Source organism: Phaeovulum veldkampii DSM 11550 (genome assembly GCF_003034995.1).
Taxonomy (GTDB): Bacteria; Pseudomonadota; Alphaproteobacteria; order Rhodobacterales; family Rhodobacteraceae; genus Phaeovulum; species Phaeovulum veldkampii.
This window is the reverse complement of record NZ_PZKF01000004.1, coordinates 1-110,363: the sequence shown is the minus strand read 5'-3', so window position 1 is coordinate 110,363 and position 110,363 is coordinate 1. Positions and strand designations below refer to the sequence as shown.

Below are 110,363 nucleotides of genomic sequence, written 5' to 3'. Positions count from 1 at the left end.
TCGGCCACGTTGTCGGGTCTTAACCCGCCCGCCAGCATCCACGGACAGGGCCAGCGGCGCCGCGCGATCAGCCGCCAGTCGAACGACAGCCCGTTGCCGCCCGGCAGATCGGCCCCCGGCGCGGGTTTGGCATCGACCAGCACCTGATCAGCCACGCGGGCATAGCTATCCAGCGCGGGCAGATCTGCCTCGGTTGCCACGCCGACCGCCTTCATCACCGGCAGACCGAACCGCGCGCGCACCTCGGCCACGCGAGCGGGGCTTTCATGGCCGTGCAGTTGCAGCATATCGACCGGCAGCGCGGCCAGAATCGCCATCAGCGCGGCATCGTCGGCATCGACCGTCAGCGCCACCTTGGCCACCCCCGGCGGCACCGCCAGCGCCACATCGCACGCCTGCACCAACGTCAGGTTCCGGGGCGAGCGTGCGAAAAACACCAGCCCGATGTAATTGGCCCCCGCAGCGGCGGCTGCGAGGGCCTGATCGGGCGTTGTCAGCCCGCAAATCTTGACGCGAACGTCCATGTGCCGGTCAGCGGGCTGGCTTGGCGCTGTTTTCCAGCAGGGCCAGAACCTCGTCCTTCTGCTCGGGGTCGGCGCCCTTCAGCTTGGACACCTCGCGCTGCAGCCGCGCGACCTGACGGGCATTCTTGCTGGCAGCCGAGCGATGGCGCGATTCGCGCATCCATTCCCAGACAAAGCCGATCAGCAGGCCCACCAGAATACCGCCAAAGATGACAAGGAACAGCGGCAGTTGCACCGTCCATGTGTAGCCCAGGAAATCGCCCGCCTCCTGCGGAAGCAGGCGCAGCGTCACGGGCGGGCGGTTGGCCATGGCGATCGTGACCAGCACCACGGCCAGAGCGGCCAGAAAAAGCAGGCGGAGTGCGCGAAACATCATCAATCCTCTTCGCCGTTCAGGCGGTTGCGCAAAAGCTTGCCGGTCTTGAAGAACGGCACATGTTTTTCATCGACTTCGACCGAGGTGCCGGTGCGCGGGTTGCGCCCGACGCGGGCATCGCGCCGCTTGACCGAAAACGCCCCGAAGCCGCGCAGCTCTACCCTGTCCCCGCGGGCCATCGCCTCGACGATCTCGTCAAAGATCGTGTTGACGATCTTTTCGACGTCGCGCTGGAACAAATGCGGGTTTTCTTCGGCAATCTTCTGGATCAGTTCGGACCGGATCATGCACATCCCCCCAATCGACCCGGACAACAGGGTCCGAGCAATGCGGTCGCCACTATAGGCAGAAATCTTTGCAGCACAAACAGCAAAGTCATTGGAATGGCGCGCGTTTCCCAGCCCAAGCCGCTTTGCCGCGCCCCGGCGGCACCCGACCGCATGAAAACGGCCCCGCCCAACCGGGCGAGGCCGCAGATTTTTTAGCCGAATCGACCGATCAACGCTCGGTCTGGCCTTTCAGGGCTGCCCCGAGAATGTCGCCCAGCGAGGCGCCCGAATCGGACGAGCCATATTGTTCGACAGCTTCTTTTTCTTCCGCGATCTCGCGCGCCTTGATGGACACGCCCAGACGGCGGGTTTTCGAATCGACGTTGGTCACACGCACATCGACCTTGTCGCCCACCTGGAACCGCTCGGGGCGCTGGTCGGCACGGTCACGCGACAGGTCCGAGCGGCGGATGAACGACTTCATGCCGTTGTAATCGCACTCGATCCCGCCTTCCTCGATCGCCGTCACGGTAACGGTGATGATCGAGGCGCGCTTCACGCCATCAACCGCGTCCGAGAACGTGTCGGCATCCAGCGCCTTGATCGACAGCGAGATGCGCTCTTTCTCCACGTCCACTTCGGTGACGGCGGCTTTCACCACGTCGCCCTTGCGGTAGTTCTGGATCGCGTCTTCGCCGCGCTGTTCCCAGCTGAGGTCAGACAGGTGAACCATGCCGTCGATATCGTTCTCAAGGCCGATGAACAGACCAAATTCGGTGATGTTCTTCACTTCGCCTTCGATCACGTTGCCGACCGGATGGGTTTCGGCGAACACTTCCCACGGGTTGCGCATGGTCTGTTTCAGACCCAGCGACACGCGGCGTTTGGCCGTGTCGATTTCCAGCACCATCACATCGACCTCTTGCGAGGTGGACACGATCTTGCCAGGGTGGACGTTCTTCTTGGTCCAGCTCATTTCCGAAACGTGGACCAGACCTTCGACACCCGCTTCCAGTTCCACGAAGGCGCCGTAGTCGGTGATGTTGGTCACGCGGCCCTTGTGGACCGAACCCAGCGGGAACTTGCTTTCGACCGAATCCCACGGATCGTTCTGAAGCTGTTTCATGCCCAGGCTGATGCGGTGGGTTTCCTTGTTGATCTTGACGACCTGAACCTTGACGGTTTCGCCGATCGACAGGATTTCCGACGGGTGATTGACGCGGCGCCAGGCCATGTCGGTGACGTGCAGCAGGCCGTCAACGCCGCCCAGATCAACGAACGCACCGTATTCGGTGATGTTCTTGACCACGCCATCCACGATCTGCCCCTCGGTCAGGTTGCCGATGACCTCGGCGCGCTGTTCGGCGCGGCTTTCTTCCAGGATGGCGCGGCGCGACACAACGATGTTTCCGCGGCGACGGTCCATCTTCAGGATCTGGAACGGCTGCTTCAGACCCATCAGCGGGCCGGCATCGCGCACCGGGCGCACATCGACCTGGCTGCCAGGCAGGAACGCCACAGCGCCGCCCAGATCGACGGTAAAGCCGCCTTTGACGCGACCGAAGATGGCGCCATCGACACGCTCTTCTTTTTCATAGGCTTTTTCCAGCCGGTCCCAGGCCTCTTCGCGGCGGGCTTTCTCACGGCTGATGACGGCCTCGCCGCGGGCGTTTTCCACGCGGTCGAGGTAAACCTCGACGGTATCGCCCACGGCGATGGCGGGGGCTTCACCGGGGTTGGCGAATTCTTTCAGATCAACGCGGCCTTCCATCTTGTAGCCGACGTCGATGATGGCCTGGCCCGCCTCGATGGCGATGACCTTGCCTTTCACGACCGAGCCTTCCTCGGGCGTGTCGATCTCGAAGCTCTCGCTCAGAAGGGCTTCAAATTCTTCCATAGTCGCTTTGGCGCACATGCGGTTCAGTTTCCTTTTCAAATGTTTGACTGGCCATGCGGTTGGCTCCGCCGGTCTTTGGTTGGGGTCGTCAAGGCACAGGCCCGGATAACACGAAAGGGTCGCAGCTTACGCCCGACCCTGCCCGATCCGCTCATTTATGGCTGCGATCGCCTTGTTGACTGCGGCGTCTATAGTCAGTTCCGTCGTGTCAAGCAAGAGTGCATCGGCCGCGGGCTTCAGCGGCGCGGCCTCGCGCGCGGTATCGCGGCGGTCGCGCTCGACCAGTTGGGCCAGCACCTCGGCCTCGGAAATGCCGCTGCCCCTCAGCTCCAGCCAGCGGCGATGGGCGCGCACCGCATCCGAGGCGGTGACATACAGCTTCACCTCGGCCTCGGGGCAGATCACGGTGCCGATGTCGCGCCCGTCCAGCACCGCGCCGCCGTCAGCGCGGGCAAACCGGCGCTGAAACGCCACCAGCGCCGCGCGCACCTCGGGGATCGCGGCCACACGGCTTGCGGCCTGCCCCGCCTCGGCGGTGCGCAGGTCGGGGCGGGCCAGATCATCCGGGGTCAGCCCCAGCGCTGCCGCCACCGGATCGCCACCCTTGGTGCCAACGGCACGGTAAAGAAGCCCGGTGTCCAGATGCGCAAAGCCGAAATGCGCCGCCACCGCGCGGCTGATCGTGCCCTTGCCTGCTGCCGCAGGCCCGTCGATGGCTACGGTAAAGATCATGCCGCCCCCCGCTCGATCCGCGCGCCCAGCCCCGCCATCAGCCCCTCGAACACCGGGAACGAGGTGGCGATGGGCGCGCCGTCATCCACCGTGATCGGGCGGCGACTGGCCAGCCCCAGCACCAGAAAACTCATGGCGATGCGGTGATCCAGATGGGTGGTGCAGGTGGCGCCGCCCGGCACGCCGCCCGCCCCCATCCCGTGCACGATCAGCGTATCTTCATCCTCCTCGACGCGCACGCCGCAGACCTCCAGCCCGCGGGCCATCGCGTCGATCCGGTCGGATTCCTTCACCCGCAACTCCTTGACCCCGCGCATGACCGTGACGCCCTCGGCGCAGGCGGCGACGGCAGCCAGAATGGGGTATTCGTCAATCTGGCTGGCGGCGCGTTCGGGCGGCACCTCGATGCCCGTCAGCGCCGAAAACCGCACCCGCAGATCGGCCACCGGCTCGCCGCCCTCGGTGCGCGGGTTTTCAAAGGTGATATCGGCGCCCATTTCGAGCAATGTTGTAAAAAGACCATTTCGGGTCGGGTTCTGGCTGACGCCGGGCACCAGAATGTCGGACCCCGGCACGATCAGCGCGGCACAGACCGGAAAGGCAGCCGAGCTTGGGTCGCGCGGCACCGCAACATCCTGCGGGCGCAGTTCGGGCTGGCCGGTCAGGGTGATGATGCGGCCCTCGGGCGCGTCCGCCACCGTCAGCCGCGCGCCAAAGCCCGCCAGCATCCGTTCGGAATGGTCGCGCGTGGGTTCGCGCTCGATCACCACGGTTTCGCCCGGCGCGTTCAGGCCCGCCAGCAACACCGCCGATTTCACCTGCGCCGAGGGCACCGGCACGGTGTAGCGCACCGGCAGCGGATCGGCGGCGCCCACAATGGTCATCGGCAGCCGCCCGCCCGCGCGCCCATAGGCCCGCGCGCCGAACAGCGCCAGCGGATCGGTCACGCGCCCCATCGGGCGCTTGCGCAAAGACGCGTCGCCGGTGAAGGTGGCGGTGATCGGGCTGGTGGCCATCGCCCCCATGATCAGCCGCACCCCGGTGCCCGAATTGCCGCAGTCGATCACATCGGCGGGTTCGGCAAAGCCGCCCACGCCCACGCCATGCACCTCCCAACTGCCGGGGGAATGCCGTGTCACCTCGGCGCCAAAGGCGCGCATCGCCTTGGCGGTATCCAGCACGTCCTGCCCTTCCAGCAACCCGCTGATGCGCGTGCGGCCCACCGACAACGCCCCCAGGATCAGCGCGCGGTGGCTGATCGACTTGTCGCCCGGCACCTCGGCCACGCCCGCAAGCGGCGCTGCGGCGCGGGCGGTCATCGGGATCGGGTCAGCATGGCCAGACATGGGGCACCTCCGGTGTTTTCCTGCCCATAGCGCAGGGGCGCGGGCGCGTCCATGCCGGCGATGCCGCGAAACGGAAATGCCCCCCGCGGCCGGGCCGCAGGGGGCGCAGGGCCGTCAGGCGCGGGTCACTCGACCTTGCCGATCGACCAGAACAGCGTCTCGCCCGAGGCGTCATCGACGCCGTCGTTGTCGGTGACCACATAGCCCGTGCCCGCTGCGTCGATGGCAAAACCCTCGACCTTGTCCTGCATGTAGCCGCCCCAGCCCTTCAGATCGGGGATCAGGTCGCGCACCTCTTGCTTGGTCACCACCGGCAGCGTTTCGCCCAGCTTGGCGGGCACGAGATCGGGCAGCTTCACGCGGAACAGCTTTTTCACCTTTGCCGCATCACCGATCAGGTTGTCGCGCTCGACGATATAGGCATGGTCGCCGTGAATGGTGATTTCGGACAGGCCCATCCAGCCTGCGCCCTTCGGCTCCAGCGGGTAATGCACAGCACCCCATTCCTCGGCCTCAAGGTTGTAGGCGAGAAGCTTGACCATCCCCTTGGGATCATCGCCCCATTCGCGCTGCACCGCCATCCACAGCACGTCGCCCACCTTGGCGATGCCTTCCAGACCAAAGCGCGTCTGCCCGGCCAACAGGGCCGCCGGCAGGCCGATTTCCTTTTTCACCGCGCCCTTGGCATTCACGTTGACAATGCCATGCGGCACCATCTTGTCGGCATTACCCTCGGAGGCGAGCCAGAAGCCGCCCTTGCCATCGGGGGTGATCCCCTCCAGATCCAGCTTCTGCGCGGGCATCCCCGCTGCCGTCACCGGCAGCGCCGCAGTGATGCGGGCAGGCGTCTGGGTGGCGTCAATGGTGAAGATCGTGGGCTGAAAGCCAAAGAAGCTGTCGTTCACGGCATAGAGCTTGCCCGGCACCTCGGGGTCGGCGGCCAGCCCCGACAGCGCACCAAAGCCCGCCACATCGCCGCCCGCGGCGGTGATCGTCGGATAGGCGGGGGAACCCTCTTGCATCTGGTAGACCATCACATGGCTGCGCGCGCCACCATCGGCGCCCAGATCAGCCTCGTTGGCCGAAATCAGCAGGCCGCGGTCGGGCAGCGCCACAAAGCCTTCGGGCCCCACGCCCGAGGGCAAGATCTGCCGCAGCACCGGCGCCGCCGGATCGGTCACGTCATAGACGCCCACGACCGAGGCGCGCTCGGCCCCCACGAACAGCAGCGGCATGTCGCCGAAACGGGCAAAGTCGATCGACTCGGGCTCAACCCCCTTGGCGTCGGACCGCTTGTCGGGGTAGTGTCCGATCTGCGCCACCGCTCGCTCAAAGCTCGGGCCGCTTTCGTAGACGACGGTGCCATCCTTACGCCAGATCGTGAAGCCGCGCGAACCGCCCTTGTAGTCGCCCTCGTTGGCGGTGGCGAAATGGTCGGCGTCGATCCATTTCACCGCGTCGGGTTCGCGCGCGACATCGGCCAGCCGCTCGGCAAAGATCAGCGCGCCGCGTTCATCGGTGGCGTCGATGCCCTCCAGCGTCACCGCGCCCGCGCTGAAATGCGCGGCCACCGCCCCATCGGCGCCGATCACCGCGATGTGGTTGTTTTCCTGCAAGGTCACCACAATCTCGCCCAGATCGTTGATCGCCACGAATTCCGGCTCGGGGTCATCGCCACCAATGGCGGCAAGACCCGTCAGGTCGATCTTCTGCGCCGCGCCGCAATCGGGCAGACCATCTTTCAGCGGCAGCCTGACCACAAAACCCGCGGGCATCTGCGGCAGGGCGCCGTCGTTCACCTCTTCGTCACGCTCGTTTTCCACCGCCACGGCGATAAAGCTGCCGTCCTTGGCGCGTGCCACCGAGTCGGGCTGCCCCCCCAGATCGCAAGAGGCGACTTCCTTCCGGGTCGCCAGATCGACCGCCACCAGCCGCCCCGAGGGCGCGGCAAAGCTTTCCGACGTGTTCACCCCCGCCAGCGCATGGGCGCCGACGATAACGACCGAGGTCGGCTCGCCGTTCATGGCGATATTGCCCAGAGGCTTCGGCGCCGCGGGGTCGGTCAGGTCGATCATGCCCAGCACGCCCAGCGGGCTGTCGGTATAGACCAGCGTCAGGCCGTCTTCCGAAGCGGCCACGATCTCGGACGAGGTTTCACGCGCGGTATCTTCGCCCGCGGCCATGTTCGTCACCACCGGAAAGCTGGCGATACGGTTGAAGGTCGTTTCGGCCAGCGCGGGCGCGGTGGCCAGCGCAAGGGCCGAGGTGAGGCAGGCAAAGCGAAGGGTCATGGCCAATCCTTGATGCAGGGAAACCTGCCGTGGGACATGGCGCGGTTGAGTGACGCGGGCATGACGCCCGCATGACCCTTCGGTAACGGATCAGCGGCGGCGGAAGGTGACGTAATGCGGCGCACGCCCCTCGCGCAGCGCCTTTTGTTCATAACGGGTGGAAATCCAGTCATCCCACGCCGTGACGCCGTTCCCGACCAGATCAAAGCCCGCCTTCGGCACCTCGGCCAGCGTCTGGCGGACGTAATCGGGAATATCGGTCGCCACCCGGAACTCGGCCCCCGGCGCCATCGCGCGCGCCAGCGGCACAAGGTGATCCTGCGTCACAAAACGGCGGCGGTGGTGGCGGCGCTTGGGCCAGGGGTCGGGGTAGTTCAGAAAGGCGCGGGTCAGGCTGCCTGCGGGCAGCACATCCAGCAGATCGCGCGCATCGCCGGGGTAAACCGCAAGGTTCGTGACCCCCGCCAGCCGGATCTTGCCCAGCAGCATGGCCACGCCGTTGATGAACGGCTCGCAGCCGATCAGGCCCACCTCGGGGTAGGTCGCGGCCATATGCACCATGTGCTCGCCCCCGCCAAAGCCGATTTCCAGCCACACGGGCCGGTCATCGCCAAAGATCGCGGTCAGGTCGAGCGGTGCACGCTCGGGGTTGTCAGCGCGGCTGACACCTGCAGGGCACAGCGTTGTCAGGTCTTCGGACAGATAGGTGCGCTGGCTCTTGCGGATCGTCTTGCCCGACCGGCGGCCATAGAAGTTGCGCCATTCGGGCGCGGGATCGGTGTCATCGGTCATGGAAAAGGCCCCGGAGTGTTCCGGGGCCTCTAACCCTGTTCCGCAGCGGGGGTCAAGCAAAGCGCAATGGTCGGGGTGGGTGCGCCGTCACGGCACACGCCACAGGCGCACCTTGCCCGCCCCCCGCATCAAATCGCCTTCTTGATCGCCTCGGCCAGATCGGTGCGTTCCCAGCTGAAGCCGCCATCAGCCTCGGGCGCCCGTCCGAAATGGCCATAGGCCGCGGTGCGCGAATAGATCGGCTTGCACAGGTCAAGCTGGGTGCGGATGCCGCGCGGGGTCAGGTCCATCACCTGCGCCACCACCCGCTCGATCTCGGCCTCGGGCACCTGGCCGGTGCCGTGGGTATCCACATAGATCGACAGCGGCTTGGCCACGCCGATCGCGTAGGACACCTGAATGGTGCAGCGTTTGGCCAGCCCCGCAGCGACGACGTTTTTTGCCAGATAACGCGCGGCATAGGCGGCCGAACGGTCCACCTTGGTGGGGTCTTTGCCCGAAAACGCACCGCCGCCATGGGGCGCGGCCCCGCCGTAAGTATCCACGATGATCTTGCGCCCGGTCAGGCCGGCATCGCCGTCGGGGCCGCCGATCACAAAGGTGCCGGTCGGGTTCACCCACCATTCGGTCTTGTCGGAAATCCAGCCCGAAGGCAGAACCTCGCGGATATGGGGCTCCACGATGGCACGGATATCGTCCGAGGTCTGGTTTTCATCGGCATGCTGGGTCGACAGAACGATCGACGTCACCTCGACCGGCTTGCCGTTTTCATAGCGCAGCGACAGTTGCGATTTGGCGTCGGGGCGCAGCGTCGGCTCCTGACCCGATTTGCGCACCTCGGCCAGACGGCGCAGGATGGCATGGGCATACTGGATCGGCGCAGGCATCAGCTCGGGCGTTTCGTCGGTGGCATAGCCGAACATGATGCCCTGATCGCCGGCCCCGTCCTTGTCCACGCCCTGCGCGATATGCGCCGACTGCTTGTGCAGGTAGTTCGACACGGTGATCGTGTCCCAGTGGAAATGTTCCTGCTCGTAGCCGATGTCCTTGACGCAGTCGCGCACGATACCATCGACACGCTCCATGAAGGCATCCAGACGCTTGGGGTCCGACAGACCCACCTCGCCACCAACGACAACGCGGTTGGTCGTGGCAAAGGTTTCGCAGGCAACGCGGGCGTTGGGCTCCTCGGCCAGAAAGGCGTCGAGGACGGCATCCGAGACCCGATCGCACAGCTTGTCGGGATGCCCCTCCGAAACGGATTCGGAGGTGAAAGTGTAGTTCTGACGTGTCATGGGACGTGCTCCGCTGGTTAATCCCCGCCACGCCAGGAAGCCGTTGTGGCGGTTCAATGCGCTTGCCTAGACCCGCCCCGATGCGCGGTCAATGGCTTTCCGCTGGCGCAGTGCCAGCCCGCCCAATGCTGCGACGATTAGCGCAAACACGGGCCAGTCGCCGGTCCGGGCATAAAGGGTGGGTGGCAGCGCCGCAGGCAGCGCCAGATCCAGCGTGCCGATCTGCCCCATGCCGAGCTCGGCCAGAACCCGGCCCTTGGCGTCAATCACGGCGCTGACGCCGGTATTCGCGGCGCGGGCCAGCGGCAGCCCCGTCTCGACCGCGCGCAACCGGGCCTGCGCCAGGTGCTGCCACGGGCCGGTCAGGTCGCCAAACCAGCCATCATTGGTGATCTGAAGCAGCCAGTCGGGCCGTTCGGGCGCGGCGCGCAGGTCTTGCGGAAAGATCGCCTCATAGCAGATCAGCGGCTGAACCCGGCCCAGCGCGCCCAGGTCCAGCACCATGGCCCCCGGCCCCGCCGAATAGCCGTTGCCCGCCTGTGCGGCAAAGGCGGTGATGCCAAACCGCGCGGCCAGATCGCCGAACGGGATGTATTCGCCAAAGGGCACCAGGTGGAACTTGTCATAGACCGGGCCAATCGCGCCCCCCGCTCCGATCAGGGCGAGGCTGTTGAAGAACCGCGCCCCCTCCATCCGCTGGATGCCCACCGCGACCGGCACACCGCCTGCCGCCTCGGCGATCATCGCGCGGCCGGGGCCTTCATCCTCCAGCAGGAACGGCACGGCGGTTTCGGGCCAGATCACCAGATCAGGCGGCCGCGCCCCCGGCGCCGGATCGGTCGCGGTCAGATCAAGGTGGCGGTAGAAGAATTCGCGCGCCATGTCGGGCTGCCATTTCAGGTGCTGCGCCGCATTGGGCTGCACCAGCCGCAGCATGACCGGCGCCGCGCGCACCGGCGCAGGCACAGCCAGCCGCGCCTGCCCGCCCGCCCAAAGTCCGGCCAGCGCCAGCGCCGCCACCGGCGCCGTCAGCATCCGCCCGCGCCCCGGCAGCGCGAGCGATGCCGCCACCAACGCGGTGATCAGGCTCAACCCGACCGGCCCCGCAAAGGCCGCGGCCTGCGCCAGCGGCGTGTCGATCCAGATGTGGCCCAGCAGCGCCCAGGGAAAGCCGGTGAACAGATAGCCGCGCAGCAGATCGGCACCCGCCAGCGCCAGCGCCATGGCCAGCGCCCGGCTGCCCGGCGCACGGCCCAGCCGTGCCCCAACGCCCGCCGCCGCGGCCCAGAACAGGCCCATACCCGCCGCCATCAGCACCAGCGCGAAGGGCGCCATCCAGCCGTAAACCTCGGGCTCGATCAGAAACGGCTCGACAATCCAGTTCAGCGCGGCGGCAGCATAACCCGCGCCTGCGGCCCAGCCGATCCAGGCCGCGCCGCGGTGCGCCGCGGCGGCCAGCGCAATCACCCCCGCCAGCGCGGGCAGCGCCACAAACCACCAGCCCAAGGGCGCCTGCCCGGCTGCCACGGCGGCACCCAGCACCGCCGCCCCCGCCAGACGCCAGCGCGCCGTCATTCCGGCCGCGCAGCCTGTGGCAGGCGCACCCGCAACCGCTTGATCCGGCGCGGGTCGGCATCGACGATTTCAAATTCCACGCCATTGCCCATCGGGATCACCTCGCCACGCACCGGAACCCGACCGGTCAGCATGAACACAAGTCCCCCCAGCGTGTCGATTTCCTCATCGGTTTCGGCATCGGCCAGCTTCATGCCGATGGCGGTTTCGAATTCGTCCAGCGGCGCGCGGGCCTGCACCAGATACTGGCCCGGCTTTTCGACCGTCCAGTAGCCACCTTCGACCTCGTCGTGTTCATCCTCGATTTCGCCGATGACCTGTTCGATCAGGTCTTCGATCGTCACCAGACCATCGACCCCGCCATATTCGTCGATCACCAGCGCCATGTGGATGCGCTGGCTCTGCATCTTTTGCAACAACACCCCGATCGGCATTGAGGGCGGGGCATACAGCAGCGGCCGCAACATCGTGCGCAGCGAGAACCGCGCGACCGGCGTCAGGCCAAAGCCGTGCTGCATCGCCAGATCCTTGAGGTGGATCAGCCCCAGCGGGCTGTCGAGCGTGCCCTTGAATACCGGCATCCGCGAAAACCCCTGTTCGCGGAAGGTCGCCACCAGATCGGGCAGGCTGATGGTGACGGGCACGGCCACGATCTCCACCTTGGGGATCGCCACATCCTCGACCCGCATCCGGCGCAGGTTGCCGATGCCGGGAAGCGTGGCGGGCGTGGGCGCGCCCAGCGCCGACAGGTCGGACTGCCCCTCCCCCTCCGACGGGCTGAAGGCGTTCAGAATGCGCCCCAAAAGCCCGCGCGGCTGGCCCTGTTCGGCCTGACTGTCATCCTCGTCAGTCTCCCGCGCGGCTTGCGCGGGGGGCGGTCCGTCTGCACTTTGTCCCATCGGTCATTCCATAGGCCGGGTGCCTGCCCCGGCGGTGCTGTGCCGGATGCCCGGCTAATCGTAGGGATTGGCAATCCCCATGCCTGCCAAGATGCGGGTTTCGGTAGCTTCCATCAAGAGCGCGTCATTGTCGCGGATGTGATCATATCCCAGCAGATGCAGGGTGCCATGCACGAGAAGATGCGTCACATGGTCGGCCATCGCCTTGCCCTGTTCGACTGCCTCGCGGGCGCAGGTTTCCCAGGCGATGGCGATGTCGCCCAGCTCCTCGGGCATCATCGCGCCCGGCTCGGGCAGATCTGGCGTGCCGCCGTCGGCCTCGGCGCAGCGTTCCTCGGACGGCCAGGACAGCACGTTCGTCGGCGCGGGCTTGCCGCGGAAATCGGCGTTCAGCCCAGCGATGCGGGCATCGTCGCAGCCCAGGCAACTGATGACATAACCCACGGGGTCAAGCCCCAGATCGGCCAGCACGGCACGCCCCGCCGCCTCGGCGGCAGCTTCCAGACCGAAGGTTTTCCAACGGTCGTCCTCGATCACAACATCAACCAGCGGCTCCATCGTCGCGGTCATAAGCCTGGATGATCCGGGCCACAAGGGCATGGCGCACCACATCCTTGGCGGTGAAGTAGTTGAAGCTGATCCCCCTGACCCCATCCAGAATGCGCTCGGCATCGGCCAGCCCCGAGGCGGTGCCGCGCGGCAGGTCGATCTGGGTGCGGTCGCCGGTGATCACCATGCGGCTGCCCTCGCCCAGGCGGGTCAGAAACATCTTCATCTGCATCGTGGTGGCGTTCTGCGCCTCGTCCAGCACCACAAATGCGTTCGACAGCGTGCGACCGCGCATGAAGGCCAGAGGCGCGATCTCGATGCGCTTTTCCTCCATCAGCTTTTGCATCTGCTTTTGCGGCAGAAAGTCGTTCAGCGCGTCATACAGCGGCTGCATGTAAGGATCGACCTTCTCCTTCATGTCGCCGGGCAGAAAGCCCAGCCGCTCGCCCGCCTCGACGGCGGGGCGGCCGAGGATGATCTTGTCCACATGCCCGCCGATCAGCATGGTCACACCCACGGCCACCGCCAGATAGGTCTTGCCGGTGCCCGCAGGCCCGATGCCGAACGCCATTTCATGGGTAAAGAGGTTCTTTACGTAGGCCTTCTGCGCCTCGGTCCGCGGCTCGACCTGCTTCTTGCGGGTGCGAATCTCGTAGTGGCCGGCGGCGAACATCTCCAGTTGTTCGTCCAGCGGCACCGCCTCGGCGCCCAGATCGCCCAGCCGGATCGCGGCGTCGATCTCGGCCGCATCCACCGGCCGGCCCTGTTCCAGCCGCCCATACAGCGCGTTCAGCACCGCGCCCGCCTGCGCCTGCGCCTCGGGGCTGCCCACCACCGCCAACAGATTGCCGCGGCGCAGGATATGCACCCCCAGCTTGTGCTCGATCTGGGCGAGGTTGCGGTCAAACTCGCCGCACAGGTCGATCAGCAGGCGGTTGTCGGGATATTCCAGTAGCGTTTCATGCGCATCCTGGGAACGGGGCGGGGGGGTGATCGCGCTCAGGCCCAACAGCATCTCCCTGTGCTGACGTTTCCAAGTATGGTGCCTTGCTGCCTGCAATTCCGCAAGCAATGGTTGCCCCCGCAGGGCCTGCGCCCGGCGCCATCGGCGCAAATTTTCGTCAAACCGCCGCCAAAACCGGCCTTCGGGGGCCGTAATCGCCCATCAGTTCCCCGGCCAGAGAATTGGGATCAGAGGCGGTGATTCTGACCCGCGCCAGCACGCCGGGCCGCAGATCGGGGGCGGCAACGTGAACGGCGTGCAGATATTCCGACTTGCCGACCCACTGCCCCGGCATCCGCCCCGGCTTTTCAAACAGCACCGTCACCACCCGCCCCACCATCGCCGCCTGGGCTGCGCGCTGCTGTCGGGTGATCAGCGCCTGCAACCGGTGCAGGCGGTCGTCGGCCACTTCGGCGGCCACCGCCTCGCGGCTGGCCGCGGGGGTGCCGGGGCGGGCCGAATATTTGAACGAATAGGCCGCGCCATAGGTGACCGCGCCGATCAGATCGAGCGTCGCCTGAAAATCCGCCTCGGTCTCCCCGGGGAAGCCCACGATGAAATCCGAGGTCAGCAGAATGTCGGGTCGCGCGGCGCGGATACGTTCGACCAGCCGCAGATAATCCTCGGCGGTATGTTTACGGTTCATCGCCTTCAGGATGCGGTCCGACCCCGACTGCACCGGCAGGTGCAGATAGGGCATCAGCTTGGGTTCCTCGGCATGGGCGGCGATCAGGTCGTCTGCCATGTCGTTCGGGTGCGAGGTGGTGTAGCGGATGCGCTCCAGCCCCTCGATCCGCGCCAGGTCGCGCGTCAGACGCCCCAGCCCCCACGCGCCATCCGGCCCCTGCCCGTGATAGCCGTTGACGTTCTGGCCCAGCAGGGTGATTTCACGCACACCGCGCGCCACCAGCTTGCCCGCCTCGGTCAGGATGCGGTCAACGGGGCGGCTGATCTCGGCGCCGCGGGTGTAGGGCACCACGCAGAAGGCGCAGAATTTGTCACAGCCCTCCTGCACGGTCAGAAAGGCGGTGGGCCGGGCGCTTGCCGCGGGGCGGTCGGGCAAAAGGTCGAACTTGTCTTCGACCGGAAACTCGGTGTCCACCGGTCGCGCCCCGCCCTCGGCGGCCTTCACCATCGCGGGCAGGCGGTGGTAATTCTGACTGCCCACCACCAGATCGACCAGCGGCATCCGCCGCAGGATTTCGGCCCCCTCGGCCTGCGCCACGCAACCTGCCACCGCCACCGTCAGATCGGGCTTGGCGGTCTTGAAGGGCTTCAGCCGCCCCAGATCGGAATACAGCTTTTCGGCCGCCTTTTCGCGGATGTGGCAGGTGTTCAGCAGCACCATGTCGGCTGCGGCCGGATCGTCGGTCAGAACATAGCCCTCGGCGCCCATGGCCTCGGCCATGCGCTCGCTGTCATAGACGTTCATCTGACAGCCATAGGTCTTGATATGGAGCTTTTTCAGCCCCGCCTTCGGATCGGCCATCGGCCCCGCCTCTTCGCAAGAATGGCGTCTGATACCCCAGATGCTGCCCCGCTTGCAATCCGCCGCCCGCTGCCCGATCTTGCGCGCCAGATCACAAGACGGGGACGGAATGGACTATCCCTCACTCGACGCCTTTTTGCAGCAGGGGCGCGCGGTGCTGGCACAAGGCCCGGTCGCCCTGATCGTGGTCGAGGATGCAGCCGAGGTGGACAGCACCCTGCGCCACCACCTGCGGGCGGGCTTTCGCGCCGTGGTGGCCTTCATGCCGCAGGCACTGACCCTGCCCGCCTCGCTCGCGCCGCTGGTTCACCGCGTCACGCATCAGCCCTATGACCGCGAGGCGGTGGCCGACACGATCACCCGCGTGATCGCCGCCTGCCCGCCGACGACCTGGCTTTATTACGGATTCAACACCGAATACCTGTTCTACCCGTTTTGCGAAACGCGCTCTGTGCGCGAGATGATCGCCTTTCACGCCGAAGAACGGCGCGATGCGATGCTGACCTATGTGATCGACCTTTACGCCGCCGATCTGGCCGCAAACCCCGACGCCGTCTGCCTTGATCAGGCGATGCTGGACCGGTCGGGCTATTACGCGCTGGCCCGCCCCGACGCCACCGGCAGCCCCAAGGAACGGCAACTGGATTTCTTCGGCGGGCTGCGCTGGCGGTTCGAGGAACATATCCCCGCCCCGCGCCGCAAGATCGACCGGATCGCGCTGTTTCGGGCGCAAAGGGGGCTGGTGCTGCGGCCCGACCACACCTTCAACATCGAGGAATACAACACCTATTCCTGCCCCTGGCACCACAACCTGACGGCGGCGGTGGTGTCGTTCCGGGTGGCCAAGGCGCTGAAGGCCAACCCCGGTTCAAGCCATGCCATCGCCAGCTTTCGCTGGGCCGGGTCGCAGCGGTTCGACTGGCAATCGCAGCAACTGATGGATCTGGGCCTGATGGAGCCGGGGCAGTGGTTCTAGGCCGCCCCGCCCCCTTTGCGATTGATTTACCCAACGTCAGCCCTTAGCCCGAACCCAAGCGCCGCATCCGACCCCGAGGAGGAACCGCCCATGAAGACCGCCCTTTTTGCCACGCTTGCGACCCTTGCGCTGACCGGCGCGGCAGCCGCCCAGGAGGTGACGCTGCGGTTTCAGCACTTCGTCTCGCCCGCCTCGGCCAGTCCGACGCATTTCATGCAGCCCTGGGCCGACAAGATCGAGAAGGACTCGGGCGGGCGCATCAAGGTAGAGCTTTACCCGGCCATGCAACTGGGCGGCACACCCGCCGACATGTATGATCTGATCGCCGATGGCGTGGTCGATGGCGGCTGGATCGCACCGTCCTACCAGCCCGGCCGCTTCCCCGAGGTGGAGGCGCTGGAACTGCCCTTCATGGTCACCAAATCCGCCGAAGAGGCCAGCCGCGCCGCCTGGGTCTTTACGCAAAAACACCTGATCGACGATTTCGCAGGCATCCACATCATTGCCGCGCACATGCACGGACGCGGTCTGGTGCACAAGAAAGGCCCGGCGCTGACCTCGGCCGACGATCTGCGCGGGCTGAAGCTGCGCGCGCCCTCGCGGCCCGCCACCCTGTTGCTGGAACGGCTGGGCGCGGTGCCCGTGGGCCTGCCGGTGCCCGCCTTCCCCGAGGCGCTGGCCAAGGGGGTGCTGGATGGCGGCGTCATCACCTGGGAACTGGCACCCTCGCTGAAGCTGAACGAGCTGACCGACAGCCACACCGATGTCGCGGGCGAGATGTCGCTTTACAACCTTTACCTGCTGTGGGCGATGAACAAGGATAGCTACGCAGCCCTGCCCGACGATCTGAAGCGCGTGATCGACGCCAACTCGGGCTGGGCGGCCTCGGCCTGGGCGGGGCGGGCGCATGACATCGGCGACGCCACAGGCCGCGCCGCGATGGAGGTCGACGGCAACCAGATCGCCACCCTGTCCGAGGCCGAAACCGCCCGCATCCATGCCGCAGGCGCCGAGGTCGAGGCCGCGTGGATCACCGAGATGGCGGCACAGGGGCTGGCACCCGAGGCGCTGCTGGCCGATGTGCGCGCCACCGTGCAGGCCACCCGCGACGCGCAGCGCGACTACTGACGGCTCATCCCGCCTTGTCGGCGGACCGGCTGCCCCGGCCACGGGGCAGCGGCAGGGGTGGCACGATCAGCCGCGCGCCGGGGCGCAGGCGGTTGACGACCCACACCAGATGATCGCGGCGCAGCGCCACACAGCCCGCCGTGCAAAACCCCGGCCTGCGCCAGATGTGGAGGAATATCGCCGAGCCGCGCCCCGGCACGGCATGGGGCCAGTTCCAGTCGGTGATCAGCACCAGATCATAAAGCGGATCGGCCCGGCGCAACCGTTCGTGGCTGGCAGCAAAGGGCGCGCGAACCATCAGGTTGTAATCGGGGTCATCCGGCGCATCGCACCATAAATCACCCGGCCCGATCGGCACCGCCCAGCCCGGCACCGATGCCCGCGCGATCCGGTCGGGGCGATACAGCACCCCCACGATGCGGTGCACGCCCGCGGGCGTTGCCCCATCGCCCTCACGTTTGGTCGCGGTGATGCCGCCGCGGCCGATGCTGGCGGGAAACCGGCGCCCGCGAAAGCGCAGCCCCATCGGCGTCAGCACCAGATCCTCAGGGCTCATAGCAGATGTCCCGATTTCGCGGCCTTGGTGGCCAGATAGCCCTCATTCTGGGCGGTGCGGCCCACCTTCAGCGGCACCCGTTCGACCACCTGAATGCCGTTGGCCTCCAGCATCCGCAGCTTGGCAGGGTTGTTCGTCAACAACCGCACCGCCGACACGCCCAGCCGTTTCAGCAGCCCCGCGCCGATGCGGAAATCGCGCTCGTCATCCTCGAACCCTAGCCGGTGGTTGGCCTCGACCGTATCAAAGCCCTGATCCTGCAAGGAATAGGCGCGCATCTTGTTGGCAAGGCCAATGCCGCGGCCTTCCTGATTGAGATACAGCAGAATGCCCCCGCCCGCCGCCTGCATCGCGGCAAGCGCGGCGTGCAGCTGCGGGCCGCAGTCGCATTTCAGACTGCCCAGCACATCGCCGGTGAAACAGGCCGAATGCAGCCGCGTCAGAACCGGCTGGGTGCGGTCGGGGTGGCCGACCTCGATGGCGTAATGATCCTCGGCGCCGTCGCCTGCGCGGAACACATGCAACCGCCCGGTGCCGGCCAGCGCCATCGGCAACCGCGCCGCGGCAACCGGGTGCAGCGCGGCCTCGGCGGCAAGGCCCGCGCTGGCCTCGACGGCGTCAAGCCGGGTCAGGCCCTCGGGCGCGGGGGCGGTCAGCGGCACGACCAGCGCGGCCGGCAAAAGCCGTGCCGATTTGATCAATGCCAGCGCCACACGCTCCAGATCGGCGGGGCCGTCGCGCCGGGTTTGCAGCGGGCCTTTGAGCGGCGTCATCAGATCATCGGCCGGGTCGGCCAGCGCCTGAAGCCACGCCAGATCGGCCCCCTCGGGCACCGCCACCCGCGCCAGATCGCCGTCGTAGGCGCGCGCCTTGAGCGTTTCGGCCCGCCGCACGGTCAGCGCCAGCACCAGCGGCCCCAGCGCCGCCAGCGCCGCCAGCCGCGCCGGCGACAGCGTTTCGACCGCCACCGCCAGCGCCGCCCGGCCCGGCGCGGCCAGAACGACGGGCAGCCCCATACGCAGATCGGCGCGGGCGCGGTTCAGACGTTCAAGCGGGGTGGGGCCAAGGGGCAACTGCATCATGCCTTCCAGATAGCGCCGCCTGACACAAATTGAAACATATCCCCGCATCCTGACACGTCCGCGTGAGAAATCTTTCACTGCCCTTGCCCTGACCGTGATCCGTGCGCAGCTTGGGACCACAAAGGATGGGGAGGCGATCATGGCCGCGCTGAAAAAAGTTCTTCTGGTGGATGATGATAGCGACCTGCGCGAGGCGCTGGCCGAGCAACTGGTCGCAACCGAGGAGTTCGACGTATTCGAGGCCGGAACCGGCGCCGAGGGCGTGGAAAAGGCGCGCGGGGCGCTGTATGATCTGGTTGTGCTGGACGTGGGCCTGCCCGATACCGACGGGCGCGAGCTGTGCAAACGCCTGCGCAAGCAGGGCGTGAAATGCCCCATCATCATGCTGACAGGGCATGACACTGATGCGGACACCATTCTGGGGCTGGACAGCGGCGCGAACGACTACATCACCAAGCCGTTCAAGTTCCCGGTTCTGCTGGCGCGCCTGCGGGCGCAACTGCGCACCCATGAACAATCGGAAGATGCGGTGTTCCAGCTTGGGCCCTACACATTCAAGCCCGCAATGAAGATGCTGGTCGATGCCAAGGAGCGCAAGATCCGGCTGACCGAGAAGGAAACCAACATCCTGAAGTTCCTGTATCGCGCCCCTGACGGGGTGGTGGCGCGCGATGTGCTGCTGCACGAGGTCTGGGGGTATAATGCCGGGGTTACGACCCACACGCTGGAAACCCACATCTACCGCCTGCGCCAGAAGATCGAACCCGACCCCTCGCAGGCGCGGCTGCTGGTGACGGAGTCGGGTGGCTACCGGCTGAACGCCTGAGGCACCGGCAAGGGGGGCTGTCTGCCCCCCTTTTTTCCGCGGGCATGCAATTCACCCCGAGGATATTTCGACCAGGTCGCAGCGCAGGGTTGCCTTGGGGCGCTCTCCGGGCCAAGGATCGGTCTGCCTGACCACGGAGACCGCAATGAGCTTTACCCTTGCCACATGGAACATCAATTCGGTCCGCCTGCGCGAGGGGCTAGTGGCGCGATTGTTGCAGGATGAGGCGCCCGATGTGCTGTGCCTGCAGGAGTGCAAAAGCCCGGTTGACAAGATCCCGATGGAGGCGTTCCGGGCGCTGGGATACAGCCATATCGTGGCGCGCGGGCAGAAAGGGTACAACGGGGTGGCGATCCTGTCACGCCTGCCCATCGTCGAGGCCGGCGCACAGGATTTTGCAAGCCTTGGCCATGCCCGCCATGTGGCGGCCCGGTTGGAGAACGGCGTTACCATTCACAACGTCTATGTGCCTGCGGGCGGCGATATTCCCGACCGGAACGAAAACGAGAAGTTTGGCCAAAAGCTCGATTTCCTGACCGAGATGCGCGATTTCTTTCGCTGGGACCGGCCCGACCGCGCCATTCTGGTGGGCGATCTGAACATCGCCCCGCGCGAGGATGATGTCTGGAACCACAAGGCGCTGCTGAAGATCGTCAGCCATACGCCGGTGGAGGTGGAGCATCTTGGGGCCGCGCAAGCCTCGGGCGGCTGGGTCGATGTGACCCGGCAGGACATTCCCGTGGGGCCGCTTTACAGCTGGTGGTCCTATCGCAGCCCGGACTGGAACACCGCCGACAAGGGCCGCAGGCTGGACCATATCTGGGCCACGCCCGACATATCGAACGCCGCCCACGGCAGCCGTATCCTGCGCGAGCTGCGCGGGTGGGAGCAGCCCTCGGACCATGTTCCGGTCTTTGCCAGCTTTGACCTCTGACCCCTTGGCGAGCCGCGCGGGCGCGCGCATATAGGGGCCAACAACATTGGAGGAGCAGATGCTCGGAACCGGACAGACCAACGTGTTGATCAAGGATGTGACCGAGGCCGATTTCATGGCCGAGGTGGTGGATGCCAGCCTTCAGGTGCCGGTGATCGTGGATTTCTGGGCGCCGTGGTGCGGGCCGTGCAAGACGCTGGGCCCGGCGCTGGAGGCCGCCGTGACCGCGGCAGGCGGCAAGGTGCGGATGGTCAAGGTCAACGTCGACGAAAACCAGCAGATTGCGGCGCAGATGCGGGTGCAGTCGATCCCCACGGTCTATGCCTTTTGGCAGGGGCAGCCGGTTGATGGTTTTCAGGGCGCGATCCCGCCGTCAGAAATCAAGAAATTCGTCGACAAGCTGGCCGCACTGGCCGGGGACGGTGGCCTTGCCGAGGCGCTGGAGGCGGCCGAGCAGATGCTGGCCGAGGGCGCCGCGGTCGATGCCGCCGAAACCTTTGCCGCGATTCTGGGCGAAGAGCCCGACAATGCCGCGGCCTTTGGCGGGCTGATCCGGTCGCATATCGCCGCGGGCAATCTGGACCAGGCCGAGGCGTTTCTGGCGGGTGTGCCCGCGTCCCTTGCCACCTCGGCCCCGGTCGAGGCGGCAAGGGCGCAACTGGCGCTGGCTCGTCAGGCTGCAAGCGCGGGCCCGGTGACCGATCTGCTGGCCACAGTTCTGGCCGAACCCGACAACCATCAGGCCCGCTTTGATCTGGCGCTGGCGATGCATGCCGCCGGCAAGGTCGAAGCCGCGGTGGACGAACTGCTGGAATTGTTCCGGCGCGACCGCGACTGGAACGAGGGCGCCGCGCGGGCGCAATTGTTCACCATCTTCGACGCGATGAAGCCCAATGATCCCATCGTGTTGAAAGGACGGCGCAAACTTTCCTCGCTGATGTTTGCCTGATCGGATGCGCGGCCTAGATAAGCTGCCATGATCAAGATCGCCGACTTGCCCGAGACCATTCCGCTGTTCCCGCTTCCAGGGGCGTTGTTGTTGCCGCGCGCACTGCTGCCGCTGCACATCTTTGAGCCGCGCTATCTGCAAATGGTTGAAGATTGCCTGAAAACCCCGACCCGGCTGATCGGCATGATCCAGCCGCGCCGGGTGCCGGGGGGGGACAGTCGGCTCAGCGCGATTGGCTGCGCCGGGCGGCTTACGGCATTTTCCGAAACCGAGGACGGGCGCTACATGATCACCCTGTCAGGCATTTCGCGGTTTCGGCTGGTACGCGAGGTTCAGGGGTTTACCCCCTATCGCCGCGCCGAGGTCACATGGGACAGTTTCGCCCGTGATCTGGGCCGCACCGAAACCGACCCCGGCTTTGACCGGGCCGCGTTTCTGGAGGTGCTCGGCCGGTATCTGGCCCATCAGGGCCTGTCAACCGACTGGGAGACGATGAAAGAGGCCGAGGATGAGTTGCTGATCAACTCGCTTTCGATGCTGCTGCCGCTGGAGCCGGAGGACAAGCAGGCCCTGCTGGAGGCCCCCACGCTGGAAACCCGACGCGAAACGCTGGTGACTCTGATCGAATTTGCCCTGCGCGGCGGTGCCGATGAGGTGGTGCAGTGACGCCGCCGCGCTCCGACATGCGCCCCGAGATCGACCGCCGGATGCTGGAGGCGCTGGTCTGCCCGCTGACACAGGCCACCCTGCATTATGATGCCGAGCGGCAGGAACTGATCTCGCGCCCGGCGCGGCTTGCCTATCCGATCCGCGCCGGTATCCCGATACTGCTGGAAGCAGAGGCGCGGGCGCTGGATTAAAGCGCCCGCCCCTGCATCAGCCTTGGCGGCGTTCCGGCCACACCTGCGGCCTGCCGCATGAAACCACGGCGCAGCGGGGCCAGCGCCTGCACCACGCCCATACCCAGATCGCGGCCTGCCCGCAGTACCGGGTTGTCATTGGAAAACAGCTTGTTGACCGCATCCATTCCCAGCGAAAGGGCGGTCGCATCGAACCGGCGCCAGCCTTGATAGCGTTCCAGCACATCAATGGCGCCGATATCTTCGCCGCGGCGCGCAGCACCCACCAGCACCTCGGCCAGCGCGGCCACATCGCGCAGGCCCAGGTTCAGCCCCTGCCCCGCGATCGGATGCACCCCATGCGCCGCGTCGCCCACCAGCGCCACCCGCGGGGCCACATAGGCCTCGGCCAAGGTCAGGTTCAGCGGATAAGTGAATCGTGGCCCGGCCAGCCGGATCTCGCCCAGAAAATCGCCAAAGCGCGGCCGCAGCAGCGCCAGAAAATCGGCGTCGGGCAGCGCGGCAACAGCCTTGGCCGCCCCCGCCCGCTCGCTCCAGACGATGGAACAGCGGTTGCCCGGCAAGGGCAAGATCGCCAACGGCCCCGATGTCATGAAGAACTGATGCGCCACGCCGTTGTGAGGTTTGTCATGCGCGATGGCTGCCACCAGCGCGGTCTGGCCATAGACCCAGCCCTGGCGCTTGATGCCTGCCCGTTCTGCCACGCCCGAGCGGCGCCCGTCGGCCCCCACCAGCAGCCGCGCAGTCAACGCCTGCCCGTCCGACAAGGTGACGCGCACCCCGCCCGCCAGCACCTCTTGGCCGGTGACTTCGATGCCGGTTAGCAAGCGAATGCGCGGATGCGCCTCGATCGCGGCCAGCAACGCACGGTAAAGAAACCGGTCCTCCAGCATATAGCCCACGGGGCCCTGATCCATCTCGGCGCTGTCGAACCGCATCGAAAACGGCGCGCCGCCCTCGCCTGGCCGACCGTCGGAGGTGACCACGGCCGAAATGGGCTGCGCCGATGCGGCCAGCCCCGGCCACAGCCCCAGCGCCGCCAGCAACCGCTGCGACCCCAGCGCCAGCGCATAGGCGCGGCCGTCGAAATCGTCGGCCTCCCGCGCACGCGCGGGGGCCGCATCGACGACCGTCACGCTCATGCCGGCCTGCGCCAGCGCCAGTCCAAGGGCGGGGCCATTCAGCCCGCCGCCCGCAATCAGGATGTCGGAATCATGTGTCATGCCTGCCAATATGGCGCGCGCCGCAGGATTGTCCATCCGCCGCCGCCCGGCTAGCCTTGGGCCAAATGCAGGAGGGCGCGATGGACGGGCAGCAGATGACGGCCGCCGAACAGGGCAGGCAGATCGCGGCGGGGCGGCTGGACCCGGTCGCGCTGGTCGAAGGCTATCTGGAGGCCATCGCCCGCCACCCCGAGGCGGGCCGCATCTATGCCCGGCTGACGCCCGACCGCGCGCGGGCCGAGGCCCGTGCCGCCCATGCCCGCGCCAGGGCGGGCACCCGGCGCGGGCCGCTGGATGGCGTGGCGATTTCGTGGAAAGACCTCTTCGACAGCGCAGGCGTAGCGACCGAGGCCGGATCACGCCTGCTGGCAGGCCGCGTGCCCGCCGCCGATGCCCCGGTGCTGGCCACGGCCACGCTGTGCGGCACCGTCTGTCTAGGCAAGACGCATATGACGGAACTGGCGTTTTCCGGGCTGGGCGTGAACCCGATGACGGCAACGCCGCCCAATGTGCACGGCAAGGGCTGGGCGCCCGGCGGGTCATCCTCGGGGGCGGCGGCCTCGGTGGCCTTTGGGCTGGCGGCGGCGGCGGTCGGCTCTGACACCGGGGGGTCGGTGCGCATTCCGGCGGCGTGGAACGATCTTGTGGGCCTGAAAACCACCCATGGCCGGGTGCCGCTGACCGGGGTGGTGCCGCTATGTTCGCGGTTTGACACGGTGGGCCCGCTGGCCCGCAGCGTCGAGGATTGTGCGCTGCTGCTGGCGGCGCTGGAAAACACCCCGGCCCCCGATCTGCGCGGCACGGGCCTTGCCGGGGCGCGGTTGCTGGTGCTGGAGGGCCTGCCTTTCGAAGGCGCCCGCCCGGCACCGGTAGCGGCCTTTGAGGTCGCCGTAGACCGGCTGGCACAGGCGGGCGCGCAGATCATGCGGCGCGCGTTGCCCATGGTTGACGCGGCGATGGCGCTGTCGGGCGTGCTGTTCGCGCCCGAGGCCTATGGCCTGTGGCAGCGCGTGATCGAGGACGCGCCTGACAAGATGTATCCGGTTATTCTGGAACGCTTCCGTACCGGGGCCGGGGTTCTGGCCGCCGATTATGTGGCCGCTTGGGCGGTGCTGGACCGGCTGCGCGCCGAATGGCGGGCTGCCGTTGCGGAATATGACGCGGTGCTGATCCCCACCGCGCCGATCCTGCCACCCGATGCCGACCGGCTTCTGACCGACCCGGCCTATTTTGCCGCCGAGAACCTGCTGGCGCTGCGCAACACCCGGATCGCCAATATCTTCGGGCTGTGCGCGCTGACGCTGCCCACCGGCGTGCCCGCCTGCGGCATCTCGCTGATGGGGGCGCCGGGCGCCGAGGCGCGGCTGTTGCGGCTGGGTCAGGCGGCCGAAGCGGCCTTGGGCTGAAATGCCACAGCGCCCTGCCACAACCGGCGGTAAAGCGGCGCTTTTTCTGGACGCGCGCGCCCCGTTTGGCTAACCTTTGCACAACGGGGCGCCAACGACCCCGACGAGCGAGGCAGACATGGCTTTTCCCGAGCGGTTTTCGAACCTGCCCGAATATGCGTTTCCGCGGTTGCGGAGGCTTCTGGACCATCACGCCCCCGGCGGCGACCCCATCGCCATGACCATCGGCGAGCCGCGCCACCCGATGCCCGGCTTTGTGGCCGAGGTGCTGGCGACCCATGTCGGCGAATTCGGCAAATACCCCCCGAACGAGGGCACGCCCGAACTGCTGGCCTCGATTTCCGGCTGGATCAAGCGGCGCTATGGCGCCGATCTGGACCCCGGCCGCATCAGCACGCTGAACGGCACTCGCGAAGGGCTGTTCAACGCCGCGATCGCGCTGTGTCCGGAAAACAAGGCAGGCAAGCGCCCCGTGATCCTGATACCGAACCCGTTTTATCAGGTCTATGCGATGGCGGCGCTGGCGCTGGGGGCAGAGCCGGTTTTTGTGCCCGCCACCGCCGAAACCGGCTTTTTGCCCGATTATGCCGCCCTACCGGCCGAAGTGCTGGATCGCACCGCGATTGCCTATCTGTGCTCGCCCGCAAACCCGCAGGGGGCCGTCGCCTCGCGCGGCTATCTGGCCGATCTGCTGGCGCTGGCCGAGAAACATGATTTCCGCTTGTTTTCCGATGAATGCTATTCGGAACTGTGGCGTGACACCCCGCCCCCCGGCGCGCTGGAGGTGGCGGCGCAAACCGGCACCGACCCCGAGCGGGTGGTGGTGTTTCATTCGCTGTCAAAGCGGTCAAACCTGCCCGGCCTGCGGTCGGGCTTTTGCGCGGGCGGCGCGGGCTGCATCGCGCACATCCGCCAATTGCGCAACTATGCCGGGGCGCCGCTGCCGCTGCCCCTTCAGCGCGTATCGGAACGCGCCTGGGGCGACGAGGCGCATGTGATCGAAAACCGCGCGCTTTACGCCGAAAAATACGCGCTGGCCGACCGTATCCTTGGCAATGTGCCGGGCTACCGGGCACCCGCGGGCGGTTTTTTCCTGTGGCTGCCGGTACCCGATGGCGAGGCAGCGACGCTGAGGCTGTGGCAGGAAACCGGCGTGCGGGTGCTGCCCGGCGCTTATCTTGCGCGCGACGTGGCGGGGCAAAACCCCGGCACGGGCTATATCCGGGTGGCGCTGGTCGCCCCCAAAGACGAAACCGAACGCGGCCTGATCCGGCTGCGTGATTGCCTTTACGGCTGAGGACGGGACAGATGGCATCCTATCAGGCACGACAGCGCGACCCGCTTCTGGATCAGAACACACAGGCCATCCTGGAGCGCCGCGGCAAGGAATTGCTGGGCGCTCTGCTGGTGTTGGCGGGGCTTCTGGTGGCGATGATGCTGGGCAGCTATTCGCCCGCAGACCCCGGCTGGACCGCCGCCACCGACGAGCCCGCGCAAAACATGCTGGGTCGGCTTGGCGCCACCGTCGCCTCGCCGCTGTATGTGATCGCAGGCTATGGCGCCTGGGGCATCGCGGCGGCGCTGGTGGTTTGGGGGGTGCGTTTTGTCACCCATCGCGGCGAAGACCGGGCGCTTTCGCGCGTGATCTTCGTGCCGATCGGGGTGGCGCTGACCTCGGTCTATGCCGCCTCGCTGGTGCCGGGGGCCGACTGGGGCCATTCCTTTGGGCTGGGGGGGCTGTTTGGCGATACCGTGATGGGGGCGCTGCTGAACCTGTCGCCCTTTGGCGCGGCCTTCGGCATCAAGATCATGGCGCTGCTGGTGGCCATGGCCGCGCTGGGCATGGGCGCCTTTGTGCTGGGCTTTGACATGGCCGAAATCCGCGCGATTGCCCGGTTTCTGATGGTGGGCACCGTGTTGGGCTATGCGTCGGCGATGACGGCGCTGGGGCGCGGGGCCTCGGCCTCGGTGCGCGCCGCACAGGCGGCGCAGGCCCGGCTGGAGGCGCGCCGCGCCGAAAGCCGCGCCGCCCGAGCCGCGATGCCGGGGGACTGGCGCGCCGGGTTGCTGCCTTATGATGCCCCGCTTGCACCGGCCCGGCCCAGCCTGATGGGCCGCATCCGCCGCGCGACCGAAGCCCCGCCCTTGGCCGATCTGGAACCCGAACTGATCGAGCCGCATCACGCGTGGGGCGACACCGCGCCCGAGGCCCCCAGCGAAGACCGTATCCGGTCGCGCATTGCCGATGCGGTGAAGGCACGCGCGCAGGTGGCTGCGCCGGTCAGCCTCCCCGTTAGCCCCGTAACTGGCTTGCGCGCCGAACCTGTGCTGGCTGCGGCCCCCGCCGCCCCGGCGGCGCTGGCTTCGGTCGTGTCGGCCGTGGCCGGGCGACTGGCGCGCAGCACGCCGCCCGAGCCCGCGCGCCGGATCGAGCCGCCGCTGAAGGCCATGCCCCGCTTCATGCCCGGCCTGCAAACGCCCGGCCCGCAAACGCCGCCCCTGTGCGCGCCAGAACCCGCAGCTCTGGCCCGGCTGCCGCAAGACGATACCGATCTGACCGAAGATTGGGGCGACGATGATCTGGACACCGATTTTGACGAAGGCACCGCCTTTGCCGAAGACGATGACATGGCCCCGCCGCCGCCAATGATCAGCCGCAGCTTTGCCCCCGCCACGCCCGAGCCGCGCCGGGTGGTGCAGCATGTGGCCAAAAAACCCGCCACCCCCTCGCGCCAGGCACAGGCCGAGGCGCAGCCGCGCCTGCAACTGGAACCCGAGGCCCCGGCCTATGAGGCGCCGCCGCTGGGCCTGCTGATGAACCCCGTCACGATCCAGCGCCACAGCCTGTCGGACGAGGCGCTGGAAGAAAACGCGCGGATGTTGGAAAACGTGCTGGATGATTACGGGGTCCGCGGCGAAATCGTCAGCGTTCGGCCAGGCCCGGTCGTGACGATGTATGAACTGGAACCCGCGCCGGGGCTGAAGGCCAGCCGGGTGATCGGGCTGGCCGATGATATCGCGCGGTCGATGTCGGCGCTGTCGGCGCGGGTGTCCACCGTGCCGGGGCGCAGCGTGATCGGGATCGAATTGCCCAATGCCCACCGCGAAAAGGTGGTGCTGCGCGAAATCCTCTCTGCCCGCGATTTCGGCGACAGCTCCATGCGTCTGCCGCTGGCGCTGGGCAAGGATATCGCGGGCGAGCCGATCGTGGCGAACCTGGCCAAGATGCCCCACCTGCTGATCGCGGGCACCACCGGTTCGGGCAAGTCGGTGGCGATCAACACGATGATCCTGAGCCTGCTTTACAAGCTTTCCCCCGAGGAATGCCGGCTGATCATGATCGACCCCAAGATGCTGGAACTGTCGGTCTATGACGGCATCCCGCATCTGCTGTCGCCCGTCGTCACCGACCCGAAAAAGGCCGTCGTCGCGCTGAAATGGGTCGTGGGCGAGATGGAGGAACGCTATCGCAAGATGTCCAAGATGGGCGTGCGCAACATCGAGGGCTATAACGGCCGCGTCCGCGAGGCGCTGGCCAAGGGCGAAACCTTCAAGCGCACCGTCCAGACCGGGTTTGACGAGGAAACCGGCGATCCGGTGTTTGAAACCGACGAATTCTCGCCCCAGCCGATCCCCTATATCGTGGTGATCGTCGATGAGATGGCCGACCTGATGATGGTGGCGGGCAAGGAAATCGAAGCTTGCATTCAGCGGCTGGCACAGATGGCGCGGGCCTCGGGCATCCACCTGATCATGGCCACGCAGCGGCCTTCGGTCGATGTGATCACCGGCACGATCAAGGCCAACTTCCCCACCCGGATCAGCTTTCAGGTGACCTCGAAGATCGACAGCCGCACGATCCTGGGCGAACAGGGCGCCGAACAACTGCTGGGCATGGGGGACATGCTGTACATGGCGGGCGGCAGCCGGATCACCCGCATTCACGGCCCCTTCGTCAGCGACGAAGAGGTGGAAGAGATCGTGAACCACCTCAAATCCTTTGGCCCGCCGGCCTATATGTCGGGCGTTGTCGAAGGCCCGGATGAAGAGCGCGAGGCCGATATCGACGCGGTTCTGGGCCTTGGCGGCGATGGCGGCGAGGATGCGCTTTATGATCAGGCGGTGGCAATCGTGATCAAGGATCGCAAGTGTTCCACCTCTTACATCCAGCGCAAGCTGGGCATCGGCTACAACAAGGCTGCGCGCCTGGTGGAGCAGATGGAGGATCAGGGCGTCGTGACCCCCGCCAACCATGTGGGCAAGCGCGAAATTCTGGTGCCCGAACAGTGAAGCAAAGCCCCGCCGATGTGAACGGCGGGGCCTTTCGTTGCGGCCCTGCCGCACATAGATTGGCGCCATGACCCTGTTTCGCTTTGCCCTTGCCCCGCTGTTCGCTCTTGCGCTTGCCCTGCCCGCGCAGGCTGCAAAAATTCCGCTGTCGGAACTGTCGCGCTATCTGAACGCGCTGCAGACCGCCGAGGCGAACTTTACCCAGGTCAACTCCGACGGCACCATCTCGACCGGCAAGCTGTTCATCAATCGGCCCGGCCGGGTGCGCTTTGAATATGCGCCGCCCGAACGAACACTGGTGATGGCGGGAGGCGGGCAGGTGGCGATCTTTGACACCAAGTCGAACCAGCCGCCCGAGCAATACCCGTTGTCGCGCACACCGCTGAGCCTGATCCTTGCGCCAAACGTCGATCTTGGCCGCGCACAGATGGTGGTGGGCCACGAAACTGACGGCAAGACAACGACCGTGGTGGCCCAGGACCCCGAGAACCCCGATTACGGCACCATCCGCCTGGTATTTACCGCAGAGCCGACCGAACTGCGCCAGTGGGTCATCACCGATGACATGGGCGGCCAGACCACGGTCATTCTTGGCGACATGAAAAAGGGCGGCGCACTGGGGGCCAGCCTGTTCAGCATCCAGTCCGAGATCAGCCGACGGAACTGATCCTCAGCGGCGGCATGTGGCCAGTTGCTGACGGTAAAGCTCTGACCGGGCGCCGACGCGATTGGACACATCCAGCAGCCAGCCCTTGGCGTTGTAACTGCCGTTCACAAAGCCGGTGCGGCCCTCGTGATAGGCAAGATACTGATTGCGCGCGTCCTGCTTGGAAATGCCCAGCCGCTCGGTGCTGCCGTTCATGTACCAGCCCATGAAATCGGTGGCGTCGTTGATATCGTCGCGCTTGGCGCCGCGGCGGCGGGTTTCTTGGCGGTATTCGTCCCAAGTGTTGTCGATCGCCTGACTGTAGCCATAGGCCGAGCTTTGCCGCCCCATCGGGATCACCCCCAGCGCAAACCGGAAGGGGGTGCGCGCATTGCCGATGAATTTCGATTCCTGATGGATTGTCGCCATCTGCACATGCACAGGGACACCCCAGCGCCGCTCGGCCCGCTGCATCGCCCTGAGATATTGCGGCCGTTCGCGCGTGATGGCGCAGGCATCATCAAGGTTGCGCGGCGCGGAGTAGTTGCCGCCCCCGCAAGACGCCACAAGAAGTAGCACCGCAAGCCGGAGAAATTTGCCCATCACTGCCTCGCTCGTCTTGTTTTGCGGCATTTTACTGGAGAACGGCGGCAGAGGAAATCACAAAGCCGCCCCGAGCACATTGTTGGTGTAGAGCTCACAATCCGTTTCCGTTGCGAAGGGCCGTGACGATGCGCCGTCAGGAGAGTAAAAGAACAGAAAAAACGGGGTTAATCATGCTCGCATCGCGCGCGAAATATCATCTGGGCCAAGTGGTTCGTCACCGCAAGCACCCGTTCCGCGGGGTGGTGTTCGATGTCGATGCAATCTTTTCCAACACGCAGGAATGGTATGAGGCGATCCCCGAGGAAAACCGCCCCGCCAAGGATCAGCCGTTCTATCATCTGCTGGCCGAGACCGAGACGAGCTATTATGTCGCCTATGTGTCGGAGCAGAACCTTATCCCCGACCATTCGGGCGAACCGGTAGATCACCCCGATCTGCAAGATCTGTTCGGCGATTTCGAGGATGGCCGCTATCCGTTGCAGTTCCAGATGAACTGAGCGGGTCCGCGGCCTTATGGCGCGCGCCCCCGCGACGGGCTGGCGGCGCCCCACCAGCACAGCACCGCATCTGTCGCCCGGCACGGTGTGACGGCATGCGTCACCGGCAGCAAGCACGGTCAGGACTGCCCCAACTCAGCCGGCTTGCAGCGGCAGCCGGAACGCCAGCAGATTGTGCCCCTCCTCGCGGCGATAGGCCAGATCGAGCGTCAGGTCGCGGATCAGATACCAGCCAAACCCGCCCTCGGGCAGATCGGCCAGCACGCAGTCGATATTCGGCAGTCGCGGCGGTTCCAGACAGACGGGCGGAAGCGGGGTTCCCTCGTCGCACACCAGGCAAGACAGGCCACGCACCTCGCGCAGAATCGACAGCGTGATGCACCCCCGCCCGGCCCTGCCGTAACTGTGTTCGACGATGTTGTTCATCACCTCGGCCAGAACCAGTTCCAGCGTTCCGGCCTCTTGCGCCGAAATCTGCCCCCGGAACCGCGCCGACGCCGCCTTGAGCGCCCGCCGCACCGTCAGCGGATGCGCCTGAAAGCGGTGCAGAAAAATCTGCGTCCCCTCGGGTGACGGGCCATGGTCAGGGGCGGGCAGGCGCTGCACAGCCTCACCCCGCATCCAGCAGCCCGATTCCGGCGCGGCCGGGATGGATGACAAAGACCGAATCCATCCGCGTCAGGCGGAACACCTTGTCCACATTCGGCGTCAGCCCGGCCAGTTCCAGTTGGCATCCGCCGGGCAGCGATTTCATCACGGCAACAATGGCACCCAGACCGGAGCTGTCGAGAAAATCGACAGCCGAGAGGTCGAGAATTACCTGCGGGGCGGGGTCTGAAAGGATCTCGCGCATCCGATCCTTGAACCGGATGGCGATGGCCGCATCCAGCCGACGTTCGCCCATCTGCACAATCAGCGCCCCGTCGCGGGTTTCGGCATGAAGGTTCATTCGGCAGCCTCCGTTCAGATATTGTCCGGCACAGGCTAGACGCCAATGCTTACCATTCGGTATGCGTGAGGCCGACAAACAGGGAGGGCGGACAATGCACGAGGTGGCGATTCTGGGTGCGGCACGCACCCCCATGGGGGGCTTGCAGGGCGTGTTTGCAGGGGTTTCGGCACCCGCTTTGGGCGGGGTGGCGATTGCGGCGGCGCTGGCGCGGGCCGGGGTGGCGGCAGACCGTGTGGAAGAATGCCTGATGGGCTGTGTTCTGCCCGCCGGTCTGGGGCAGGCCCCGGCGCGGCAGGCGGGCTTTGCCGGTGGGCTACCCGAATCGGTGCCAGCCACCACGCTGAACAAGATGTGCGGCTCGGGTATGAAGGCCGCGATGATGGCCTATGACCGGATCGCGCTGGGCGATGCCGGGCTGATCGTGGCAGGCGGAATGGAGAGCATGACCAACGCCCCCTACCTGCTGCCAAAGATGCGCGGCGGGGCGCGGCTGGGGCATGGGCAGGTGATCGACCACATGTTTCTGGACGGGCTGGAAGACGCCTATGACAAGGGCCGCCTGATGGGCACCTTTGCCGAAGACTGCGCCGGGGCGTTCGATTTCACCCGCGAGGCGCAGGATACCTACGCGCTGGCCTCGCTGACGCGGGCGCTGGCGGCGCAAGGCTCGGGCGCGTTCGAGGCAGAGATTGCGCCGGTTGCGGTGCCGGGGCGGGGCGGCGAAACGCTGGTGCGCGCCGACGAACAGCCGGGGCTGGCACGGCCCGAAAAGATCCCCACGCTGAAGCCTGCCTTCCGCACGGGCGGCACGGTGACAGCGGCCAATTCCTCGTCGATCTCGGACGGGGCGGCGGCGCTGGTGCTGGCCTCGGCCGATTTCGCCATGGCCGAGGGGCTGGCGGTGCGGGCGCGCATTCTGGGCCACGCCAGCCATGCGCAGGCCCCGTCAGACTTTCCCACCGCGCCGGTTCCGGCCGCCGAAAAGCTGCTGGCGCGGCTGGGCTGGACCGTGGACGACGTCGATCTATGGGAGGTGAACGAAGCCTTCGCAGTGGTGCCGATGGCCTTCATGGCGCGGTTGGGCGTGCCGCACGAAAAGGTCAACGTCAACGGCGGCGCCTGCGCGCTGGGGCATCCGATCGGCGCCTCGGGCGCGCGGATCATGGTCACGCTGCTGCACACGCTGGAGGCGCGCGGGCTGAAGCGGGGCATCGCCGCCATTTGCATCGGCGGCGGCGAAGGCACCGCCATCGCGATCGAGCGCGACTGAGACGGCGGGCCGGGCGGCGGTCAGGTAATGGCTTCCAGCCGTTCCTTCGACATATCGCCCGGCACGATGGTCAGCGGGCAAGGCAGGCTACCCGAACTGCGGCCCAACTGCGTAACAAGTGGCCCCGGCCCCGATTTGTCGGTGCCCGCCCCCAGCACCAGAACGCCGATCTGCGGATCATCGCGGATCACCGCCAGAATCTCGGTCGCAGGTTCGCCTTCACGGATCACAAGCTCGGGGTTGATCCCCTGCTTGTCGCGCATCCATTTGGCGAACACCTCGAAATGCGCCTCGATCCGCTCGCGCGCTTCGGCGCGCATGATCTCGGCCACACCGATCCAGTGCTGATACTCCTCGGGTGGGATTATTGACAAGATCACCACCCCCGCCCCGGTATGCGCGGCGCGAAGCGCAGCGTAGCGCATCGCGTTCAGGCATTCGCGGGTATCGTCCAGCACCACCAGAAACTTGCGCATGGGTCTCCTCCGTCAGGCGATGATCGCGCGGATCGGCATGGCGGGCAAGCCGCGTCAGGCCCGCCGGGAATGGGCGAAATCCCAATACATCTCGCGGATGCGGCGGGTCATCGGGCCGTGGGCGTAGGCCACATCCTCAAAGGCCAGAACCGGGGTCACCTTGGCGAAATTGCCCGACAGGAACACCTCGTCGGCGGCGCGCACATCGGCCAATGTCAGCACTGCCTCTTGCACCGCGATACCCTCGGCCCGCAGGTTGGCGATATGGCGCGCCCGCGTGATGCCCGACAGGAAGGTGCCGTTGGCGATCGGCGTGAAGACCGTACCATCCTTGACAATGAAGACGTTGGCGGTCGCGCTTTCGGCCACGTTGCCCATCGCATCCTGCACCAGCGCGTTGCCAAAGCCCTTGCGCTGCGCCTCGACCAGCATCCGCGCGTTGTTGGGGTAAAGACAGCCAGCCTTGGCGTTGCAGACGTTGTCGGCCAGAACCGGGCGGCGGAACTGGGTGGTGGTCAGCGTGGTCGTGGCCTCGGGCGCGGGCATCGGCACCTCTTCAAGGCTGATGGCAAAGCCGGTGGCCCCCGGCGCGGGTGCCACGCCCAGTTCCGACCCGTTGATCGCCCAATACATCGGCCGGATATAGACCGCGGCACCGGGGGCAAAGCCCTTCAGCCCCTCGCGCACGATCTCGACCATGGTGGCCGGGTCCATCGTGGGCGTGATCATCAGCGCCTCGGCCGAGCGGTTGACCCGCGTGCAATGCGCCTCCAGATCGGGTGCCACGCCCTCGAACCAGCGCGCGCCATCAAAAACCGAACTGCCCTGCCAGATGCCGTGATCGGCGGCGCGCATCACCGCAACGTCGCCCTCATGCCAGGCGCCTTCAAACCAGGTGCGGATGTTCTTGCCGAATGCCATTGTCGTCCCTCCGTCTACGCGTCGCATCTAATCACCCCGGCGCGGCGGGGTCCAGCCGGGGCGATTGCAGGGTGAACCCCAGAACGCCCGGTTAAAACCCGATGGCGCGCTCAAGATCGGCGACTTTCAGGTGAACATGCCCGATGCGGGCCGCGAGATGGATCGGGGGCATGGCGGGCTGCGGTTGCGGTTTCGCAAGAGATAGCGCGCGACAGACCGTGCAAAAATCAAAGAAAGCGCAGATAAGTGCGCGCAAACGCACAGCGCTAGCTACCAGCCTCTTCTTCATCCGGCGCCAGCGACAAGGCCGCAGGCCCGCGCGGCAGGTCATCGACCGACAGCGGCGCCGAGGGGCGGGCAAGCCGGTTTCTGACCACCCACAAAAGCCGGTTTTCGGCCCGCGTGATCGCCACATAGGCGAGCCGTTTCCACAGCGGAATACCCGCCTCGGTCCGGCCTGCGCGAGCGGCGGCGTAAAGATCGGGGGCAAAGACCTGCACCGTTTCCCACTGGCTGCCCTGCGCCTTGTGAATGGTCACCGCCGCGCCATGCAAAAAGGCCGCGCCCATTCGCGCGGCAAAGGGGATGAAGGGCTCTTCCTCGTCGGGCAGTTCGATCTTGACGATCGAGGCCGCCGACAACCGCGGGTCTTCGGCACCCATCACATGCAACCGCGAAAAGCCGGGCTTCTTGCCGGGGCCCAGATAGATCACCTGCGCACCCTTGATCAGCCCCCGCGCCTCAAGGTCAATCCGTTTCTTGCGGTGTTTCAGCGGCAGCTCGATCCCGTCGCAGATCAGCGGCTCGCCCGGCAACAGTTCATCGGCGGGCGCACCATGGGCGGCGCGGAAGGCGGTGATCAGCCGGATCCGGGTGGCGTTGCGCCAGACCAGGACCGGCGAACGCGCCATCAGGTCGCTTTCCACCCGCTCGGCCCAGACCACGCGCGGGTCGCGGGCGGCGGCGTCTTGCACCATCCGCTCGAACGCCTCGAATGTCAGCGCCTCATCGCCCAGCGCATGGGCCAGATCAAGGATCGGGTTATCCTCGGTCTGGCGGTGGATGCGATGCAAGATCAGCTTGCGGTCATCGCCCAGCCGATCAAACACCATCTGCCCCGACTGGTTCACTGGCGCCAACTGCGCCGGATCGCCAAACAGAACCAGCGTGGGGAAAATCTCGCGCAGGTCGTCAAACTGGCGTTCATCCAGCATCGAGGCTTCATCGACAAAGCCTATATCCAACGGGTCTTCGCGCCGCTTCCAGCCACGAATGAAATCAGACCCGCGCAACCCCGCCGCCGCCAGCGCACCGGGGATGGATTTCACCTGATCGTGGAACGCCTTGGCACGGTCCAGCGCCTCTTCGGTTAGCCCCTCCACACCCAGCGCATCCAGCTTGGGCCGCTCGCCCTGCCCGGCCAGCCATTCGGCAATGCGTTCATATTGCGGATCGTAGACGGGGGTATACAAGATGCGGTGGATCGTGGTTGCGGGCACACCGCGGCTGCGCAGCACACTGGCGGCCTTGTTCGTGGGCGCCAGAATCGCCAGCGTGCGCCTGTCCTTGCGCCGCCGCCCCTCCCAGTCGCCTGAAACGGTGTCCACTCCCGCCGCCTCCAGCGCCTTGTAAAGCGCGGCCAGCAGCATCGTCTTGCCCGACCCGGCCTTGCCGACGACCGCCAGCACCCGCCCGCCCTCGCCGCCATCGGGCATCAGCGTGGCATCAAGAACATCGACGCCCGCATCGGCCAGCGCGGCGGCGACGCGGTCCCAGGCTTCGGTCTGATCGTCCGAGAAGGTCAGGGCAGGTATCATGACGGCGACCCTACAGGCGCGGCGGGGGCGAAGGGAAGGGCACACAGCAAAACGGGGGCAGCTTGCGCTACCCCCGTTTCAAACCTGTCAGCCCTGAAAAATCAGGCCAGCGCGAGGTTCATCGCCGATTCACGGCCGTCACGGCCCTGTTCGATGTCAAAGGTCACAGCCTGACCATCGTCCAGCTGGCGGATGCCAGCGCGTTCCAGCGCCGAAACGTGAACGAACACGTCACGGTTGCCGTTCGCCGGGGCGATGAAGCCGAAACCTTTGGTTGCGTTGAACCATTTCACGGTGCCATTGGCCATCGTGAATACTCCTGTCTTGGTCGCCACCCGCAAGACGCGGTGGCCTGGCTCAGTCAGATCGCGATCGAGAACTGAAGCCCGGAGGAGACAGAAGGTCGATAGAGAAAGCGTTGCCAGACCTAGATGGGCCATAACGCCCAAAATTGCAAGGAGTATCTGAATTTATCTTTGGGGCTGCCGCCGCGCCAGGGTCAACCGCAGCACCCGAACGCAAACCCCCGCCCCGGTTTCCCGGCGCGGGGGCTGTGTTTTCAGATGTGGCGCATCAGGCCTTGACCGGCCCGGCCTCCAGCGCGTCTTCAAAGGTGCGCAGGCCCGCGCGGGGCGATTGCACCAGAACCGCCATATTGCCCGGCTTGTGCTGGTTCTTGAACATCTTCATATGCGCCGCCGGAATCTCGGCCCAGGGGAAGACCTCGGACATGCAGGGGTCGATCCGCCGTTCCAGCATCAGCTTGTTCGCCGCGCTGGCCTGTTTCAGATGGGCAAAGTGGCTGCCCTGAAGGCGTTTTTGGTGCATCCACATGTAACGCACGTCAAAGGTGCAGTTGAAGCCCGAGGTGCCCGCACAGATCACCACCATGCCGCCCTTCTTGCACACCAGCGCCGAAACCGGAAAGGTCGCCTCGCCGGGGTGTTCGAACACCATATCGACGTTCACGCCCTTGCCGGTGATGTCCCAGATCGCCTTGCCGAACTTGCGCGCCTCTTTCAGCCACTCGTTGTATTCAGGGCTGTTGACCTTGGGCAGTTGCCCCCAGCAGTTGAACTGCTTGCGGTTGATCACACCCTTGGCGCCAAGACCCATGACAAAGTCGCGCTTGTCCTCTTCGGAAATCACACCGATCGCGTTTGCCCCTGCGGCGTTGATCAACTGGATCGCGAACGACCCCAGCCCCCCCGATGCGCCCCAGACCAGCACGTTCTGGCCCGGTTGCAGGTCATGCGGGGCATGGCCGAACAGCATCCGGTAGGCGGTGGCCAGCGTCAGCGTGTAGCAGGCGCTTTCCTCCCACGTCAGATGCCTGGGGCGCGGCATCAACTGCTGCGCCTGCACACGGGTGAATTGGGCAAACGAGCCATCGGGCGTTTCATAGCCCCAGATCCGCTGGCTGGGCGAATACATCGGGTCGCCGCCGTTGCATTCCTCGTCGTCGCCGTCGTCCTGGTTGCAATGCACCACGACCTCGTCCCCGACCTTCCAGCGTTTGACCTTGTCGCCCACCGCCCAGACGATGCCCGCGGCATCCGAACCGGCAATGTGATAAGGCGCCTTGTGACCATCGAACGGCGACACCGGAACGCCCAGCCCGGCCCAGATGCCATTATAGTTGACGCCCGCGGCCATCACCAGAACCAGCACCTCGTGGCTGTCGATCGCGGGGGTTTCCACGACCTCGACCAGCATCGCCTTGTCTGGCTCACCATGGCGTTCACGGCGGATCGCCCAAGCATACATAGACTTGGGCACATAGCCGAGCGGCGGCATCTCGCCGATTTCATACAGGTCTTTTTGCGGCGCGTCGTAAGGTGCGATCTCGGTTTTGACGTCAAGGGCCATCGGCGTCTCCTTCCAGGGTCAATGCCGCGCCGCAGAATCGGCGGGTTGGCTGACCAGATACTTTTGGCCGCGCAACAATGCAATATCAGACGTTACGTTTTTGAAATTTTATGACCGCACAGGGCCTGCTGAGGCGGTCACCTGCCATCAGCCGCCTCAGCCGGGTTACTCGGCCTAGTTATAGGTGAAGGTGCCCGTCTCGCAGACATTTACACCCTGCCTGACCAGTTCGTCGCCATCCTCGAACACGGCCTTGAAGTCGAATTTGCAATACCCCGAGGCATCGTCGAAATTGACCACAACCGCAGACCCCGAGGGCAGAACATCCTCGCCAAGAATATCCTCTTCCCACGAACCACTGCCCGTGTTGGAACCAAAAAAGCGCACCATCGTCACGCCGGTTTCGTTGACGATTCGAACCCGACGATCAAGCGCATCGGCGGGAAGCGTGGTGCCCGCCAGAACTGTAGCTGCAAGGGCAAGGGGAAGGAAGGCGCGTTGGAACATGAAAGGCCCCGTGTTGAAAGCACGGCGCCCGCTTTGCACCGCAAGTTCAGCTTCAATCTGCCGTGACATTTTGCAACTGAAAACAGCGGCGCGCCGGGTGCGGCCCATGCCGCAGCGCGGCGAATTGACAGGGACACTTTCTTTCGCCAAAAGGCAATAAATCCGCAACTATCTTGCGACCGCCACCCGGAGGCCCCATGACCGACACCGCGAACTCTGCCCCGACCCGTGACAAGCCGTGGCTTTTCCGCACCTACGCGGGCCATTCCACTGCGGAAAAGTCGAACGCGCTTTATCGGATGAACCTGTCCAAGGGCCAGACCGGGCTGTCGGTGGCTTTCGACCTGCCGACCCAAACCGGCTATGACAGCGACCACGTTCTGGCCCGCGGCGAGGTGGGCAAGGTCGGCGTGCCGGTCTGCCATCTGGGCGACATGCGGACCCTGTTCAGGGATATTCCGCTGGAACAGATGAACACCTCGATGACGATCAACGCCACCGCCCCGTGGCTGTTGGCGCTGTATATCGCGGTCGCCGAAGAGCAGGGTGCCGATGTGTCAAGGCTGCAAGGCACGGTTCAGAACGACATCATCAAGGAATATCTCTCGCGCGGCACCTACATCTGCCCGCCGAAACCCAGCTTGCAGATGATCACCGATGTTGCGGCCTATACCGCGCAGCATCTGCCGAAATGGAACCCGATGAACGTGTGTTCCTACCACCTGCAAGAGGCCGGCGCGACGCCGGAACAGGAACTGGCCTATGCGCTGGCAACCGCCATTGCGGTGCTGGATGACCTGAAGGGCAAGGTGCCCGCCGCAGACTTCCCCGCGATGGTGGGGCGGATCAGCTTTTTCGTGAACGCAGGCATCCGGTTCGTGACCGAACTGTGCAAGATGCGCGCCTTCACCGAGCTTTGGGATGAAATCTGCCGCGACCGCTATGGCATCGACGACGAAAAATTCCGCCGCTTCCGCTATGGGGTGCAGGTCAACAGCCTTGGGCTGACCGAACAGCAGCCTGAAAACAACGTCTACCGGATTCTCATCGAGATGCTGGCTGTCACGCTGTCAAAGAACGCCCGCGCCCGCGCCGTGCAGCTTCCGGCATGGAACGAGGCGCTTGGCCTGCCGCGCCCGTGGGATCAGCAATGGTCGCTGCGGATGCAGCAGATCATGGCCTATGAAACCGACCTGCTGGAATATGGCGACCTGTTCGACGGCAATCCCGCGGTCACGGCCAAGGTCGAGGCGCTGAAGGATGGCGCGCGGCAGGAACTGGCCACGCTGGATGCAATGGGTGGGGCGATTGCCGCGATCGACTATATGAAGGGCCGGTTGGTCGAATCGAATGCCGAGCGGATCGGCCGGATCGAGTCGGGCGAAACGGTCGTGGTCGGCGTGAACCGCTGGCAGCAGGGCGAGCCATCGCCGCTGACCGCGGGCGACGGCGGGATCATGGTCGTCGATCCGGGGGTGGAGGCCGATCAGGTCGCCCGGCTGAACGCCTGGCGCGCGGGGCGCGACGGTGCGGCGGTGGCGGCCGCGCTGGCCGCGCTACGCGCCGCCGCTGCGGCGGGCGACAACATCATGCCCGCCTCGGTCGCGGCAGCCAAGGCAGGCGCCACGCTGGGCGAATGGGCCGATGTCATGCGCGCCGTGCATGGCCAGTATCGCGGCCCCACCGGCGTATCGCAAAGCCCCTCGAACCGGACCGAGGGGCTGGACGATGTGCGCGCCGCAGTCGATGCGGTGTCGGGCAAGCTGGGTCGGCGGCTGAAGCTGCTGGTGGGCAAGCCGGGGCTGGACGGCCATTCCAATGGCGCCGAACAGATCGCCTTCCGCGCCCGCGATTGCGGCATGGACATCACCTATGAAGGCATCCGGCTGACGCCCGAACAGATCGTGGCCAAGGCCGCCGAGGATGGCGCGCATGTGGTGGGCCTGTCGATCCTGTCGGGCAGCCACATGCCGCTGATGGCCGAGGTGGTGGAGCGGATGCGCGCCGCGGGCCTGTCACATGTGCCGATCGTGGTAGGTGGCATCATCCCCGATGAGGACGCCGCCAAACTGCTGGCCATGGGGGTGGCGCGGGTCTACACCCCCAAGGATTTCGAGTTGAACCGGATCATGACCGACATCGTGGCGCTGGCCGATCCGGCACCGGCGGCGGCGCAATAACGGCGACTTACGCGCGCAACAGCAGCGTCAGCGCCAGCGCCGTGGCGGCGATGCCGGGCACGACCATCCAGCCCGGCGCGCCGCCGCCCAGCGCCAGTTGCCAGACAATCACGATGCTGGGCACCAGATAGGTATAGGCCATCACCTTGGACGAGGGCAGCCGCAGGGCGGCAAACTGCAACAGCACCGCCGTGGCTGCGGTGGCAAAGACCGCCGTGTAGACCAGCGCGATCCAGACGACGGGGGGCTGCGCGGCCCAGTCGGTCGCGGCGATCTCGGGCCAGCCCCACAGGCCCAGCATCACGCCACCGGCCATCAGAACCCCTTGCGAAAAGACAATCGCAGGCTCGCCCCGGTTCAACAGCCGCACCAGCGGCGTATAGATCGCGTGGGCAAGACAACCCACCAGATAGATCGCCTCGCCGCGGCCCAGATCAAAGCGCAGCAGCGCCGCCGGATCGCCGCGAAAAATGACCCACAGCGCCCCCGCCCCGCCCAAGGCCAGCGCCAGCGCGATCCGCCACGTCACCCTCTGGCGCAACAGCAGCCAGCCGAACAGCGCCGACATGATCGGCGTCAGCGTGAACACCGCCGCGGCTGACACCGGCGGGGCGGTTTTCAGCCCCTCGAACATCAGCACGAAATAGATTGCAAACAGCCCGCCCAGCACACCATAGCGCCAAGGCGCGGCAAAGCTGGCCCGTGCGAACCCCGGCCCCGACAGCACCATTCCGGCCAGTATCCCCGCCGCCAGCGCAAAGCGCAGCGTGTTCAGCGCCGCAGGCGATACCAGATTGGCCACCATCGCCCCCAGTGGAAACGACCCCGCGACCAGCACGGCGAACAGAAGCATCGCCAGATGCCCCCGACTTTCAGATGAGGTCATTCAAGTCTCCGGGGTCGGCGCGGGGCAGGCGCTGGCAGCGGCCTTCAGCGCGGCCAGCGCGGCCTGCACCTTGGGCGTGCGGTGCAGATCGACATGGGTCACCAGCCACAGCGGCGCCTCCCAGTCGGAGCGCGGCGCCATCACCTCGATCAGGTCGGGCCGCAGCGGCGCCTCGGCACGCGGCAGAAACCCAAGGCCCAGCCCCGCGACAACCGCCACCACCTGCGCGTCAGCCTCGTTGGTGCGGAACACGATCCGTTCGGCGGGCACGCGCGCGGCAAGCCAGCGGTGGAACGGCGCACGGGCATCGGCCCCCTCGGCCCCGACAAAGCGGTGGCGGGCCAGATCGGCGTCGGTTTCGGGCAGCCCATGCGCCGCAGCATAGGCCGGGGCCGCATACAGCGCCACCTGATGCCGGGCCAAAGGCTGCACCACATTGTCAGGCTCGGTTGGGCGGGCACCGGCGCGGATCGCCACATGCGCCTCGCCATATTCCAGGCGAAACACGCGCAGATCTGTGATGTAGCGCAGGATCAGCGCCGGATGATCGGCCTGCAACCGGGCCAGCGCGGGCAGAACCAGCCCCGACAGGCCGGGCAGCGAGGTTACGATCAACTCGCCCGACACCTCGCCCCCCGCCCCCATGATCCGGGCCGCCAGTTGCGCAAACTGATCCTCGGTCGCCTGCCCCACGGCCAAAAGCTGCACCCCGGCCTCGGTCGGCGTGTAGCCGCGAGGGTGGCGCTGAAACAGCCGCACACCCAGCCGCGCCTCCAGCGCGTCAATGTGGCGGATAACGGTCGCATGATGCACGCCCAGAACCTCGGCGGCACCCGATACGGTCCCAATCCGCGCCACCTGATAGGCCGTGCGCAGTTCATCCCAATTGGCAAAGCCCATCTGTGCACCCGCAAACAGCGAGCGTTCATTTAGTGCGGTTGCGTTCGATCGCGCAAGAGCCATCTTTGCTGCAACCGCAAACAGGAGCTTCCGATGACCACCATTCTTCGTATCGACGCCTCGATCAAGGGCGATGCCTCGGTCACCCGCCGCCTTGGCGACAAGATCGTGGCGCGGCTGCAAGCCGACCATCCCGGCGCCACGCTGATGACGCGCGACGTATCGGCGGGCATCCCGCTGATTGACGGAGCCTGGATCGGCGCGGCTTACACCCCCGCCGATCAGCGCAACGCGGCCCAGAAGGCGCAGCTTGCCCTGTCAGATGAATTGATCGCCGAACTCAAGGCCGCCGATGTGGTGGTGATCGGGATGCCGGTCTACAATTTTGGCATCACCGGCCCGCTGAAGGCCTGGATCGACCAGATCTGCCGCGTGGGCGAAACCTTTGTCTATACCGAAGCCGGTCCGCAGGGCCTGGTCACCGGGCCGCGGGTAATTGCCGCCTATGCCTCGGGCGGGGTGCCGCAAGGCTCGGCCAATGATCTGGCGACCCCCTATCTGCGGCAGGTTCTGGGATTTATCGGCATCACCGATGTGCGGGTCATCGCCGCCGCCGGCGTGGCGGTGGACGAGGCCGCGGCGCTGGCGCGGGCCGAAACCCAGATCGCCGCACTGGCCGCCTGACGTGATCGCAACCGGCGGTGGCCTAGCCGCCGGTTTCCACGCAGTGCCGCCGGAAGGCGCGCTTGAGCATGTCAAGCTCGGCCCGCAAAAGGTCGATCTCGGCGCGCAGATCGTCCTCCAGCGGAACGCCGGTGACGATGGTGAACTGGCCCAGCCGTGTGCCGTCGCGGCGGTCGGTGATCAGAAAGGTCTGCACCCCGTCCCACAGCACCTCGGCCGGGATCGGCAGCGACAATCGCCAGCGGCCGGCGCCATCGGCCGCGCATTCCAGCCCCGGCAGAGCGGCTTGCTGATGGGTGATCTCGATCTCGGGGGCGCCGGGGCCTTGCAGAACCCCCTCCCAGCACCCGGCACGAATGCGCGACACTTCCAGCGTATAGCCCATGCGCCCCCCCTAGATCTCGGCCCGCAGGCGGCGCGAAAAGGTCAGATCGCGCAACACCACCTGATTCATCTGCGGCCCCTCGAAAATCAGATCGACCCATGCCTTTTCCACCCGTTTTTCATGGATGCGGCTGTAGGCCAGATCAAATTCCACCCGGATATCCTCGTGGTTCAGCGGCAACTGGCGCACGACCTGCTCGGTGTTCGGCCCGTGCTGCACGTTCAGCCGCGCGAACATTTCCAGCGGGCGCTCGGTCTCGGCCCGGCAATCCAGCCGGATCACATGGCTTTGTCGCAGACCCTGCACCGCGTCGGGCGGCAGATCGACCACCACCGACAAGAACGAGCCGTCAAAGCGGAACACTTCCAGCCGCAGCCCGAACGGCGCCAGATCGGTGGCGCGGCGGTTGCGGATCTGGCGCAACGTCACCTCGTTGACCTTGCAATCGTGAAACAGGCTGACTTCGTGGCCCAGCATGGTGCGATTCTGCGCAGCGGCAACGCCCGCCGGCGACACCGGGCCGCGCCACAATTCGGGCCGCCAAGCCCAGTCGGTGCCTGTTGGACGCGGGATCGCATCCTTGCCGATGATCGGCTGGGTCAGTCGCGCATCGGCCACATGCAGCACCCGGTCAACCTCGCGCCGCAGCCGCTGGGCATCGTCGCGCAGCGGGCGCAACGCCAGAAGCGACAGCCGGTCAGCCAGCCGCGCCGCCCGCGCCCATCGCGCCAGCGCCCGCTTTTGCACCAGCCGGTCAAGAAAACTGTCTTTGCGCGTCGTCATCTCGGGTCAGCCTCGGGCTGCACCGTATCCGGCTCGATAGCTAGCGCGACCGGGCGTGGAACTGCAAACTGTCATTTGGACAGGCGCGCACCCCGGCGCCGGGTTCAGCGCGCCGCGGTGTTGGTGGCGGTCATGACATTGGCAAAATCGACCGCCAGCGCCCGCTGGTTCGCCTGTGACAGCGGTCGCGATGCCAGCCCAAGAACCGAGAGCGACACGATGCGCCCGTTGACCCCCATCACCGCGCGCCAGCTTTCGGGCTGAACCCGCGCGCCCGCGGCGGCGGCAGTATCGGTCAGCCGGATCAGCATCAGATCACCTTGCGTCTCGATGGCCTGCACCTGCACGCTGTCGGCCTGCCCCGCGCGCGACAGCGCCGCCCGCCCCGCCGGGCTGAGGAAAAAGGCTTTCATCTGCGGGAACGACCGCGACAGTGGCCGCGCCGCCAGATCTGACGGCGTGACCGTGGCCGTCAGCACCGCCGGGGCGGCAGGCCGCGGCGCGGTGGGGTCACTCGCCAGCGCGGCGCAACTGCCCAGCAACGCAAAGCCCCCGCTGGCGCCATCGCGGCTTTGGCTCTGGTCGATGCAGAACCCGCGTGGCCCGGCGATGGTAACCCCGGCCTCGGTCAGCGTCAGGCTGCGCGGTGCGGGCCGGGTGGCGACACAAGCCGCCAACGCGGCCAGCACCGCAACCGCCAGCACGGCGCGGCCGCGGCGCGGCCACAAGATCAGACGAGGCGTGATGTTCACAGGCAGGCTCCGCATTCAGGCTTGATCCGGGCATAACGGGCGGGCAAGCATCGGGCAAGCGCTTCGATCCCCTTCCGGGATCGGGCCAACGCGGACGGGAGAGGACAATGGCAGGGCTGAAACTGGCGGGGCTATGCGGATCGCTGCGGTCGGGGTCATCAAACCGGCTGCTATTGGCCGAGGCGGTGCGCGCCTTTGGCCCGGCAGATTATACCGAGGCCGACCTGCGGCTGCCACTTTATGACGCCGATCTGGAGGCCACCGGAATGCCCGAGCCGGTAACGCGGCTGGCGGCCCTTCTGGCGGCGGCTGATGCAGTGGTGATCGCCAGCCCCGAATACAACAAGGCGCCGTCGGGCGTGCTGAAAAACGCGCTGGACTGGGTCAGCCGGGTTCAGGGCGCGGCCCTCGCGGGCAAGCCGGTGGCGATCATCTCGGCGGCTGCCGGGCGGTCGGGCGGCGAGCGTGGGCAATATGCGCTGCGGCTGTGTCTGGTGCCGTTTCGCGCGCGGGTGCTGACTGCCCCCGAGGTGCTGATCGCGGGCGCCAACACCGCCTTTGATGCCGAGGGACGGCTGGCCGACCCCAAGGCGGACGAGTTTCTGGGCCAGTTGATGGCAGATCTGCGGGCCGAGGCCGGGCGCCAGGCGCGCGCGGGCGCCTAGAAATCCACCGCAATGCCGCGCCGTTCCCAATCGCCAAAGCGAACCGGCTCGGGGCCGTCGCGGCCACCCAGTTCGGGCGGCAGGGCGGCAGCGGCAGCGGCGGCCTGCCGCCGGGCCTCGGCCTCGGCCAAGGCGCGCTGGGCGGCAGGGGTCAGCACACGCGGGGCGGGGGGATCGGTCGGCTCATTCATCGGGCGTTCCTTGTCTGGCCATGGGGCATGATATACGGGGGGCCGGACAGGTAAACAAGGCAGGGGGCACAGCGATGAGCAGTGCAGATGCGGTGCGCGGCGCGGCGCTGGGGCTGATCGCAGGGGTGACCGGGGCGCATCAGGCGCTGTCGGATCAACTGGCCACCGGGGCGCTGGTGGCGCTGGCGCCCGCCGACCGGGCGCGGGCGCAGCGACTGGCGCTGACAACGCTGCGCCAGATCGCGCGGGCCGATGCAGTGCTGAAACCCCACCTGCGCCGCGCCCCACCTGCCGATGTGCAGGCGCTGCTGCGGCTGGCCACCGTCGAGATGCTGGATCTGGGCGCCGCCCCGCATGGCGTGGTGGGGGCCGCAGTGGCGCTGGCGCGCGCGGGCGGCCAGCGCGCCGAGGCCTTTGCCGGGCTGGTCAATGCGGTGCTGCGCAAGGTTGCGGCCACCGATCCGGCGCGCTGGTCCAGCCTGCCCCCGCCGTCGCTGCCCGACTGGCTGCGCGGGCGGCTGATGTCGGCCTGGGGCAAGCGCGCGGTGATGGCGATGGAGGCGGCGCATCTGGCTGGCGCGCCCCTGGACCTGACGCCAAAAGATGGCGATGCAGCGGCGCTGGCGGCGCGGCTGGGCGGGGTGGCGCTGGCCACCGGCAGCGTGCGGCTGGTCGCGGCGGGGCAGGTGTCGGACCTGCCGGGATATGCCGAGGGCGACTGGTGGGTGCAGGATGCCGCAGCCGCCCTGCCCGCCCGCATCCTGGCCCCCGGCCCCGGCGCGCGGGTGCTGGACCTGTGCGCCGCCCCCGGCGGCAAGACGCTGCAACTGGCGGCCACGGGCGCGCAGGTGACCGCGCTGGATATTTCCGGTCCTCGGATGGCGCGGGTGACTGAAAACCTGGCGCGCTGCGGACTGGCGGCCGATTGCGTGGTGGCGGATGCGCTGACATGGCAGCCCCCCGCGCCCTTTCATGCGGTGCTGCTGGATGCGCCCTGCTCGGCCACCGGCACGATCCGACGCCACCCTGACCTGCCCTTTGTGCGCACCCCCGCCAGCTTGCGCGATCTGTTCGCGTTGCAGGCGCGTCTGATCGACCGCGCGCTGGCGTTTCTGGCGCCGGGCGGGCGGCTGGTGTTTGCCACCTGCTCGCTTTTGCCCGACGAGGGCGAGGCGCAGGTGACCGCCGCTCTGGCCCGCCACCCCGGTCTGCGCCCCGACCCCGAGGCGTTGGCCCTGCCCGGCCTTGCGCCCGAATGGACAAGCGCCGAGGGCGGGCTGCGCCTGCGCCCCGATTACTGGCCCGAGGTGGGGGGTATGGACGGGTTCTATATCGCTGCCCTTCGGCACAGCCCCGCCTGAGCGGGATTTCGGCGGTGACAGGCCAAGGGGCGCTGGCTATGGTGCGCCGCAACCGGGCAGACGGCAGGAACAATGGCAAAAACGGGGGCAAAAACGGGTCAGGTAAGGTCAGGCAAGGCCGCGCGGCGCGAGCGGATGCTGAACCGGCTTGCCGCCCTGCGCGCGGCCCGCGCCCGGCCTGCCACCGGCTTTGTCAGCCAGCCCGAACCTCACAGCATCGGCCTGCATGCCCGCGGGCGGCAACTGATCGGCGGGAACTTCCTCTTCGCGGGGGCGCTGGTCGAGGCGCCGGGCCGCGCGATCTGGGATCTGCCCGCCCCCGATGCAGCCTTTGAAGAGGTGGCGCAGGGTTGCGGCTGGCTGGATGATCTGGCTGCGGTGGGCGATAGGACGGCGCGCGCACGCGCGCAGGACTGGGTCTTTGGCTGGATCAAACGCTATGGCCGCGGCACCGGGCCGGGCTGGACCCCGGATCTGACCGGGCGACGGCTGATCCGCTGGATCAACCACGCATTGATGCTGCTGAATGGCCGCGACCGCGCCGATGCCGATGTGTTTTTTCGCAGCCTCGCCCAGCAGACGCTGTTTTTGTCGCGTCGCTGGCAGGCGGCCAGCCCCGGCCAACCCCGATTCGAGGCGCTGACCGGGCTGATCTATGCCGGGCTGTCGCTGACCGGAATGGAGTCACACGCCGCCCCGGCCATCGCGGCACTGTCGCGCGAATGCGCCCGCCAGATCGACAGCGCAGGCGGCATCCCCACCCGCAACCCCGAGGAATTGCTGGAAGTTCTGACCCTGCTGACCTGGGCCGCCGCCGCGCTGCAAGGCGCCGGGCGCCGCCCCGAACCCGCGCATCTTGAGGCCATTGCCCGGATCGCCCCCACCCTGCGCGCGCTGCGCCATGCCGATGGCGGGCTTGCCCGCTTTCACGGCGGCGGCCGCGGCATGGACGGGCGGCTGGATCAGGCACTGACCGCTGCAGGCGGCAAGGCAGTGACTGCCAGCGGGCTGGCGATGGGCTTTGCCCGGCTGCATGGCGGGCGCACCACCGTAATTGTCGATGCGGCCCCCCCGCCCGCGGGGCCCGCCTCGGCCAATGCCCATGCCTCGACGCTGGCGTTCGAACTGACATCGGGGCGACGGCCGCTGATTGTCAGTTGCGGCTCGGGCATGGCCTTCGGCCCCGACTGGCACCGCGCGGGCCGTGCCACACCCAGCCATTCCACATTATGCATCGCGGGGTTCTCCTCTTCCCGGCTCGGCCCCGAAACCGCCCTGCGCCGTGACCGGCGCGCGCTGCTGGCCGAAACACCCTCGGAAGTCTGGGCCAAGGCAGAGGCCGGCACCGAGGGGATAGGGCTTCTGGCCGGCCATGATGCCTATGCCGCCACCCATGGCATGACCCATGTGCGCAACCTGACGCTGGCCCCCGATGGCCGGGTGCTGCGCGGCGAGGATACCCTGGGCGCGATGACCGGCGAAGGCCGCCGTCGATTTGACACGATCATGGAACGCACTGCGCTTCAGGGCATAGCCTTCGACATCCGCTTTCACCTGCACCCCGATGTCGATGCCACGCTCGACATGGGCGGCGCCGCCGTGTCGATGATGCTGAAAAGCGGCGAAATCTGGGTGTTTCGCCACGACGGCACCGCCGAGCTTGCGCTGGCCCCGTCGGTCTATCTGGAGGCCGGACGGATCAGCCCGCGCAACTCGCGGCAGATCGTCCTGTCGGCGCGGGTTCTGGATTATGCCTGCCCTATCGGCTGGACCTTGACGAAAGCACAAGATACCCCGCGCCAGAACCCGCCTTACTTTTTGCAATGATCCGCACCTGACCCGTCTGACCCAAGGACCGATGCCATGACCCATCTCGTTCCCCTGCGCCGCGCGCTGATTTCCGTTTCCGACAAGACCGGGCTGATCGAATTTGCCCGTGCGCTGGCCACCCGCGGGGTGGAACTGCTGTCCACCGGCGGCACCGCGCTGACCCTGCGCACCGCCGGGCTGAAGGTGCGCGACGTGGCCGAGGTGACGGGCTTTCCCGAGATGATGGACGGTCGGGTAAAAACCCTGCACCCGGCGGTGCATGGCGGGCTGCTGGCGCTGCGCGACGACGCCGAACATCTGGCCGCAATGGCCGCCCACGGGATCGAACCGATCGACCTTCTGGTGGTGAACCTCTATCCGTTCGAGGCCACCGTGGCCAAAGGCGGCGACTATGCCGACTGTATCGAAAACATCGACATTGGCGGCCCCGCGATGATCCGCGCCGCGGCCAAGAACCACGCCTTTGTCGCCGTCGTGGTCGATGTTCAGGATTACGACGCGGTTCTGGCGGAACTTGATGCCAACGGCACCCAGACATCCTATGCCTTCCGCCAGAAACAGGCGCAGATCGCCTATGCCCGCACCGCCGCCTATGATGCCGCTGTCTCCACCTGGATGGCCGCGGCACTGGGCGAAACCGCGCCGCGCCGCCGCGCCTTTGCCGGCGAGTTGGCCCAGACCCTGCGCTATGGTGAGAACCCGCATCAGAACGCGGCCTTCTACACCGACGGGTCGGCCCGCCCCGGCGTGGCCACAGCGCGCCAGTGGCAGGGCAAGGAACTGAGCTACAACAACATCAACGACACCGACGCAGCCTTTGAACTGGTGTCGGAATTTGCGCCCGCCCACGGCCCGGCGGTGGCGATCATCAAACACGCCAACCCCTGCGGCGTGGCGCGCGGCGAAACGCTGCTGGAGGCCTACAAGCGCGCCTATGACTGCGACCGCACCTCTGCCTTCGGCGGCATCATCGCGCTGAACCAGACGCTTGACGCCGCCACCGCGGAGGAAATCTGCAAGATCTTCACCGAAGTCGTCATCGCCCCCGACGCCTGCGCCGAGGCGCGCGAGATCTTTGCCGCGAAAAAGAACCTGCGCCTGCTGACCACCGGCGCGCTGGCCGACCCCGCCGCGCCGATCCTCGGCTTCCGGCAGGTCGCGGGCGGGTTCCTCGTGCAGGACAAGGACACCGGTCGCATCAGCCGCGACGACCTGAAGGTGGTGACGAAACGCGCGCCGACCGAGCAGGAACTGGCCGACCTGATGTTTGCCTGGACCGTGGCCAAACATGTGAAGTCGAACGCCATCATCTATGTGAAAGACGGCGCCACCGTGGGCGTCGGCGCAGGCCAGATGAGCCGGGTCGACAGCACCCGAATCGCAGCCCGCAAGGCGGTTGACATGGCCGAGGCGCTGGGGATGAGCGATCCGCTGACCCGCGGCTCGGTCGTGGCTTCGGATGCGTTCTTCCCCTTTGCCGACGGGCTGATCACCGCCGCCGAGGCGGGCGCAACCGCGCTGATCCAGCCCGGTGGCTCGATGCGCGACGCCGAGGTGATCGCCGCGGCCGATGCCGCGGGGCTGGCAATGGTTTTTACCGGGATGCGGCATTTCCGGCACTGAGCCTGTTCATCTTGGCAAAAATATCCCCCGCGGAGCGTTCCGCGGCCACCGTGGGAGCCTCCGGCGGGGATATTTGAACCAAGATGAAAGGCATGTTTTTTGGAGGAACGATGCGTCTGGCAGGCAAGGTGGCGGCGACCGTTCTGGTGATTGACCAGATCAGCAAATATGCCGTGGTTCATGGCATGAACCTTGACCAGAAACTGGCGATCGACGTGTTTCCGCCATGGCTCAACCTGCGGATGGCATGGAATCAGGGTGTGAACTTCGGGCTTTTCGCAGGCGATGCCGCGGTCACGCGCTGGGCGCTGATTGCGCTGGCGTTGGGAATTTCGGTCTGGGTCTGGCTGTGGGTGAGGCGCGAGGGCCCGCGCCCGATGGCGCAGGTTTCGGCGGGGTTGCTGGTGGGGGGCGCGGTCGGCAATGTGATCGACCGGCTGATCTATGGCGCGGTGGCCGATTTCCTGAACATGTCAGTGCCGGGGGTCAACAACCCGTGGTCGTTCAACGTGGCGGATATCGCGATCTTTGCAGGTGCGCTGGGGTTGGTGATCTTTACCGGCGGGGATCACTCGAAACGCCCAAACCCCCGTGACGCGCGCCGGGACATGCGCTAAGACAAGGACAGTTTCGGTGAGGGAGTGGGCCATGCAGGCGAAAATCGGCAAGATCGGGATCGCTCTGGCTGCGGTTCTGGCGCTGACAGCCTGTGGCAGCAAAGAGCCGCAGTTGATGAACCTGACCTCGTCAGGGCCGGACGAGTTTGCGATCCTGCCGACCAAGCCGTTGCAGATGCCCGAAGATCTGACCGCCCTGCCCGAGCCGGCGCCGGGCGGCGCCAGTCTGACCGACCCCACGCCTGAGGCGGATGTGGTCGCGGCGCTGGGCGGCAACCCTGTGGCGCTGTCGCGGGGGGGGATTGCCGCCGGAGATGGGGCGTTGGTGGCGCATGCGGGGCGCTTTGGCACCTCGGGCTCGATCCGTGGCGATCTGGCCGCCGAAGATCTGGAATATCGCCGCAAGAACGACGGTCGCCTGCTGGAGCGGTTGTTCAACGTATCGGTCTATTTCAAGGCCTATGCGCCGATGTCGCTGGATCAGGAAGCCGAGCTGGAACGCTGGCGCAAGGCCGGGGTGCGCAACGTGGGTGCGCCGCCCAACCCGGCTATGCTTGAGGGCAACTGATCCCCGATCAACTCCGCGTCAGGCGCCTTGCCCTGCGCGCGTCCGCGCGTAGGTTGCAATAAGGATCGGAGGTTTTGCATGACACGTTTCCTGCCCGCACTTGGCTTGTGTCTTGTCTTTTCTTTGCCTGCACAGGCGGGCGATGTGACCCATTTCACGCTGGAAAACGGGCTGGAGGCTGTGGTGATCGAGGATCACCGCGCCCCGGTTGTGGTGCATATGGTGTGGTATCGCGTCGGATCGGCCGACGAGGGGCCGGGCAAATCGGGGGTGGCGCATTTTCTGGAACATCTGATGTTCAAGGGCACCGACGATCTGGCGCCGGGTGAATTGTCAAAGACCGTGGCCGCAAACGGCGGATCGGACAATGCCTTCACCTCGTATGACTTCACCGCCTATTTCCAGCGCATCGCCACCGACCGGCTGGATCTGGTGATGCGGATGGAGGCCGACCGGATGCGCGATCTGCTGCTGTCCGAGGACGACTGGCAGACCGAGCGCGAGGTGATTCTGGAAGAGCGCGCACAACGCACCGACAGCGACCCCGGCGCGCTGTTTTCCGAACAGCGGCGTGCGGCGCAATATCTGAACCATCCCTATGGCACCCCGGTGATCGGCTGGCGCCACGAGGTGGAGCGGCTGACGCGCGAGGATGCGCTGGAGTGGTATCGCCGTTATTACGCGCCCAACAATGCGGTACTGGTGGTGGCAGGCGACGTGACCGCAGCCGAGGTGGAGCGTCTGGCGCGGGCGCATTACGGGCCGCTGGCCCCAACCCCCGATCTGGCGCCGCGCCAGCGCGTCGAGGAGCCGCCGCAACTGTCGGAAAGGCGGATGACCTTTGTCGATCCGCGGGTGGCCCAGCCCTATGTGATGCGCAGCTATCTGGCGCCCGAACGCGACCCCGGCGATCAGGCCAAGGCTGCCGCGCTGACCGTTCTGGCGGAAATTCTGGGCGGCAATGGCGCCACCTCGGTTCTGGGCCGCGCCCTGATGTTCGGCGACGCCAAGGCGGTTTACGCAGGCGCCTCGTATGACGGGCTGGCGATGGATGACACCACCTTTACGCTGATCGTGGTGCCGCGCCCCGATGTGCCCCTGGCCGAGGCCGAGGCTGCGATGGATGCCGCGATCGAGAAATTCCTGGCAGAGGGGCCGGATGTGGCGCAGTTCGAACGCATCCGCACCGCCATCCGCGCCGGCGAGATTTACGCCAAAGACAACGTCGAAGGCCTGGCGCAACGCTATGGCGAGGCGTTGGCGGTGGGGCTGGGGGTGGCGGATGTGCAGAGCTGGCCCGACGCGCTGATGGCGGTCACGCCCGACGATGTCATGGCCGCCGCGCGCGAGGTCTTTGACCGGCGCCGCGCGGTTACCGGCTGGCTGATGCAGGCCGAAACCCCGCAGGTGACACAATGATCCGGCTGGTTGTTGGCGCGCTGCTTGTTGTGTGGCTGGCGCTGCCCGCGCGCGCCGGGGTGGAAATCACCGAAGTAACCTCGCCCGGCGGCATTACCGCCTGGCTGGTGGAGAACCACGAACTGCCCTTTACCGCGTTGGAAATCGGCTTTCGCGGGGGGGCCAGCCTTGATGCGCCCGGCAAGCGCGGGGCGATCAACCTGATGACCGCGCTGCTGGAGGAAGGCACCGGCGAGATGGACGCGCAGGGCTTTGCCGAGGCCGCCGAGGCGCTGGCGGCCCAGTTCAGCTTTTCCGTCAGCGATGACACGCTGAGCGTTTCAGCCCGGATGCTGACCGAAAACCGCGATCAGGCGGTGGCGCTGCTGCGGCAGGCGCTGGTGGCGCCCCGGTTCGATCAGGCCGCGCTGGAGCGGGTGCGCGGGCAAGTTCTGTCGAACATCGCTGCCAATGAACGTGAACCCAATGCGATCGCGGGCCGCAACTTTCGGGCGCTGGCCTGGGGCGAGCATCCCTATGGGTCGTCATCCGACGGCACCGCCGACAGCGTGGCGGCCCTGACGCGTGCGGATATGGTCGAGGCCAAGGCCCGCGTGATGGCGCGCGACCGGCTGTATGTGGCCGCGGTGGGCGATATCACCGCCGCCGATCTGGGCGCCGTGCTGGATGATCTGCTGGGCGATCTGCCCGCCACCGGCGCGGCCCTGCCGCCGCGCGCCACGCTGGGCCTGACCGGCGGCGTGACCGTGGTCGATTTCGACAGCCCGCAATCGGTGGTGCTGTGGGGTCAGCGCGGTCTGCCGATGAACGACCCCGATTTCTTTGCCGCCTTCGTGGCCAACCACATTCTGGGCGGCGGCGGCTTTTCCTCGCGGCTGATGGAAGAGGTGCGCGAAAAGCGCGGCCTGACCTATGGCGTGGCCAGCTATATCGCGCCCAAGGATCTGGGCGAGACGTGGCAAGGCTCGGTCGCCTCGTCGAACGACAAGGTGGCCGAAGCGATTTCAGTGATCCGCACAGAATGGGCCAGAATGGCCGCCGACGGCGTCACCGACTCGGAACTGGCCGCGGCGAAAACCTATCTGACCGGGGCCTATCCGCTGCGGTTTGACGGCAACGGGCCGATTGCAAACATTCTGGTGGGTATGCAGTTGAACGGCTTTCCGCGCGATTACGTCAACACCCGCAATGCCCGCATCGAGGCCGTAACGCGCGAGGATGTGGCTCGCGTGGTTGCACGGCTGCTGGATGCCGAGGCGCTGCGCTTTGTCGTGGTGGGGCGGCCAATCGGGCTGAACTGACGGGCGATGCGGCCCGAATCTATGGCCCCGGTTCCGGGTTTGTGCTAACCCTTGTGGGATGAACGCACCAATACCCAAGATAGGCGCACCCCGCCCCGTCATCCGGCAACTGGATGAAGCCGCCGCAAACCGCATCGCGGCCGGTGAGGTTGTCGAGCGCCCGGCCTCTGCGGTCAAGGAACTGGTGGAAAATGCGCTCGATGCCGGGGCGGGCCGGATCGATGTGACCTTTGCAGAGGGCGGCAAGCTGTTGATCCGGGTGGCTGATGATGGCTGCGGCATGACCGCCGACGATCTGCCCCTGGCGCTGTCGCGACACGCCACATCCAAGATCGACGGATCTGACCTGCTGAACATCCACAGCTTTGGTTTTCGCGGCGAGGCCCTGCCCAGCCTTGGCGCGGTGGGGCGGCTGACCATCACCTCGCGCGCCGAGGGGCACGAGGCTGCGCAGGTCAGTGTTTCGGGCGGGCGTATCGCACCGGTGAAACCCGCCGCGCTGAACCGGGGCACCGTGGTCGAATTGCGCGACCTGTTCGTGGCCACCCCGGCGCGGCTGAAATTCCTGCGCACCGACCGGGCCGAGGCGCAGGCCATTGCCGATGCGGTGAAACGGCTGGCGATGGCCGAGCCTTATGTCAGCTTTACCCTGCGCGATGCCTCGGGCGGGGCCGAACGCGAGGTTTTCCGCGCCGATGCCGAACAGGGCGATCTGTTCGGCGCGCTGGCCGGTCGGCTGGCGCGCGTGCTAGGGCGCGATTTTGCCGACAACGCCATGGTGATCGACGCCGAACGCGAGGGGCTGCGGCTGACGGGCTACGCCGCCCTGCCCACCTATTCGCGCGGCGCGGCGGTGGAACAGTTCCTGTTCGTCAACGGTCGGCCAGTGCGCGACAAGCTGCTGACCGGGGCGCTGCGCGCAGCCTATATGGATGTTTTGTCCCGCGACCGGCACCCGGCGGCGGTGCTGTATCTGACCTGCGACCCCGAGCGGGTGGACGTGAACGTCCATCCCGCCAAGGCCGAGGTGCGGTTCCGCGACCCTGGCCTTGCCCGCGGGCTGATCGTGACCGCGCTGCGCCATGCGCTGGCGGGGGCGGGGCACCGCGCATCTTCCACCGTGGCAGGTGAAACGCTGGGGGCGATGCGGCCCGAACCCGGCCCCGCGCCGCGGGTCTATCAGATGGACAGGCCCGGTGCGGGCGCGATCCGCGCGGGCTTTGCCACGCAGGCGCCGATGACAGAATTTGCCGAGGCGCCAATTCCTTACGCGCCCATGGCCCGAGCCGAGGCCGAGCCTGCCGACGACACCGCGCACCCGTTGGGCGCCGCCCGCGCGCAACTGCACGAAAACTGGATCATCGCGCAAACCGCCGACGGGATCGTGATCGTCGATCAGCACGCCGCGCATGAACGGCTGGTCTATGAACGGCTCAAGCGTCAGATGGCCGAGGCCGGCGTGGCCGCGCAGGCGCTGCTGATCCCTGAAATCGTGGAACTGTCAGCGCAGGATGCGGCCCGGCTGCTGGAGTTTGCCCCCGATCTGGCGCGGCTGGGGCTGACGATCGAGCCCTTTGGCGGCGCGGCCATTGCCGTGCGCGAAACCCCCGCAATTCTGGGCCGGATCAACGCCGCGGCGCTGGTGCGCGACATTCTCGATGAGCTGGCCGATCTGGGCGACAGCCAGCGGCTTCAGGCCAGGATCGAGGCGGTGCTGAGCCGGATGGCCTGCCACGGCTCGGTCCGCTCGGGGCGGCAGATGCGCGCCGAGGAAATGAACGCGCTGCTGCGCGAGATGGAGGCAACGCCCCTGTCGGGCCAATGCAACCACGGGCGGCCCACTTATGTCGAACTCAAGCTGGCCGATATCGAGCGGCTGTTCGGGCGGCGATGATCACCGTTCTGGGGCAAGGCTACCCCTACGACCATCCGCTGGTGATCGCCGGGGCGGTGGTGGCGGCGCTGGTCTTGCTGCTGTTTGTGCTGATCATGCTGATCTTGCGCGCCTCGGGGCGGGCGGCGCGGATGGCCGAGCCGGTGCTGATGCAGATGTCGGCGCTGGGTCAACGGGTGCAGGCGCTGTCGGATGGCCAGCAGCAGTTGGCGGGCGGGCTGCACCATGTGTCCGAGGCGCAGGCCACCTCGCAGGCGCGGGTGTTGACGCTGATGGAACAGCGTCTGGCCGAGGTCAGCCGCGGTATGACCGAAAGCCTGCACGGCACCGCCACCCGCACCGCGCGATCGCTGGGCGAGTTGCAGCAGCGGCTGGAAACCATCGACCGCGCGCAGGCCAATATCGAAAAGCTGTCGGGCAATGTGCTGAGCTTGCAGGACATCCTGTCGAACAAACAGACCCGCGGCGCGTTCGGCGAAATTCAGTTGCACGACATCGTGCTGAAGGCGCTGCCGTCAGACGCCTATACGATGCAGGCCACGCTGTCGAACGGGCGGCGGGCGGATTGCCTGATCCACTTGCCCAACCCGCCCGGCCCCATCGTGATCGATTCAAAATTCCCGCTGGAGGCTTATGAGGCGCTGCGCCGAGCCGAACATCAGGCGGCCCTGATCGAGGCGCAGCGGATGATGCGGATTTCCGTGCGCAGCCATATCAGGGCAATTTCCGAGAAATACATTCTGGAGGGCGAAACCGCCGACGGGGCGCTGATGTTCCTGCCGTCCGAGGCCGTCTATGCCGAACTGCACGCCAATTTTCCCGAACTGGTGCGCGAAGGCTTTGCCGCCAAGGTCTGGATCGTGTCACCCACCACCTGCATGGCGACGCTGAACACGATGCGCGCCGTGCTGAAAGATGCGCGGATGCGCGAACAGGCGGGCGCGATCCGCAAGGAACTGGCCGCGCTTTACGCCGATGTAGACCGTCTGGGCGCGCGGGTCGAAAACCTTGACCGCCACTTTGGGCAGGCAGCGAAGGATATCGAAGAGATCAAGATATCAGCCGACCGCGCCGGGCGCCGGGCGCGCAGGCTCGACAATTTCGATTTCGAGGAACTGGCACCCGAACCGGAAGCCGCGCGGGTGGTGCAGATCACGCCCTGACGGCCCGCCTGCCGCGCCGGGGGGTGCACATTCATGCGCAGCACCCGTCAAATCCGAAAGAACGGCTGCGCAAGCCGCGGCATGATCCCGCGGAATTTCAACAGCGCATCGGTGGCGGCCAGACAGATGCAATCCTGCCCGGCTTCGGCCACCGGGGTATGTTCCAGTTCTTCGTCGGCCACTTCGACATCGCCGGGGCCGAAACGGCCCTCGTCATCGCGGAAGGCGCCTTGCAAAACCAACGTCAGTTCGCGCCCGCGGTGGCCATGGTCGGGCACCGCGGCACCGGCGGGAATATACAGCAGCCGCACCTTGGCGCTGCCATCGGTCGGCAGCACCGCCTGCCGCACGCCAAGGCCCAGCGGGCGCCAGCGTACCGCCGCCAGATCGCCGCCGACATAGTCCTGCAACGGCGCGGGAAACAGGCCGTGTCGTGGCCGCGCCGCGGGGCGCGGGGCGGGTGACAGGCCGGCGATGCGGGCCATCGTGGCCTCGAAGGCACGATCCTCCAACGCCACCGCTTCGGCACGTTCCAGCACCGACCCGCCCAGCGCCTCATAGGCTGCCAGCCGGGCGCGGCAGTCATCGCACAGCGACACATGGGTCGCCACCACCAGCGCAAACCCTTCGGGCAGGGTGCCGGTGGCATAGTCCATCAGAAGGTCATCGGTCAGGTGGTGGGTGATTTCGGTCATCTTCGGCTCATCTCAGTTCGTGGCGCAGCCGGTCAAGTGCCAGCCGGATGCGGGATTTGATCGTGCCAAGTGGCAGGCCGGTTTCAACGGCCAGCTCGGAATGGGTCAGATCGCCCCAATAGGCACGTTCCACCAACTCGCGCTGCTTGGGCGGCAGTTGCGCCAAGGCCTCGGTCAGGCGGTTCGATTCCTGCGCCAGCACCAGGGCATCGGCCTGATCGGGCTCCGGCTCGGGGCCCCAGGGCAGGTCTTCGGGCTCGGGGCGGCGGGCACGGCGGATCGCGTCGATCCGTCGGTTGCGCGCGATGGTAAACACCCATGTCGCAACGCTTGCCCGCGTCGGGTCATACAGATGCGCCTTGTGCCACAGCGTCGCCATCACCTCCTGGGCGTGATCTTCGGCCTGCGCGGCGCTGGCGCCACCCTTCATCAGAAACGCCTTTACCCGCGGCGCAAAATGCCGAAATAGCGCCGCGAAGGCCGCCTTGTCTTGCCGGTCGCGCAGCGCCAGCATTGCATCGGTCCAGTCGGTGTCTTGCACGCTGTCTCTTGCCTCTTTGCCCGCCACCACGACGGGCGCCCAAATGGCAGCTCGTCGAGGCGCAGCATAAGGCTCCGCCGAGGCGGGTGCATCTGCAATGTGAAGGGGCAAGTTCAGGCTCAACATGTCGTTACTACGCGGGGCGCGACCGATCGGATCACTGCGCCCTGCATCTTGTGCTGAGTGATCCGCCCTGCCCCGCCCCGCGTAGCCCTGTAAACCAATCCCGAGGAACCCGACCCAATGGCATTTGACAAACCGCATTCCCCCCCCCGCCGCATCGCCGTGATCGGCGCCGGTATTTCCGGCATGGCCGCAGCCCATCTGCTGGCGCGCGACAATGCCGTGACGCTGATCGAAGCCGAGTCGCGGCTGGGCGGCCATGCCCGCACCATCCTGGCCGGCAAGCGTGGCGATCAGCCGGTGGATACCGGCTTTATCGTGTTCAACAAGGTGAACTACCCCAACCTGTGCCGCCTGTTCGATGACCTGGACGTGCCCGTCACCGAAAGCGACATGAGCTTTGGCGCCTCGATCAACGGCGGCCAACTGGAATACGGGTTCAAGAACCTCACCTCGGTTTTCGCGCAAAAGCGGCGCGCGCTGGACCCCCGCATGTGGGGCATGATCCGCGACATTCTGAAATTCAACCGCGAGGGGCTGGCGGCCGCATCTGAGCCGGGCATGACCATCGGTCAGCTTCTGGCGAAACTGGGCACCGGCGCGTGGTTCCGCGATTATTACATCCTGCCGCTGTCGGGCGCGATCTGGTCCACGCCGACACAGGGCATTCTGGATTTTCCGGCGCTGGCGATGATGCGGTTTTTCGAAAACCACGCGCTGCTGACCACGAACGGGCACCATCAGTGGTATACCGTGCGGGGCGGATCGGTTGAATATGTCCGGCGGCTGGAGGCGAGCCTGCGCACGCGCAACGTCGATATCCGGCTGGGCGCGTCGGTGGCGGGCATTCGCCGCGATGCGCAGGGCGCCGAGGTGCGGCTGACGGGCGGCGGCTGGGAACGGTTTGACGAGGTGATCCTTGCCACCCATTCCGACGATGCGCTGGCACTGTTGTCGGACCCCACGCCCGAGGAAACCGCCGCGCTGTCGCGCATCCGCTATCAGCCCAACGAAATGGTGCTTCATGCCGACGCCAGCGTGATGCCGCGGCGCAAGGCCGCCTGGGCAAGCTGGGTCTATACCGAAGAGGCAGGCCCCCGCCCCGACCGGATCGACCTGACCTACTGGATGAACTCGTTGCAACCGATCCCGCAGGAGGATCTGCTGCTGGTCACGCTGAACACCCGCCGCAGCCTGCGCGAGGAACTGATCTACGATCAGGCCACCTTCCGACACCCGGTCTATGATCTGGCGGCGCTGGAAGGTCAGGCGATGGTGCGCGGCATGAATGGGCGCAACGCCACATGGTTCTGCGGCGCCTGGATGCGCAACGGTTTTCACGAAGACGGCTTTGCCAGCGCGGTCGATGTGGCGCAGGCGATCACCGCGCGCGACCGGGTGGGCGCATGAGCCGAGTCGATCATATCCGCGGCCATACCTTCCACGGCCGCCGCGGCGCGGTGGACAATGCGTTCCGCTATGCGGTTGATTATGTGATATTCGACCCCGAAACCCCACCCGAGGGGCTGCGGCTGTTCCGCCGCAACCGGCGCGGGCTGATGGCGGTGCAGGACCGTGACCACGGCGGGCCGGTGGGCCAGGGCCGTGGTGCCGCCTTTGTGCGCGAGGCGCTGGCGGCCGAAAGCATTGCCATCCCAGGCTTGCGGCTGGAACTGCTGACCCAACCGCGGATTTTGGGCCACGCCTTCAACCCTGTGTCGTTCTGGTTTGCCCGCGACGCGGCAGGCGATCTGCGCGCGGCACTGGCCGAGGTGAACAACACCTTTGGCGACCGGCACTATTACCTTTGCACCCTGCCCGATCTGGCGCCGATCACCCGCTCTGACACGATTTCGGCGCGCAAGGTGTTCCATGTCTCGCCGTTTCAGGGGGTCGAAGGGGGCTATACCTTCCGCTTCGACATCACCGAAGAAAAGGTCGGTGTCTGGATCGACTATCGCGCCGGTGAAAACGGGCTATACGCCACGCTGACCGGGCATCGCGCGCCGTTGACCGACCGGGCGCTGCTGGGCGCGGTGGCACGGGGCTGGCGGGTGCTTGCGCTGATCCACTGGCAGGCGTTCAAGCTGTTTCTGAAAGGCGCGCCCTACAAGGCGCGCGTCGCCCCTCCCAGTCAGGAGGTGACGCGGTGACGACCAGCGCCGCCATTTTACCAAGCACGGGGCCAAGCACGGGGCTTGCGCCTTGGGGCCTGTTCGCGGCGCTTTTGGCGGCGGCGGGGCTGCCGATCTATCTGCACGCGCCCAAGGTCTATGCCGAAACCTATGGCATCGGGCTGGGCGCGCTCGGGGCGGTGCTGTTTGCGCTGCGCCTTGTCGATCTGGTGCAAGACCCGGCGCTTGGCTGGCTGTCGGCGCGATTGTCGGCCCGCGCGCGCAGTCTGGCGGTGGCGGGGGCGGTAACGATGATGGTTGCCGCCATGCTGGGCCTGTTTGCCGTGACACCGCCGATTGCGCCCCTGTGGTGGTTTGCGCTGATGCTGACCGCGCTGTTCACCGCGTGGAGTTTCCTCTCGATCACCTTTTATGGCGCGGGCGTGGCGCGGGCGGGCAGCCTTGGGCCAACCGGGCACCTGCGGCTGGCGGGCTGGCGCGAGGGTGGCGCGCTGCTGGGACTGTGTCTGGCCGCGCTGGCGCCCACGGTTCTGGCACCGCTGACCGCATCGCCCTATGCGGGCTTTGCGCTGGGCTTTGCCGTGCTGGGGCTGGTCGCCGTTCTGGCGATGGGCGCGCAATGGCGCGCAGCGCCGGTGCGCGGGCCGGGGCTGCGGGCGGTGCTGGCGGATGCCCCGGCGCGCTGGCTGCTGACGCTGGCGGTAGTGAACTCGGCCCCACTGGCCGTCAGCTCGACCCTGTTTCTGTTCTTTGTCGAAAGTCGGCTGGCAGCGCCGGGCTGGGAAGGCCCGCTGCTGATCCTGTTCTTTCTGGCCGCCGCCGGGGCTGCGCCGATCTGGGCGCGCATCGCCGCGCGGATCGGCGAACGCCGCGCGCTGCTGGCGGGCATGGTGCTGTCGATTGCGGCCTTTGCCTGGGCGCTGACGCTTGGCCCCGGCGACACCGCAGCCTTTGCCGCGATCTGCCTTGCCACCGGCGCGGCGCTGGGGGCCGACATGGTCATTCTGCCCGCGATATTCGCGCGGCGCCTGGCCACAATCGCGCCCGGTGGCGCCGAGGGCTTTGGCCTTTGGGCCTTTGCCTCCAAGGCGACGCTGGCGCTTGCCGCGGTGGCGCTGTTGCCGCTGCTGGAACGCGCGGGCTTTACCCCCGGCGCGGCGACCCAGCCTGCGGTGGCGCTGACCTTGTTGGGGCTGCTGTATGCAGGCGCCCCGCTGATCCTGAAAACCCTGGCTGCCGCGCTGTTGCTGGCGGCCCCTCTTCCGCGGGAGTAACCGATGGACCCCATCTTTGCCATCCTTCTGGGCGTTGCCCTGACCCTTGCCACCCTCTGGCTGATCAAGGCCCGCTGGAGCTTTGCCGCCCAGCGCCCCGAAGATTACGCCGCTGCCACTCCGGCCTTTGACATCCGGGCCGAACTGAACGGCCCGATCCTGTGCGAGGGCATCATCTACGGCCCCACCGGCCGCGTCGCCTCGCGCTTTGTGGCCGACATGCGGGCGGAATGGCAGGGCAACACCGGCCGGATGACCGAAAATTTCGTCTATGACAGCGGCTCCACCCAGGCGCGGGAATGGACCTTCACGGTTTCGGACGATGGCGCGATCCGGGCCGAGGCGCCCGATCTGGTGGGCATGGGCCGCGGCCGCCAGCAGGGCAGCGCGGTGAGCCTGAGCTACCGCATCCGTCTGACGCCCGAGGCGGGCGGGCATGAGCTGGACGTGACCGACTGGATGTATCTGGCCCCCAACGGCACCATCGTGAACCGCAGCCAGTTCCGCAAATTCGGCATCAAGGTGGCCGAACTGGTGGCGACAATGCGCCGGGTGCCGGCATGAACTGGCAGGGCAAACGCTATTGGCTGGTGGGCGCCAGCGAGGGGCTGGGGCGCGCGCTGGCGCATCAGATCAGCCGCGCCGGGGCCGAGGTGATCGTGTCGGCCCGCAACGCCGACCGGCTGGCGGCGCTGGTGGCCGAACTGCCGGGGCCTGCGCGCGCGGTCGCGGTGGATGTAGCCAGCACCGACAGCGTGCGCGCCGCCGCCGCCGAGGTGGGCGAAATCGACGGCGTGGTCTGGCTGGCCGGGGTTTACTGGCCGATGCGCGCGCAGGACTGGGACGCGGACAAGGTCGAACAGATGATCGACATCAACCTGACCGGCGCCGCGCGCGTTCTGGGGCAGGTGGTGCCCGGCATGGTGGCGCGGGGCCGGGGCCATGTGGTGCTGACCGGATCATTGGCCGGGTTTCGCGGCCTGCCCGGCGCGATCGGCTATGGCGCGTCAAAGGCAGGTGTCATGGCGCTGGCCGAATCGATGCGGGCAGATCTGGGGCGCAGCGGGGTTCTGGTGCAACTGGCCAACCCCGGTTTCATCCGCACCCGGCTGACTGACATGAACGATTTTCAGATGCCCTTCCTGATGGAACCCGACGAGGCAGCGCGGCACATGTTTGCGCAGATGAACCGCATCAGCTTTGCCGCCAACTTCCCCCGCGTTTTTGCGGCGATGTTCCGGCTGGGCCAGTTCCTGCCCGACTGGATGTATTACCGGCTGTTCCGCTAGGCCTTGCACGGGCGTGCCGTTGCGCCGACACTGGCCCGGAACCGGAGGACCACATGCTTCAGATCAGCCCCGCCAAGATCGCCCATATCATCGTGCTGGCCCGCGAGGCCGAGGCCGACCTTGACGCCTTTGGCACCGGCGGCGGCAGCGATGCGCGCGGCAATTCGGTGGCTGGCGAATTGCGCGCCTTCATCGCCGGGCTGAACGAAGACGAACAGGCCAGCCTTGTGGCGGTGATGTGGGTGGGCCGCGAAACCTTTGGCCCGGATGAGTTGGACGAGGCGCTGGAAACCGCCCGCGCCGAAGCCTCGGCCCCCACCGAAGATTACCTGTCGGGGATGCCGATGCTGGCCGACTATCTGGAAGACGGGCTGGATGCGCTGGGAATTTCGGTCGAAGAGGCGGAAGACGAGGTGCTGCGGCTGACCTGAGCCGGGCGCGGGCCCCCGGATCAGGCCCCGGATCAGGCGCAGTGATCGGCCTTGGCCATGTATTGCGCCTGGCCTGCCACCTTCTCCAGCCAGCGCGCCAGCAGCCGCGCATCATGCGGCGCGGCGTGAACGCCCGCCGGAATTTCGCGCATCAGGACCGCCTGCACCGCCAGCGACACCGGCACCGACACCAGCCGCCCCATCGCCGAGCCGCGCGCATCGCCCCAGGCATCCAGCGCCCAGGTCTTGTGCCAGACCGTGACGCCCTCGGCCTCGGCCTTCAGCGACACAAACAGCACTACCCGGTCAGGCTCGCCCTCGGCATAGGCATTGTCGCGCCAGAACTGATCTGCCATCTCGCGCAACCGCGCCTCGCCTGCGGGGCCGTCCAGCCGCTCGATCTCGGCAAAAACCGGCGCCCAGGCCTCGGCCCAGCCATTCAGCCGGATCGTGCCGCGCACGAAATCCTTGAGCCGCCAGGTCGGGTCAAAGCGGTATTGCTGCACGAAAGGCAGCGAATCGCGGTTGGGGTAGACCTCGAAGCTTTCGGGCACCGGCAGCGGCGCATCATAGCGGGTGATCGCATCCCACGGCCGGGCCACCCGCAGTTCCGAAAAATGCCGGATCGAGCACGAGGGCGACCTCAGCGCCTTGAGCACGCCCAGAGGCGACCACGAGAATTTGTAGCGGAAGGCGTTGGAAACCTTGGGCACCCCACCGCAGTAAGAGGTGAACGAAAGCACGTTGCCCGGCTGACAGGCCGGGCTGCGACGATAATCCTCGACCAGATCATGCGCCATCAGATGGTCGATGCCGGGATCAAGCCCCACCTCGTTGACCAGCGCCACCCCGGCCATGCGCGCATCTGGGTCAAGCGCCGCCATTTCAGGCGCGATATAAGATGACGAGACGAAATGCGCGGCATGGTCGATGCACATCCGCGCAAGCGCGACATGCTGATCGGCGGGCAGCATCGACACCACCACATCGCCCGGCGCCAGCGCCGGCGCCAAAGCCTCGGGCGCATAGGGGCGGATGTCGGTGGCGATGTCGCCGACCGCCGCCTGCGCCTTTTCGACCGTCCGGTTCCAGACCGTGACCGGCAGGCCCGCCGAAATCAGGCGGCGCAGCCCCGGCACCGACGACAGACCCGTTCCGCACCAGTGAATCGTCATGTGTGCTCCGTCAAAGTTGTGCCATGTGGCGGTCAAACTCGGCCTTCGCGCGGCCCCAGACGCCGGCCCCCGGATCGCCCAGCGCCAGCAGCGCGGGCAAAAGCTGGGCGGCGTAATCCTCGCTTGATTCGCGCGGCAGAAGCGAGGGCAGGTTGTCGATCGCGGTCACATCCAGCGGCGGCGCCTCGGCCACCCGCAGCGCGGGGGCGGCCCAGTCGGTCGCGCGGTCATAGACCTTGATCGGGGAAAAATCCGAGGTCGGATCACAGGCGATGTCGCCGATCACGCGCAGCGCGCGCGGGGCAACACGGGCCGAGGCGGGCACGAACACCGGGCAGCCGGGGCGCGCGAGGATGCAGTTCAGAAAGATGTCATGCGCCAGCACCTCGGGGAAGGGGCCACCATGAGCGGTTTCGGCCATGTCCCAGCGGGTTACGGGCACGCCCATCGCGGCGCACAGATCGACCGCGCCAGTGCCGACCCGGCCCAGCGCCCCGATCACGATGGCCCGCGGGCGCGCCCCCTGCCCCAGATCGGCGGCCAGATCGGCCAGCAGCGCAGCCCTGCCGGGGTATTTGGCCACCGGCCCGGCAAGGCCGCCCCGCGCCTGTGCGGCCCAGCATTTCAGCGCCACCGCCGCACCCGCATAGCCCGCCCAATAGCCAAAGGCCGCAACCCGGCGCCCGGCCTCGTCCACCAGATATTCCAGATCATAGAGCGTGCCGCCCCCCGCCCGGAACCGGCGCAACAGCACCTGACCCGCGGGCTGGCCCTTGAAGGCATGGCCGAACATGATGTGGCGGTGCGGCAAGGCCGTGCCGTCTTCGGGCAGTTCCTTGAGGCCAAAGATGATGGCGTCGCGCGGCGCCTCGGGCCAAGTGTTTTCGGGGGCGATCGTGCAGCCGGCGTCGCGGTAGCCCGCAATCGCGATCTCGCGCACGGAGCTTTCCTCGACGGTGACCCGCAGCCCCGCCGCGATCAGCGCCGCCGCGCCTTCGGGTGTCAGCCCGACGCGTTCCTCGTTCGGCCGCTGTTCGGCCCTTACCCAAAGATGTGTCATGTCTGTCCTGCCGCTGCGCCGCCCGCCGGGCGGCGAGGGGTATCGAATCAGATCGCGCGGGCAAGGGCCAGAGGCTTGTGCGATCTGTTCAAGAACGAGGACGGCGGATCGCAACGAAAAAGGCCGCCCGGTTTCCCGTGGCGGCCCTATTCTGTGCGGCTCTGGCGCCTCAGCCCTGACGGGCCTTGAAACGCTTTTGCGTCTTGTTGATCACATAGACGCGGCCCTTGCGGCGCACGACCTGGCAATCGCGATGACGCTGCTTGAGCGAGCGGAGCGAGTTACGGACCTTCATCGGCCTTCTCCCATTCGCGGCGCGCGTGCGCCTTCAAAACAACGATGCCCCCGCTTGGCCACGGGGGCGGTGAAAATGGTGGGCGGTACTGGGATCGAACCAGTGGCCACTACGATGTCAACGTAGTGCTCTACCGCTGAGCTAACCGCCCACGCCCGAATGACCCCGCCCGTTTCAACCCAAGGAACGCGGGCGGAACCGCGTCGGTCTGCGGGTCTATAAAAGGTAACGGACGACCTTTCAAGGGCTTTTGGCCGACAAATAATTCGCCCTATACTGCCCCATTCAAAGGAGCCGCGATGCCTCAGCCGCCCGTCGAAACCCCGGCCTACCTGCTTAGCCTGCCGTCAGTGCGGCGTTCGGGTGTGGTGTTTTCCTCACCGCACAGCGGCTGCGACTATGGAGCCGACTTTCTGGCCCGCACCGTGCTGGATGGGCGGCTGGTGCGTTCCTCTGAGGATGCCTTTGTCGACAGGTTGCTGACCGCTGTCCCGCGCGAGGGGGCGGTGCTGATCGCCGCGCGGGCGCCGCGGGCCTATGTCGATCTGAACCGCGGCCCTGATGAGTTGGACCCCGCGCTGATCGAAGGGGTGCGCGCGCAGGGCCTGAACCCGCGCGTCACCGCGGGGCTGGGGGTGATTCCCCGCGTCGTGGCTGGGGGGCGGGCGATCTATTCGGGCAAACTGACGCGCGCCGAGGCCGAGGCCCGGATTGCCCGCTACTGGCGCCCCTACCACGCCCGGCTGGCCGCTCTGTTGGCCGAATCGCGCGCGCGGTTCGGCCGTGCGGTGCTGATCGACGTGCATTCGATGCCGCGCGAGGCGATCGAATCGCTGGGCCACCGCCGCCCCGAAATCGTGCTGGGCGACCGCTTTGGCGCCGCCGCCGGGGCGGGCGTGGTGGCCGCGGTCGAGGCCGCCTTCGAAGCCGAAGGGCTGCGGGTCGGCCGCAATGCCCCCTTTGCCGGCGCCTACATCGCACAGGCCTATGGCAAACCCGCGCAGGGAAGCCATGTGGTGCAGGTGGAAATCGACCGCTCGCTCTACATGAACGAGACCACGATCAGCCCGCGCGCCGATTTTGCGGCCTTCTGCGCGCTGATGGGCCGCGTCGTGGCTCGCATCGCCGCCATCGACCGCGACGAGGACGTGCCGCTCGCCGCCGAATAGGTCAGGTCAGCGACCGCCCCCTGGTGATCGCGCCGGGGCCAAAGCGGGCGCGGATCGCATCGCTGGCGCGTTCGGCCCGTGCCCGCGCTGCGGCACCGGGATCAAGCAGATCCCCCGCCGGGTCACTGGCGGGTGCGGGCCCAAGATCGGACAGTCCGATCCCGATCAGCCGGAATGGCCCCGGCTCGGCCAGCCCCGCCAGCAGCGCGCACCCTTCGCGGAACAGCGTATCGGCCAGCTGGGTCGGCTCGTGCAGGGCATGGCGCCGGGTCAGCGCGGTGAAATCGGCCCGCCGCAGCTTGAGCGTGACCACACGGCCCGCCAGCGCCTTGGCCTTGGCCCGGTCCGACACCTTTTCACACAGCCGCCACAGATGCGTTTCCAGCGTGGCACGATCGGCGATGTCGGCGACAAAGGTGGTTTCATGCGACACCGATTTCATCGGTTGTTCGGCGGTGACGCGGCGCGTGTCCTGGCCATGCGCCAGATCCCAGATCCGCGCGCCGGTGGCCCCGAACCGGCGGATCAGGTCGGCCGGGTCACGGCGACGGATATCAGCCAGGGTGCGAATGCCCGCAGCCTCCAGCGCCGCCTGGGTGGCGGTGCCAACGCCCCAGAGCATCCGCACCGGCTTGTCACGCAGGAAGGCCTCGGTCTCGGCCCGGCCGATCACCGAAAAGCCCCGCGGCTTGTCGAGATCGGAGGCGATTTTCGCCAGAAACTTGTTATGCGACAACCCGACCGAGGCGGTGACACCCACCTTCACCTCGATCGCGCGCGCAAGGCGCGCCATCAGCACTGCGGGCGGTGCACCGTGCAGCCGTTCGGTGCCGGTCAGATCAAGAAACGCCTCGTCCAGTGACAACGGCTCGACCAGCGGCGTCAGTTGCGCCATCAGCGCCCGGATCGTGGCCGAAACGGCGACATAATGCGGCAGGCGCGGCGCGATCACCACCGCATCGGGGCACAGCTTGAGCGCCTGAAACATCGGCATCGCCGAGCGCACACCCGATACCCGCGCGACATAGCAGCAGGTCGCCACCACCCCGCGCGCGCCACCGCCCACGATCACCGGACGGTCGGCCAGTGCGGGGGTGTCACGCTTTTCAACACTGGCATAGAAGGCGTCACAATCCAGATGCGCGATCTGCAACTCGAACAGTTCGGGATGCGCAAGCACACGGGGGCTACCGCAGGCCGGGCAGCGCGGCGCGGGCGGGATCGGGGCGAGGCAGTCGCGGCAAAGGGCGGGCATTGGCTATGCTTGCGGAAAGCCGGGGTTTGCGGAAAGCCGGGGGCGCTGCCCCCGGACCCCCGGGATATTTTTACCAAGATGAAAGCATAGCGTGATTTGATGGCCGAGGGAAACGCGGAGGCGAGCTTGCCCTTGGGCCGGGGCTGGCGCATCTTTGACGGGGTTTTCAGCGGGGGCGGCATGGACAGCGATCTGGCGGGCCAGGTGATTTCGGGGAGCAATGCGGTGTCGATCGCAATTGCGCTGTTCCTTATTCTGGCGATCTTTCTGGGGGTGCGGATCGTTCCGCAGTCTGAAAAGCATGTGGTGGAACGATTTGGCCGGTTGCGCGCGGTGCTGGGGCCGGGGATCAACTTCATCGTGCCGTTTCTGGACCGGGTGGCGCATCGCATTTCAGTGCTGGAGCGGCAGTTGCCGACCGCGCAGCAGGATGCCATCACCACCGACAACGTGCTGGTAAAGGTAGAAACCTCGGTGTTTTACCGAATCACCGAACCGGAAAAGACCGTCTACCGTATCCGCGATGTGGATGCCGCCATCGCCACCACCGTGGCCGGGATCGTGCGGTCGGAAATCGGCAAGATGGAGTTGGACGAGGTGCAGTCGAACCGCGCCGACCTGATCGCAAAGATCCGCGAACAGGTGCGGGCGATGGTTGACGACTGGGGCATCGAGGTGACACGAGCCGAAATTCTGGATGTGAATCTGGATGAGGCGACGCGGGCGGCGATGTTGCAGCAATTGAACGCCGAGCGCGCGCGCCGCGCACAGGTGACAGAGGCGGAAGGGCGCAAGCGCGCGGTGGAGCTGGCTGCCGATGGCGACCTTTATGCCGCTGAGCAGGAGGCCAAGGCGCGCCGCGTTCTGGCTGATGCCGAGGCCTATGCAACCGGCGTGATCGCAGCCGCGATCAAGGAAAGCGGGCTGGAGGCGGCGCAGTATCAAGTGGCGCTGAAACAGGTCGAAGCGCTGGAGGCCGTGGGCAAGGGCGAGGGCAAGCAGGTCGTGCTGTTGCCCGCGGCGGCATTGGATGCCTTTGGCGATGCGTTCAAGCTGTTGAAAGGCAAGGCGCAATGATCTGGCAGCAGGCTTGGGTCTGGGTCGTGGCGGGGGTGGCGCTGGCCGGGGCCGAGATGATCGCGCCGGGGTTTTACCTTCTGGGGCTGGCGGCGGGCGCGCTGATCGTGGCGGGGCTGCTGTGGCTGGGTCTGCTGGGCGGATCGCTTGCGCCGATGTTGCTGGTGGCGGCCGTGGGCGCGTTGGCCACCTGGGCCCTGCTGCGCCGCCTGGTGGGCGTGCGCAAGGGCCAGATCCGGCTGTGGGACCGCGACATCAACGAGGATTAAAGGCCCGCCAGTTCGGCCAGAATCGCCTGCGCCGCGGCGCGCGGGTTTTCGGCCCGCCAGACGGGGCGGCCCACCACTATATGATCGGCGCCAGCGGCAATCGCTGCGGCGGGCGTTTCCACGCGCTTCTGATCGCCAAGGGCTGCGCCTGCGGGGCGCACGCCGGGGGTGACGATCAGCTTGCCCGCAGCTTCGGGCAGGGCACGGATCGCCGCCGCCTCTTGCGGGCTGGCGATCACACCATCGGCCCCGGCCTCAAAGGCGCGGGCGGCGCGTTCCACCACCAGATCGGGGATCGCACCGGCGCGGATCAGGCTTGCATCGAGATCGGCGCGGTCGAGCGAGGTGAGAATGGTCACCGCCAGAATCCGCGTGGCGCTGCCCGCGGCCCCCTGCATCGCGGCGCGCACCACATGCGGATCGCCATGCACGGTCAGGAAATCAAGGTCGTAGCGCGCAAGGCCGCGCACCGCCGCCTCGACCGTGGCACCGATGTCAAACAGTTTCATGTCCAGAAAGATGCGCTTGCCCTGTTCAGCCTTCAGCTCGTTGGCCAGCGCAAGACCGCCGCCAGTCAGCATGCCCAGCCCGATCTTGTAAAAGCTGACAGCATCGCCGATTTGCCCCGCCAGCTCCAGCCCGGCCAGCGCATTGGGCACATCGAGGGCAACGATCAGGCGGTCATCGGGCGTGGTCATGGAAGCCTCCGGTCAGGGTTGGCCCGTCATGGGCCGGAGGGACGCGCGCGTCAAGCGGGGCTTGCGCAAATTCGCGGCGGCCCCTTGAAGCGGGGCACGGCCACCTCCACATTTTTGGCAAGACCCGGAACGGGCCGTGCCATGACGGGCGGCCAAGGCCGGGGGCTTTGAAGGAGGATAGCCGATGAACATGGAAAAGTTCACGGAGCGCTCGCGCGGCTTTTTGCAGGCGGCCCAGACCATCGCGATGCGCGAGGGACATCAGCGCGTTCTGCCCGAGCATCTGTTGAAAGCCCTGATGGATGACGATCAGGGGCTGTCGGCCAACCTGATCCGCCGCGCCGCGGGGGGAGCCCGCGCGCGTCTTGGAATCTGTCAATGCGGCAGTGGACAAGCAGCCCAAGATTTCGGGTGGCGACGGGCAGGTTTACGTCGACCCCTCCATCGTGCGCGTGCTGGACGAGGCCGAGAAGCTGGCCAAGAAGGCGGGCGACAGTTTCGTGCCGGTCGAACGCATCCTGATGGCGCTGGCGATGGTGAACACCCGCGCCAAGGATGCGCTGGACGCGGGCGCAGTGACCGCGCAAAAGCTGAACACCGCCATCAACGACATCCGCAAGGGCCGCACCGCCGACAGCGCCAGCGCCGAGCAAGGCTATGATGCGCTGAAGAAATATGCCCGCGACCTGACCGAGGCCGCCGAGGACGGCAAGATCGACCCGATCATTGGTCGCGACGAGGAAATTCGTCGCACCATGCAGGTGTTGAGCCGCCGCACCAAGAATAACCCGGTGCTGATCGGCGAGCCCGGCGTGGGCAAGACCGCCATCGCCGAAGGTCTGGCGCTGCGGATCGTGTCGGGCGATGTGCCGGAAAGCCTGCGCAACAAGCGGCTGCTGGCGCTGGACATGGGTGCGCTGATCGCCGGGGCGAAATACCGCGGCGAGTTTGAGGAACGGCTGAAGGCGATCCTGTCGGAGATAACCGCGGCGGCGGGCGAGATCATCCTGTTCATCGACGAAATGCACACGCTGGTCGGCGCGGGCAAATCCGATGGCGCGATGGATGCCGCGAACCTGATCAAACCCGCGTTGGCGCGGGGCGAGTTGCACTGCATCGGCGCCACCACGCTGGATGAATACCGCAAATATGTGGAAAAGGACGCAGCCCTTGCCCGCCGGTTCCAGCCGGTGCAGGTAGACGAACCCACGGTCGAGGATACAATTTCCATCCTGCGCGGGATCAAGGAGAAATACGAGCTGCACCACGGGGTGCGCATTTCCGACAGTGCGCTGGTGGCGGCGGCGACGCTGAGCCATCGCTACATCACCGACCGTTTCCTGCCCGACAAGGCCATCGACCTGATGGACGAGGCCGCCAGCCGCCTGCGGATGGAGGTGGACAGCAAACCTGAAGAACTGGACCAGTTGGACCGAAGCATCCTGCAATTGCAGATCGAGGCCGAGGCGCTGAAGAAGGAAGACGATGCGGCCAGCCGCGACCGGCTGGAAACGCTGGAAAAGGAACTGGCAGACTTGCTGGAACGCTCGTCCGGGATGACCGCAAAATGGCAGGCCGAGCGCGACAAGCTGGATACCTCGCGCGGGCTGAAAGAGCAGCTTGACCGCGCGCGCGCTGAACTGGAGCAGGCCAAGCGCGAGGGCAACTTTGCCAAGGCCGGCGAGTTGCAATATGGCCGCATCCCCGATCTGGAGCGGCAACTGGCCGAGGCGGATTCGGGCGCGGACGGGCTGATGGTCGAAGAGGCCGTGCGCCCTGAGCAGATCGCCGAGGTCGTCGAACGCTGGACCGGCATTCCGACCTCGAAAATGCTGGAGGGCGAGCGCGAAAAACTGCTGAGGATGGAGGAAGAGCTTGGGCGTCGCGTGATCGGCCAGAAACAGGCGGTAACTGCCGTGGCCAATGCCGTGCGCCGCGCGCGGGCCGGGCTGAACGACGAAAACCGCCCGCTGGGGTCGTTCCTGTTTCTTGGGCCGACGGGTGTGGGCAAGACCGAACTGACCAAGGCGGTGGCCGAATATCTGTTTGACGATGACACCGCTATGGTGCGCATCGACATGTCGGAGTTCATGGAGAAACACTCTGTCGCCCGGCTGATCGGCGCGCCTCCGGGCTATGTGGGCTATGACGAAGGCGGTGTGCTGACCGAAGCCGTCCGTCGCCGCCCCTATCAGGTTGTGCTGTTCGACGAGGTGGAAAAGGCACATCCCGATGTGTTCAACGTGCTTTTGCAGGTGCTGGACGATGGCGTTCTGACCGATGGTCAGGGCCGCACGGTGGACTTCAAGCAGACGCTGATCGTGCTGACCTCGAACCTGGGTAGCCAAGCCCTGAGCCTGCTGCCCGAGGGAACCGACAGCGGCGCGGCGCGGACCGAGGTGATGGAGGCGGTGCGAATGCATTTCCGCCCCGAATTCCTGAACCGTCTGGACGAGACGATCATCTTTGACCGGCTCACGCGTGACAACATGGACGGGATCGTCACGATTCAGTTGAAGCGGCTGGAAAAACGGCTGGCCGCGCGCAAGGTCACGCTTGATCTGGACGAGGCGGCGCGCAAATGGCTGGCCGATGAGGGCTATGATCCGGTCTTCGGCGCGCGACCGCTGAAACGGGTGATCCAGCGCCATCTGCAAGACCCGCTCGCCGAGTTGCTGCTGTCGGGCGCGGTCAAGGATGGCGAGACGGTGATCGTCACGGCGGGGCCTGCCGGGCTGAGCGTGGGCGGGCATCCGCCCCGAGCAACAATCGACAAGCCCGCCGGTGCGGCGCTGCACTAAGACCGGAACGGGGGGCGAAAGCCCCCCCTTTTCACAGCGTCAGCGCCAGTCGGTAGGCCTGATCTATGGCGCGTTTGGCATCCAGTTCGGCCGCCACATCGGCGCCGCCGATCAGATAACAGGGTCGCGTCAGCGCGGCGGCAAGGCTGCGCTCGGGCATCTGGCCTGCGCAGAGCACCACCGTATCGGCTGCGATCAGGCGGGGGTTTTCCCGGTCGGGACCAGAGGACACCCAGATCCCCTCGGGTGTGATGCGGTCGTAATTCACCCCGCCCAGCATCTGCACCCCGCGCGCGGCCAGTTGCGCGCGGTGAATCCAGCCCGTCGTCTTGCCCAAGCCACGGCCCGGCTTTTCGGGTTTGCGCTGCATCAGCGTGACGGCCCGCGCGGCGGGCGCAGGCGCAGGCGCGGTCAGCCCGCCCGGTTCGTCGGCCGGGTCGCCCACACCCCATTCGCGCCGCCAGTCCTGGGGGTGGAGCGTAGCCGAAGGCCCGGATTGGGTCAGATACTCGGCCACGTCAAAGGCGATGCCCCCCGCACCGACGATGGCGACGCGCGGCCCCGCCGTGATGGCGCCGGTCAGCACCTCGACATAGCTGGCGACCCGCGCGCCGGGATCGGCCGGAATGCACGGGTCGCGCGGGCTGACGCCGGTGGCCAGGATCACCTCGTCAAAGCCCGCCAGCACCTCGGGCGTGGCGCGGCTGTTCAGCCGCAGATCGACCCCAGACCGGTCGATCATGGTGGCGAACCAGCCGATCAGGCTTGCGAATTCCTCTTTGCCCGGTATGCGCGCGGCAAGGGTCAACTGCCCGCCGATCTGCCCCGCCGCTTCGAACAGGGTAACCGAATGGCCCCGCCCCGCGGCGGTGATGGCCGCCGTCAGGCCCGCAGGCCCCGCCCCCACCACAGCAATGCGCCGGGGCACCGCGGCGGGAACAGGCACCAGTTCGGTTTCCTGCCCTGCGCGCGGGTTCACAAGACAGGTGGCCAGCTTGCCGCCAAAGGTATGGTCAAGACAGGCCTGATTGCAGGCGATGCAGGGCGCGATTTCGGCGGCGCGGCCGGTGGCTGCCTTGGCAACAAAATCGGGGTCGGCCAGAAACGGCCGCGCCATCGACACCATGTCGGCCTGCCCCGCGGCCAGCACCGCCTCGGCCAGGTCGGGCGTGTTGATCCGGTTCGAGGCGATCACCGGCACACGGACGGCGGCGCGCAGCCGTGCGGTCAGCCAGGTGAAGGCCGCGCGCGGCACCGAGGTGGCAATGGTGGGCACCCGCGCCTCGTGCCAGCCGATACCGGTATTCAGGATCGTGGTTCCCGCCGCCTCCAGCGCGCGGGCCAACGTGACCACCTCGTCCCAGGTGGAGCCATCGGGCACCAGGTCGATCAGCGAAATCCGGGTAATGACGATGAAATCCGGCCCCACTGCCTTGCGCACGCGGGCCACCACCTCCAGCGGCAGGCGCATCCGGTTTTCGTAGACCCCGCCCCAGCGGTCGGTGCGGCGGTTGGTGTGGCGCACCAGAAACTGGTTCAGCAGATAGCCCTCCGAGGCCATGATCTCGACCCCGTCATAGCCCGCCTCACGCGCGCGGACGGCGGCGGTCACAATGTCGGCGATCTGCTTTTCGATCCCCGCCTCGGTCAGCTCCTGCGGTGCAAAGGGCGAGATCGGCGAACGGATCGGCGAGGGTGCCACGCAGTCGGGGCCGTAGGCATAGCGCCCTGCATGCAAAATCTGCATGGCGATGCGCCCGCCCGCGTCATGCACCCGGTCGGTGACACTCCGGTGGTTGGCGATATCCTGCACGGTGAACAGGCCTGCGGCACCGTGAAACACCCCGCCCTCGTGGTTCGGCGCCATGCCGCCCGTGACCATCAGCCCAACGCCGCCGCGCGCGCGGGTGGCATAGAACTCGGCCACGCGGTTCCAGTCGCCGGTTTCCTCCAGCCCGGTGTGCATGGAGCCCATCAGCACGCGGTTCTTCAGCGTGACATGGCCCAGATATAGCGGCGCAAGCAGTGTGGGGTAGTCGGTCATTGTGTCCCTCCCTGGCGCGACCAGCCAAGCGCAGGCGCAACCGCCTGTCACGCCCGACGCTGCGTCAGGGCTATTGGACCTGCCACAGCGTCGGAGTGTTTTCTTGCCAGCCGCTGCGATGCAGCAGCGGCGTATCATCGGTAAACTCGGGCGTGCCGAGGCAGAGATAGGCCGAAAACTCCCAATCCGCAGGCACGTCGAAAATCCGCTCCATCGCGCGCGGATCGACGATTGAAACCATACCCAGCCCAAGGTTTTCGGCCCGCGCCGCCAGCCACAGCGTATGCACCGCCATCGCGGTTGATTGGCGCAGCGTTTCGGGCATGGTCTGACGACCAAGGCCCGCGCCCTCGGCGGGGTCGATCACGGTGAATACGGCAAGCTGTTCGGGTGCCTGGTCGATGCCCGCCAGTTTCAACCCCTGATAGGCGGTCTGGCGCGCGGGGTCATAGCGCGCCCCGGCGGCGGCGCGGCAGCGTTCGAACTCGGCCGCGACCTGATCGCGCAAGGGCTGGGTTTTCACCCGCAGCACCCGCCACGGCCGCGCATTGCCGACCGAGGGTGCCATTTCCATCGCCGCGCGCAGCCGCTCCATCACCGGCTCAGCGATCGGATCGGGGCGAAAATGGCGCACATCGCGGCGCCAGCGCAGCACTTCGGCCAAGGAGGCTGCCTGATCGGGGGTAAAATCCATCGTCAACTCCTGAAGACAGTTTCGAGGCGCGCCCATTCAACTGGGCGGCCCGGCAGGCCCAGCCGCAGCCAGCGCGGCGAGGCGGGAAAGATGCGCGACCAGATCGCGGCGCGGGCAAGCCGCGCCTGCGCCGCGGGGGCGTCGGGGGTGTCATAAAGCCGGAACAGTTCGGTGCCCCCCACGGTGTTCCAGCCCACGGCGATGGCCAGCGCATCAAGGCGGGCGACATCGGCCCGCAGCCGGGCGATGCTGGCGGCGGCCCAGTTGGCATCAGCCAGCGCGGCCTGGCCGATCTGGATTGCGGCGCCCGAAACGGGCCAAGGGCCGGCCATCTGCGCCAGATCGGCAATTTCCTCGGGATGCCCCAGAACAAATCCCAGTCGCAGCCCGGCCAACCCGTAGAACTTGCCAAACGACCGCAGCACGAACAGCCCCCGCTGCCCGGCCTGCGGCGCAACCGACAGATCGGCGCGCGCGTCGGCGAAGCTTTCATCCACGACCAGCCGCCCGACCTGCGCCGCCAGCGCCAGCAGCGCGGCGGGCGCGTGGGTCTGGCCATCGGGGTTGTTGGGGTTCACCACCACCGCCAGATCGGCGCCAGCCAGATCGGCCAGCCTGCCCACCTCGTCAACCTGCCAGCCCGCGGCGCGCAGGCTGGCGGCATGTTCGTTGTAAGTGGGCGCCAGCACCCGTGCCCGCCCCGCAGGCCCCAGCCGGGGGATCATCTGGATCGCCGCCTGCGCGCCCGCAACGGGCAGGATCATGGCGGACGTCGCATAGGCCCGCGCTGCGGCGGCGGTCAACCCGACCAGCGCCGCCGCGGTGGGCAGCGCCGTCCAAGCCTCGGCCGTCAGCACGGGGATGGGATAGGGCACGCGGTTGATGCCGGTGGACAGGTCTATCCAGTCTGCGCCGCCGAACCGGGCCTTTGCCGCGTCGATATTGCCGCCGTGATCGCGCATCTCGCTCCCGCCTAGAGCGCCGCAAGTAGCAGCAATAGCGCCCCCAGCGCAACCATCGCGCGACGATAGAGCGCAAGGCCACGCGCCAGATCGGCGGGCGTCGGGTCGGGGGCGCCGGGGTTCAGCCACGGCTCATTCGCCACCCGGTCGGCATAAACGCGCGGACCCGACAGGCGGATGCCCAGCGCCCCGGCCATCGCGGCCTCGGGCCAGCCTGCGTTGGGCGAACGGTGCTGGCGCGCATCGCGGCCCATCACCGCCAGCGCGGCGCGCGGGCGCGACGAAACCGCGGCGAACACGACCCCGGTCAGCCGCGCCGGGATCAGGTTCGCCACATCGTCGATGCGGGCCGCGGCCCAGCCGAACGCCTCGTGCCGGGGGGAGCGATGGCCGATCATCGAATCGAGCGTGTTGATCGCCTTGTAGGCGGCGATGCCGGGCAATCCCGCCACCACGCCCCAGAACAGCGGTGCCACAATCCCGTCCGAGGTGTTTTCGGCAAGGCTTTCCATCGCCGCGCGGGCGACCCCGGCTTGGTCCAGTTGCGCGGGGTCACGCCCCACGATCATCGACACCGCCTGCCGGGCGACAGCCAGATTGCCCGCCGAAAGAGGCCGCGCGACGGCGGCCACATGATCATGCATCGACCGGGCAGCCACCAGCGGCCAGGCCAGCACCCCCGCCAGCACCGCGCCCGTCCAGCCGCCCGGCAACAGGGCCTGCACCAGCGCCCCGGCGGCGGCGGCCAAGCCGATCACGCCCAGCGCCGCCACCAGTCCCGCCGCCCGACGCGCGGCATCGCGCGCAGTCTCGCGGTTCAGACGCCGGTCAAGCGCCGCAATCAGTCGCCCGATCCAAGTGACAGGGTGGCCGATGCGGGCATAGAGACGGTCGGGCCAGCCAAGGGCCGCATCGACCGCCAGCGCGATCAGCATGGCAAGGGCGGTGGTCATCGCTCGCCTCCGGTGTAAAATTGCACAAGGCGGGTGAAACCTGCCGCACGCAGGGTTGCCCCGGCCCCCGCAGGCACGGTGCCGGGGGCAAAGATCAACCCGCGCGCGGCGCCGGTATGGGCGATGCAAAAGCCCAGCGCGCCCAGATCGCGGGCGATCTGCGGCGTGGGGTCATCGTGATGGCCACGCCAGCGCAGGGTTCGTCCAGCCGAGGCCGATGCCAGGTCTGCAAGCCCCTTCAGATCGCCCGACACGGCTACAGAGCGCCACCCTTCGACCAGATCGGAGATGTCGGGAAAATCCGCCTCTGCCGGGTCGGTCCGCTGCAAAGGGCCGTAAAAACCGCCCAAGATCTCCATCCGCGGCAGGGCGGGAAGCCGATCCAGCACCTCGGCCCGGCGCGAGGCCCACAGCAGGCATTCGGGAGCGGCAAACATCAGCGGGTCGCTGGCGCCTTCGGCCGCAACACAGGCGCGCGCCAGCACCAGCGGATCGCCGCGCCAGCCCGCCAGCCGCGCCAGCACCACCAGCGATGCGGTCGAGGCCCCGGCCCCGCCGCCCGCCGGCATGGTGGCACGCAACACCACGCCGCCAGACAGCCGCAGGCCCAGCACCGCCAGCAAATGCCGCGCCTGCGCGGGCGTGGCCAGCCGTTGCCCTGCACCATGAACCCGCAGACCATGCCCCGGATAGTGCCAGCCCGCCACCCCCAGCCCCAGGCAGGGCAGCGTCACCAGCGACACGGGGCCGTCGGGGCCAAGGCGGCCCTGAATGAATTCACCGAAATGGCCGGGCACCCAGGCGGGGGGCGGGGCCACGGTCATGCCGGCGTCCAGTTCACGCAGCCCACGGCCCAGCCGCCGCCCGCCAAGGCCGTGATCCGCGTCAGCGACAAGGGCGCCACCTGAAAGGCCAGCGCCGGGCCGGGGGCACCCAGCGCCAGCGCAAGCCCTGCCCGCACGGTGCCCGCATGCGCCACCACCGCCACCCGCCCGCCGGTGGCCAGCGCTACCAGCGCGGGGGCGGTGCGGGCGCATTGGTCGGCGAAACTTTCGCCCCCCGGCGGGCGGTGATCGGCCAGATCGGGCAGCGCCCGCAGCCCAAGATCGGGCAGGTCGGCGTAGGGCACGCCCTCCCACGCGCCAAAATCCTGTTCCCACAGCCGGGGGTCAGCATGGGGCGCGGCATCTGGCCACAGCGCGGCGGCGGTCTGGCGGCAGCGCAGGGCGGGACTGACCAGCCGCCGGTCAACCGCCCCCAGCGCCGCGCGCAACGCGGCAAACGCCTGATCTGACGTGCAATCGGCGGGCACATCGCGGCGCCCGGCCAGCCTGCCGCCGGTGATCGCGGGGGCATGCCGGATCAGCAACAACTCCGTCGTGAGGGCCTCGGTCACGGTCGCATTTCCTCTTCCGCCTTGCGGGCGTTTCTGCTTTGTCACGGCACCATGAGCAAGACGATACTGATCACCGGCGGCGCCCGTTCGGGCAAATCCGCGATTGCCGAGGCGCAGGCGCTGCACTTTGGCACGCCTGCAACCTACATCGCCACCGCGCAGGCCTGGGATGCCGAGATGGAGGCGCGGATTGCCACCCATCGGGCGCGACGGGGGCCTGAATGGGTGACCCATGCAGAGCCGCTGGATCTGGTCGGCGCGCTGGCCGCCACCGACGGGCAGGGCCCGCGGCTGGTCGATTGCCTGACGCTGTGGCTGACCAATCTGATGCTGGGCGGCCACGACTGGCGCGCCGCGGCGCGCGCGCTGTGCGACGCCCTGCCCCGGCAGCGCGATACGGTGGTGATCGTCACCAACGAGGTCGGCGCCGGGATCGTGCCCGACAATGCACTAGCGCGCGAGTTCCGCGATGCCGCGGGGCTTTTGAACCAATGGGTTGCTGCAACAGCGGATGAGGTTTTCCTTGCCGTTGCGGGCCTGCCTTTGAAAGTGAAATGACATGACCGAACCCGTTTTTCCGCTGCGCTCTCTGGCCGAGGTCGCCACGCTGGCCGACCGCCTGCCCGCCCCCGACGCCACGATGGCCGAGGCCGCCCGCACCAGGCAGGCGCAACTGACCAAGCCGCAAGGCTCGCTAGGGATGCTGGAGGAGATGGTGGAGCTGATGGCCGCCGTCCGCGGCACCGCGCGCCCGGTGATCGATCGCGCGCAGGCGCTGGTATTTGCGGGCAACCATGGGGTTTGTGCCCAGGGCATCAGCCAGTTTCCGCAAGAGGTGACAGTGCAGATGGTCGCCAATTTCCACAGCGGCGGGGCGGCGATCAACCAGTTGTGCCGCGCGGCGGGGGCGCAGCTTGACGTGATCGAGATTGATCTGGACAAGCCCACCGCCGATTTCACCCAAGCTGCCGCGATGACCGAGGCGGAGTGCCTGGATGCGATCAACCGCGGCGCGGCTGCGGTGGACCCGGCCGCCGATGTGCTGATCGTAGGCGAGATGGGCATCGGCAACACCACGATTGCTGCGGCGCTGGCGGCGGGCATCTGCGGCGGCGCAGGGGCCGACTGGGTGGGCATGGGCACCGGGGTGAACCCCGAGGGCGTCGCGCGCAAGGCGGCCGCGGTTGATGCGGGGCTGGCGCGCCATGCGGGGCTTGACCCGATGGGCACGCTGGCCGCCCTTGGCGGGCGCGAAGAGGCCGCGATGGCGGGCGCGGTGCTGGCCGCGCGGGCGCATCGCATCCTGGTCATTCTGGACGGGTTCGTCTGCACCGCCGCGGTGGCACCGCTGCATGCCGCCGATCCGCGGCTGCTGGACCATTGCATCGTCGGCCATGTCAGCGCCGAGCCGGGGCACCGGCGGCTGTTGGCCACTTTGGGCAAAAAGCCGGTGCTGGACCTTGGAATGCGGCTGGGCGAGGCCTCGGGGGCGGCAGTGGCGCTGCTGGTGCTGCGCGCCGCCCTGGAATGCCACAACGGCATGGCCACCTTTGGCGAGGCCGGGGTTTCCAGCGCATGACCCTGCGCGCGCGGATCGCCGAGGCGCAGGTGGCAATGATGCTGCTCACGCGCCTGCCCGCGGGCCGGATCGGTGGTGACGCGCCCGGTTTTGCGGCGGCGGGCTGGGCCTTTCCGCTGGCCGGGCTGGCGGTGGGCGCGGTAGGTGCGGCGGCGGTGCTGGCAGCGCTGGCGTTGGGCCTGCCGCCCGCCTTTGCGGCCGGGCTGGCGCTGGCCGCCGGTGCGCTGGCGACCGGCGGCATCCATGAAGACGGGCTGGCCGACTGCGCCGATGGCTTTGGCGGGGGCCGCACGCGCGAGCGCAAGCTGGAGATCATGCGCGACAGCCGGATCGGCAGCTATGGCGGACTGGCCCTGATGCTGAGCCTGGGCCTGCGCTGGTCGGCGCTGGCCACACTGGCCGAACTGCACGGCGGGCTGGCCGCTGCCGCGCTGATCGCGCTGGCCGCAGCCAGCCGGGCAACGATGCCGGTGGCGATGGCGCTGATGCCACCTGCCCGCGCCGACGGGCTGGGCCATGCGGCGGCGGGTGCGGCGGGGCCGCGGCCCTGGGTTGCGGTGCTGATCGGCATCGCCTGCCTTGGGCTGGTTGGCGCGGCAGCCCCCGTGGCGCTGGCGACGATGGCACTGGCGGCCTTTGCCTTGGCCTGGCTGGCGCGCCGCCAGATCGGCGGGCAAACCGGCGATGTGCTGGGCGCAATGCAGCAGACGGCCGAAATAGCGGGCTGGGCCGCGGTGCTGGCGGTGCAGGCCTGATCTGCGACGCGGGCGGCTGAATCCGTCACAACTTCGTGCTAAGCTGCGGAAAAGCCAAACAGGAGGTTCCGATGGCCCGCACCGTGAAAGAGATGATCGCCGCCGCAAATGCGGCTGTTCCCCACATTCCTTTTGCCGAAGCCGCAGCGATGATCGCTGAAGGAAAGGCGCTGGTGCTGGATGTGCGCGATGCGCCCGAGGTTGCGACGTCGGGAAAGGTTGCGGGGGCGCACCATATCTCGCGCGGGATGCTGGAGTTTCGGGCCGACCCGGACTGTGCCTATCACGACCCGCATTTTCGCAAGGATCAGCCGGTGATTCTTTATTGCGCCTCGGGCGGGCGGTCTGCGCTTGCCGGGATGGTTCTGAAAGAAATGGGCTATGATCAGGTCTACAACCTTGGCGCCTTCAAGGACTGGGCCGAGGCGGGCGGCAAGGTTGAAAAATCGCTTGATCCGGGGATGTGACGACCGACGGGCCGCCCCAAGGGGCGCCCCATGTCCGATCAGAAATCAAGGTTTTCGACGCTCAGCGCATTGGTCTGGATGAATTCGCGCCGCGGTTCGACCACATCGCCCATCAGCTTGGTAAAAATGTCGTCGGCCTCGGCCACATCATCGATCTTGACCTGCAACAGCGTCCGCGCCGACGGGTCGAGCGTGGTTTCCCACAACTGTTCAGGGTTCATCTCGCCCAACCCCTTATAGCGTTGCAGCGACAGGCCCTTTTCACCCTCGGCCAGAATCGCGGCCAACAATTCGATCGGCCCGTGGATCAACTGGTCGCGGTCCTTGCGCACCAGACGCGCGGGCTGGCCGTAAACCTCGCGCAGCGCCTCGGTATGGGTGGCGAGCCTGCGCGCCTCGCCCGAGCGCAGCACCGGACCATCCAGCGTGCGCGCCTCTTCGACGCCGCGCAGGCTGCGGGTAAAGCGCAGGCCATGGTCCTGCGTCGGCCGGCCCTGCCAGCCGCGTTCATATTCCAGCGCCACCAGATCAAGCCGGTGCGCCACCTCGTCGGCCACACCCTGCGCATCGACATCGACACGACCAGGAAGCAGCGCCCCGGCAATCGCGGCCTGTTCCAGAATGCGCTGCGGGTAATGCGTGGGGAACGCCTGCAAGATGCGTTTGACCATCCGCGCCTCATCAACCACGCGGGCCAGATCGGCGCCGATGATCTCTTCGCCCGAGGCCAGCCGCAACACCGCGCCCTCGACACCCTGCTGGATCAGAAAGTCATCCAGCGCAACCTGATCCTTGAGGTAGACCTCGGACTTGCCGCGCGCGACTTTGTAAAGCGGCGGCTGCGCGATATAAAGGTGGCCCGCCTCGATCAGTTGCGGCATCTGCCGAAAGAAGAAGGTCAGCAACAGCGTGCGGATATGCGCACCGTCCACGTCGGCGTCGGTCATGATGATGATCTTGTGGTAGCGCAGTTTGCCCAGATTGAACTCGTCGCGCCCGATTCCGGTGCCCAGGGCGGTGATCAGCGTGCCGATCATGTCGGATGACAGCATCCGATCGAACCGCGCACGTTCCACGTTCAGGATCTTGCCGCGCAGGGGCAGCACGGCCTGGTTTTTACGCTCGCGCCCCTGCTTGGCCGAGCCACCGGCCGAGTCACCCTCGACGATGAACAACTCGCTCAGCGCGGGGTCTTTTTCCTGACAATCTGCCAGCTTGCCGGGCAGGCTGGCCACATCCATAGCGGTCTTGCGGCGTGTCAGTTCGCGCGCCTTGCGGGCCGCTTCTCGGGCCAGCGCGGCCTCGATGATCTTGCCCACGATGTTCCGGGCGGGGCCGGGGTTTTCCTCGAACCATTCGCCCAGCTTTTCGTTCACGAGGTTTTCCACCGCGGGGCGCACCTCGGATGAAACCAGCTTGTCCTTGGTCTGGCTGGAAAATTTCGGGTCAGGCACCTTGACCGACAAAACGCAGGTCAGACCCTCGCGCGCATCGTCGCCGGTGAAATCGACCTTTTCTTTTTTCGCAATGCCGGATGATTGGGCATAGGCGTTGATGGTGCGGGTCAGCGCGCCACGGAAACCCGCAAGATGCGTGCCACCGTCGCGCTGGGGAATGTTGTTGGTAAAGGGCAGCACGGTTTCGTGGTAGCTGTCGTTCCACCACATCGCCACCTCGACCCCGATCCCGCCGCGTTCGCCGGTGATGAAGATCGGCTCGGCCATGACCGAGGCTTTGGAGCGGTCCAGATAGCGCACGAATTCGCGCACCCCGCCCTCGTACATCAACTCTGTGCGTAGCGGCTCCACCGGGCGCTCATCTTCCAGAATGATGCGAACGCCCGAGTTCAGGAAGGCCAGTTCGCGCAGCCGGTTTTCCAGCGTCTTGAACACATAGTCCAGATTGGAAAACGTCTGGGTGGAGGCGAGAAAGCGCACCTCGGTGCCCTTTTCGCCCGGCGCGGCATCGCCAACCACGCGCAAGGGTTCCACCGTGTCACCATGCACGAATTTGGCGTAATGTTCCTTGCCGTTGCGCCAGATCCGCAGCTCCAGCCATTCCGACAGGGCATTGACCACCGACACGCCCACACCGTGCAAACCGCCCGAAACCTTGTAGCTGTTCTGATCGAATTTGCCGCCGGCATGAAGCTGCGTCATGATCACCTCGGCGGCCGAAACCCCCTCGCCAGCGTGGATATCGGTCGGGATGCCGCGGCCGTTGTCGCGCACCGAAACGCTGCTGTCGGCATGAATTTTCACATGCACATAGTTGGCATGGCCCGCCAGCGCCTCGTCGATGCCGTTATCGACAACCTCATAGACCATATGGTGCAGGCCCGAGCCATCGTCGGTATCGCCGATATACATGCCCGGACGTTTGCGCACCGCCTCCAGGCCCTTGAGAACCTTAATGGAATCGGCGCCATAATCGTTCGGCTGTGCGTCGGTTTCGGTCATGCCTGCTTCCCTTGGAATTGTTGCCCTCTTATAGGGGCTTCGGGGGGGATTGTCACGCGCCCGACACCAGATTTGGGGGTCAAAGGGGGCATCTCTCCACAACCGAAAGCCCCGCGACCTCATGCACGGCAAAACCCTGGCCACGCGCACCGAGGCTGTCGAACAGTTCAGGCCCGGTGCCCGTCATCAGCGCCTGAAGGCCAAGGCTGCACAACTCGTCATACAGCGCGGCGCGGCGGGCGGCATCCAGGTGGGCGGCCACCTCATCCAGCAGGAGCACGGGGGCGGCACCCTCGGCGGCCAGCGCACGGGCATTGGCAAGGATCACCGAAATCAGCAGCGCCTTCTGCTCGCCGGTCGAACATTGCGCGGCGGCCACGCCCTTGGCGGCAAAGACGGCCTCCAGATCGGCGCGATGTGGGCCTTCCAATGTGCGGCCCGCGGCCATATCGCGCCCGCGCCCCAAGGACAGGGCGGCAGCCAGATCGTCAGGTCCATCGCCGGTGAGCGCAAGATCGGCCGCCGGAAAGGCCGTTGCCGCCCCCTGCTGCGCGGCGGCGATCCGGGCCAGCGCCTGCACCCGGTTGGCGCGGATCGCGGCCCCCGCCTCGGCCATCTGGCCTTCCAGCGCGCCATACCATCCGGCATCGCGGACCCCGTCCTTCAACAGGCGATTGCGTTCGCGCATCGCTTTTTCATAGGCCAGCACTGCATCGCCGTGATGCGGCAGGAACGACAGGGTCAGCCGGTCAAGAAACCGCCGCCGCCCCTCGGGCGCCTCGATCCACAGCCGGTCCATCGCGGGCACCAGCCACAGCACCCGCAACAGGCGGCTCAGCGCCACCTGTGGCGCGGGCTTGCCATCAAGGATCACCTCGCGCCCCTGCCCCGGTTGCGCGCCGGTCTCGATCTCGTGGCTGACGCCCTCGTCCACCACCCCGGCCCGGATCTTCCAGCCCAGATCGCCGGGGCTGCGGGCCATGTCTTCGGGCGCAGCACGGCGCAGGCCACGGCCCGGCGACAACAGCGATACCGCCTCAAGAATATTGGTCTTGCCCGCGCCGTTCGGCCCGAACAGCGCCACGGGGCGCCCGTCCAAGGTCAGATCAAGCCGCCGGTGCGAGCGGAACTGCAAAAGCGTGATCCCGGTCAGCACCGCGCGCCCCGTTGGCAAGGGTCAGGCCGGACCGATCCGGCCCGCATCACACCCGCATCGGCATCACGACATAAACCGCCGAGGTGTCGTTGCCCTCGCGCATCAGCGTGGGATCGCCTGACGAATTGAACAGGAACACCGCATTTTCCCGATCAACCTGCGAGGCGATTTCCAGCAGGTATTTGGCGTTAAAGCCGATTTCCAGCCGTTCGTCACCATAGGCCACGGCCAGCTCCTCCTCGGCAGCGCCCGCATCGGGGGCGTTGACCGACAGGACAAGACGATCCTCGTCAAGGCTCAGCTTGACCGCGCGGCTCCGTTCCGAGGACACAGTGGCGACGCGGTCCACCGCGCGGGCGAACTCGGCGGCATCCACCTCCAGCCGACGGGTATTGCCGGTCGGGATGACGCGGGTGTAATCGGGGAAGGTGCCATCGATCACCTTCGAGGTCAGCGTGATCGCCGGCGTGGCAAAGCGCACCTTTGTTTCAGACACTGACACCGCGATCTGCGCCTGATCGTCATCCAGCAGCTTACGCAGTTCGCCCACCGTCTTGCGTGGCACGATCACGCCGGGCATCCCCGCCGCCCCTTCGGGCAGGGGCGCATCGATTCGTGCCAGCCGGTGGCCATCGGTGGCCACGCAGCGCAGCACCGGGCCATCTTCGCCCTGCGCCACATGCATATAGACACCATTCAGGTAATAGCGGGTTTCTTCGGTGGAAATCGCGAATTTCGACTTGTCGAACAGCCGCCGCAACACGCCCGCGGGTGCGGTAAAATTGGCGCTGTATTCAGACGAGGCCATCACCGGGAAATCTTCTTTCGGCAGCGTTGCCAGATTGAAGCTGGACCGCCCCGCCATCACCGCCAGCCGCCCCGAAGCCGGGTCATCGGTCAGGTTGACCAGCGCGCCATCGGGCAGTTTGCGCACGATTTCATGCAGCATCACCGCAGAAACCGTGGTGGCCCCGGCACGCTCGACCTGGGCGGGGGCCTTGTCCACCACCTCGATGTCCAGATCGGTGGCGCGGAAGGATACGGTGTTGGCCTCGGCCTCGATCAGCACATTGGCCAGGATCGGAATGGTGTTGCGCCGCTCCACCACCGATTGCGCCTGCGCAACGGCCTTGAGAAGTGCCGCGCGTTCAATGCTGATCTTCATGTCTACCCCCAAAGGCCACCGGGACCGGAAAACTAGCAGTTTTCCGCGCAGGCTCAAGAATTTTCGGGACTTTCCGCTGCATTGTCGGGGCCGTCAAGGCCCCGTCATGCTTCCAGCAGGCGCCGCAGCAGATCAAGGTCTTCGGCCATCTGCCGATCGGCGCCTTTCAACTCCTCGACCTTGCGGATGCCATGCATGATCGTGGTGTGATCGCGCCCGCCAAAGCGGCGGCCGATTTCGGGCAGGCTACGGGTAGTCAGATGTTTCGACAGATACATGGCAATCTGCCGGGGCCGTGCGATGGTGCGCACCCGCTTAGGGCCGATCAGGTCAGACAGGCGCACATTGTAATGCTCGGCCACCTTGCGTTGAATCTCCTCGATCGTGACCTTGCGGTCCGAGGCGCGCAGGATATCGACCAGACATTCCTGCGCCAGATCAAGCGTGATTTCACGCCCCACCAACGAGGCGAAGGCAAATAGCCGCGTCAGCGCACCTTCCAGAACCCGGACGTTGGTGGTGATGCGATGGGCCAGAAACTCCAGCACGCCGTCGGCAAGCTTCAGTCCGGCATATTGGCCACGATACATCTCGGCCTTGGTTTGCAGGATGCCCAGACGCAGCTCGTAATCGGTGGGGTGAACATCGACCACCAGACCACATTGCAGACGCGACTTGATCCGCTCCTCCAGATCCTTGATCTCGCCCGGCGCGCGGTCGGCCGAAATCACGATCTGCTTGCGCTGATCGACCAGCGCATTGAAGGTATGGAAGAATTCGTCTTGCGTGCTGTCCTTGCCCGCAATGAACTGCACGTCATCGACCATCAGCACATCGACCGACCGGAACATCTCCTTGAAGTCCATGATCTGGCGGTCGCGCAGCGCCTGAACAAAGCGATACATGAACTGTTCCGCCGACAGGTAAAGCACGCGCAATTCGGGGCGGCGGGCCTGCAATTCATGCGCAATGGCATGCATCAGGTGGGTCTTGCCCAGCCCCACGCCGCCATAGAGAAACAACGGGTTGAAGGTGACAGGGCCGCCTTCTGCCACACGGCGGGCGGCGGCATGGGCCAGCTCGTTCGGCTTGCCCACCACGAAACTGTCAAAGGTAAAACGCGCGTCAAGCGGCGCACCGGCCAGATCGGCCTCGTCACCTCGGGCAGTTTTGCGGATGCGGGCGGCAGCCGGTTCCGGTGCAGTCAGCGTTTGTGCGGGGATCGGGCGCAGTTCGGGCACCCCGATTTCAAGCCGCCCCACAGCCGCGCCAAGGTTCGACAATTCGCGCAGGATATGGTCGGAAAAATTGCGCATGACCCAGTCGCGCATGAATTTTGTGGGCGCGTCAAAGCGGACGATACCGTCAGACAGATCAACCAGACGCAGCGGCTCGATCCAGTTCGCAAAGTTACTTTTGCCAACTGCTTTGAGAAGCTCGGCTCGCGCCACTGTCCACAACTCTTCCGTCATCATTCCGCCTGTCCATCCGCGCCAACCGCCGCGCCCCTTGCCCCCGGGTGACAGAATACAACGCCAGAGCCCCAGGGGTGATGAGGATCACCGACTGTGCGCGGACGCAGCATTCACAATGTCTGGACACGCAACAAAAACCCCCCGGAAAACCGTGGTTGGCCTCTGCCCGTTCGATCAACAGGCAAGGCCTGCCGCCGAATCGTATTGGCCTGCCTGTGCAGCAGGGCAGGCAGCGGGCATCGGGTTTGCCCCGACAAGTCCCGCAACAATACGTCATGTCCCCCAGGCGACGTGAATCGCATCGTTACGCTAGCAAGCCGCCGGGATCATCCGCAACAGAACTTCGCGCTTGACGCGCGCTTTGGCGAAACGAATCTCAAAACTGTGGCAGAAACTTTCAAGGCATTGATTTCAAACAAAAAGCGCGGCCTTATGGCCGCGCCCTTTGACTGGTCGCTTAGCGACAATTTCAGGCGGCAATCGCCTTCACGCGCGCCGCAAGGCGCGAGATCTTGCGCGCCACGGTGTTCTTGTGCAGCACGCCCTTGGTGACGCCACGCGCCATTTCCGGCTGGGCGGCACGCAGCGCGGCGACCGCGTTTTCGGCGTTGCCAGAGGCGATCGCCTCTTCAACCTTGCGGATGAAGGTGCGGATCCGCGAACGGCGCGCTTTGTTGATGTCGTTGCGGCGCTCGTTCTGGCGTGCGCGCTTCTTGGATTGGGGCGTATTGGCCATGAGTCGTTTTCCGATTTCGGTAGGGATAATCCTGAAGCCGCGCTTCTATGCGCGACTCACTCTCAAGTCAACGGGGCGGGCGAAGTTTTTGCCCTAACGGTCGCGGAACTGCGGCTGGCGCTTTTCAAGAAAGGCCGACATGCCTTCTTTCTGGTCTTCGGTGGCAAACAGCGCATGAAACACGCGGCGTTCATACAGCAGCCCTTCGCGCAACGTGGTTTCATAGCTGCGGTTCACCGCCTCCTTGACGACCTTGACGGTTAGCGCCGATTTCTCGGCAATCTTGCGGGCGGCGGCCATCGCCTCGGGGATCAGCTTGGCGGCGGGAACGACGCGGCTGACCAGCCCCGAGCGTTCAGCCTCGGCGGCATCCATGAAGCGGCCGGTCAGGTGCATGTCCATCGACTTTGACTTGCCGACAAAGCGCGTCAGCCGCTGGGTGCCGCCGATGCCCGCCACCACGCCAAGGTTGATTTCGGGCTGGCCGAATTTGGCGGTGTCAGCGGCGATGATGAAATCACAGATCATCGCCAACTCGCAGCCCCCGCCCAAGGCATAGCCCGAAACGGCGGCGATGATCGGCTTGCGCACACGCAGCATCGCTTCGGTTTCGGGAGTGAAGAAATCTTCGCCGAACATATCAACAAAGCTTTTTTCGGACATTTCCTTGATGTCAGCGCCGGCGGCAAAAGCCTTTTCCGAGCCGGTAAGCACGATGCAGCGCACAGTTTCATTGGCATCGAGCGCCGACAGCGCGTCAGCCAATTCGCCCAGAAGCTGAGAATTCAGCGCATTCAGCGCATCGGGGCGGTTCAGCCGGATCAGCGCGACATAGTCTTCGATCTCGACGATCAGGGTTTGATAGGCCATGAGGCGATGCCTTTCCTTTGGTCCGGGCGGAGTCCTATCAGGCCCAAACGGTTTATCAAGTCATCTCTGGCAGGCCGGGCACCAGAACGAGGACCGGCCCGACTGCACGATCCGGGTGATGGTGCCATTGCAACCGGGTGCGGGGCAAGGTTGCCCTGCCCTGTCGTAAACGCGGAATGTGTGCTGGAAATAGCCCAGTTCGCCATCGGCCTGGCGATGGTCGCGCAAGGATGACCCGCCCGCCTCGATCGCTTCGGCCAGCACCGTGCGGATGATCGGCACAAGCGCCGCCAGCCGCGCCGCCGAAATGCGCCCGGCCTTGCGGCGCGGGTCGATGCCAGCACGGTGCAGCACCTCATTCACATATATATTGCCCAGTCCGGCCACGATGCGCTGATCCAGCAGCGCCGCCTTGATCGGGGTTGCGCGGCCCTTCAGCCGGGCAATCAGATGGTCTTCGTGAAAGTCGTTGCCAAAGGGTTCGGGCCCCAGATCGCGCAGCAGCCAGTGATCGGCGGCAGTATCGGTCGCCATCAGGTCCATCGCGCCGAAACGGCGGGCATCATTAAAGACGACATGCGCCCCCGAGGCCATGTGCAGGATCACATGGTCGTGTTTCAGCGGCGCCGCCTGCGGGTGATGAAACTGCCCCGGCGCGGTGCCCGAAATCAGCATCCGGCCCGACATGCCCAGATGAATCAGCAGGGTTTCCCTGGTGCTGAGGTCGGCCAGAATGTATTTCGACCGGCGCCGCAGACGCAAAACGCCCGCGCCCCCAAGCCGTTCGGCCATACGATCCGGCAGGGGCCAGCGCAGATCGGGTCGGCGCACATCGGCCCGCACGATCTGCCCGCCCTCCAGCACCGGGGCAAGGCCACGGCAGACGGTTTCAACCTCAGGCAGTTCGGGCATATCGGCTCCTGTTGCGCCTCATTTGTGTTGTCGCATTGTCTTGGCGCGCTAGACCCGTATAAGGAAGACGACATTTCAGGAACGGCAAGGCCCATGAACGCGAACACCTCGACAGATGCGCAGAACACCACCCATTTCGGCTTCCAAACGGTGGCCGAAGGTGAAAAGGCGGGGCTTGTGCACGGCGTTTTTTCGCGCGTGGCCTCGAAATACGACATCATGAACGACCTGATGAGCGTGGGCATCCACCGGCTGTGGAAAGATGCGCTGATGGATTGGCTGGCGCCGCGACCGGGGCAGAAACTGCTGGATGTGGCCGGCGGCACCGGCGATGTGGCCTTCCGTTTCCTCAAACGCGCGCCGGGCGCTACTGCCACCGTCTGCGACATGACCGAGAGCATGTTGATCGAAGGGCAAAAGCGTGCGGATGCCGAAGACATGGCCGATCGACTGGATTGGGTCGTGGGCGATGCGATGGCGCTGCCCTTTGCCGACAATTCCTTTGATGTCTATACCATTTCGTTCGGCATCCGGAACGTGACCCGCATCCCCGATGCGCTGTCGGAAGCCTACCGCGTGCTGAAGCCCGGCGGGAGGCTGGTTGTGCTGGAGTTCAGCCAGATCCCGAATGACATGCTGCAAAAACTTTACGACGTTTACTCGTTCAACGTGATCCCGGTGATGGGTCAGATCGTGGCGAATGACCGCGACAGCTATCAATACCTTGTGGAATCGATCCGCAAATTCCCCGATCAGGAAACCTTTGCCCGGATGATCCGCACCGCCGGGTTCAGCCAGGTCAAATACCGCAACCTTTCGTTGGGCATCGCTGCGCTGCATTCTGGCTGGAAGATTTAAGATGCGCGGCCCGCACAACATCTGGCGCCTGATCCGCACGGGCGCCACGTTCGAACGTTCGGGCGCGATGAAACTTGCGCTGGAAGAGATGCAGGTAACGCCACGGTTGCAGTTGGCCGCGCGCATCATGGGCTGGCCGTTCAAGGCGCTGGGGATCAAGGGCGACGCGAACCTGCCGCCGATCACCCAGGCGATAACCGCGCTGGGGCCGGCCTACATCAAATTTGGCCAGATCATGTCAACCCGGCCCGATGTGGTTGGCGCCGAACTGGCTGATGAATTGCGAATGCTGCAGGACAAACTGCCCCCCTTTTCCATGCGCGAAGCCAAGGCGCAGGTTCTGGCGGAACTGGGCAGCCCGGTCGAGGTTCTGTTTTCGGAGTTTTCCGAACCAATCGCGGCTGCCTCGATCGCGCAGGTTCACCGCGCCCGGCGCGCCGATACTGGCGAGGAAGTGGCAGTCAAGATCCTGCGCCCTGGCATCGAACGCGCCTTCCGCAAGGATCTGGACGCCTTCGACTTTGCCGCAGCCCTGATCGAATTCGTCGCCCCGGCTTCGCGGCGGTTGCGGCCCTCGGATGTGATCGCGCATTTCGAAAGCGTGGTCGAGGGCGAGCTGGATTTGCGCCTTGAAGCATCGGCGGCGCTGGAGTTTTTCGCCAATACCCAGCACGACAAGGGCTTTGCCGTTCCCCGACCGCATCTGGACCGGTCGGCGCGGCGGGTAATGACCATGGGCTGGGTCGAGGGGGTGCCGCTGGGCGATGTGGCTGCACTGCGCGCCGCGGGCCATGACCCGATGGTGCTGGGCGAACGGGTGCTGCAACTGTTCCTCAGCCATGCGCTGCGCGACGGGTATTTTCACGGCGACATGCACCAGGGCAACCTGAAGGTTACCGCCAACGGCGATATCGTGGCCTATGATTTCGGGATCATGGGCCAGATCGATGAATACACCCGGCGCGTCTATGCCGAAATCCTGATGGGCTTTATCCAGAAGGATTATCGCCGCGTGGCCGAGGTGCATTTCGAAGCGGGCTATGTGCCGCGCGACCGCAATGTGGTCGATTTCGCCCGCGCCCTGCGGGCGGTAGGCGAGCCGATTTTCGGCATGGATGCCGAACAGATCTCGATGGCGCGTCTGCTGGCCTATCTGTTCGAGGTGACCGAACGCTTCGGGATGCAGACGCGCACCGAACTGCTGCTGTTGCAGCGCACGATGGTTGTGGTCGAGGGGGTGGCGCGCTCGCTCAACCCGTCGGTCAACATGTGGCACGTCGCCCAGCCGGTTGTGGAAACCTACATCCGCGAAAATCTGGGGCCGCGCGCGGCGCTACGCGACCTGACGCGGACGGCGCGGGTTCTGGGCCGCTTTGGCACCCGGATGCCAGAGATTGTCGAAGCGGCACTGTTGCGTCAGATCGAACCTGCGCCGGAACCCATCCGCCCCAGCCGGTGGCGTGAACTGGCCCTGGTTGCCGTCGGCGGGGCGCTGGTTGCGGCGGGCGTAGCGCTAGCGGGGCTGTTATAGCCCCTCATCTGCCCTCGCGCAGCGCGGTCACCTCCTCGACCGCGATGGTAGCACCACCATTCAGCACAAGCTGGGTGCCCGTACTGCCACCGCGAGCCTCGACGATGCGAGAATAAACCTCGACCTGCGCCTGCGACAGCAGGGCGCCGTTCGCATAACTTTCCAGCGAGAAGCCATAAAGCCCCGCATCCAGAAGATCGCCCGCCGCGCTGACGCCTGCCCAGTCGACTGTATCGTCAGAAACGATGATCGGGCGGCGATCCACCTCGCGCCCGGCTGAATCGGTCACCACCAGAACGGCCTGATCGGCGCCCAGAGCAGGGCTGGGGGAAAGCGTGATCGAGGTATGCCCATCAAACCACGCGGGAGCCGCGGCGCGCGCCTCCATCCCGACCCAGCCAGCGTATTGCCCGATGCCCATCAGCCCCATCTGACCGCCTAACGCCTCCAGCAGGGTGTTGGTCTTCACCTGCTGTTCAACCCCGGAAAACGTGGCAAGCTGCACCGCATACTCCGAACTTTCGATCGGGTTCAGCGGATCCTGATTTTGCATCTGCGTCGTCAGCATCAGCAGGAATGTTTGAAAATCAGCACTGATCATCCCTGCGGAGGATGCGCTTTGCGATACGCCCGACGTCGCGGCGGCAGAGGTGTTGGATACGGCGCTGACCATTCATGACCCTTTCAAATGCGCAGATCGAGCCCCGATCCCATCGGGGCGGCGTTAATCGGGACGAGGGGCACCTCGGCCGATGTCGCGGCGGCGACAGGCACCACCAAATCCTCGGCGCCGGAAGGGCACCCACCCGGCCTCCGGCCCGGCGGCTCCCCGAAGCTGAAGGTGACGGAGGTAAAGCCCAGATCACGAAAATCACGGGCCAGAAGATCAATATTGCGGCGCAACAGATCCAGCGTCTCGGGGCGGTCGCTTTGAACGGTGACGGTGATCCCGGTGTCGGATGTAGACATTGTCATCCGCACCCTCCCCAATTCTTCGGGCGTCAATGTCAACTCCAGCGGGCGATCGGGCAGACGCGCGACAGCCTCGGCGATCTGGCGGAGGGACGAGGGGGAAAGATCGGGCATGGTGGGGGCCAGCGCCGCGGCCTGGCTCGCCCCGCCGCGATCGGAAGGGGCGGAGCCAGTGGGGTTGGTCAAACTCTCGCCCCCAGCCCCGGCAGTAGGCGCAAGCAGATCGCCTGCCCCGGCAGGCGGAGCTTCACCAGCCACCGCGCCCCCCTCACCGGCTTGTGGCTCTAGCATGAGGGACGGCGCACGATAGATCGCATCGGCACAAGCGCGTCCCCTTCCAGGCGCCCCGGCAAAAGTGATCGCGGCAGCCGAATCTTGTCGCGGCATAGCCTCGGCAGACAGGCTGCGCAGCGCCACCGCCAAGCCCGGCACAGCAGATTGCGCGGGCGCCACCCCTGCCCCCGCGGGACTGGCGGGTACGGTCAAGGTACCGCTTTGCCCCACCAGAGCAGACCCCGATGCTGGCGACGCCTGCGCCTCTTCTGTGGCCGCCATCGCAACTTTGCCCTGCCCCGCCTCCTGCGGTTCGGGGTCTGATATAGCCCCCGAATGCGCGGCAGAGCCAGTGCCAGCCTCTGACATCGGCATGGGCCGGGCGACAGCCGATCTGGCGCTGTCGCTCTTTTCTTGCGATATGGCTGGGGCGGGCGGCACTGCGCGCGCCCCTGCCATCTCAGTATCGTCAATGGCTGCCCAGCCGAACCACGGGGCAATGGTTTCAGGGGCGGGCACCGCCCCCCCAGCTTCTCTTGAAAATTCAGCAGGGGGCGCATCGGCCTCCGCCCCAAGCTCTGCTTTGCACGGGCCTTCTGTCAAATCATCGGACAGCATGCCCTTGATCGCATGGTCGAACGAATACTCCTGACCCGGGGCACTACCCGGCGCACCACCGGTTACGGGCGCGATGGTCCGGCCCGGCGACATGCCAAAGGTTTCGCAGGTGACAAGGGCCATGATCCTCACACAGTCGGTTGCTCTGATGTCGAGCATGGACGCGGGAAGTTACCAGTTGTTTACTCGCCTAGACGCATAATCAGAAAAATTGCTGGAAAGGATGCCCTCGGATGCCAGACCCGATGATGACAGTGCCCCGCGGCATCGCCGGAGTGCCCCGTGCGCGCGATCACGACGCACTGCAAAAGGCCTCCGTGGCGCTGGAGGCAACCTTCCTGGCCGAAATGTTAAAGCATGCGGGGATGGGCGAGGCGCAGGATAGTTTTGGAGGCGGCATCGGCGAAGCTCAGTTCGCGTCATTTTTGCAGCAAGAACAGGCGACAGCGCTGGCCGAGGCCAGTGGAATCGGATTGGCCGAATCGCTGTTTCACGCGCTGGTGAAGGGGGACAGGCCATGACGAATGATATCGATGGCGCGGTTTTGCATCTGGCGCAACTGCTTGACACAGAACGCAAACTGATTCGCTCTGGGCAGTTGGGCATGCTTGCAGATATCGTCGCTCAGAAGGAATATCTTGTCGCGATCCTGTCACTCGCAGGCGCGGAAAAGCTGGCGATGCTGTCGAACCACCTGCATGAGAATCAGCAGCTTCTGGCCGCAGCGATCAAAGGGCTGCGCGCGGCACGGCAAAGGGTTGAGATGATCCACCGCGCCAGTCACAGCCTCGACAGCTATGACAGCCAGGGACGCGCCCGCAGCATTGGTCCTGCCTGCTCCAGCATCGAGCGGCGAGCGTAAATCAAATAATTCTGAAATGGTGAAAATTTTTGGAAGTTTTCGCCGGGGTCCGCAGCCGCTTTAAAGTGTTCTTAGCGATTTCATCACAGGCTGATCTGGCATCCAGCAAGGATGGCGCACGCCCAAGGCCACGCACTGGGCAAGCATAGGTCAGAACGCCATAATCGCCGCCGGATCGGCGGCATGTGAAACCCGGCGCAAAGCGCCGAACCTGTTGAGGATCTTACATGTCTAGCATTCTGACGAACACCAGTGCCATGGTTGCCCTCCAGACGCTCAAGGGCGTCAACGCGAGTCTCGCCAAGGCACAGGATGAAATCTCCACCGGGAAATCGGTGGCAACCGCCAAGGACAACGCGGCTGTCTGGGCCATCTCGAAAGTGATGGAATCCGACGTGAGCGGCTTCAAGGCCGTATCCGAGTCGTTGTCTTTGGGTGAATCGACCGTCGCTGTCGCATCGGCCGGGGCGGAGCAGATCACCAAGCTGCTGACGCAGATGAAGGAAAAGGTGATCGCGGCGACCGGCGAGAACGTCGATCATACCAAGATCGACGCCGAAGTGGCCGAGTTGAAGAACCAGATCACCTCGATCATCTCGGCCTCGCAGTTCAACGGTGCCAACTTGCTGAACTCGGCGGGTGGTGACATCACGGTTCTGTCCTCGCTCGACCGTGACGGCACGACCGTGACCGCGGCAAACATCACGGTTGCATCGGTGGATTTCGAGGCGAACCTCGATCTTACCGATGTCGACGTGACCAGCGCCAGCGCAGCCGACACGTCGCTTGCCGCGATCGAGGCGCATATCCAAACCGCTGTCGAAGGGGCAGCGGCACTTGGTGCCTCGGCAAAACGGATATCGTATCAAAGCGAGTTCGTGGGCAAGGTGATGGATGCGATGAAAGCCGGGATCGGTACGCTGGTCGATGCCGATATGGAAGAGGCCTCGGCGCGTCTTCAGGCACTGCAGACCCAGCAGCAACTGGGGATTCAATCGCTGTCGATCGCCAATCAGGCCCCGCAGAACATCCTTTCGCTGTTCCGCTAAGAACCGGGGGCGCCCGAAAGGGCGCCCCCTTTCTACGCGGCAAAGCCGCGATCTGATGCCAACTGCCACAGGAAGGATTTCCCGTGAACGCAATCGCTTTGGCCAAAACGGCCTACTCAGCGCCCGGTCAGCCCACGCGCACCAACCGCAGCACCGAATACGAATTGTTCGCGCGCATCACACGCCGACTGGTGGCGGCGCAAAGCGCGACTGTCTCAGACATCCAGGTGCTTGCAAACGCCTTGCATGAAAACCGCCAGCTTTGGACCACACTCGCCATTGATGTGGCCGACCCTGAGAACCGTTTGCCGCAAGATCTGCGCGCACGCATCTTCTTTCTGGCAGAATTCACAAGCCGACACACTAGCAAGATTCTTTCGGGCTACGCGGATAGCACAGTGCTGATCGAGATCAACACTGCGATCATGCGCGGTCTGCGGCAAGACGGGGGGGGGCATGACGGGGCTGGTGCTGAAACTGGCGCCCAAGGAGCGGGTTCTGATCAATGGAGCCGTTATCGAGAATGGCGACCGTCGATCGCGTCTTGCCATCATGACACCGAACGCCCACGTTCTTAGGCTGCGCGATGCGATCCATCCCGCAGAGGCGAATACGCCGGTGCGCCGGGTCTGTTATATCGTTCAACTCGTGCTGTCGGGCGATGTCGAACAGGCAGAGGCCCGCGGGCAATTGCTGCGAGGGATCGAACAACTCAGTCAGGTTTTGACCGACCACGACAGCCGCACGCAGCTGGCTCTGGCCACCGCGTCCGTGCTTGGTGAGCAGCATTATCAGGCCCTCAAGGCCCTGCGCAGCCTCTTGCCCAGGGAGGAGCGGCTCTTCGCCGCCGGCCGTGCGTGAGCTTTAACCCGGTCGTACCATTCGGGGGGTATGTCGGCTGGTCATTTCTGAGCCGGACGATGGAAAAGCAGCAAGCCACTTTCCACTCCTCTGCCCCAATTCAGCGCGATGAGGTTTACTTTCGCGAAAAGATAGCTCAAATATCAAGCGCCGAAGATCTGATCTCAGATCGAAGGTTGCTGAGAATCGCGCTGGGCGCTTTCGGTCTGGACGCTGATATCAACAGTGGCTTTTTCATCCGTAAAGTTCTGGAGGAAGGAACCCTTTCACAGGACTCTCTGGCAAACAAGCTTGCAGACAAGAGCTATCTTGCGCTGTCTAAGGCCTTTGGGTTCGGCGACTACACTTCGCCTCGCACCGCGCAGCCGGATTTTGCAGAGACAATTCTTGCGCAGTATCGGGAACGTCAGTTCGAAATCGCGGTGGGCGATAAGCACGAAAGCCTGCGTCTGGTCATGGTCGCAAAACGCGAATTGCCCGAAATCGCCACCAAAGCGATGAGCGAAGACGGCAAATGGTTTACAATGCTGGGTTCTGCACCGTTGCGCAGCGTGATCGAAACCGCTCTCGGCTTGCCGTCCAGCTTTGTGGCCATTGATCTTGATCAGCAAGTGATGGCACTGCGCGAGAAAGCCGACGCGGTGTTCGGGTCACCTGATCCGGCCGTGTTCGCGGAACCGGCGAAACTGGACAAGCTGCTAAAGCTTTATTTGCTGCGTTCGGAAGCCGCGACATCCGGGGGCAGCGGGCAATCGGCGGCCCTGCAGATACTCCGATCGTCGGGGCAATCATCGGGGGTGTTGTCGATCTTGCTCTGACCCCCCCTGAGCCGGGGGCAACAAACAGCGCGCAAGGCGGGCAAAGCTGTCTGATATCTTTCCGGCCTCATCCTCGGACAAGAAAGAGTCAATCGCTGGCCAGACCCGAATAGCGGCATCAAGCACAGCATCCGATCCGTGCGAATACAACCCGGCCTGCACCATCATCTCGGCGCGATCATAGGCGCCCAGCAGCCGCCGCGCCTGCCCGATCAAGGCATTCTCGGCAGCATCCGCCGCTGCGGGCAACGAACGGGAAACCGACCGCAACAGGTCGATTGCCGGGTAGCGCCCGCGTTCGGCAATCGCACGATCCAGCACGACATGCCCATCAAGCACACCGCGCAAGATATCGGAGACCGGCTCTTCCATATCTGACCCGGCGACCAGCACCGAAAACACCGCCGTAATGTCGCCCGCCCCTTCGGGGCCGGGACCGGCCCGCTCCCCCAGTGTCATGATCTGATGCGAAGTGGACGGCGGATAACCCCGCAAGCTCGGCGGCTCGCCCCCGGCAAGCGCAACCTCACGATGCGCCTCGGCGAAGCGGGTCACCGAATCGGCCAAAAACAGCACATGCAGCCCTTGATCTCGGAAATATTCGGCGATGGTCATCGCTGCCCAGGCACAGCGGCGGCGCACCAACGGCGACTGATCAGAGGTCGCCGCCACGATGATCGAGCGCCCCATACCCTCGGCCCCCAAGACAGTTTCCACAAATTCACGCAACTCGCGCCCCCGCTCACCGATCAGCGCGATCACGACGATATCGGCGGCCACCCCGCGCGCAAACTTTGCCAGCAGAGAGGACTTTCCGACACCCGACCCCGCAAAAAGCCCGATCCTTTGCCCGCGCACCAGGGGCAACAGCGTATTGAAGACGGCGATGCCGGTTTCCAGCCGCGGCCCCAGGCGGCGCCGGTTGGCCGCAGGGGGCGGAGCCGCGCGCAGGTTGCATTCGACCGGCCCCCGCATCAACGGTCGCCCGTCCAGCGGCTGCCCGAACGGATCGACGATCCGCCCGACCCAACTGCGATCTGGCGCAATGCCGGTTTGACCCATCAATTCGACCCGGTCGCCAATGGCGATGCCGTCACTTGCCGCATCCGCCAGCAACGTCACCCGCCCAGAGCGCAGCGCCAGCACTTCAGCCCTTAGATCACGGCCGTCGGCACGCCGGATCATGACCCGATCACCCAAGCTGGCATGACCCGAAAGCCCAGATGCGGCCACCGTGCCGCCGGCAACCTCAACCACCCGGCCAACTGCACGCACTACCCGCAGACCTGCGATTTCCGCCCGCAGCTGATCAAATTCCGCAATTGCCATTCTGGCCCCCTGATCTGTCGAAACCGTTTCTAAACGATTCGCTCTTAAGCCTTGGTTGATGTCCCGGAGGAGAAGCCCCGATGTTCGATCAACCTGAAGTCATGCGAACGGCACAGGCGATGGCCTCCCATGCGGCGCTGCGCCAGAACGCCGTTGCCCGCAACATGGCGAACGCCGACACCCCCGGCTATGCGTCGCGCGATGTGGCGCCGTTCGACGAAACCTATCGGGCTGCCTTTGGCGGAGATCTGCGGGCAACGCGCGCGGGCCATATCGGGGCCTCTGGTACGTTCACCGCAGAAGTCCGGGAGCGGGACGCACCAGGAACCCGCTCACCCAACGGCAATTCCGTCTCGATCGAAAGCGAGATGGTGAAAAGCGTCGAGGTCAAGCGGCAGCATGACTTGGCCCTCGCCATCTACAAAAGTTCGCTGAACATCCTGCGCAGCAGTCTCGGCCGCGGGTAAGGGGGAAAGATGACCGATTTTTCCAATGCGCTCGCTCTGTCGGCCTCGGGGATGGCGGCACAGTCGATGCGGCTGCGTCATGTGTCGGAAAACATTGCCAACGCGGACACCCCCGGCTTTCACCGCAAGACCACTTCGTTCGAAGAGGTCATCGAGGGCGGCACGCATACCGGGCAGGTGCAGCTTGGTCCGGTGGAACTTGACCGGCGCGATCTGACCCGGGTCTACGACCCCGGCCACCCGCTGGCAGACGACAGCGGGTATTACGATGGATCGAACGTCGATCTGGTCGTTGAAATCGCCGACGCCCGTGAGGCGCAGCGCAGCTACGAAGCCAATCTGCGGATGTTCGATCAGGCGCGGCAAATGTCGTCTGCCCTGCTGGAACTTCTGCGCCGCTAGAAAACAGGAGGTCCAGAATGGACATCAACAGTTCTTTTGCCGCGCAAAGCTATGCCCAGGCGCGCCCCGCAACCGCACCCGCGGCCAAGCCGGACAGCGCGGAAAACGGCTTTGGAACGCTTGCGGGCGATTTCGCCGCAACGCTGCGCGCGGGCGAACAAACCGCCGCCGCCGCGATGACGGGCGGCGCAGATCCCCATGCGCTGGTGCAGGCGCTGGCCGCGACCGAGCTTGCCGTGGAAACCGCCGTAACCCTGCGCAACAAGGTCGTCGAGGCCTATCAGGAAATCTTGCGGATGCCGGTGTGAGAATGGAACAGGCAGTGTTTTTCGACACGCTGCGCCAAGGCCTCTGGATCGCGGTCCTGATCGCGGCACCGATGCTGGCGGTGGCCCTGGTGACGGGGGTGGTGATCGGCCTGCTTCAAGCGCTGACCTCGGTGCAGGAGATGACGCTGACCTTCGTGCCGAAGGTGGGCGCGATGTTGGCGGTGTTCTGGGTCTCGATGTCGTTCATGTCGGAAACGCTGGTGGCGTTTTTTGCTGACGGCATCGTTCCACTGATCGCGGGGGGCTAAAAATGGACAATGCAATCTACACCACGCTGACGCGGCAGTCGGGCCTGATGCGTGAAATGCGCAACGTAGCCAACAACATTGCGAACATTTCCACCACCGGATTCCGCAAGGAAGGCGTGATCTTTGCCGAACATGTCGCGGCGCTGGACGGGGCAGAGCCGTCTTTGTCGATGGCCCATGCAAGCGGTCGGCTCGTCAATCTTGCGCAGGGGCCGCTGACGCAAACCGGGGCCACCTTCGATCTGGCGATCGAAGGGGACGGGTTCTTTCAGCTGGAGACACCGCAGGGCAACCAACTGACACGCGCGGGAAGCTTTACCCCCTCGCAGGAGGGGGAACTTGTCTCGCCCGAAGGGCACCGCCTGCTCGACCTTGGCGGCGCCCCGATCTTTGTGCCCACCGATGCTCGCCGGGTCGCTGTTGCACAGGATGGTACGATTTCCGCCGATGGCACGCCGGTGGCGCAGGTCGGCCTTTTCGTCCCGACCGACCCCAATAGCCTGATCCACAGCGGCGGCACGCGGTTCAGCACCGAAGGCGGCATCGAGCCGCTGGAGAACGGCACGATCCTGCAGGGATTTGTCGAAGAGTCGAACGTGGACCCCGTCTCTGAAATTGCCCGGATGATCGAGGTTCAGCGCGCCTATGAAATGGGCCAGGCCTTCCTCGACCGCGAGGATCAACGCATCCGCAACACCATCTCCACCCTGACCCGATAGGAGCAGACATGCGCGCCCTTCAGATTGCCGCCACCGGGATGAGCGCCCAGCAGATGCGGGTCGAGGTCATCTCGAACAACCTCGCCAACATGTCCACCACAGGCTACAACGCCCGCCGCGCCGAATTTGCCGATCTGCATTATGAACAGGCAACCCGACCCGGCACGATCACCGCCAATGATGGCACGATCGTGCCGACCGGGGTCCAGCTGGGTCTGGGCGTGCGCCCTTCGGCAGTGACCGTAAATCTTGCGCAGGGTTCACTTTCGGCCTCGGGCGGCGATCTCGATCTTGCCATCGACGGGATCGGCTATATCGAGGTCACGCTGCCCTCCGGCATTTCGGCCTACACGCGCGACGGGGCACTGAAACGCTCACCCGATGGGCTGATCGTCACCTCCGACGGCTATCCGGTGGTGCCGGGCATCACTATCCCCTCGGATGCACGGACCTTGGCGATCAACGCCGCGGGCGAGGTTTACGCCTATTTCACCGACCGGGTGGAACCCGAGCTTCTGGGCCAGTTCACTCTGGCTGGGTTCAGCAATGAAAAGGGGCTGGAAGCGATCGGGTCGAACCTGTTTCTGGAAACCACCGCCTCTGGCCCGTCGCTGGTGTCGGCACCAGGCGAAAATGGCCTTGGCACATTGCGGCAGGGTTATCTGGAGGAAAGCTCGGTCGATCCGGTGCGCGAAATAACCGAACTGATCAAGGCCCAGCGCGGCTATGAAATGAATGCAAAGGTCATTACCGCCGCCGATCAGATGCTTGGCGCAACGACGCAGGTGCGCTGATGCTCGCGCGCGGAATTCTGACTGTTCTTCCAATGCTTGGGTTCCTCTCAACGGCCGCCTGCGCCGAGGTTCTGCAAGCAAGCCGAACACTGAGGGCACAAACCCTGATCCAGCCCGAAGATGTGATGCTTGTCGCCGGCGACAGAACCGGCGCCGCCCTCTCGGCTGAGGATGTGATCGGGCGGGAAACCCGGGTCACCATTTATGCAGGTCGCCCTATTCGCCCCGGCGACATTGGTCCCGCCGCTGCTGTCGAGCGCAATCAGGTGGTGCCCCTGATCTATCGCAACGGACCGCTGGTTATCACAGACGAGGGCCGGGCGCTGACCCGCGCCGGGGTAGGTGAAACGATCCGCGCGATGAACATCACCTCGCGCGTCATAGTCTCGGCCTCGGTGGGGGCCGATGGAACGCTGACCGTTTTTACCAAGGATTGAATGATGTACAAAACACTGCTGATCCTGTCGCTTCTACCGATTTTGGCCTGCCAGAGGCTCGAAGATGTCGGTCGCGCCCCGGATTTTACCGCAATCGAAAGCGGTAACGAATTTTTCGCCATGACAAGTGCGCCGATGCCGGAAACCGGCGCCGCACCGCGCGGCATGGGCGAGGCGTCGCTCTGGTCCGGCGGACGCGGGTCGCTGCTGGGGGACCGGCGCGCCGGACAGCGGGGCGACATTCTGACCGTCGTGATCGAGATCGACGAAAAGGCCGAGATCAGCAACTCAACCGGTCGCTCGCGTAGCGGATCGGATACGATGGGTATCCCCTCGCTTCTCGGCATTCCGCAACGTATCAACGAAAGCTTACCCGAAGGCGCCAGCATGGACGATGCCTATGACACAAAGTCAAGCTCAAGCTACAAAGGCAACGGGTCCGTTTCGCGCAAAGAAAAGCTGACCTTGCGCGTGGCGGCAACCATCATCGAACGGCTGCCCAACGGGGTTTTGCGCATTCAGGGCAGCCAGGAAGTGCGGGTCAACTTCGAGGTGCGCGAACTGATCGTGACCGGCTTTGTGCGCCCCGAAGACATCAGCCGTCAGAACGAAATCACCTATGACAAGATCGCCGGCGCGCGGATTTCCTACGGCGGCCGCGGCCAGATCTCGGACGTGCAGCAGCCGCGCTATGGCCAGCAGGTTGCCGACATCCTTTTGCCGTTCTGAGCCGCGGCATGGGCAAGCTCATCCCTGTTCTCATGGCCTTGATTGGGCTCGGTGCCGGGGTCGGCGGCGGCCTCGTGCTGCGCCCGGATGCCGAGGCAAAGAGCCATGAAGCACCGGACAAGCCCGAAACGGGGGCGGCGGTGAAGGAATACGTCAAGATGAACAACCAGTTCGTCATTCCCGTCGTCGAATCGGGGCGGGTCGCGTCGCTGGTCATCTTGTCGCTCAGTCTTGAAGTTGGCATCGGCGGTACCGAACAGGTCTACAAGATGGAACCGAAACTTCGCGACAGTTTCCTGCAGGTTCTGTTCAATCACGCAAATGTCGGAGGGTTTCGGGGAGCTTTTACCGACACGAACACCCTCGATATTCTGCGCTACGCGCTGCAGGAGGCCGGACAGAAGGTTATGGGCGAAACCCTGTCGGATGTGCTGATCGTCGATATCGTCCGTCAAGACAGCCCCTGATCCGGGGCTTCCTCGGCGATTTGCCGCCGCGCCTTTTGCGCCTGCGCCTCGCGGGCCTTTATCTGTGCCAATTGCTGCAACACATCGCTGCGCCCCAAAGCGGCTGCGGCCACCGCGCGGCATCGCAGTGTTTCTGCCTCTGCAAGCGCCAGCCCCCCCAGCATCCGGTCACGCTGTTGGTTGGCCCAGACATCAAAGCGCGCAGCCGTTCGGGCGACACTCGGGTCATCCGGCACTGACGCCCGAACCGCCGCCACATCGCCAGAATGACGGCACAGGTCAGCAGCAATCCGCTCCTGTTGCGCTTTTGCCTGCGCTAAAGCCTGCAGGGCAAGATCGAGGCGCAGGTGAGCCATCCGCACAAGGCGCCCAAAGTTTTGCGGCACATTCATCCGCCACGCCTTTCGCGGGCGCGCTGACGCATCCGCTCGGCAAAACGGATCGCAGCGGCAACGGCAAGGTAATGCTCGGGCCGAATTTCTTGACCGATCTCGACCGTCGCATGCAATGCTCGCGCCGTAGGCGGATCAGAATGTAACGGCATCCCTGCCCCTGTCGCTGCCTCGCGGATTCGGGCGGCGATTTCATCTGCACCCTTGGCGATGCAAACAGGCGCCTGGCCCCCACCTCGCGTCCATTGAAGGGCCACGGCGTAATGCGTCGGGTTGACGATCACGACATCGGCCTTTGGCACATCGGCCAGCATCTTGTTGGTCGCAATCTCGATTGCCCGTCGGCGCCGCTGACCCTTGAGTTGCGGATCTCCCTCGGACTGCTTGAACTCGTCCATCAGCTCTTGTCGGCTCATCCGGTTCCTGCGCAGATGTTGGGCCGATTGCCAAAGATAGTCGCCCGCGGCAATCACCGTTGCAATCACGACAACCCAGATCAAAAACTCCACGATCAGGGTCAATAACTCAGCAGTCGCCAAAGCTGGCGCAAGCGATTGGGCAATCAGAATTCGCGACATCCGGTCGAGCAGAAAGACGGTCAGAACGATGGCAATGATCAGAAGCTTGGCGAAGCTTTTCAAAAACTCGAAAAGACCATCCCGCCCGAATTTCTGGCCCGCATTCGCGATCGGGTCGATGCGTTGCAGTTTAGGCAGCAGCTTCTCGGGGGAAAGGACGACTGCCCGTTGCACAGCCAGCGCTGCGATCACGAAGACCATTGGCCCCAGAAACCAGGGAATGACCGACAGGACGAGCCCGGCGAGGGCCCCGGCAGCCGGGCCGGTGCCGCCACGCAGAAACACCGCGCCAAGACTGTCGGCCCGGTCCAGAAGACCCTTGGCCGTCGCCCCGAAATTGGCGAGATTTGTAATACCGAGGCCAAGAGCCACGGCGAGGAAGCCAGCATAGACCGCCGCTCCGTTAACATCGGTGGAGCGAACAATCTCACCGCGCTTGCGCGCCTCTGCGAGTTTGTGCTCTGTCGGCTCATGTTCCTTGTCGGCTGCGCTTTGATCGGTCATGGTGCAATCTCGAAGGGGTTCGCCAAGAGCGTTTGCAAAGACTGCAGCCAGAGAACCAAAGCCAGGGGCACAGCGATCATCAATAGCAGCAAGCCGCCCGCGGTCAGCGCTGGCGCACCAACAAAAGCAACCATCAACTGCGGCATGGCGCGGTTGATCGCACCCAGTGCCACGTTGTAGATCAGCCCCGCGATCATGAAGGGCGCAGCAAGCGAGAATGCCAACGCAAAGCTTTTGACAACCCCGGCAAGACCCCAGGCGCGGATCGCCTCGGCATCGGGAAACAGGCCCGGTGGAAGAATGTCGTAACTGCCGATCAATGCCTGCGCGAGAGAAACATGAACCCCCGCCATCACGGCGAGTGCAAGCGCGCCCAGTGTCAGAAGATGGCCAATGGCGGGCTGTGGCTCGGACGTGCCCCCACCGAAAAGCTGTGATAGCGAAGTCGACTGCGCCATGATCGCGCCGGCGACCTGCAGAGCAAGAACCCAGAACCGCAACACCGCTCCGAAGGCGAGGCCGATCAGCACCTCGGTCGCCAGAAACGACCCGATTACTTGCCCTTGTTCCGCAATCGGAGCGACATTTGTTGCAACGGCAGGGGCCACAACGAGTGTGAATGCTATGGCCAAGCCAAGCTTCACCCGCACCGGAAGCAGGGTTTCGCCAAAGGCGGGCAATAACGCCATGGCCCCGCCGACCCGGAGAAACACGACAAACCCTGAGAGAAGGCTGTAGGCCATCGTATCCAGGATCGGGCCCGCCAGCTCGATCATGCCGAAACCATTCCAATCAGGGCCGGACGCGCATCCAGCCCAATCTCTTCAAAGCTCAGCACCGGGGCGGCGATCCCTTTCGCCCCAAGCACCGTTCGCAGAAAGCGACGCCGACGCGCCGAAGTGACGACCCCAGGATAGATGCCGGTCTCTCCCGCGCGTGCCAGGTTTTCGGCCACATTCAAAGCAAGACGGTTGAATTTTTCAGGTGGCAGCGCAACGTCGCCTGTGCCCTTTTCACTGACGATCTGATATGTCGAAAAAGTCTCTTCCCATTCGGGGGCAAGCTGTAACAGCGGAATCGTGCCATCCTCGCGTCGTAGTTCTGCCACCAGTTGGAACCCAAGCCGTTGCCGGACATGTTCGCAGATCGCCTCCGGACTTTGCAAACCCCTCGCCTCGGCGATCGCCTCGAGAATCAACGGCAGGTTGCGGATCGACACCCGCTCATCCAGCAATAGCCGCAATATGGACAGCAGAATGTCGATCGGCACCTTATCTGGGATCAGTTCGTCAAGGAGTCTGCGAGTCGACGCGGCGCGCGCCGGATCGGAGACGTTCACGGCCTCGTCAAGCAAGCGCCTGAGCGCTCGCAATGACAGAAGACGGCTGAAGTTGCGTTTGATCACCTCAAGCAGGTGGGTCGCCAGCACCTCGGTGGGGCCAACCACGGTCGAGCCCGAGAGGGCTGCTTCCTCTTGCATCGACTGGGCAACCCAGCGTGCAGGTGCGCCATAGACAGGCTCGCGCACCTCGTCTCCTGGGGGCAAGAGCTCTCGGTTATTCGCGATCAGCGCCAGCACCCGATCAGGGAACAAAAGATCGCGCGCTTGTTCAACGCCCTGAATGCGGATCCGGTAGGTTCCGGCGGCAAGCCCAGCGTCATCAGTCAGCCGAATCTCGGGCAAGATCATCCCGTAACTTGCGGCGACATGGTTGCGCATGTTGCTGATTCTGGCATCAAGCCCCGTTGCCGGATCAAGGACCATCGGAACCAGATTGGGCGCAAATTCGACGTGTATCTCATCAATATCAAGGATATCACCCAATGACTTGCGGCGTGGGCCAGGTTCAGGCAGAGCGAGTTTCATCGCCTCGCGTGCCGCCTGCTTTCGCGCGGCGCGACTGACCGCAAGGGCCGTAGCGACCAGAACGGCGGCCCCCAAGATAAACGGGACAAAAGGTAAACCAGGCACAAAGGCGAACAGCGCCATCAAGGCTGCCACCGTCGCCAGCGCCGGGGGATATCGTCCCAGTTGGCGGAACAACTCCATATCCGCCGCCCCCTTCGCCCCCCCGCGCGAGAGCAGCAAGGCCGCCGCGATCGAGATGATGACCGCGGGAATCTGACTGACAAGCCCGTCGTCCACGGTCAGGATCGCATAGGTCTCCAATGCCTGACCCAAGGGCATGTGATGCATGCTGACGCCAATGATCAGGCCCATCACCAGATTGAGCAGCGTAATCAGCAGGCCGGCCACCGCATCGCCTTTCACGAACTTCGACACCCCATCCAGAGCCCCGAAAAACGTGGTCTCGGCCTGCTCACGTTCGCGCCGCGCCTTGGCTTCGGCGTGGTCGATGGCGCCCGCGTTCACATCGCTGTCGATCGCCAACTGCTTGCCGGGCATTGCGTCCAAGGCAAAGCGCGCTCCGACCTCGGCCATTCGACCGGCGCCCTTTGTGATCACGATGAAATTGACAATCAGGATCACGCCAAACACCACCAGCCCGATCAGAACCGATCCGCCCATGATGAAATTAGCAAAACCTTCGATCACATCGCCTGCAGCATTCGTTCCGGTATGCCCTTGGCCGATGATCAGCTTGGTCGACGACACGTTCAACGACAACCGCAACATCAGCGAGGCCAGAAGAACCGTCGGAAACGCCGAGAAATCCAATGGTCGTTCGATGAACAGGGTGACAGTGAAGATCAGGATGGCAAGCGCAAACGAGGCGGCAAGCCCGATATCGAGCACCCACGCGGGCATCGGCAAGATCATCATTGCGATAATCGCCATCAATGCGAGGGTGAAGAGAACAGTTGGCTGAAAAATTGCTGAAATTTTGGGCATCATTCTACCACGGTTTCAGCCGAAACCACGAGAGGGCGGCCGGTTGCAATAGTATCCAACGGAACGAGCGACCCGAGCGACCCGGGCGCGCCTGCTTGCAGAAGTGGATAGCGATTCAAATGTGCTGTGGCGGCGCGATCAGATTCGTTCTGCGCGACAACGATATCAGGGATATCCACCGAGATCGCCCTTCTGGATCAGTCAGACAACACGCTGCGGGGTAACCACCGTAAACTTGTCAGGCTCTTCAAACAGTGGAAGCGCCACTGTAACGTGCCGATCAAGTCCTTCCACCTAGAACAGTTGATCGGCGAAGCCCTGCCCAAGCTAAT

Annotated in this window: 115 protein-coding genes, 1 tRNA gene, 2 pseudogenes and 1 riboswitch (1 of these 119 running past the window's edge); of the genes and pseudogenes, 57 read left to right on the top strand and 61 right to left on the bottom strand. The window is 65.9% G+C overall.

The annotated features are described in order from the left end of the window. The 14 genes from C5F46_RS02920 to miaB all read right to left on the bottom strand — a co-directional run. On the bottom strand, positions 1 to 524 hold the 5' portion of the coding sequence (locus tag C5F46_RS02920) for a phosphoribosylanthranilate isomerase (protein ID WP_107323852.1). Its footprint begins 118 nt before the window's first position; only the first 524 of its 642 coding nucleotides appear in the window; the start codon lies at positions 522 to 524; its stop codon lies beyond the left edge, outside the window. A gap of 7 nt (positions 525 to 531) precedes the next feature. Next, positions 532 to 897: a lipopolysaccharide assembly protein LapA domain-containing protein gene (locus C5F46_RS02915; protein ID WP_107323899.1), complete on the bottom strand. Its 366-nt coding sequence runs from the start codon at positions 895 to 897 to the stop codon at positions 532 to 534. A 2-nt stretch (positions 898 to 899) separates the two neighbouring features. After that, positions 900 to 1,187 (bottom strand): integration host factor subunit beta, encoded by a 288-nt coding sequence (gene ihfB / locus C5F46_RS02910; RefSeq protein ID WP_107323898.1) that lies wholly within the window; start codon positions 1,185 to 1,187, stop codon positions 900 to 902. A gap of 211 nt (positions 1,188 to 1,398) precedes the next feature. After that, positions 1,399 to 3,084, bottom strand: coding sequence for a 30S ribosomal protein S1 (gene rpsA, locus C5F46_RS02905; RefSeq protein ID WP_107323851.1), 1,686 nt, complete (start codon positions 3,082 to 3,084; stop codon positions 1,399 to 1,401). A 108-nt stretch (positions 3,085 to 3,192) separates the two neighbouring features. Continuing rightward, positions 3,193 to 3,798, bottom strand: a complete 606-nt coding sequence (locus tag C5F46_RS02900; RefSeq protein ID WP_107323850.1) for a (d)CMP kinase — start codon at positions 3,796 to 3,798, stop codon at positions 3,193 to 3,195. Next, complete coding sequence (gene aroA, locus C5F46_RS02895) at positions 3,795 to 5,144, bottom strand: 3-phosphoshikimate 1-carboxyvinyltransferase (RefSeq protein ID WP_107323849.1); 1,350 nt, start codon at positions 5,142 to 5,144, stop codon at positions 3,795 to 3,797. Before aroA ends, C5F46_RS02900 begins: the two co-directional genes overlap by 4 nt. Positions 5,145 to 5,269: 125 nt before the next feature. After that, positions 5,270 to 7,435, bottom strand: coding sequence for an esterase-like activity of phytase family protein (locus tag C5F46_RS02890; protein ID WP_107323848.1), 2,166 nt, complete (start codon positions 7,433 to 7,435; stop codon positions 5,270 to 5,272). 90 nt (positions 7,436 to 7,525) lie between these two features. Beyond that, positions 7,526 to 8,227 carry a tRNA (guanine(46)-N(7))-methyltransferase TrmB gene (gene trmB / locus C5F46_RS02885; protein WP_107323847.1) on the bottom strand — a complete coding sequence of 234 codons (702 nt, stop codon included), beginning with the start codon at positions 8,225 to 8,227 and terminating at the stop codon, positions 7,526 to 7,528. A 128-nt stretch (positions 8,228 to 8,355) separates the two neighbouring features. Next, a complete protein-coding gene (gene metK / locus C5F46_RS02880; RefSeq protein ID WP_107323846.1) occupies positions 8,356 to 9,522 on the bottom strand; it encodes a methionine adenosyltransferase in 1,167 nt (388 codons plus the stop codon). Between the two features lie 6 nt (positions 9,523 to 9,528). Then, positions 9,529 to 9,577, bottom strand: a riboswitch (SAM-SAH riboswitch). A gap of 11 nt (positions 9,578 to 9,588) precedes the next feature. Then, complete coding sequence (gene lnt, locus C5F46_RS02875; protein WP_107323845.1) at positions 9,589 to 11,097, bottom strand: apolipoprotein N-acyltransferase; 1,509 nt, start codon at positions 11,095 to 11,097, stop codon at positions 9,589 to 9,591. Next, positions 11,094 to 11,996, bottom strand: coding sequence for a hemolysin family protein (locus C5F46_RS02870; RefSeq protein ID WP_107323844.1), 903 nt, complete (start codon positions 11,994 to 11,996; stop codon positions 11,094 to 11,096). The genes lnt and C5F46_RS02870 overlap by 4 nt, the downstream gene beginning before the upstream one ends. Before the next feature lie 54 nt (positions 11,997 to 12,050). Continuing rightward, positions 12,051 to 12,554: an rRNA maturation RNase YbeY gene (ybeY, locus tag C5F46_RS02865; RefSeq protein ID WP_107323897.1), complete on the bottom strand. Its 504-nt coding sequence runs from the start codon at positions 12,552 to 12,554 to the stop codon at positions 12,051 to 12,053. Beyond that, positions 12,538 to 13,560 (bottom strand): PhoH family protein, encoded by a 1,023-nt coding sequence (locus C5F46_RS02860; protein ID WP_107323843.1) that lies wholly within the window; start codon positions 13,558 to 13,560, stop codon positions 12,538 to 12,540. Before C5F46_RS02860 ends, ybeY begins: the two co-directional genes overlap by 17 nt. Before the next feature lie 106 nt (positions 13,561 to 13,666). Then, positions 13,667 to 15,037, bottom strand: a complete 1,371-nt coding sequence (gene miaB / locus C5F46_RS02855) for a tRNA (N6-isopentenyl adenosine(37)-C2)-methylthiotransferase MiaB (RefSeq protein WP_107323842.1) — start codon at positions 15,035 to 15,037, stop codon at positions 13,667 to 13,669. A 109-nt stretch (positions 15,038 to 15,146) separates the two neighbouring features. Here miaB and C5F46_RS02850 point away from each other — a divergent pair, with 109 nt between their 5' ends. Both C5F46_RS02850 and C5F46_RS02845 read left to right on the top strand, forming a co-directional pair. Next, positions 15,147 to 16,013: a glycosyltransferase family protein gene (locus tag C5F46_RS02850; RefSeq protein WP_107323841.1), complete on the top strand. Its 867-nt coding sequence runs from the start codon at positions 15,147 to 15,149 to the stop codon at positions 16,011 to 16,013. A gap of 90 nt (positions 16,014 to 16,103) precedes the next feature. Beyond that, positions 16,104 to 17,141: a TRAP transporter substrate-binding protein gene (locus C5F46_RS02845; RefSeq protein WP_107323840.1), complete on the top strand. Its 1,038-nt coding sequence runs from the start codon at positions 16,104 to 16,106 to the stop codon at positions 17,139 to 17,141. A gap of 4 nt (positions 17,142 to 17,145) precedes the next feature. Here C5F46_RS02845 and C5F46_RS02840 read toward each other — a convergent pair whose 3' ends face one another. Both C5F46_RS02840 and ribA read right to left on the bottom strand, forming a co-directional pair. After that, positions 17,146 to 17,697: a L,D-transpeptidase family protein gene (locus tag C5F46_RS02840; RefSeq protein WP_107323839.1), complete on the bottom strand. Its 552-nt coding sequence runs from the start codon at positions 17,695 to 17,697 to the stop codon at positions 17,146 to 17,148. Next, positions 17,694 to 18,776, bottom strand: a complete 1,083-nt coding sequence (gene ribA, locus C5F46_RS02835; RefSeq protein ID WP_107323896.1) for a GTP cyclohydrolase II — start codon at positions 18,774 to 18,776, stop codon at positions 17,694 to 17,696. The genes C5F46_RS02840 and ribA overlap by 4 nt, the downstream gene beginning before the upstream one ends. Before the next feature lie 142 nt (positions 18,777 to 18,918). On the opposite strand from ribA, the gene C5F46_RS02830 reads away from it, so the two are divergent. The 5 genes from C5F46_RS02830 to C5F46_RS02810 all read left to right on the top strand — a co-directional run bounded on the left by C5F46_RS02830 (position 18,919) and on the right by C5F46_RS02810 (position 22,348). Next, positions 18,919 to 19,605, top strand: coding sequence for a response regulator transcription factor (locus tag C5F46_RS02830; RefSeq protein ID WP_107323895.1), 687 nt, complete (start codon positions 18,919 to 18,921; stop codon positions 19,603 to 19,605). Positions 19,606 to 19,750: 145 nt separating this feature from the next. Further along, entirely contained in the window at positions 19,751 to 20,539 is a 789-nt protein-coding gene (locus tag C5F46_RS02825; protein WP_107323838.1) for an exodeoxyribonuclease III, read from the top strand. A gap of 58 nt (positions 20,540 to 20,597) precedes the next feature. Continuing rightward, positions 20,598 to 21,488, top strand: a complete 891-nt coding sequence (gene trxA / locus C5F46_RS02820) for a thioredoxin (protein WP_107323837.1) — start codon at positions 20,598 to 20,600, stop codon at positions 21,486 to 21,488. A 27-nt stretch (positions 21,489 to 21,515) separates the two neighbouring features. After that, positions 21,516 to 22,154: an LON peptidase substrate-binding domain-containing protein gene (locus C5F46_RS02815; RefSeq protein WP_107323836.1), complete on the top strand. Its 639-nt coding sequence runs from the start codon at positions 21,516 to 21,518 to the stop codon at positions 22,152 to 22,154. Positions 22,155 to 22,171: 17 nt separating this feature from the next. Continuing rightward, entirely contained in the window at positions 22,172 to 22,348 is a 177-nt protein-coding gene (locus tag C5F46_RS02810; RefSeq protein WP_107323835.1) for a Trm112 family protein, read from the top strand. On the opposite strand, the gene C5F46_RS02805 is transcribed toward C5F46_RS02810, so the two are convergent. Next, positions 22,345 to 23,571, bottom strand: a complete 1,227-nt coding sequence (locus tag C5F46_RS02805) for a UbiH/UbiF/VisC/COQ6 family ubiquinone biosynthesis hydroxylase (protein ID WP_107323893.1) — start codon at positions 23,569 to 23,571, stop codon at positions 22,345 to 22,347. The two genes, C5F46_RS02810 and C5F46_RS02805, sit on opposite strands and share 4 nt — an antisense overlap. Before the next feature lie 80 nt (positions 23,572 to 23,651). Here C5F46_RS02805 and C5F46_RS02800 point away from each other — a divergent pair, with 80 nt between their 5' ends. From C5F46_RS02800 to C5F46_RS02785, 4 genes are all read left to right on the top strand, one after another. Continuing rightward, positions 23,652 to 24,977, top strand: coding sequence for an amidase (locus tag C5F46_RS02800; protein WP_107323894.1), 1,326 nt, complete (start codon positions 23,652 to 23,654; stop codon positions 24,975 to 24,977). A gap of 118 nt (positions 24,978 to 25,095) precedes the next feature. Then, positions 25,096 to 26,274, top strand: a complete 1,179-nt coding sequence (locus C5F46_RS02795; protein ID WP_107323892.1) for an aminotransferase class I/II-fold pyridoxal phosphate-dependent enzyme — start codon at positions 25,096 to 25,098, stop codon at positions 26,272 to 26,274. A gap of 11 nt (positions 26,275 to 26,285) precedes the next feature. Continuing rightward, positions 26,286 to 29,267 (top strand): DNA translocase FtsK, encoded by a 2,982-nt coding sequence (locus C5F46_RS02790; RefSeq protein WP_107323834.1) that lies wholly within the window; start codon positions 26,286 to 26,288, stop codon positions 29,265 to 29,267. A gap of 67 nt (positions 29,268 to 29,334) precedes the next feature. Further along, positions 29,335 to 29,934, top strand: coding sequence for a LolA family protein (locus tag C5F46_RS02785; RefSeq protein ID WP_107323833.1), 600 nt, complete (start codon positions 29,335 to 29,337; stop codon positions 29,932 to 29,934). A gap of 3 nt (positions 29,935 to 29,937) precedes the next feature. Here C5F46_RS02785 and C5F46_RS02780 read toward each other — a convergent pair whose 3' ends face one another. Further along, complete coding sequence (locus C5F46_RS02780) at positions 29,938 to 30,516, bottom strand: transglycosylase SLT domain-containing protein (protein WP_107323891.1); 579 nt, start codon at positions 30,514 to 30,516, stop codon at positions 29,938 to 29,940. A gap of 173 nt (positions 30,517 to 30,689) precedes the next feature. On the opposite strand from C5F46_RS02780, the gene hspQ reads away from it, so the two are divergent. Continuing rightward, on the top strand, positions 30,690 to 31,016 hold the full coding sequence (gene hspQ / locus C5F46_RS02775; RefSeq protein WP_107323832.1) for a heat shock protein HspQ: 327 nt from the start codon (positions 30,690 to 30,692) through the stop codon (positions 31,014 to 31,016). 135 nt (positions 31,017 to 31,151) lie between these two features. On the opposite strand, the gene C5F46_RS02770 is transcribed toward hspQ, so the two are convergent. After that, the gene (locus C5F46_RS02770; protein WP_107323831.1) at positions 31,152 to 31,637 is read right to left on the bottom strand and encodes an ATP-binding protein; all 486 of its coding nucleotides are present in this window, start codon (positions 31,635 to 31,637) and stop codon (positions 31,152 to 31,154) included. After that, positions 31,627 to 31,965, bottom strand: coding sequence for an STAS domain-containing protein (locus C5F46_RS02765; RefSeq protein ID WP_107323830.1), 339 nt, complete (start codon positions 31,963 to 31,965; stop codon positions 31,627 to 31,629). The genes C5F46_RS02770 and C5F46_RS02765 overlap by 11 nt, the downstream gene beginning before the upstream one ends. A 94-nt stretch (positions 31,966 to 32,059) precedes the next feature. On the opposite strand from C5F46_RS02765, the gene C5F46_RS02760 reads away from it, so the two are divergent. Further along, positions 32,060 to 33,238, top strand: a complete 1,179-nt coding sequence (locus C5F46_RS02760) for an acetyl-CoA C-acyltransferase (RefSeq protein WP_107323829.1) — start codon at positions 32,060 to 32,062, stop codon at positions 33,236 to 33,238. 20 nt (positions 33,239 to 33,258) lie between these two features. Here the strand turns inward: C5F46_RS02760 and C5F46_RS02755 are convergent, their stop codons facing one another. The 7 genes and pseudogenes from C5F46_RS02755 to C5F46_RS02725 form a co-directional block, all read right to left on the bottom strand. Continuing rightward, positions 33,259 to 33,714 carry a universal stress protein gene (locus C5F46_RS02755; RefSeq protein ID WP_107323828.1) on the bottom strand — a complete coding sequence of 152 codons (456 nt, stop codon included), beginning with the start codon at positions 33,712 to 33,714 and terminating at the stop codon, positions 33,259 to 33,261. A gap of 54 nt (positions 33,715 to 33,768) precedes the next feature. Next, positions 33,769 to 34,635 (bottom strand): branched-chain amino acid aminotransferase, encoded by an 867-nt coding sequence (locus C5F46_RS02750; RefSeq protein ID WP_107323827.1) that lies wholly within the window; start codon positions 34,633 to 34,635, stop codon positions 33,769 to 33,771. 94 nt (positions 34,636 to 34,729) lie between these two features. Next, positions 34,730 to 34,807, bottom strand: a pseudogene (locus tag C5F46_RS17235) (VOC family protein); the annotation flags it as partial. A gap of 94 nt (positions 34,808 to 34,901) precedes the next feature. Next, positions 34,902 to 36,452, bottom strand: coding sequence for an ATP-dependent DNA helicase (locus tag C5F46_RS02740; RefSeq protein WP_168796813.1), 1,551 nt, complete (start codon positions 36,450 to 36,452; stop codon positions 34,902 to 34,904). Positions 36,453 to 36,553: 101 nt separating this feature from the next. Further along, the gene (locus C5F46_RS02735; RefSeq protein ID WP_107323826.1) at positions 36,554 to 36,760 is read right to left on the bottom strand and encodes a cold-shock protein; all 207 of its coding nucleotides are present in this window, start codon (positions 36,758 to 36,760) and stop codon (positions 36,554 to 36,556) included. Positions 36,761 to 37,025: 265 nt separating this feature from the next. Next, positions 37,026 to 38,321 (bottom strand): crotonyl-CoA carboxylase/reductase, encoded by a 1,296-nt coding sequence (gene ccrA / locus C5F46_RS02730; RefSeq protein ID WP_107323825.1) that lies wholly within the window; start codon positions 38,319 to 38,321, stop codon positions 37,026 to 37,028. Between the two features lie 174 nt (positions 38,322 to 38,495). Next, a complete protein-coding gene (locus tag C5F46_RS02725; RefSeq protein WP_235820063.1) occupies positions 38,496 to 38,828 on the bottom strand; it encodes a hypothetical protein in 333 nt (110 codons plus the stop codon). A 197-nt stretch (positions 38,829 to 39,025) separates the two neighbouring features. Between C5F46_RS02725 and C5F46_RS02720 the strand changes: the two genes are divergently transcribed. Beyond that, positions 39,026 to 41,008 carry a protein meaA gene (locus C5F46_RS02720; protein WP_107323824.1) on the top strand — a complete coding sequence of 661 codons (1,983 nt, stop codon included), beginning with the start codon at positions 39,026 to 39,028 and terminating at the stop codon, positions 41,006 to 41,008. Between the two features lie 7 nt (positions 41,009 to 41,015). Here the strand turns inward: C5F46_RS02720 and C5F46_RS02715 are convergent, their stop codons facing one another. Together C5F46_RS02715 and C5F46_RS02710 are read right to left on the bottom strand one after the other, a co-directional pair. Beyond that, a complete protein-coding gene (locus tag C5F46_RS02715; protein ID WP_107323823.1) occupies positions 41,016 to 41,894 on the bottom strand; it encodes a DMT family transporter in 879 nt (292 codons plus the stop codon). Beyond that, complete coding sequence (locus C5F46_RS02710; protein WP_107323888.1) at positions 41,895 to 42,794, bottom strand: LysR family transcriptional regulator; 900 nt, start codon at positions 42,792 to 42,794, stop codon at positions 41,895 to 41,897. It abuts the gene before it with no gap. A 93-nt stretch (positions 42,795 to 42,887) separates the two neighbouring features. Between C5F46_RS02710 and C5F46_RS02705 the strand changes: the two genes are divergently transcribed. Continuing rightward, positions 42,888 to 43,478 carry an FMN-dependent NADH-azoreductase gene (locus C5F46_RS02705; RefSeq protein ID WP_107323822.1) on the top strand — a complete coding sequence of 197 codons (591 nt, stop codon included), beginning with the start codon at positions 42,888 to 42,890 and terminating at the stop codon, positions 43,476 to 43,478. A 22-nt stretch (positions 43,479 to 43,500) separates the two neighbouring features. On the opposite strand, the gene C5F46_RS02700 is transcribed toward C5F46_RS02705, so the two are convergent. The 3 genes from C5F46_RS02700 to C5F46_RS02690 form a co-directional block, all read right to left on the bottom strand. Next, positions 43,501 to 43,863: a hypothetical protein gene (locus C5F46_RS02700; RefSeq protein ID WP_107323821.1), complete on the bottom strand. Its 363-nt coding sequence runs from the start codon at positions 43,861 to 43,863 to the stop codon at positions 43,501 to 43,503. A gap of 9 nt (positions 43,864 to 43,872) precedes the next feature. After that, entirely contained in the window at positions 43,873 to 44,646 is a 774-nt protein-coding gene (locus tag C5F46_RS02695; RefSeq protein WP_107323820.1) for a DUF6478 family protein, read from the bottom strand. A gap of 104 nt (positions 44,647 to 44,750) precedes the next feature. Next, positions 44,751 to 45,398, bottom strand: coding sequence for a hypothetical protein (locus tag C5F46_RS02690; RefSeq protein ID WP_146160210.1), 648 nt, complete (start codon positions 45,396 to 45,398; stop codon positions 44,751 to 44,753). A 107-nt stretch (positions 45,399 to 45,505) separates the two neighbouring features. Between C5F46_RS02690 and C5F46_RS02685 the strand changes: the two genes are divergently transcribed. After that, positions 45,506 to 46,063: an NADPH-dependent FMN reductase gene (locus C5F46_RS02685; protein ID WP_107323818.1), complete on the top strand. Its 558-nt coding sequence runs from the start codon at positions 45,506 to 45,508 to the stop codon at positions 46,061 to 46,063. On the opposite strand, the gene C5F46_RS02680 is transcribed toward C5F46_RS02685, so the two are convergent. After that, the gene (locus C5F46_RS02680; protein ID WP_107323817.1) at positions 46,060 to 46,254 is read right to left on the bottom strand and encodes a DUF1674 domain-containing protein; all 195 of its coding nucleotides are present in this window, start codon (positions 46,252 to 46,254) and stop codon (positions 46,060 to 46,062) included. The two genes, C5F46_RS02685 and C5F46_RS02680, sit on opposite strands and share 4 nt — an antisense overlap. A 74-nt stretch (positions 46,255 to 46,328) precedes the next feature. Between C5F46_RS02680 and C5F46_RS02675 the strand changes: the two genes are divergently transcribed. The 9 genes from C5F46_RS02675 (at position 46,329) to C5F46_RS02635 (ending at position 58,030) form a co-directional block, all read left to right on the top strand. After that, a complete protein-coding gene (locus tag C5F46_RS02675; RefSeq protein WP_107323887.1) occupies positions 46,329 to 47,615 on the top strand; it encodes an RsmB/NOP family class I SAM-dependent RNA methyltransferase in 1,287 nt (428 codons plus the stop codon). Between the two features lie 72 nt (positions 47,616 to 47,687). Continuing rightward, positions 47,688 to 49,442 carry a heparinase II/III family protein gene (locus C5F46_RS02670; protein WP_107323816.1) on the top strand — a complete coding sequence of 585 codons (1,755 nt, stop codon included), beginning with the start codon at positions 47,688 to 47,690 and terminating at the stop codon, positions 49,440 to 49,442. 36 nt (positions 49,443 to 49,478) lie between these two features. After that, entirely contained in the window at positions 49,479 to 51,068 is a 1,590-nt protein-coding gene (purH, locus tag C5F46_RS02665; RefSeq protein ID WP_107323815.1) for a bifunctional phosphoribosylaminoimidazolecarboxamide formyltransferase/IMP cyclohydrolase, read from the top strand. Between the two features lie 92 nt (positions 51,069 to 51,160). Then, a complete protein-coding gene (gene lspA / locus C5F46_RS02660; RefSeq protein ID WP_235820062.1) occupies positions 51,161 to 51,685 on the top strand; it encodes a signal peptidase II in 525 nt (174 codons plus the stop codon). 31 nt (positions 51,686 to 51,716) lie between these two features. Continuing rightward, positions 51,717 to 52,253: a DUF3035 domain-containing protein gene (locus C5F46_RS02655; RefSeq protein WP_107323814.1), complete on the top strand. Its 537-nt coding sequence runs from the start codon at positions 51,717 to 51,719 to the stop codon at positions 52,251 to 52,253. A 78-nt stretch (positions 52,254 to 52,331) separates the two neighbouring features. Beyond that, the gene (locus tag C5F46_RS02650; RefSeq protein ID WP_107323813.1) at positions 52,332 to 53,672 is read left to right on the top strand and encodes a M16 family metallopeptidase; all 1,341 of its coding nucleotides are present in this window, start codon (positions 52,332 to 52,334) and stop codon (positions 53,670 to 53,672) included. After that, positions 53,669 to 54,973 carry a M16 family metallopeptidase gene (locus C5F46_RS02645; RefSeq protein ID WP_107323812.1) on the top strand — a complete coding sequence of 435 codons (1,305 nt, stop codon included), beginning with the start codon at positions 53,669 to 53,671 and terminating at the stop codon, positions 54,971 to 54,973. The genes C5F46_RS02650 and C5F46_RS02645 overlap by 4 nt, the downstream gene beginning before the upstream one ends. Before the next feature lie 58 nt (positions 54,974 to 55,031). Then, positions 55,032 to 56,867, top strand: a complete 1,836-nt coding sequence (gene mutL / locus C5F46_RS02640) for a DNA mismatch repair endonuclease MutL (RefSeq protein WP_107323811.1) — start codon at positions 55,032 to 55,034, stop codon at positions 56,865 to 56,867. Then, positions 56,864 to 58,030: a DNA recombination protein RmuC gene (locus tag C5F46_RS02635; RefSeq protein ID WP_107323810.1), complete on the top strand. Its 1,167-nt coding sequence runs from the start codon at positions 56,864 to 56,866 to the stop codon at positions 58,028 to 58,030. Before mutL ends, C5F46_RS02635 begins: the two co-directional genes overlap by 4 nt. 47 nt (positions 58,031 to 58,077) lie before the next feature. Here the strand turns inward: C5F46_RS02635 and C5F46_RS02630 are convergent, their stop codons facing one another. Beyond that, positions 58,078 to 58,725, bottom strand: coding sequence for a ChrR family anti-sigma-E factor (locus C5F46_RS02630; protein ID WP_107323809.1), 648 nt, complete (start codon positions 58,723 to 58,725; stop codon positions 58,078 to 58,080). Positions 58,726 to 58,732: 7 nt separating this feature from the next. After that, positions 58,733 to 59,239, bottom strand: a complete 507-nt coding sequence (locus tag C5F46_RS02625) for a sigma-70 family RNA polymerase sigma factor (RefSeq protein WP_235820069.1) — start codon at positions 59,237 to 59,239, stop codon at positions 58,733 to 58,735. 270 nt (positions 59,240 to 59,509) lie between these two features. Here C5F46_RS02625 and C5F46_RS02620 point away from each other — a divergent pair, with 270 nt between their 5' ends. From C5F46_RS02620 to C5F46_RS02595, 6 genes are read left to right on the top strand one after another with little or no spacing between them, the layout of a single operon-like run. Next, positions 59,510 to 60,799, top strand: coding sequence for an NAD(P)/FAD-dependent oxidoreductase (locus C5F46_RS02620; protein WP_107323807.1), 1,290 nt, complete (start codon positions 59,510 to 59,512; stop codon positions 60,797 to 60,799). Beyond that, on the top strand, positions 60,796 to 61,542 hold the full coding sequence (locus C5F46_RS02615; protein ID WP_107323806.1) for a DUF1365 domain-containing protein: 747 nt from the start codon (positions 60,796 to 60,798) through the stop codon (positions 61,540 to 61,542). The genes C5F46_RS02620 and C5F46_RS02615 overlap by 4 nt, the downstream gene beginning before the upstream one ends. After that, positions 61,539 to 62,798, top strand: a complete 1,260-nt coding sequence (locus tag C5F46_RS02610; protein ID WP_235820061.1) for an MFS transporter — start codon at positions 61,539 to 61,541, stop codon at positions 62,796 to 62,798. Before C5F46_RS02615 ends, C5F46_RS02610 begins: the two co-directional genes overlap by 4 nt. A 3-nt stretch (positions 62,799 to 62,801) precedes the next feature. Next, positions 62,802 to 63,362 (top strand): DUF3833 domain-containing protein, encoded by a 561-nt coding sequence (locus tag C5F46_RS02605; RefSeq protein WP_107323805.1) that lies wholly within the window; start codon positions 62,802 to 62,804, stop codon positions 63,360 to 63,362. Then, entirely contained in the window at positions 63,359 to 64,087 is a 729-nt protein-coding gene (locus C5F46_RS02600) for an SDR family NAD(P)-dependent oxidoreductase (RefSeq protein ID WP_107323804.1), read from the top strand. Before C5F46_RS02605 ends, C5F46_RS02600 begins: the two co-directional genes overlap by 4 nt. A gap of 53 nt (positions 64,088 to 64,140) precedes the next feature. Beyond that, positions 64,141 to 64,518, top strand: a complete 378-nt coding sequence (locus tag C5F46_RS02595) for a DUF3775 domain-containing protein (protein ID WP_107323803.1) — start codon at positions 64,141 to 64,143, stop codon at positions 64,516 to 64,518. A 32-nt stretch (positions 64,519 to 64,550) separates the two neighbouring features. Here the strand turns inward: C5F46_RS02595 and C5F46_RS02590 are convergent, their stop codons facing one another. The 4 genes from C5F46_RS02590 to C5F46_RS02575 form a co-directional block, all read right to left on the bottom strand. Continuing rightward, positions 64,551 to 65,693, bottom strand: coding sequence for a saccharopine dehydrogenase C-terminal domain-containing protein (locus tag C5F46_RS02590; protein WP_107323802.1), 1,143 nt, complete (start codon positions 65,691 to 65,693; stop codon positions 64,551 to 64,553). Positions 65,694 to 65,703: 10 nt separating this feature from the next. Further along, positions 65,704 to 66,753, bottom strand: coding sequence for a saccharopine dehydrogenase (locus tag C5F46_RS02585; protein WP_107323801.1), 1,050 nt, complete (start codon positions 66,751 to 66,753; stop codon positions 65,704 to 65,706). 169 nt (positions 66,754 to 66,922) lie between these two features. Then, on the bottom strand, positions 66,923 to 67,048 hold the full coding sequence (gene ykgO / locus C5F46_RS02580) for a type B 50S ribosomal protein L36 (protein WP_038074920.1): 126 nt from the start codon (positions 67,046 to 67,048) through the stop codon (positions 66,923 to 66,925). 76 nt (positions 67,049 to 67,124) lie between these two features. Then, positions 67,125 to 67,199, bottom strand: a tRNA-Val gene (locus C5F46_RS02575). A gap of 148 nt (positions 67,200 to 67,347) precedes the next feature. Here C5F46_RS02575 and C5F46_RS02570 point away from each other — a divergent pair. Then, entirely contained in the window at positions 67,348 to 68,217 is an 870-nt protein-coding gene (locus C5F46_RS02570) for an N-formylglutamate amidohydrolase (RefSeq protein ID WP_107323800.1), read from the top strand. A gap of 1 nt (position 68,218) precedes the next feature. On the opposite strand, the gene C5F46_RS02565 is transcribed toward C5F46_RS02570, so the two are convergent. Continuing rightward, the gene (locus C5F46_RS02565; RefSeq protein WP_107323799.1) at positions 68,219 to 69,472 is read right to left on the bottom strand and encodes a DNA polymerase IV; all 1,254 of its coding nucleotides are present in this window, start codon (positions 69,470 to 69,472) and stop codon (positions 68,219 to 68,221) included. Between the two features lie 180 nt (positions 69,473 to 69,652). Here C5F46_RS02565 and C5F46_RS02560 point away from each other — a divergent pair, with 180 nt between their 5' ends. Both C5F46_RS02560 and C5F46_RS02555 read left to right on the top strand, forming a co-directional pair. After that, entirely contained in the window at positions 69,653 to 70,549 is an 897-nt protein-coding gene (locus C5F46_RS02560; protein WP_107323884.1) for an SPFH domain-containing protein, read from the top strand. Further along, complete coding sequence (locus tag C5F46_RS02555) at positions 70,546 to 70,818, top strand: NfeD family protein (protein ID WP_107323798.1); 273 nt, start codon at positions 70,546 to 70,548, stop codon at positions 70,816 to 70,818. The genes C5F46_RS02560 and C5F46_RS02555 overlap by 4 nt, the downstream gene beginning before the upstream one ends. Here C5F46_RS02555 and pyrF read toward each other — a convergent pair. Then, positions 70,815 to 71,516, bottom strand: a complete 702-nt coding sequence (gene pyrF / locus C5F46_RS02550; RefSeq protein WP_107323797.1) for an orotidine-5'-phosphate decarboxylase — start codon at positions 71,514 to 71,516, stop codon at positions 70,815 to 70,817. The genes C5F46_RS02555 and pyrF overlap by 4 nt on opposite strands. A 184-nt stretch (positions 71,517 to 71,700) precedes the next feature. On the opposite strand from pyrF, the pseudogene clpB reads away from it, so the two are divergent. Continuing rightward, a pseudogene (gene clpB / locus C5F46_RS02545) lies at positions 71,701 to 74,317 on the top strand (ATP-dependent chaperone ClpB). A gap of 31 nt (positions 74,318 to 74,348) precedes the next feature. Here clpB and C5F46_RS02540 read toward each other — a convergent pair. The 6 genes from C5F46_RS02540 to C5F46_RS02515 form a co-directional block, all read right to left on the bottom strand. Beyond that, on the bottom strand, positions 74,349 to 76,361 hold the full coding sequence (locus C5F46_RS02540) for an oxidoreductase (protein ID WP_107323796.1): 2,013 nt from the start codon (positions 76,359 to 76,361) through the stop codon (positions 74,349 to 74,351). A gap of 70 nt (positions 76,362 to 76,431) precedes the next feature. Continuing rightward, on the bottom strand, positions 76,432 to 77,055 hold the full coding sequence (gene bluB, locus C5F46_RS02535) for a 5,6-dimethylbenzimidazole synthase (RefSeq protein WP_107323795.1): 624 nt from the start codon (positions 77,053 to 77,055) through the stop codon (positions 76,432 to 76,434). Between the two features lie 2 nt (positions 77,056 to 77,057). Further along, a complete protein-coding gene (gene cobD / locus C5F46_RS02530) occupies positions 77,058 to 78,017 on the bottom strand; it encodes a threonine-phosphate decarboxylase CobD (protein WP_107323794.1) in 960 nt (319 codons plus the stop codon). Positions 78,018 to 78,028: 11 nt separating this feature from the next. Continuing rightward, positions 78,029 to 78,970: an adenosylcobinamide-phosphate synthase CbiB gene (gene cbiB / locus C5F46_RS02525; RefSeq protein WP_107323793.1), complete on the bottom strand. Its 942-nt coding sequence runs from the start codon at positions 78,968 to 78,970 to the stop codon at positions 78,029 to 78,031. Next, a complete protein-coding gene (locus C5F46_RS02520; protein ID WP_107323792.1) occupies positions 78,967 to 79,794 on the bottom strand; it encodes a propanediol utilization protein in 828 nt (275 codons plus the stop codon). Before C5F46_RS02520 ends, cbiB begins: the two co-directional genes overlap by 4 nt. Then, positions 79,791 to 80,366 carry a histidine phosphatase family protein gene (locus C5F46_RS02515; RefSeq protein WP_107323791.1) on the bottom strand — a complete coding sequence of 192 codons (576 nt, stop codon included), beginning with the start codon at positions 80,364 to 80,366 and terminating at the stop codon, positions 79,791 to 79,793. Before C5F46_RS02515 ends, C5F46_RS02520 begins: the two co-directional genes overlap by 4 nt. A gap of 51 nt (positions 80,367 to 80,417) precedes the next feature. On the opposite strand from C5F46_RS02515, the gene cobU reads away from it, so the two are divergent. The 4 genes from cobU (at position 80,418) to C5F46_RS02495 (ending at position 83,167) form a co-directional block, all read left to right on the top strand. Next, a complete protein-coding gene (cobU, locus tag C5F46_RS02510; RefSeq protein WP_107323790.1) occupies positions 80,418 to 80,924 on the top strand; it encodes a bifunctional adenosylcobinamide kinase/adenosylcobinamide-phosphate guanylyltransferase in 507 nt (168 codons plus the stop codon). Between the two features lies 1 nt (position 80,925). After that, positions 80,926 to 81,945 carry a nicotinate-nucleotide--dimethylbenzimidazole phosphoribosyltransferase gene (gene cobT / locus C5F46_RS02505; protein WP_107323789.1) on the top strand — a complete coding sequence of 340 codons (1,020 nt, stop codon included), beginning with the start codon at positions 80,926 to 80,928 and terminating at the stop codon, positions 81,943 to 81,945. Then, positions 81,942 to 82,700 (top strand): adenosylcobinamide-GDP ribazoletransferase, encoded by a 759-nt coding sequence (locus C5F46_RS02500; RefSeq protein ID WP_107323788.1) that lies wholly within the window; start codon positions 81,942 to 81,944, stop codon positions 82,698 to 82,700. The genes cobT and C5F46_RS02500 overlap by 4 nt, the downstream gene beginning before the upstream one ends. Before the next feature lie 71 nt (positions 82,701 to 82,771). Beyond that, positions 82,772 to 83,167, top strand: coding sequence for a rhodanese-like domain-containing protein (locus tag C5F46_RS02495; protein ID WP_107323787.1), 396 nt, complete (start codon positions 82,772 to 82,774; stop codon positions 83,165 to 83,167). A 38-nt stretch (positions 83,168 to 83,205) separates the two neighbouring features. Here C5F46_RS02495 and gyrB read toward each other — a convergent pair whose 3' ends face one another. The 7 genes from gyrB to mutM form a co-directional block, all read right to left on the bottom strand. After that, the gene (gyrB, locus tag C5F46_RS02490; RefSeq protein ID WP_107323786.1) at positions 83,206 to 85,626 is read right to left on the bottom strand and encodes a DNA topoisomerase (ATP-hydrolyzing) subunit B; all 2,421 of its coding nucleotides are present in this window, start codon (positions 85,624 to 85,626) and stop codon (positions 83,206 to 83,208) included. 79 nt (positions 85,627 to 85,705) lie between these two features. After that, positions 85,706 to 86,782: a DNA replication/repair protein RecF gene (gene recF / locus C5F46_RS02485; RefSeq protein WP_107323785.1), complete on the bottom strand. Its 1,077-nt coding sequence runs from the start codon at positions 86,780 to 86,782 to the stop codon at positions 85,706 to 85,708. Between the two features lie 46 nt (positions 86,783 to 86,828). Then, positions 86,829 to 87,947, bottom strand: a complete 1,119-nt coding sequence (gene dnaN / locus C5F46_RS02480; protein ID WP_107323784.1) for a DNA polymerase III subunit beta — start codon at positions 87,945 to 87,947, stop codon at positions 86,829 to 86,831. 104 nt (positions 87,948 to 88,051) lie between these two features. Continuing rightward, positions 88,052 to 89,419, bottom strand: coding sequence for a chromosomal replication initiator protein DnaA (gene dnaA / locus C5F46_RS02475; RefSeq protein ID WP_107323883.1), 1,368 nt, complete (start codon positions 89,417 to 89,419; stop codon positions 88,052 to 88,054). Positions 89,420 to 89,891: 472 nt separating this feature from the next. Beyond that, the gene (rpsT, locus tag C5F46_RS02470; RefSeq protein ID WP_107323783.1) at positions 89,892 to 90,158 is read right to left on the bottom strand and encodes a 30S ribosomal protein S20; all 267 of its coding nucleotides are present in this window, start codon (positions 90,156 to 90,158) and stop codon (positions 89,892 to 89,894) included. A gap of 93 nt (positions 90,159 to 90,251) precedes the next feature. Beyond that, positions 90,252 to 91,028, bottom strand: a complete 777-nt coding sequence (locus C5F46_RS02465; protein ID WP_107323782.1) for an enoyl-CoA hydratase — start codon at positions 91,026 to 91,028, stop codon at positions 90,252 to 90,254. Between the two features lie 60 nt (positions 91,029 to 91,088). Beyond that, positions 91,089 to 91,940 carry a bifunctional DNA-formamidopyrimidine glycosylase/DNA-(apurinic or apyrimidinic site) lyase gene (gene mutM / locus C5F46_RS02460; protein ID WP_107323781.1) on the bottom strand — a complete coding sequence of 284 codons (852 nt, stop codon included), beginning with the start codon at positions 91,938 to 91,940 and terminating at the stop codon, positions 91,089 to 91,091. 93 nt (positions 91,941 to 92,033) lie between these two features. Here mutM and ubiE point away from each other — a divergent pair, with 93 nt between their 5' ends. Both ubiE and ubiB read left to right on the top strand, forming a co-directional pair. Then, the gene (gene ubiE / locus C5F46_RS02455) at positions 92,034 to 92,798 is read left to right on the top strand and encodes a bifunctional demethylmenaquinone methyltransferase/2-methoxy-6-polyprenyl-1,4-benzoquinol methylase UbiE (RefSeq protein WP_107323780.1); all 765 of its coding nucleotides are present in this window, start codon (positions 92,034 to 92,036) and stop codon (positions 92,796 to 92,798) included. Position 92,799: 1 nt separating this feature from the next. Beyond that, entirely contained in the window at positions 92,800 to 94,329 is a 1,530-nt protein-coding gene (ubiB, locus tag C5F46_RS02450) for a 2-polyprenylphenol 6-hydroxylase (protein ID WP_107323779.1), read from the top strand. Between the two features lie 4 nt (positions 94,330 to 94,333). On the opposite strand, the gene C5F46_RS02445 is transcribed toward ubiB, so the two are convergent. Together C5F46_RS02445 and fliK are read right to left on the bottom strand one after the other, a co-directional pair. Next, positions 94,334 to 95,002, bottom strand: a complete 669-nt coding sequence (locus C5F46_RS02445) for a flagellar hook capping FlgD N-terminal domain-containing protein (protein ID WP_107323778.1) — start codon at positions 95,000 to 95,002, stop codon at positions 94,334 to 94,336. Positions 95,003 to 95,013: 11 nt separating this feature from the next. Continuing rightward, positions 95,014 to 95,559: a flagellar hook-length control protein FliK gene (gene fliK, locus C5F46_RS16560; protein ID WP_168796814.1), complete on the bottom strand. Its 546-nt coding sequence runs from the start codon at positions 95,557 to 95,559 to the stop codon at positions 95,014 to 95,016. A gap of 866 nt (positions 95,560 to 96,425) precedes the next feature. Between fliK and C5F46_RS02435 the strand changes: the two genes are divergently transcribed. The 6 genes from C5F46_RS02435 (at position 96,426) to C5F46_RS02410 (ending at position 99,782) form a co-directional block, all read left to right on the top strand. After that, positions 96,426 to 96,713, top strand: coding sequence for a rod-binding protein (locus C5F46_RS02435; RefSeq protein ID WP_107323776.1), 288 nt, complete (start codon positions 96,426 to 96,428; stop codon positions 96,711 to 96,713). Continuing rightward, a complete protein-coding gene (locus C5F46_RS02430) occupies positions 96,710 to 97,054 on the top strand; it encodes a hypothetical protein (RefSeq protein ID WP_107323775.1) in 345 nt (114 codons plus the stop codon). Before C5F46_RS02435 ends, C5F46_RS02430 begins: the two co-directional genes overlap by 4 nt. A gap of 227 nt (positions 97,055 to 97,281) precedes the next feature. After that, positions 97,282 to 98,103: a flagellin N-terminal helical domain-containing protein gene (locus C5F46_RS02425; protein ID WP_107323774.1), complete on the top strand. Its 822-nt coding sequence runs from the start codon at positions 97,282 to 97,284 to the stop codon at positions 98,101 to 98,103. A gap of 83 nt (positions 98,104 to 98,186) precedes the next feature. After that, positions 98,187 to 98,681, top strand: coding sequence for a flagellar biosynthesis regulator FlaF (gene flaF, locus C5F46_RS02420; protein ID WP_328588547.1), 495 nt, complete (start codon positions 98,187 to 98,189; stop codon positions 98,679 to 98,681). Further along, the gene (flbT, locus tag C5F46_RS02415) at positions 98,569 to 98,964 is read left to right on the top strand and encodes a flagellar biosynthesis repressor FlbT (RefSeq protein ID WP_328588550.1); all 396 of its coding nucleotides are present in this window, start codon (positions 98,569 to 98,571) and stop codon (positions 98,962 to 98,964) included. Before flaF ends, flbT begins: the two co-directional genes overlap by 113 nt. A 59-nt stretch (positions 98,965 to 99,023) precedes the next feature. Next, complete coding sequence (locus tag C5F46_RS02410; RefSeq protein ID WP_207186762.1) at positions 99,024 to 99,782, top strand: DUF1217 domain-containing protein; 759 nt, start codon at positions 99,024 to 99,026, stop codon at positions 99,780 to 99,782. On the opposite strand, the gene C5F46_RS02405 is transcribed toward C5F46_RS02410, so the two are convergent. Continuing rightward, positions 99,753 to 101,111, bottom strand: a complete 1,359-nt coding sequence (locus C5F46_RS02405) for a FliI/YscN family ATPase (RefSeq protein ID WP_107323771.1) — start codon at positions 101,109 to 101,111, stop codon at positions 99,753 to 99,755. The two genes, C5F46_RS02410 and C5F46_RS02405, sit on opposite strands and share 30 nt — an antisense overlap. A gap of 80 nt (positions 101,112 to 101,191) precedes the next feature. Here C5F46_RS02405 and C5F46_RS02400 point away from each other — a divergent pair, with 80 nt between their 5' ends. From C5F46_RS02400 to C5F46_RS02360, 9 genes are read left to right on the top strand one after another with little or no spacing between them, the layout of a single operon-like run. Then, a complete protein-coding gene (locus tag C5F46_RS02400; RefSeq protein WP_107323770.1) occupies positions 101,192 to 101,578 on the top strand; it encodes a FlgB family protein in 387 nt (128 codons plus the stop codon). 9 nt (positions 101,579 to 101,587) lie between these two features. Beyond that, complete coding sequence (gene flgC, locus C5F46_RS02395) at positions 101,588 to 101,980, top strand: flagellar basal body rod protein FlgC (RefSeq protein WP_107323769.1); 393 nt, start codon at positions 101,588 to 101,590, stop codon at positions 101,978 to 101,980. Between the two features lie 17 nt (positions 101,981 to 101,997). Continuing rightward, positions 101,998 to 102,288, top strand: a complete 291-nt coding sequence (gene fliE / locus C5F46_RS02390; protein WP_107323768.1) for a flagellar hook-basal body complex protein FliE — start codon at positions 101,998 to 102,000, stop codon at positions 102,286 to 102,288. A gap of 2 nt (positions 102,289 to 102,290) precedes the next feature. Beyond that, a complete protein-coding gene (locus tag C5F46_RS02385) occupies positions 102,291 to 102,557 on the top strand; it encodes a flagellar biosynthetic protein FliQ (protein ID WP_107323767.1) in 267 nt (88 codons plus the stop codon). A 2-nt stretch (positions 102,558 to 102,559) separates the two neighbouring features. Then, positions 102,560 to 103,276, top strand: a complete 717-nt coding sequence (locus C5F46_RS02380; RefSeq protein ID WP_107323766.1) for a flagellar hook-basal body complex protein — start codon at positions 102,560 to 102,562, stop codon at positions 103,274 to 103,276. 8 nt (positions 103,277 to 103,284) lie between these two features. Continuing rightward, the gene (gene flgG / locus C5F46_RS02375; protein WP_107323765.1) at positions 103,285 to 104,070 is read left to right on the top strand and encodes a flagellar basal-body rod protein FlgG; all 786 of its coding nucleotides are present in this window, start codon (positions 103,285 to 103,287) and stop codon (positions 104,068 to 104,070) included. Then, entirely contained in the window at positions 104,070 to 104,507 is a 438-nt protein-coding gene (gene flgA / locus C5F46_RS02370) for a flagellar basal body P-ring formation chaperone FlgA (protein WP_107323764.1), read from the top strand. Before flgG ends, flgA begins: the two co-directional genes overlap by 1 nt. Beyond that, complete coding sequence (gene flgH / locus C5F46_RS02365; protein WP_407947336.1) at positions 104,508 to 105,236, top strand: flagellar basal body L-ring protein FlgH; 729 nt, start codon at positions 104,508 to 104,510, stop codon at positions 105,234 to 105,236. Positions 105,237 to 105,244: 8 nt separating this feature from the next. Further along, complete coding sequence (locus C5F46_RS02360) at positions 105,245 to 105,703, top strand: flagellar basal body-associated FliL family protein (RefSeq protein ID WP_107323763.1); 459 nt, start codon at positions 105,245 to 105,247, stop codon at positions 105,701 to 105,703. Here C5F46_RS02360 and C5F46_RS02355 read toward each other — a convergent pair. Genes C5F46_RS02355 through flhA form a run of 4 tightly spaced genes read right to left on the bottom strand, consistent with a single transcriptional unit; the run spans position 105,688 to position 110,031 of the window. Further along, the gene (locus C5F46_RS02355) at positions 105,688 to 106,095 is read right to left on the bottom strand and encodes a hypothetical protein (protein WP_107323762.1); all 408 of its coding nucleotides are present in this window, start codon (positions 106,093 to 106,095) and stop codon (positions 105,688 to 105,690) included. The two genes, C5F46_RS02360 and C5F46_RS02355, sit on opposite strands and share 16 nt — an antisense overlap. Next, positions 106,092 to 107,177: a flagellar type III secretion system protein FlhB gene (gene flhB / locus C5F46_RS02350; protein WP_107323761.1), complete on the bottom strand. Its 1,086-nt coding sequence runs from the start codon at positions 107,175 to 107,177 to the stop codon at positions 106,092 to 106,094. The genes C5F46_RS02355 and flhB overlap by 4 nt, the downstream gene beginning before the upstream one ends. Beyond that, positions 107,174 to 107,953, bottom strand: coding sequence for a flagellar biosynthetic protein FliR (locus C5F46_RS02345; RefSeq protein WP_107323760.1), 780 nt, complete (start codon positions 107,951 to 107,953; stop codon positions 107,174 to 107,176). The genes flhB and C5F46_RS02345 overlap by 4 nt, the downstream gene beginning before the upstream one ends. Next, complete coding sequence (flhA, locus tag C5F46_RS02340; protein WP_107323881.1) at positions 107,950 to 110,031, bottom strand: flagellar biosynthesis protein FlhA; 2,082 nt, start codon at positions 110,029 to 110,031, stop codon at positions 107,950 to 107,952. The genes C5F46_RS02345 and flhA overlap by 4 nt, the downstream gene beginning before the upstream one ends. 126 nt (positions 110,032 to 110,157) lie before the next feature. On the opposite strand from flhA, the gene C5F46_RS16855 reads away from it, so the two are divergent. Next, the coding region (locus tag C5F46_RS16855) for a hypothetical protein (protein WP_210202993.1) at positions 110,158 to 110,363 on the top strand (206 nt) is incomplete at its 3' end.

Coding starts and splice junctions, on each gene's coding strand:
- C5F46_RS02915 (WP_107323899.1), bottom strand. CDS start 897: ATGTTTCGCGCACTCCGCCTGCTTTTTCTGGCCGCTCTGGCCGTGGTG.
- ihfB (WP_107323898.1), bottom strand. CDS start 1,187: ATGATCCGGTCCGAACTGATCCAGAAGATTGCCGAAGAAAACCCGCAT.
- rpsA (WP_107323851.1), bottom strand. CDS start 3,084: ATGTGCGCCAAAGCGACTATGGAAGAATTTGAAGCCCTTCTGAGCGAG.
- C5F46_RS02900 (WP_107323850.1), bottom strand. CDS start 3,798: ATGATCTTTACCGTAGCCATCGACGGGCCTGCGGCAGCAGGCAAGGGC.
- aroA (WP_107323849.1), bottom strand. CDS start 5,144: ATGTCTGGCCATGCTGACCCGATCCCGATGACCGCCCGCGCCGCAGCG.
- C5F46_RS02890 (WP_107323848.1), bottom strand. CDS start 7,435: ATGACCCTTCGCTTTGCCTGCCTCACCTCGGCCCTTGCGCTGGCCACC.
- trmB (WP_107323847.1), bottom strand. CDS start 8,227: ATGACCGATGACACCGATCCCGCGCCCGAATGGCGCAACTTCTATGGC.
- metK (WP_107323846.1), bottom strand. CDS start 9,522: ATGACACGTCAGAACTACACTTTCACCTCCGAATCCGTTTCGGAGGGG.
- lnt (WP_107323845.1), bottom strand. CDS start 11,097: ATGACGGCGCGCTGGCGTCTGGCGGGGGCGGCGGTGCTGGGTGCCGCC.
- C5F46_RS02870 (WP_107323844.1), bottom strand. CDS start 11,996: ATGGGACAAAGTGCAGACGGACCGCCCCCCGCGCAAGCCGCGCGGGAG.
- ybeY (WP_107323897.1), bottom strand. CDS start 12,554: ATGGAGCCGCTGGTTGATGTTGTGATCGAGGACGACCGTTGGAAAACC.
- C5F46_RS02860 (WP_107323843.1), bottom strand. CDS start 13,560: ATGCTGTTGGGCCTGAGCGCGATCACCCCCCCGCCCCGTTCCCAGGAT.
- miaB (WP_107323842.1), bottom strand. CDS start 15,037: ATGGCCGATCCGAAGGCGGGGCTGAAAAAGCTCCATATCAAGACCTAT.
- C5F46_RS02850 (WP_107323841.1), top strand. CDS start 15,147: ATGGACTATCCCTCACTCGACGCCTTTTTGCAGCAGGGGCGCGCGGTG.
- C5F46_RS02845 (WP_107323840.1), top strand. CDS start 16,104: ATGAAGACCGCCCTTTTTGCCACGCTTGCGACCCTTGCGCTGACCGGC.
- C5F46_RS02840 (WP_107323839.1), bottom strand. CDS start 17,697: ATGAGCCCTGAGGATCTGGTGCTGACGCCGATGGGGCTGCGCTTTCGC.
- ribA (WP_107323896.1), bottom strand. CDS start 18,776: ATGCAGTTGCCCCTTGGCCCCACCCCGCTTGAACGTCTGAACCGCGCC.
- C5F46_RS02830 (WP_107323895.1), top strand. CDS start 18,919: ATGGCCGCGCTGAAAAAAGTTCTTCTGGTGGATGATGATAGCGACCTG.
- C5F46_RS02825 (WP_107323838.1), top strand. CDS start 19,751: ATGAGCTTTACCCTTGCCACATGGAACATCAATTCGGTCCGCCTGCGC.
- trxA (WP_107323837.1), top strand. CDS start 20,598: ATGCTCGGAACCGGACAGACCAACGTGTTGATCAAGGATGTGACCGAG.
- C5F46_RS02815 (WP_107323836.1), top strand. CDS start 21,516: ATGATCAAGATCGCCGACTTGCCCGAGACCATTCCGCTGTTCCCGCTT.
- C5F46_RS02810 (WP_107323835.1), top strand. CDS start 22,172: ATGCGCCCCGAGATCGACCGCCGGATGCTGGAGGCGCTGGTCTGCCCG.
- C5F46_RS02805 (WP_107323893.1), bottom strand. CDS start 23,571: ATGACACATGATTCCGACATCCTGATTGCGGGCGGCGGGCTGAATGGC.
- C5F46_RS02800 (WP_107323894.1), top strand. CDS start 23,652: ATGGACGGGCAGCAGATGACGGCCGCCGAACAGGGCAGGCAGATCGCG.
- C5F46_RS02795 (WP_107323892.1), top strand. CDS start 25,096: ATGGCTTTTCCCGAGCGGTTTTCGAACCTGCCCGAATATGCGTTTCCG.
- C5F46_RS02790 (WP_107323834.1), top strand. CDS start 26,286: ATGGCATCCTATCAGGCACGACAGCGCGACCCGCTTCTGGATCAGAAC.
- C5F46_RS02785 (WP_107323833.1), top strand. CDS start 29,335: ATGACCCTGTTTCGCTTTGCCCTTGCCCCGCTGTTCGCTCTTGCGCTT.
- C5F46_RS02780 (WP_107323891.1), bottom strand. CDS start 30,516: ATGGGCAAATTTCTCCGGCTTGCGGTGCTACTTCTTGTGGCGTCTTGC.
- hspQ (WP_107323832.1), top strand. CDS start 30,690: ATGCTCGCATCGCGCGCGAAATATCATCTGGGCCAAGTGGTTCGTCAC.
- C5F46_RS02770 (WP_107323831.1), bottom strand. CDS start 31,637: ATGCGGGGTGAGGCTGTGCAGCGCCTGCCCGCCCCTGACCATGGCCCG.
- C5F46_RS02765 (WP_107323830.1), bottom strand. CDS start 31,965: ATGAACCTTCATGCCGAAACCCGCGACGGGGCGCTGATTGTGCAGATG.
- C5F46_RS02760 (WP_107323829.1), top strand. CDS start 32,060: ATGCACGAGGTGGCGATTCTGGGTGCGGCACGCACCCCCATGGGGGGC.
- C5F46_RS02755 (WP_107323828.1), bottom strand. CDS start 33,714: ATGCGCAAGTTTCTGGTGGTGCTGGACGATACCCGCGAATGCCTGAAC.
- C5F46_RS02750 (WP_107323827.1), bottom strand. CDS start 34,635: ATGGCATTCGGCAAGAACATCCGCACCTGGTTTGAAGGCGCCTGGCAT.
- C5F46_RS02740 (WP_168796813.1), bottom strand. CDS start 36,452: ATGATACCTGCCCTGACCTTCTCGGACGATCAGACCGAAGCCTGGGAC.
- C5F46_RS02735 (WP_107323826.1), bottom strand. CDS start 36,760: ATGGCCAATGGCACCGTGAAATGGTTCAACGCAACCAAAGGTTTCGGC.
- ccrA (WP_107323825.1), bottom strand. CDS start 38,321: ATGGCCCTTGACGTCAAAACCGAGATCGCACCTTACGACGCGCCGCAA.
- C5F46_RS02725 (WP_235820063.1), bottom strand. CDS start 38,828: ATGTTCCAACGCGCCTTCCTTCCCCTTGCCCTTGCAGCTACAGTTCTG.
- C5F46_RS02720 (WP_107323824.1), top strand. CDS start 39,026: ATGACCGACACCGCGAACTCTGCCCCGACCCGTGACAAGCCGTGGCTT.
- C5F46_RS02715 (WP_107323823.1), bottom strand. CDS start 41,894: ATGACCTCATCTGAAAGTCGGGGGCATCTGGCGATGCTTCTGTTCGCC.
- C5F46_RS02710 (WP_107323888.1), bottom strand. CDS start 42,794: ATGGGCTTTGCCAATTGGGATGAACTGCGCACGGCCTATCAGGTGGCG.
- C5F46_RS02705 (WP_107323822.1), top strand. CDS start 42,888: ATGACCACCATTCTTCGTATCGACGCCTCGATCAAGGGCGATGCCTCG.
- C5F46_RS02700 (WP_107323821.1), bottom strand. CDS start 43,863: ATGGGCTATACGCTGGAAGTGTCGCGCATTCGTGCCGGGTGCTGGGAG.
- C5F46_RS02695 (WP_107323820.1), bottom strand. CDS start 44,646: ATGACGACGCGCAAAGACAGTTTTCTTGACCGGCTGGTGCAAAAGCGG.
- C5F46_RS02685 (WP_107323818.1), top strand. CDS start 45,506: ATGGCAGGGCTGAAACTGGCGGGGCTATGCGGATCGCTGCGGTCGGGG.
- C5F46_RS02680 (WP_107323817.1), bottom strand. CDS start 46,254: ATGAATGAGCCGACCGATCCCCCCGCCCCGCGTGTGCTGACCCCTGCC.
- C5F46_RS02675 (WP_107323887.1), top strand. CDS start 46,329: ATGAGCAGTGCAGATGCGGTGCGCGGCGCGGCGCTGGGGCTGATCGCA.
- C5F46_RS02670 (WP_107323816.1), top strand. CDS start 47,688: ATGGCAAAAACGGGGGCAAAAACGGGTCAGGTAAGGTCAGGCAAGGCC.
- purH (WP_107323815.1), top strand. CDS start 49,479: ATGACCCATCTCGTTCCCCTGCGCCGCGCGCTGATTTCCGTTTCCGAC.
- lspA (WP_235820062.1), top strand. CDS start 51,161: ATGTTTTTTGGAGGAACGATGCGTCTGGCAGGCAAGGTGGCGGCGACC.
- C5F46_RS02655 (WP_107323814.1), top strand. CDS start 51,717: ATGCAGGCGAAAATCGGCAAGATCGGGATCGCTCTGGCTGCGGTTCTG.
- C5F46_RS02650 (WP_107323813.1), top strand. CDS start 52,332: ATGACACGTTTCCTGCCCGCACTTGGCTTGTGTCTTGTCTTTTCTTTG.
- C5F46_RS02645 (WP_107323812.1), top strand. CDS start 53,669: ATGATCCGGCTGGTTGTTGGCGCGCTGCTTGTTGTGTGGCTGGCGCTG.
- mutL (WP_107323811.1), top strand. CDS start 55,032: ATGAACGCACCAATACCCAAGATAGGCGCACCCCGCCCCGTCATCCGG.
- C5F46_RS02635 (WP_107323810.1), top strand. CDS start 56,864: ATGATCACCGTTCTGGGGCAAGGCTACCCCTACGACCATCCGCTGGTG.
- C5F46_RS02630 (WP_107323809.1), bottom strand. CDS start 58,725: ATGACCGAAATCACCCACCACCTGACCGATGACCTTCTGATGGACTAT.
- C5F46_RS02625 (WP_235820069.1), bottom strand. CDS start 59,239: ATGCTGGCGCTGCGCGACCGGCAAGACAAGGCGGCCTTCGCGGCGCTA.
- C5F46_RS02620 (WP_107323807.1), top strand. CDS start 59,510: ATGGCATTTGACAAACCGCATTCCCCCCCCCGCCGCATCGCCGTGATC.
- C5F46_RS02615 (WP_107323806.1), top strand. CDS start 60,796: ATGAGCCGAGTCGATCATATCCGCGGCCATACCTTCCACGGCCGCCGC.
- C5F46_RS02605 (WP_107323805.1), top strand. CDS start 62,802: ATGGACCCCATCTTTGCCATCCTTCTGGGCGTTGCCCTGACCCTTGCC.
- C5F46_RS02600 (WP_107323804.1), top strand. CDS start 63,359: ATGAACTGGCAGGGCAAACGCTATTGGCTGGTGGGCGCCAGCGAGGGG.
- C5F46_RS02595 (WP_107323803.1), top strand. CDS start 64,141: ATGCTTCAGATCAGCCCCGCCAAGATCGCCCATATCATCGTGCTGGCC.
- C5F46_RS02590 (WP_107323802.1), bottom strand. CDS start 65,693: ATGACGATTCACTGGTGCGGAACGGGTCTGTCGTCGGTGCCGGGGCTG.
- C5F46_RS02585 (WP_107323801.1), bottom strand. CDS start 66,753: ATGACACATCTTTGGGTAAGGGCCGAACAGCGGCCGAACGAGGAACGC.
- ykgO (WP_038074920.1), bottom strand. CDS start 67,048: ATGAAGGTCCGTAACTCGCTCCGCTCGCTCAAGCAGCGTCATCGCGAT.
- C5F46_RS02570 (WP_107323800.1), top strand. CDS start 67,348: ATGCCTCAGCCGCCCGTCGAAACCCCGGCCTACCTGCTTAGCCTGCCG.
- C5F46_RS02565 (WP_107323799.1), bottom strand. CDS start 69,472: ATGCCCGCCCTTTGCCGCGACTGCCTCGCCCCGATCCCGCCCGCGCCG.
- C5F46_RS02560 (WP_107323884.1), top strand. CDS start 69,653: ATGGACAGCGATCTGGCGGGCCAGGTGATTTCGGGGAGCAATGCGGTG.
- C5F46_RS02555 (WP_107323798.1), top strand. CDS start 70,546: ATGATCTGGCAGCAGGCTTGGGTCTGGGTCGTGGCGGGGGTGGCGCTG.
- pyrF (WP_107323797.1), bottom strand. CDS start 71,516: ATGACCACGCCCGATGACCGCCTGATCGTTGCCCTCGATGTGCCCAAT.
- C5F46_RS02540 (WP_107323796.1), bottom strand. CDS start 76,361: ATGACCGACTACCCCACACTGCTTGCGCCGCTATATCTGGGCCATGTC.
- bluB (WP_107323795.1), bottom strand. CDS start 77,055: ATGGATTTTACCCCCGATCAGGCAGCCTCCTTGGCCGAAGTGCTGCGC.
- cobD (WP_107323794.1), bottom strand. CDS start 78,017: ATGCGCGATCACGGCGGCAATATCGACGCGGCAAAGGCCCGGTTCGGC.
- cbiB (WP_107323793.1), bottom strand. CDS start 78,970: ATGACCACCGCCCTTGCCATGCTGATCGCGCTGGCGGTCGATGCGGCC.
- C5F46_RS02520 (WP_107323792.1), bottom strand. CDS start 79,794: ATGACCGTGGCCCCGCCCCCCGCCTGGGTGCCCGGCCATTTCGGTGAA.
- cobU (WP_107323790.1), top strand. CDS start 80,418: ATGAGCAAGACGATACTGATCACCGGCGGCGCCCGTTCGGGCAAATCC.
- cobT (WP_107323789.1), top strand. CDS start 80,926: ATGACCGAACCCGTTTTTCCGCTGCGCTCTCTGGCCGAGGTCGCCACG.
- C5F46_RS02500 (WP_107323788.1), top strand. CDS start 81,942: ATGACCCTGCGCGCGCGGATCGCCGAGGCGCAGGTGGCAATGATGCTG.
- C5F46_RS02495 (WP_107323787.1), top strand. CDS start 82,772: ATGGCCCGCACCGTGAAAGAGATGATCGCCGCCGCAAATGCGGCTGTT.
- gyrB (WP_107323786.1), bottom strand. CDS start 85,626: ATGACCGAAACCGACGCACAGCCGAACGATTATGGCGCCGATTCCATT.
- dnaN (WP_107323784.1), bottom strand. CDS start 87,947: ATGAAGATCAGCATTGAACGCGCGGCACTTCTCAAGGCCGTTGCGCAG.
- dnaA (WP_107323883.1), bottom strand. CDS start 89,419: ATGACGGAAGAGTTGTGGACAGTGGCGCGAGCCGAGCTTCTCAAAGCA.
- rpsT (WP_107323783.1), bottom strand. CDS start 90,158: ATGGCCAATACGCCCCAATCCAAGAAGCGCGCACGCCAGAACGAGCGC.
- C5F46_RS02465 (WP_107323782.1), bottom strand. CDS start 91,028: ATGGCCTATCAAACCCTGATCGTCGAGATCGAAGACTATGTCGCGCTG.
- mutM (WP_107323781.1), bottom strand. CDS start 91,940: ATGCCCGAACTGCCTGAGGTTGAAACCGTCTGCCGTGGCCTTGCCCCG.
- ubiE (WP_107323780.1), top strand. CDS start 92,034: ATGAACGCGAACACCTCGACAGATGCGCAGAACACCACCCATTTCGGC.
- ubiB (WP_107323779.1), top strand. CDS start 92,800: ATGCGCGGCCCGCACAACATCTGGCGCCTGATCCGCACGGGCGCCACG.
- C5F46_RS02445 (WP_107323778.1), bottom strand. CDS start 95,002: ATGGTCAGCGCCGTATCCAACACCTCTGCCGCCGCGACGTCGGGCGTA.
- C5F46_RS02435 (WP_107323776.1), top strand. CDS start 96,426: ATGCCAGACCCGATGATGACAGTGCCCCGCGGCATCGCCGGAGTGCCC.
- C5F46_RS02430 (WP_107323775.1), top strand. CDS start 96,710: ATGACGAATGATATCGATGGCGCGGTTTTGCATCTGGCGCAACTGCTT.
- C5F46_RS02425 (WP_107323774.1), top strand. CDS start 97,282: ATGTCTAGCATTCTGACGAACACCAGTGCCATGGTTGCCCTCCAGACG.
- C5F46_RS02410 (WP_207186762.1), top strand. CDS start 99,024: ATGGAAAAGCAGCAAGCCACTTTCCACTCCTCTGCCCCAATTCAGCGC.
- C5F46_RS02405 (WP_107323771.1), bottom strand. CDS start 101,111: ATGGCAATTGCGGAATTTGATCAGCTGCGGGCGGAAATCGCAGGTCTG.
- C5F46_RS02400 (WP_107323770.1), top strand. CDS start 101,192: ATGTTCGATCAACCTGAAGTCATGCGAACGGCACAGGCGATGGCCTCC.
- flgC (WP_107323769.1), top strand. CDS start 101,588: ATGACCGATTTTTCCAATGCGCTCGCTCTGTCGGCCTCGGGGATGGCG.
- fliE (WP_107323768.1), top strand. CDS start 101,998: ATGGACATCAACAGTTCTTTTGCCGCGCAAAGCTATGCCCAGGCGCGC.
- C5F46_RS02385 (WP_107323767.1), top strand. CDS start 102,291: ATGGAACAGGCAGTGTTTTTCGACACGCTGCGCCAAGGCCTCTGGATC.
- C5F46_RS02380 (WP_107323766.1), top strand. CDS start 102,560: ATGGACAATGCAATCTACACCACGCTGACGCGGCAGTCGGGCCTGATG.
- flgG (WP_107323765.1), top strand. CDS start 103,285: ATGCGCGCCCTTCAGATTGCCGCCACCGGGATGAGCGCCCAGCAGATG.
- flgA (WP_107323764.1), top strand. CDS start 104,070: ATGCTCGCGCGCGGAATTCTGACTGTTCTTCCAATGCTTGGGTTCCTC.
- flgH (WP_407947336.1), top strand. CDS start 104,508: ATGATGTACAAAACACTGCTGATCCTGTCGCTTCTACCGATTTTGGCC.
- C5F46_RS02360 (WP_107323763.1), top strand. CDS start 105,245: ATGGGCAAGCTCATCCCTGTTCTCATGGCCTTGATTGGGCTCGGTGCC.
- C5F46_RS02355 (WP_107323762.1), bottom strand. CDS start 106,095: ATGAATGTGCCGCAAAACTTTGGGCGCCTTGTGCGGATGGCTCACCTG.
- flhB (WP_107323761.1), bottom strand. CDS start 107,177: ATGACCGATCAAAGCGCAGCCGACAAGGAACATGAGCCGACAGAGCAC.
- C5F46_RS02345 (WP_107323760.1), bottom strand. CDS start 107,953: ATGATCGAGCTGGCGGGCCCGATCCTGGATACGATGGCCTACAGCCTT.
- flhA (WP_107323881.1), bottom strand. CDS start 110,031: ATGCCCAAAATTTCAGCAATTTTTCAGCCAACTGTTCTCTTCACCCTC.